This window comes from Shinella sp. AETb1-6 (genome assembly GCF_009826875.1).
In the GTDB taxonomy this organism is placed as follows: Bacteria; Pseudomonadota; Alphaproteobacteria; order Rhizobiales; family Rhizobiaceae; genus Shinella; species Shinella sumterensis.
Genome location: NZ_WUMM01000002.1, coordinates 224,981 through 336,805, shown reverse-complemented (window position 1 = coordinate 336,805; position 111,825 = coordinate 224,981). Strand labels below are relative to the sequence as shown.

Below are 111,825 nucleotides of genomic sequence, written 5' to 3'. Positions count from 1 at the left end.
GCTCAGCTGCGGCATGCGATCGGTGCCGATACGCTCGATATGGCCGGTCATCGCAGACAGCGACCGGAAGGCGACCGCCCCTTGCAGCGCCCCCAGAACGACCATCAGAAGGAAGAGCGCCGGCAGGAGCCTGCTGATCCGGACATTATGCATGACAGTTCCCTGGTTTTCTCGAAGACGCGCTTTTTGCGGTTGCGCGAAAGTCTAGGGCCCGTCGTTTAACGCGGCCTTAATGGGCCGTGCTCATCTCCTGCCTTGCCGGCCGGTTTTCCACACCCTACATGCCAGATCGAACAGGAGTTTTCGATGATCCTCGACGCCGCCCGGCTTGCGCTTGCCAACCTCTTCGCCCCCGAAACGCGCAGCGTCTTCTGGAAGGTCCTGGGCCTGACGATCCTCGCCCTCGTCGTGGTGTGGTTCGGTCTGCGCGAAAGCTTCATCGCCTTCGCCTGGCCATGGCTGCAAGGCGCATTCATGCCGGACCTGCCGCAATGGGCCGGCTGGCTCACCTTCGTGTTCGGCATCGTCGCCAGCATCGGGCTCGCGCTCGGACTGGCGCTGCTGCTCGCGCCGGTGACCGCCATCATCGCCGGCTTCTTCCTCGACGATGTCGCCGAAGTCATCGAGAAGCGGGATTATCCTGCCGACAAGCCGGGCGTTCCGCTGCCCATGGGCCAGGCCATCGCCGGGTCGGTCAAGTTCCTCGGCATCGTGCTCGTCGGCAACCTCGTCGCGCTGTTCCTGCTCTTCATTCCCGGCGTCAACCTCATCGCCTTCTTCGCCGTCAACGGCTACCTGCTCGGCCGGGAATTCTTCGAGTTCGCCGCCATGCGCCATCGCTCGCCGCAGGAGGCGCGGCGGTTTCGCGAAAAGCACTTTTCCACGGTCCTGATCGCCGGCCTGCTGGTCGCGGCCTTCCTGGCGATCCCGATCGTCAATCTTCTTACACCGCTTTTTGCCGCCGGCCTGATGGTGCACCTGCACAAGGCCTTGAGCCGCAAGGACCCCGGCTTCGCGCTTCCACAGGCGCGGTAAAGAAAAGCCGGTACGTCACCGTGCCGGCTTTCGATCATCGTATGGCGGTTCGGCTCAGTAGGCGTCTTCGTACGCCGCGCAGATTTCCGCCTGCGTCTTGCCGGCGAGATAGGCGATCTCGCCTTCCTTGTGCTTGACATAGACGTCCGCGAAGCCCTCCGGGAACCAGCTGCACACCGTCTCGTTGCCGCGGAACCGCTGCAAGGCCGCTTCCAGCGTCTGCGGCAGGCGGACATAGCCGCGGGCGGCAAGGGCGTCCGTGCCGAGCAGCGAAAGGTCTTCCTGGGTGGCCTCCGGCACGGCGAGGCCTTCCTCGATGCCCTGCACGCCGGCATGGACGATGGCGGCAAGCGCCAGATGCGGGTTCGCCGCACCGTCCGCCGCGCGGAATTCGAAGTTGAACTGTGCGGCGCGCGCGATGTCGCTGATATCGGAGACCGGGCATATGCGCACCGACGCTTCACGATCCCGGAAGCCGAGATTGTTGAAGGCAGCACTCCAGCGATGCGGCGTCAGCCGCAGGTAGGAAACGACGCTCGGCGCGGTGATGGCGATGATCGAGTCGAGGTATTTCAGGATGCCGGCCACGAACTTGCCCGCGACGTCCGAAAGCTCGTGCTTGCCGGCGGGATCGTGGGTCACGGGATTGCCGGACGCGTCCAGCATGCTCATGTGGACATGCACGCCATTGCCGACGCCGGCCGGATCTCGGATCGGCGTGAAGGTCGGGTCGTAGCCGAGTTCGCGCGCGACGAGGCCGACGATCTCCCGCGTGATGATGGAATGGTCGGCGATGGTCACGCCCTTCTGCGGGCCCATCGTCACCTCGAACTGCCCGGCGCCGAACTCCTTGAGGATCGTGTCTGGCGTCACGCCGGCGGTGCGCATGCCGGCGATGATCGCCTCGCAGAAGTGCCGCTCCCGCTGGAAGCCGCCCAGCGTGAAGGCGCCGCCCACTTCCGACACCAGATGCTTGATCTGGAATTCGTGCTCGAAGGCGCCGTAGAGCGTCACGCCCGCCACCTTTTGCAGGCGTTCGAGCGCGGCTTCGAGGATCGAGCGCGTGCAGAATTCCCATGGCCTGCCATCGGTGTAGCGGATATTGCCGAGCACGAAATTCTCGTTCGGCGCGCCGTCCTCGCTTTCGATGCTGACACTGGTTGCCGGATCGGGAATGAGCACGAGGTCGCCCAGCGAGCCGAAGGGGCTTTCGGCGATGGCGTCGAAGCAGGTTATCTGGACATTGGTCGGCGTCCAGCCCACGCCGCGCTTCAGGCGCTTTTCCATCTGTGCCAGCGGAAAGGCCTTGCCGCGCACCTTGCCCGAAAGGTCGCCGCAGCAGGCAACCATCATTTCTTCACGTTTCATCGTCGTCCCCGTTGATCGTATCCTGGTCGTAGCCCGGCATGGAGAAGCGTACGCCGTCCCAATCCCTGATGCGTTTCTGCGTCGCCTCCCAATCGGCCTCGGAGACGCGCACGATCAGCGCCTCGACGAGAACGATTGCGGCCGCCACCGTATCCCAGGCCGTGCCGGCCTCGATCGGCAAGGCGACGATGTGATCGGCACTGCGGGCGGCCGGCGACATCCACTTGTCGGTGATCACGACGATGGTCGCGCCGCGCGCTTGCGCGATCGTCTCGGCAAGGCGTGCGAGGCTGAGCTGGTAGCGCCGGAAATCGAACAGCAGCACGACATCCTTCTTGCGCATGCGCAGCACGTGTTCCGGCCAGAACTCGGGATTGTCGGACATGTGGTAGATGCCGCTGCGGATCTGCCGCAGATGGATAGACAGGAAGGACGCGACATTGTTGCTGACGCGGCCGCCGAGCAGGAAGATGTTGCGCGAGGGATCGGCGATCAGGTCGGCGAGGATATCGAACTGCGCCTGGGAAACCGTGGCCGCCATCTCCTGCGTGACGGAGGCGATGCGCCGCACGTACTCCGACAGGAACTCCGAATGGCCGACCGGCGTCTGCCGCGTCTTCAGGTCGAGCGGCGAACGTTGCCCTTCCTTCAGCTCGGCAATGAGCTGGCGTTGCAGGTCCTGGAACCCGCTGCAGCCGATCTTGCTGACGAAGCGGGTGATCGAGGGCGCGCTGACTCCGGTTTTCGCCGCCAGTTCCTGAATGTTCTCGAGCCCCGTGAAGGGGTAGTCGGCAAGGATGGCATTGGCGATCTTGCGCTCGCTGGCCGTGAGCTGCCCGGCAGCCTCCCGGATCCGCGTGCGGACCGTCGTCGACGATTTCCCATCGCTCATAGGTATGTTCCCGTTCTTGGGGCGGATATTTGCGCCATGAAAAAAATTAGTCAAATGGAAAAATCGGATTGACTATGATTGGAAAATTTCTTTGACTGGCTGTCATCGAAGCCCTCGTACCGGCCCATGCCGATGCGATCGACGGATACCATTTCATGCTCAGTCTTGCAGATAGCGACATGTCCAGATTGCTGAATGCTGGCGACCCGGACCCCGTGGAATGGATCAACGCGACCGGGCGTTCGCCGATCTTCCTGACCTGCGAGCATGCCGGCCGCGCCGTGCCTGCCGCGCTCGGCGATCTGGGCGTCGCATCCGCGGAAATGGACCGGCACATCGCCTACGACGTCGGTGCCGAAGGGCTTGCCCGCAGGCTTGCGGAACGGCTCGATGCCGCTCTCATCCTCCAGCGCTACAGCCGCCTGGTGATCGACTGCAACCGTCCGTTCGAAGCGGAAGACTGCGTTCTCAAGCGGAGCGACGGAACGCTCATTCCCGCCAATGCCAATGTTTCCGACGCGCAGCGGCGTGGCCGCTTCGTGGAAATCCACCAGCCCCTGCATGAAGCGATCTCCGTTGCGCTGGAGCGGCGGCAGGCGGCCGGCGGGCCGCTCGTCCTCGTTTCCGTGCACAGCTTCACGCCCGTCATGCGCGCGACCGGCGCGGTGCGCGATTTCGAACTCGGCCTGCTCTACAATAGGGACGCGCGCTTTGCGGAGCGCCTTGCCGAAACCTTCAGCGCGGCGAATGCCGACGTGACGGTCAAGCTCAACGCGCCCTACCACGTCGACGATGTCTCCGACTACACGATCCCGGTGCACGGCGAACGGCGCGGCATTCCGCATGTGTTGCTCGAAGTGCGCAACGACCTCATCCACGATGCGAGCGGTCAGGAGGCATGGGCCGAGCGCCTTGCCGGTCCGCTTCTCCTCGCAGCCCAAAGCCTTGAAGGATCCTCCGATGGCCGCTGACCATCCCTCCACCCGCAACCTGCCGCTCGATCCGGCCGCATCCGCCATCCTCTTCATCGACGTGCAGAACTTCTCCGTGCGCCGTGACGGCGGCGAGTTCAAGGACGTCTCCGACGCCGATATCGAGGGCAAGTACGGCTATTATTTCAAGCGCATCCACGAGGTCGCCATTCCGAACATGCAGCGCCTCCTGGCCGGCTTCCGCAAGGCCGGCATCGAAGTGCTGCACACGACGATCGAAAGCCTGACGAAGGACGGCCGCGACCGCAGCCTCGACTACAAGATCACCGGCTTCAACGTTCCGAAGGGCTCGTGGGACGGCAAGGTCATCGATGAGCTGGCGCCGCTGGAGGATGAGATCGTCCTGCCCAAGAGCTCGTCGAGCGTCTTCGTCTCCACCCATGTCGACTACATCCTGCGCAATCTCGGCGTACGGCAGATCGTGCTCTGCGGCCTCCTGACGGACCAGTGCGTGGAATCGGCGGTGCGCGATGCCTGCGACCTCAACTACCTCGTGACGCTCGTGCCCGATGCCTGCGGCACCTATTCGCAGGAGCGGCACGACTTCTCGATCAATGCGATCAAGGGCTATTGCCGACAGATCTCGACCGACGATCTGCTCAAGGAAATCGGGCAATAAGCGGCCCGGCACAATCACGCGACGGGATCAACCAAGGAGCTTTCAGGCGGGCCGCACAAAACAAGAAAAAGGCCGGACCGCATTCCATTCACAGCCGCAAGGCGTTCATCAAGGGGAACGATCATGATGAAAACATCCAAATTGCTTCTGGCGGCGGGCCTTGTGCTCGCCTCCTCCTCCGCCGCCGCCTTTGCCGATGACGACAAGATCGTCATCGGCGGCGCGCTGTCCATGACGGGTATCCAGGCTCCGCTCGACACGCCCGGCTTCAACGGCGCGCAGGTCGCGGTGAAGTACCTGAACGACAATGGCGGCGTGCTTGGCAAGAAGATCGAGTTCATCAATATCGACGGCAAGTCCGATCCGGTCACGGTCGGCAACGTCGCCGTCGAACTGATCGACAAGGGCGCCCAGGTCATCGTCGCACCCTGCGACTTCGATTTCGGCTCGCCGGCCAGCCGCGAGGCGCAGTCCGCCGATATCGTCGGCATCTCGACCTGCGCCTCCGACCCGCTCTATTCCTCGTGGTCGCTCGGCGACAAGCAGTTCACGCTCTCCATGTGGAACACCACGATGGGCGCGACGGCTGCCGATTTCGCGGTGAAGGAAAAGGGCTGGAAGACGGCCTATGTCGTCACCGACCAGTTCATCGCCTACACCAAGTCGCTCTCCAAGTACTTCGTCGAGCAGTTCAAGGCTGACGGCGGCGAAATCCTGCTGGAAGACACCTACACGAACGGCGACAACAACTTCTCCGCCCAGCTTTCGCGCCTCCAGGCGCTCGGCAAGAAACCCGACGTCATCTTCGTCTCGTCCTACGGCACGGATATCGGCGTGATCATCCGCGCGCTGCGCGAAGTCGGCTACGATGCGCCGGTTCTCGGCGGCGACGCCTATGACGATCCGGCCATGCACGAAGCGCTCGGCGAGAAATTCGGCAACGACGTCTACTTCGTCACCCACACCTGGATGGGCGCGGGCGCCGATCCGGAAATGGAGAAGTTCATCGGCCTCTACAAGGAGATGTTCGGCAAGGATCCGGATACTTCCTTCGTCTCGACGGGCTGGGACACGATCATGATGATCGCCCAGGCCATCACGGCGGCCGGCACGACGGAAGGTGCGGCACTCGCCAAGGCGCTTGAAGACGGCCATTTCAAGCTGCTCACCGGCGAACTCGACTACGGTACGGCCGAAGAGGGCCACGTTCCGAACAAGGCCGCCGCGGTGATTGAACTCAAGGCCGGCAAGCCGACCTTCGTCGGCTGGCGCAAGCCGGAATCGCTGCCGAAGCCCTGATCCCTGCCGTCCGGGCCGGCGCATCAGCCGGCCCATACCTTTCGGAAAAACCATGTCTGAAGCACGTCTTGCGGTAAACGACGTGTCGGTGGAATTCACCGGCCTCCGCGCTCTCGACCATGTCTCGCTCTCCGTCGCCACCGGCGAGGTTCTGGGCCTCATCGGGCCGAACGGTTCCGGCAAGACGACGATGATCAATGCGATCACCGGCCAGGTGAAGCTCGCCGGCGGCACGATCACCGCCGGCGATGTCACGCTGTCGGGCCTGTCGCCCCGCGATATCGCGCTGGCCGGCGTGAGCCGTTCGTTCCAGATCGTGCGCCTGTTCAACGGCATGACCGTGCTGGAGAATGTGGAGGCCGCGGCCCTCGCCAAGGGTGTCTCCCGCGCCGTCAGCACCGAGCGGGCAGTCGGGCTGCTCGATGAGCTCGGCCTGGCGGACAAGGCGGACGAGCTTGGCGAGAGCCTGAGCTACGGCGACAAGCGCCGTGTCGAGATCGCCCGGGCACTGGCAGCCGAACCGCGCTTCCTGCTGCTCGACGAACCGGCCGCCGGCATGAACGACGCCGAGACAGAGACATTGCTGCACACATTGTCCGAGCTGCCCAAGACCCGCGGCCTCGGCCTCATCATCATCGACCATGACATGGGTCTCATCATGCGGCTCTGCCACCGCCTGCACGTCCTGGCCTCCGGTCGCACCATCGCGGAAGGAGACGCCGCCCACGTGCGCAGCCATCCGGCCGTCGTGGAAGCCTATCTCGGCAAGGGGGCGGCCCATGCTTGATGTGCGCGACCTTTCCGTCAGCTACGGCACGATCCGCGCCGTGCGCGGCATCAGCTTTACCGTGGGCAAGGGCGAACTCGTCAGCCTGCTCGGCGCGAACGGCGCGGGCAAATCCTCCACCATCAAGGCGATCGCCGGCGCGCTGAAGACATCCGGCGGCGCGGTCACGCTGGAAGGCAGGGACATCACCTCGGCCAATCCCGAGCAGGTCATCCGCGCGGGGCTTGCCACCGTGCCGGAAACCCGCGACGTCTTCCCGGACCTGACCGTCGCCGAGAACCTGATGCTCGGCGCCTATATCCATCGCCGCGACCACGCCGGCAACCGCGACAACCTCGACAGGCTGCACACGCTCTTTCCGCGTCTTGCCGAACGCGCCGCGCAGGCGGCGGGCACGCTGTCCGGCGGCGAACAGCAGATGCTGGTGATCGCCCGCGCGCTGATGGCGCGGCCAAGCGTGCTGCTTCTCGACGAACCCTCGCTCGGTCTGGCGCCCGCCATCGTCGAGCGCATCTTCGAGATGATCGAGACGCTGAAGAAATCCGGCCTGACCATCCTGCTCGTCGAGCAGAACGTGAACCAGGCGCTCGCCGTCGCCGACCGCGCCTATGTCATGCGGCTCGGCGCGATCGTCGCGTCCGGCACGGCAGACGAGATCCGCTCCACCAGCGATCTCAGCGCACATTATCTGGGAGGCTGATCCATGGCTTTCGCGATCCAGTTCGTCATCGACGTGCTCAGCCTCGGCGGCGCCTATGCGCTGATGGCGCTCGGCCTCGTCATCATCTACGGCATCCTGCGGCTGGTAAACTTCGCCTATGGCGAACTCATCATGGTCGCCGGCTACACCATGTTCCTGACCAGCGGCTCCGGCCTGCCCTGGCTGCTCATGGCGGTCCTTGCCGTCGTCATGGCCATCGTCTTCGGCATCCTCACCGACTACGTCGCCTTCCGCCCGGTCCGCGCGAAATCGGTGACGGCGGTGCTGATCACCTCCTTCGCCTTCTCGAACCTGCTGCAGAACGCGGCCCTGCTCTTCATCTCGCCGCGCCCGCGCAACGTGCCGCTGCCGGATATCTTCTCGCAGACGGTCTCGATCGGCGGGGCGATCACGCCGGTGCGCAACCTCATCACCATCGCCGCCTCGATCGTGCTGCTGGCCGCCGTCGCGTTTCTCATGCGCAAGACGACGCTCGGCATCGCCATGCGCGCGGCCGCCACCAACTTCACCATGGCGCGCATGCTCGGCGTGCCCGCCAACCTGATCATCTCCTCGGCCTTTGCGCTTTCGGGCTTCCTCGCCGGCGTCGTCGGCCTGCTGTGGATCGGGCGTATCGGCACGGTCGTGCCCGGCGTCGGCCTGGAGCCGCTGCTCGTCGCCTTCATCGCCACCGTCATCGGCGGCATGCGCAGCCTGCCGGGCGCGGTGGTCGGCGGCTTCCTTCTGGCGCTTATCGACACCACGCTCAACTACACCCTGTCGCAGGATCTCCTGAAGTTCCGCGATGCCTTCACCTTCAGCCTCGTGATCCTGATCCTGCTGTGGCGGCCTGAAGGCCTCATCAAGGGTCCGGCCAGCGGCCAGCGGACCTGAGGAGCGGAACCCATGAAACATTCCTATCTCACCGCCCTCATCCTGATCGCCGTCATCGCCATCATCGCCGTCGGCAGCCAGATGATCGGCATCCGGCTTTACGACCGCATTGCCACGAACCTCCTGATTTCGCTCGTTCTCGTCATCGGCCTGCAGACCTTCATGGGCAATTCGGGCCTGCTTTCCTTCGCCCATATCGGCTTCATGGGGCTCGGCGCCTATACGTCGGCCGTGCTGACGATTCCGGCGCAGATGAAGGGCATGGCGCTGCCGGATCTCTACGAGTTCATGAAGGTCGTGGAAATCTCGCCGCTGCTCGCCATGCTGGCCGCCGGCGTGGTCGCGGCCCTCGTCGCCGCCGTCGTCGCCTACCCGCTGATGCGGCTTTCGGATGCGGCCGCCGTCATCACCTCCTTTGCGCTCCTCGTCGTGCTCTATACGATCATGAACAACTGGAGCGCGCTCACCAACGGTCCGCGCACGCTGTTCGGACTGCCCAAGACGACGGAAATGCCGATTGCCGCCATCGTGGCCGCGGTCGTCGTGCTCGTCGCGCTGGCCTTCAAGGAATCGCGCACCGGCAAGCTGCTGCGCGCCTCGCGCGAGGACGAGGTCGCCGCAGCGGCGCTCGGCGCGAACATTCCGCACCTGCGCTGGCGCGCCTTCATCCTGGCGGCCTTCATCGCGGGCATCGGCGGTGCGCTCTGGGGGCATTTCATCACGTCCTTCGCGCCCAAGGCCTTCTACCTCAAGGAAACCTTCCTCATCATCACCATGCTGGTGATCGGCGGCGCCAACACCGTCACCGGGGCGGTTGCCGGCACGGTCCTCATCACCGTCGCCTATGAGGGGCTGCGCGGCACGGAAGCCACGCTCAATGCCGCGTCCTCCGGTTCCGGCCAGGTCATCGGCCTGACGGAAATCGTGCTCGCGCTCGCCATGATCGCCGTGATGATCGTCAGGCCGGGCGGTCTCTTCCCCAACCGCGAGATCGGCCACATCCTCACCCGCAGCCGCCGAAAGAAGGAGAAGACCGCATGACCTGGAAGACCGCCTACCGCTCCTTCTATTATGCGAATGCCGAAGAGCCCGAGGATATCGTGCTCGATCCGGAAACGACGGCGCTGCTCGTCATCGACATCCAGAACACCTATCTCGATCCCAAGGATACGCCCGAGGAAACCGCGCGCTGGCAGCCGTTCTACGACCGCATGCGCCAGACGGTCATTCCCAACACGGCCCGCCTGATCGATGAGTGCCGCAAGCGCAAGGTGGAGGTGATCTTCGCGCGCATCGCCTGCCTCAAGCCCGATGGCCGCGACCGCTCGCTCAGCCAGAAGAAGCCCGGCTTCAACTACCTGCTGCTGCCCAAGGACTTGCCGGAAGGGCAGGTCGTGCCGGAACTCGAGCCGCGCGCGGACGAGATCGTCATCACCAAGACGACGGACAGCGCCCTGACCGGCACGAACCTGCGCCTCATCCTGCACAATATGGGCATCAAGGATGTCATCTGCTGCGGCATCTTCACCGACCAGTGCGTCTCCTCGACCGTACGCAGCCTTGCCGACGAGAGCTTCGGCGTCGTCGTCGTGGACGATTGCGGCGCGGCCGCGACGGACGAGCTGCACAAGCGCGAGCTTGAGATCATCAACATGATCTACTGCCACGTCGTCCAGCTCGACGAGGTCCTCACCTTCTTCAAGAAGTAAGGGGAAAAGCCCATGTCCGGCCTCTATGCACGTGAACGACAGTCGGTGTCCTCGATGGCGCATCTGCGGTTCTTTCCGCAGGCGGTCGTCGGGGGCAGCGGCGCGTATCTCACGGCAGACGACGGACGGCGGCTTCTCGATTTCGCCGCGTCCTGGGGTGCCGCGAGCCTCGGGCATTCCCACCCGGCGGTGCGGGCTGCGGTCGACCGTGCACTCTCCGACCAGGCGGGAGCGAGCTACCTTTCGTCGGCGAACGAAGCCTGCGTTCTGCTTGCCGAAAAGCTCCTGTCGCTGGTGCCGGAGCGGGCGCGTGGCCGCGTCTGGTTCGGCCATTCCGGCTCGGATGCCAACGAGACCGTCGCGCGCATGGTGGTCGCGGCGACGGGCCGGCCCCGCATTCTCGCCTTCGACGGCGCCTATCACGGCGGCACGGTCGGCTCCATGGCCGTCTCCGGGCACCCGGCGCAACAGGGCACACGCGCTGCCGGCCTGACGCTCGTTCCCTATCCCAACAGCTATGCCGCTGATACGCCGCAGGCGGCGAGCGAGGCAGCCCTTGCCCATCTCGACCGGCTTTTCGAAACAAAGATCGCACCGGACGAGATTGCCGCCTTCTTCATCGAGCCCATCCAGTCAGACGGCGGCATGCTGGTGCCGCCGGACGGCTTCTTCAAGGCCGTGGAGGAGCGTTGCCGCAGGCACGGCATCCTCATCGTCTCGGACGAGGTGAAGGTGGGGCTCGGCCGTTCGGGGCGCTTCAACGCCTTCGACCATTCCGGCATCGCGCCCGACATCGTCGTCTTCGGCAAGGGGCTTGGCGGCGGGTTGCCGATCTCCGCGGTCGTCGGGCCGGAGGCGATCATGAACCATGCGGTGGCGTTCTCGCTCCAGACGGTGCACGGCAACCCGGTCTGCGCGGCCGCCGCACTCGCCGTGCTGGAGACCATCGAGCGCGACCGCCTGGCCGAGAATGCAGCCAGGACCGGTCGTGTGTTGCGCGACGGCCTGAATGCGCTCGCGCGGCGCCACGCCTTGATCGGCGACGTGCGCGGGCATGGCCTTGCGCTCGGCGTGGAGCTCGTCGGCGATCGCGCCGGCCGGACGCCCGCAACGCGGGAGACCGCCCTCACGGTCTACCGCGCCTTCCAGCTCGGCCTCGTGCTTTATTATGTCGGTGTGCGGTCGAACGTGCTCGAATTCACGCCGCCGCTGACGCTGACCGAGAGCGAGGCGCGCGAAGGCCTCGCCATTCTCGACCAGGCCCTTACCGATGTCGCCGCGGGGCGGGTCGATGAGGCCCTTCTTGCGGATTTCGCGGGCTGGTAGCCCTGGCGATCAGGGCGTCGGACCGAACAGCTGGAGCGGCAGCTCGACAAGCGGGGCCGGCACGTCGCAGGTCTTTTCCGGCGCCTTGCACAGATCGGCGATGACGCAGCGCTCGCATTCGGGCTTGCGCGCCTTGCAACAGTACCGCCCGTGCAGGATCAGCCAGTGATGGGCGTGGTAGAGATACTCGTCCGGGATGAGGCGGATGAGCTTGTCCTCCACCTCGTCGGGCGTCTTGCCGGGGGCGAGGCGCAGGCGGTTGGCGATACGGAAAATATGCGTATCGACCGCCATGGTCGATTGCCCGAAGGCCATGGACAGCACCACATTGGCCGTCTTGCGCCCCACGCCCGGCAGCATCACCAACTCCTCACGGGTGCGCGGCACCTCGCCGCCGAAGCGGTCGATCAGCATCTGGCTGAGCGCGATCACGTTCTTGGCCTTGTTGCGATAAAGGCCGATCGTCTTGATGTAGTCGCGCAGCTTCTCCTCGCCCAGCGCCAGCATCTTCTCCGGCGTGTCGGCCACTTGGAACAGCGCGCGCGTCGCCTTGTTGACGCCGGCATCGGTGGCCTGGGCGGAGAGAGCGACCGCGACGACGAGCGTGAACGGGTTCACATGCTCAAGCTCGCCCTTCGGCTCCGGCCGCTGGATGGAAAAGCGGCGGAACATCTCGCGCAGCTCGTCCTGCGAATAAATGCTTTTCGGCCGCGCCGGCGCCTTGCGGCGGGCGGGCGCGGCAGCTCTCGACTTTTTGATCTTTCCGTTTTCCATGATGCTTCTATAGTCATGCGCCATGACACAAGGCAACGCCGACACGAGCATGGCCGACATGAGCATGAACGAGCGCCCGGTCTTCTCGGCCGAGCTGCATCCCTATCGTTCGCTCGGCCGCCACGGCCATCGCATCTTCTTCCTCATCGCCGGCGTTCTCAGCCTTGCGCATGTGGCCGTGTTCCTGATCTCGGGCGCGTGGCCGGTCGCCCTGTTCTTCGGCCTCGATTTCCTCGTTCTCTTCGGCGCCTTCTGGCTCAACAACCGGGCAGCGAAGGCGCGCGAACTGGTGTCGCTGTCGCGCACCAGCATCTCCATCCGCAAGATCAGCCCGTCCGGCCGCGAGACGCAATATGCCTTCAATCCGTTCTGGGCGCGTTTCCTCGTCTCCCGCAAGCCGAAGATCGGCATTACGGCCATGCATGTGCGCGGCAACGGGCGCGAGACCGATGTCGGCACCTTCCTGCCACTCGACGACCGCGAGCGCTTCGCCTCGGCCTTTTCGGGTGCGCTCGCCCGCGTGAAGCGCGGTTACTGACGGGCCGGCAGGAATCGGGTGGCGGGCACGCCGCGGGCGTGCTTTTCTAGCGGCACAGGAGACGATCATGAACATTGCCGCGACCTTGCAGACCGATATCACCCCCGATGGCCAGGACTATGCGACCGTCCGGCAGGTCATCGAGATGATCACCGAGGATTACCGCGATCAGCCGGGCCTTGAAGACATTGCCGTCCGCCTCGGCCAGTCGCCGAGCCAGTTGCAGAAGACCTTCACGCGCTGGGCGGGCCTTTCGCCGAAGGCCTTCCTCCAGGCCGTGACGCTCGACCATGCCAAGCGCCTGCTGCGTCAGGAGGAGCTGCCGCTGCTCGAAACGAGCTTCGAGGTCGGCCTCTCTGGGCCCGGACGGCTGCACGATCTCTTCGTCACGCATGAAGCCATGTCGCCGGGCGAGTGGAAGGCGCGGGGGGCGGGGCTGACGATCCGCTACGGCCTGCATCCGTCGCCCTTCGGCACGGCGCTTGTGATGATCACCGACCGCGGGCTTGCCGGCCTCGCCTTTACCGACCAGGCGGGCGGGGCGGATGCTTTCGAGGACATGTCGTCCCGCTGGCCGAACGCCCATTATGTCGAGGATGCCGAGGCGACCGCGGCCTACGCGGCCCGCATCTTCGATCCCGCCCGCTGGAACCCGGAAGAGCCGCTGCGCGTCGTGCTGATCGGGTCGGATTTCCAGGTTCGCGTCTGGGAGGCGCTGCTGCGCATCCCGATGGGCTGCGCCGTCACCTATTCGTCGATTGCCGAAAAGCTCGGACAGCCGACCGCCTCTCGCGCCGTCGGTGCCGCGGTGGGCCGCAACCCGATCTCCTTCGTCGTGCCGTGCCACCGCGCACTCGGCAAGAGCGGCGCCCTGACCGGCTACCATTGGGGCCTGACGCGCAAGCGCGCGATGCTCGGCTGGGAATCGGGACGGGCCTGATGGTGACAGTGACCGGCTTTGTGTGCCCGGAATGCCGCGATGGCGCCCCTCTTTCATGTTCCCGCCGCAATCGTTAGGTTGAAGCAGAATCATCGAAGTCTCCGGGGACCCACATGTATAAAAAGGCTCTGCTCGTCGCGCTCGCCGCGACCTATCTTTCCGCCTGCACGACGACCGATCCCTATACGGGCGAGCAGAAGGTTTCCAACACGGCGGGCGGCGCAGCCATCGGCGCCGGCATGGGCGCCGTCGCCGGTCTCCTCGTCGGCAACAATCCGGTGCAGCGCCGCAACGCAGCCCTGATCGGCGCGGGTATCGGCGCGCTGGCCGGCGGCGCCATCGGCAATTACATGGATACGCAGGAATCCGAGCTGCGCGCGCAGCTTCAGGGCACCGGCGTTTCGGTTACGCGTAACGGCGACCGCATCATCCTCAACATGCCCTCGAACGTCACCTTCGCGACGGACCAGGACCAGGTCATTCCGCCGTTCTATCCGACGCTCGATTCGGTCGCGACTGTGCTGCGCAAGTTCGACAAGACGCTGATCGACGTCGACGGTCATACCGACTCGGTCGGCAATGCCGGCTACAATCAGGATCTGTCCGAGCGCCGTGCCAATTCCGTGGCCAATTATCTCGCCGCGCGCGGTGTCGATCCCCGCCGCATGTCGGCCATGGGCTACGGCCTCACGCGTCCGATCGCCTCGAATGCATCGGAAATGGGCCGCGCGCAGAACCGCCGCGTCGAAATCTCGATCTCCCCGCTGCGTCAGGGCTGATCCGCGTCAGGCGCGCCTGAGCGCCGGATCGTCGTCGGCCGGGTTGTAGAAAAGGGAGAGCACCAGGCTCTTCGCGATCCGCTCGGCCGTCGCCATGAACCACGCCTTCGCCTCGGGCGAGGGCGCGATATCGTCGAGCGTAGCGGAAAACAGGCCGAGCCAGGTCTGGAACAGCGGCGGGTTCATGCCCGCGACACCCTGGTGCGCCATGACAGGCTTGCCGCCATAGCCGCCGTCCTTGAAGGCGACGGCAGACCAGAAGCGGTTCATCTTTTCCATATGCTCCGGCCAGCGTCCGGCCAGCCGCCCGTTGAAGACGGGACCAAGCTCCGGATGGGCCCGCACGCGGCCATAGAAGGTGTCCACCAGCAGCGGAATGAAATCGGCGGTGATGCCGATGGCGTGCATTTCGGCCTCCGCGCGGGCGCGGATGGCGGCGAAATGGGACTGGCGGTCGCGGTCTTGCTCTGTCATGCCGGCAAGATAGGTGCCGCCTGCGGCCTGCGCAATCCGGCCGATCGCCGCAGAGGTTTCAGGGCCCCTTGCGCTCCGGCGCCCATTCCAGCCGCTTGTAGTCGAAACCGTATTTCAGCGTGGGTTTGACGATCTCGAAATAGGGCGAGAGGTCGAAGTCGCGCGGCGTATAGAGCGAGTGGTGGCGGATATGCAGGATCTCTTCCCGCGAATAGGGAGAGGTCGCCGCCGCCCGGCCGGGCGCGCGCGTAACCTCCGGCAGGATCGGGTAGCGGATGGCCTCGAAAGCCATGGCGATCAGCGTCGAGCAGATCGCCCGCGTCGGATCGCCCGAGCCGAAGGCGATCATGCGGCGGCGCCAGCGCACCGGCACGGGCGGCGTCGGCAGGAAGTAGCGCAGCATGTCGGTGATGTTCTTCAGGTCGTATTTGAGCCCGAGGCGCGAGACCATGAAGCCGACCAGCGCATCGCGGTCTTCGGGCGTCAGCCCGACCGGACGGCAGATGCGCGTGTTATAGGTGCGGTATTTCGTGAGCGGCACCGCCACGCAGCCTTCGCCGATATTGACCTCGATAAGCTGCGGCCGCTCCATCGTCGGTCGCGCCGCCTGGTCGAGCGTCAGCGGGATTTCGTCGCCGACGAAGAGAGCCGCGTGGGACCAGGTCGACTGCGTCAGGTACTTGATCGCCGCGGAGACCTTCTGGTTGCCCTCCACCAGCAACACGTCGCCGGGGCGCAGCGTGCGCGCCAGCGTTTCAGGATCGGAAGGCGTATAGGGCTCGTAGCCCGAGGTCTGGCTTTGCAGTCGGTCGGCGATACGGCGGCCGAGACGATCGAGCAGCGTGTCGCGGCTTGCGGAAAGCGGCTTCAGTCCGGCGGTCACGTCTCGTCCCTTGCTGTCATACCGGCCCACTCTAGCGTCCCGCTGCACCGCATGTCGAGCTTGACGGCGAGAGGGTAGGTCCTATATTTAGAATAATTCTAAACTGGAATGGCCGCCGATGTTCTCCCGTCTCCTCCGCCCTGGCAAACGCAGTCTCGAATCGCTCAGCGAGCAGGAAATCCTGGCGCTCGCCATCTCCTCGGAAGAGGATGACGGGCGCATCTACCTCGCCTATGCCGATGCCCTGCGCGAGGCCTATCCCCATTCGGCCCGCGTCTTCGAAGAGATGGCGGCGGAGGAAAGCCACCACCGCCAGATATTGATCGATCGCCACATCGCCCGCTTCGGCGATCGCATCCCGCTGGTACGGCGCGAGTTCGTTCGCGACTTCCCGGAGCGCAAGCCGGACTGGTTGATCGCCAACATGTCGCTGGAGGCGATCCGTGAACAGGCGGAGGCCATGGAGGCGTCCGCGCATCGGTTCTACCTCACGGCTGCCGCCCGTACGCAGGACGCGGCCACGCGCAAGCTTCTGGGCGATCTGGCGCTGGCGGAGAAGTCGCACGAATCGCTCGCCCGGCGGCTTGGCGAGCAGCACACACCCGCCGACGTGAAGGCGCAGGAAGACCAGACGGCCCGCCGGCAATTCATCCTCACCTATGTGCAGCCCGGTCTGGCCGGCCTGATGGACGGCTCGGTCTCGACGCTCGCGCCGATTTTCGCCGCCGCCTTCGCCACACAGGACACCTGGCAGACCTTCCTCGTCGGCCTCTCGGCTTCGGTCGGTGCGGGCATTTCGATGGGGTTCACGGAAGCCGCCCATGACGACGGCAAGCTGTCGGGACGCGGTTCGCCGATCAAGCGCGGCTTGGCCTCAGGAATCATGACGGCGCTGGGCGGGCTGGGCCACGCGCTGCCCTACTTGATCCCGAACTTCACGCTGGCGACAACCATCGCCGTCCTGGTCGTGTTCGTGGAATTGTGGACCATCGCCTTCATCCAGAACCGGTATATGGAGACCCCGTTCCTGCGCGCGGCGATGCAGGTGGTGCTGGGCGGCAGCCTCGTTCTGGCCGCCGGTATCCTTATCGGAAATGCCTAGGCGGAAGCGCCGCCTTAGCGGCGGGTCATCCGGTTCATGTCGCGCACGACCCAGCGGTAGAAGAGATAAACGCCAAAGGCCATGGCGGCCAGCGGCAGAAGATTGGCGACAGAATCCATTTCGACCTCAATTGACCTCCCCTGCGAGGCAATTAAGCGGTCGTTAACCAGACTGCAATGCTGAAAACGGCGATGGTGCGTTCACAAAACGCGACCATCGTTCATGAAAAGCAAAACGGGGCGTCTCCGCCCCGTTTTCACTTGGATCAGGCGCGCAGCGTGCCGCCGGTTGTTTTCAAAACATTGCCGACGATCCTTGCCGTCAGCGCTTCGAAATCTTCGTCCGTCAGCGTCTTGTCGACGGGCTGGATGACGACCTCGATGGCGACGGACTTCTTGCCCTCACCAAGCGAAGCGCCCTCGAACACGTCGAAGACGTTGACGGCGGAGATCAGCTTGCGGTCGGCGCCGGTCGCGGCGCGGACGATCGCACCCGCTTCCACCGTCTTGTCGACGACGAAGGCGAAGTCGCGCTTCACGGCCTGGAAGGGCGAAAGGTCGAGCGCCGGCTTGGTGCGCGTCGCCTTCTTCTTCGGCTCGGGCATGGCATCGATGAAGATCTCGAAGCCGCAAAGCGCACCGGAGACGTCCAGCGCGCCGAGTGTCTTCGGATGGAACTCGCCGAAATAGCCGAGCACGATCTTCGGGCCCATCTTGATGGTTCCCGAACGGCCCGGATGATACCAGCCCGGCGCGCCGGGCTCGATCTGCACATTGCCCATCGGCAGGCCACAGGCCTCGATCACCGCGAGCGCATCGGCCTTGGCGTCATAGACATCGACCGGCTTGCCGCCGCCCTTGGTGGCATTCGACCAGAGGCGGCCGGAACCGGCGAGCGTCGCCGTGCCGCGCCGCACACCGCCGGCCACGCGGCGCTGGCCCTCGGGGCGGTCGTTCTCATAGGTGCCGGAGACTTCGAACAGCGCGACGTCGCCGTAGCCCTTGTCGGCATTGCGCTGGGCGGCTGCAAGCAGGCCCGGCAGCAGCGAAGGGCGCATGTCGGACATGTCCGATGCAATCGGGTTCGACAGCGCCAGCGACGGTGCGCCACCACCGAACAGCTCGGCATGGGCCTTCGGGATGAAGGACCAGGTGACGGCTTCCAGCATGCCGCGGGCGGCCAGCGCCCGCTTGGCAAGGCGCGTGCGGATCTGCAGCGTCGTCAGGATGCGGCCATTGACCGCCGCATGGCTTTCGAGCGGCGCCGGCTTGATGTTGTCGACACCGTGGATGCGCATGACCTCTTCGACAAGGTCCGCCTTGCCGTCGACATCCGGACGCCAGGAGGGGACGGCGACCGAGACGCGCTCGCCCGAGCCCGTCACGGTGAAGCCGAGGCGGGTGAGGATATTGGCGCTTTCGGCTTCGGACACGTCGAGGCCCGTCAGGCGCTTCACTTCCGAGAAGGGGAAGTCCACGACCTTGGGGGTGTAGCCCTTGTAGCCGACGACATCGGCCTTGGCCGGTACGCCGCCGCACAGTTCCAGCACGAGTTCGGTCGCGCGCTCGAGGCCGGGAACCATATATTCCGGGTCCACGCCGCGCTCGAAGCGATAGCGTGCATCGGTGATGATGCCATGCGAACGGCCGGTCTTGGCGATGTTCATCGGGTCCCAGAGAGCCGATTCGATCAGCACGTCGACGGTGTTTTCGTCGCAGCCCGAATGTTCGCCGCCCATGATGCCGCCGATGGACTCGACGCCGTTGTCATCGGAAATGACGACGTTAGCCGGATTCAGCGTGTATTCGCGCGTATCGAGCGCCAGCACCTTCTCGCCCTCTACGGCGCGGCGCACGACGAGGTCGCCCTTCACCTTGGCGGCATCGAAAACGTGCAGCGGACGGCCCTGGTCGAAGGTCATGTAGTTGGTGATGTCGACGAGCGCGTTGATCGGGCGAAGGCCGATGGCGATGAGCCGCTGCTGCATCCAGCGCGGGCTCGGGCCGTTCCTGACGCCGCGCACGAGGCGCAACGCAAAGCCGGGGCACAGATGATCGTCGCCGCCCAGTTCCAGCTTCACCTTGACCGGCGTCTCGCCCTCGACCTTGAAGGACGGCGCCTTCGGCGTCTTGAGCGTGCCGAGGCCGGAGGCGGCGAGGTCGCGGGCGATGCCGTAGATGCTCGTGCAGTCCGGCCGGTTCGGCGTCAGGTTGATCTCGATGACAGGATCGTCAAGGCCGGCATAGCCGGCATAGCTCTGTCCCACAGGCGCATCCGCCGGAAGCTCGATGATGCCGTCGTGGTTGTCGGAAATCTCCAGTTCCTTTTCCGAGCACATCATGCCGCGGCTTTCGACACCGCGGATGTTGCCGACCGAAAGCGTGACATCGATGCCGGGCACGTAGGTGCCGGGGGCGGCGAAGGCGCCGATGAGGCCGGCGCGCGCGTTCGGCGCACCGCAGACGACCTGGATCGGATCGCCCTTGCCGGTATCGACCATCAGGACGCGCAGCTTGTCGGCGTTGGGATGCTGCTCGGCCGAGACGACCTTGGCGATGACGAAGGGCTTGAACGCCGCCTTGTCGTCGACATCTTCCACTTCAAGGCCGATCGCCGTCAGCTTCTCGCAGATCTCGTCGAGCGAGGCGTCGGTGTCGAGATGGTCCTTCAGCCAGGAGAGCGTGAATTTCATGATTTTTCCCCTTGGATGCCGGTTATGCGCTCAGCCCGCCGAACAAGGTCGGCATGTCGAGCGGGCGGAAGCCGTAGTGGCTGAGCCAGCGGACATCGGCGTTGAAGAAGTCGCGCAGGTCGGGCATGCCGTATTTCAGCATGGCGATGCGGTCGAGGCCCATGCCCCAGGCAAAGCCCTGGTATTCGTCCGGATCGAGACCGCCGGCGCGCAGCACGTTCGGGTGAACCATGCCGCAGCCCAGGATTTCCATCCAGTCGGTGCCTTCGCCGAACTTGACGATCGGGCCGGACGAGCGGTCGCACTGGATGTCCACCTCGAAGGACGGCTCGGTGAACGGGAAGAACGACGGGCGGAAGCGCATGGTGACGCTGTCGACCTCGAAGAAGGCCTTGCAGAACTCTTCGAGCACCCAGCGCATATTGGCGACATTGGCCTTCCTGTCGACCACGAGGCCCTCGACCTGGTGGAACATCGGCGAATGGGTCGCGTCGCTGTCCTGGCGATAGGTCTTGCCGGGAATGATGATGCGGATCGGCGGCTTTTGCGCTTCCATCGTGCGCACCTGCACCGGCGAGGTGTGCGTGCGCAGCACCTTGCGGTCGCCGTTCTCGTCCGCCGGGAAGAAGAACGTGTCGTGCATCTCGCGGGCCGGGTGCCCTTCGGGGAAGTTCAGCGCCGTGAAGTTGTAGTAGTCGGTCTCGACATCGGGGCCTTCGGCGATCGAGAATCCCATATCGGCGAAAATGGCGGTGATCTCGTCGACGATCTGGCTGATCGGATGGATGCGGCCGCGTTCGGCAGGCGACGAGCGCACCGGCAGGCTCACATCGACGGTCTCGGCCTTGAGGCGGGCATCGATGGCCGCGTCGCGCAGCGCCGTCTTGCGCGCGTTGATCGCGTCGGTGACGCGCGTCTTCAACGCATTGATGGCCGCGCCGCGCGTCTGGCGCTCTTCCGGCGACATGGTGCCGAGCGTCTTCAGGAGTTCGGAGACGGAGCCCTTCTTGCCGAGTGCGGCGACGCGCACGGCTTCGATCGCCGCTTCATCGGAGGCGGCTACGACATCGGCCAGAAGCCCGGATTCCAGTGTTTCGAGTTCAGTCATCTTTACCTGCTTTGCTTGCATCGGCCGCGCGAGGGGCCAGGAGAACCTCGGACAGATAGCCGGTTGCGGCGAGGAAGCGCCGCAGATCACTACCCATGTGAACGCGCCCGATCAATCGGGTCGGCGACAAAAACTTGGCCAGGAACCGGATCATGGTCGCCAGCGCCGCCTCGGTCTCGGGCGGTGCGGCGGCGCGCCACGCGCCATAGGCTTGCCGCGCCGTGGCCTCGCCCAGGCGGGCGCGATCCGTCAGCTGGAGAAAGAGCAGCCACAGGTCGCGGGCCTGCGCATCGGCAAGCGGCATGGCGGCCTCCGGCTCCTCCTCGAAATCCATGAAGCCGATCCCGTCCCCCGCCACGAAGAAATCGCGCGGATGCGGCCGGCCATGGCAGAGACCCTTGGCATGCAGCGCGCCGAGATCGGCGGCGCAGCGCACCAAAAGCGCGTCATGGGCAGCCGGGTCGGTATCGCGCAAGGCATCCAGGCGGGCCGTGACGGTCGGCGCGACGTCCGACAGCACCAAGGCGTTTCCGGAAGCGTAGAGCACCTGCGGCACCGGTATGCCGTGGGCGGCGAAGGTCTCGATACGGCGGATCTCGCGTGCCGTCATGCCCTTGCTGTCGAGCGCGGGGGAGGGGCGCAGGAACGGCAGGCCAAATAGGTTGGCCAGGCCCGTCTGCGCCTTCGTCCAGACCGGCGGGCGCTCCGTGCCGTAGCGCTTGATCCAGACGGCACCGAACGACAGGTCCACGCGCTCCACCCGGCGCGTCTCGCGGGTCAGCGCGGCAAGCAGCGTCTCGATGTCCCCATCGGTCATATGGGGGATATTGCCGAGCGCGGTGTGCCTGCCATCCATGGTTGGAAATCCTGCCGTCAAAAGAAAAACCCGCACCGGTTCCCCGGCGCGGGTTTCACAACGAATGAAAGTGGTTGTGAGCGCCGGTTAGTTTACGGCGGCCTCAAACTCGTTCTTCGTGCCGGCGTCCTTGAGGTATTCCAGAGCCTTCTTGGAGGCAGCGACGAGCGCGCCGAAAGCTTCGGTCTCATGGATCGCCATGTCGGAAAGGACCTTGCGGTCGACTTCGATGCCGGCCTTGTTCAGGCCGTCGATGAAGCGGCCATAGGTCAGGCCATGCTCGCGGACGGCAGCGTTGATGCGCTGGATCCAGAGAGCGCGGAAGTTGCGCTTGTTGACCTTGCGGTCGCGGTAGGCGAACTGCTTCGAACGGTCAACCGCGGCCTTGGCGGCGCGGATGGTGTTCTTGCGGCGGCCGTAGAAACCCTTGGCTGCCTTCAGCGTCTTCTTGTGCTTGGCGTGCGAGGTGACGCCGCGTTTTACACGTGCCATGTCATGATCTCCTTAACGTATCAAATTGCTCGAGAAGTCTCAGAGACCGTTCGGCAGGTAGTTCTTGATGACCTTCTTGCCATCGGCTTCGGCCAGCACCATGGTGCCGCGCGCGTCGCGAATGAACTTGTTGGTACGCTTGATCATGCCGTGGCGCTTGCCGGCTGCGGCGGCCAGGACCTTGCCCGACGCGGTGATCTTGAACCGCTTCTTGGCAGACGATTTCGTCTTCATCTTGGGCATTTTGCTACTCCATTCTTCTTGAATTCGAGCCGCGTGACGATGCACGGCTCCAGCGTAAAGAACGGCCACGGCATGCCCTGCCGGACCGTTCGGACGGCGGCTTGTAACCGATGTCCTTTAAAAGCGCAACCGGAATCCTCGCCTGCCGCGGGTTCGGGGCGCGGAAATGGAAAAGCCGCCCCGGAAGGCGGCTTTGATCCGTTCAGCGCGGGGCGCCGAGAAAGGGGCTCACCGCGGGGCGAGCACCATCATCATCTGGCGTCCCTCGAGCTTCGGCTCGGCTTCGACCTTGGCGATCGTCAGCGTGTCTTCCTTGACCTGCTGGAGAAGCTTCATGCCGAGTTCCTGGTGGGCCATTTCACGGCCGCGGAACTTCAGCGTCACCTTCACCTTGTCGCCTTCTTCGAAGAAGCGGTTCATCGCCTTCATCTTCACGTCGTAGTCGTGCGTGTCGATGTTCGGGCGCATCTTGATTTCTTTGATCTCGACGATCTTCTGCTTCTTGCGCGCTTCGGCCGCCTTCTTCTGGTTGGCGTATTTCAGCTTGCCGAGGTCAAGGATCTTGCAGACGGGCGGTTCGGAGTTCGGCGCGATCTCCACGAGATCGAGGCCGGCCTCTTCAGCCATGCGGAGTGCCTGATCGGTGGGGACGGTGCCGTGGTTCTGGCCTTCGGCGTCGATGAGCTGGACGCGGGGAACCCGAATTTCCTTGTTGGAGCGCGGCCCGTCCTTGACGGGGGCTTCCGCTTTGAATGGTCTGCGAATGGTCGTGTTCTCCTCGAACTGTTTCGAAAGTGTATGAATCTGCGCGTCGACCAGGACATTTGCCCGCCTGCCGGCGTTTTTTCGGCAATGTGTTGATCGCGCTTGTGAAGTCAATAGCACGGCGCGCGGAAAAAATCACCACCTGTCCTTGCGCTTGCGAATCTGGTCTAGGTCTGGCGCAAGAGCCGGTTTCGCGGGTGGTTTTTCGCAGCCGGGCGCAGAGGCGGGAGATAGGCATGACGGGCGCGAACGGCAATGGGCAGGCGGCGGAATTCATCACGGTGGGCACCGGCGACGCGGCGCGGCGCATCGCCATCGCGCTCCAGCCGCCCGCTGCCGGCAATGATCTCGCGCACTTCGTCTGGCTCGGCGGCTACCGGTCCGACATGTCCGGCACCAAGGCTGTCGAGCTCGCCGGCCTTGCCGCACGCCTCGGCACCGGCTGCCTGCGCTTCGACTATTCCGGCCACGGTGCATCCGGCGGCGCCTTCGTCGACGGCACGATCTCGCGCTGGCTGGAGGAATCGCTCGCAGCCATAAAGCACGCGGCCGGCGCCATCGGAGCCCGGCGCATCGTTCTCGTCGGCTCGTCGATGGGCGGCTGGATCGCCCTGCGCGCCGTCGCCGAGCTTGCCCGCCAGAGCGACATCGACATCGCCGGCCTCGTGCTGATCGCGCCCGCGCCAGATTTCACCTCCGAACTCATAGAACCGAACCTCACCGATGCCGAGCGCACGGCTTTGGCCGAGCGCGGCCAGTTCGAGGAGCCGACACCCTACGGCCCCGACCCGAATATCTATACGCTCAAGCTCATCGAGGACGGCAGGAACAACCGCGTCCTGACCGGTGCCATCGAGACCGGCTGCCCGGTCCATATCCTGCAGGGCATGGCCGATCCTGACGTGCCCTATGCCCACGCCGTGCGGCTGATGGAGCACCTGTCCGGCGACGACGTGGTGCTGACGATGATCCGCGATGGCGATCACCGCCTGTCACGGCCGCAGGATATCGCCAAGATCCTCGAGGCCGCCGAAACGCTGGCGCGCGGGCAATAGTGGCGCCGGCGTGTCGCGCCGGTCACATCTTAACCATATTCCAGCATCGCCAATTCTGATGATTGACGAGAGGGCCGGCCGACCGTTAACTCTTTATTAACGATAGGGGACGGTTCATGGCACGAATGATTGGTGCAAAGGCTGGGGCTGCGGCGTTTCTCGCAGTGCTCGTCTCTTCTTCCTCGGCCTTTACCGCGCCGGTCTCGGCGCTTTCCATGACGACAGGCGGCATCACCTCGCAGCCGATCGGCCATTACGAATTCTGTCAGAGCCACGCATCCGAATGCCGCGCCGGCGCGCGCGCCCAGGCGCCCGCCAAGGTCACGGAGTTCGGCTGGGAGACGGTCCGCCAGATCAATGCCCGCGTCAACCACGACATCACGCCGATGACGGACAAGGAACTCTACGGCAAGGACGAGTTCTGGACCTATCCCGACGGCGGCGCCGGTGACTGCGAGGACTTCGTGCTCCTCAAGCGCCGCATGCTGATGGAAAAGGGTTTCGCGGCGGGCGACCTGCTGATCACCGTCGTGCGCAAGCCCGATGGCGAAGGCCATGCCGTTCTCACCGTGCGCACCACGCAGGGGGATTTCATCCTCGACAATCTCAACAACGATGTGAAGCTCTGGACCGAAACGTCCTACCGCTACCTGAAGCGCCAGGCCTCGTTCCACGCCGGCCGCTGGGTCTCCATCGAAAACGGCGATGCCGTCATGGTTTCGTCGGTCGGCCAGTAAGGCCGCACGTTTCGACATATCTCGAAAAGAAAAACCCCGCTGTTCAGGCGGGGTTTTCTCTTTTGCGGTGACGGCGCGATATCAGGCGGCCGGCTGCTTGGTCTTGCGCAGGTAGGGCAGCACCGTGTCGAAGGAACCGAAGCGCGCGATGGCATCCTCGTTCGAAACGGCGGCGGTGATGATGACGTCGTCGCCCTGCTGCCAGTTGGCCGGGGTCGCGACCTGGTGCTTGCTGGTGAGCTGGATGGAATCGATGGCGCGCAGGATTTCCGGGAAGTTGCGGCCGGTCGTCATCGGGTAGGTGAGGATCAGCTTGATCTTCTTGTCGGGACCGATGACGAAGACGGAGCGCACCGTCGCGTTGTCGGCGGGCGTGCGGCCTTCCGAGCTCTCGCCGGCAGCGGCGGGCAGCATGTCGTAGAGCTTGGCGACGGCGAGGTCCTTGTCGCCGATCAGAGGGTAGTCCACGTCGAAGCCGGTGGCCGTGCGGATGTCGGCCTTCCACTTGGCATGGCTTTCGACCGGATCGACGGAGATGCCGATGATCTTGACGCCGCGCTTGCGGAATTCGCCTTCGATGCCGGCCATGGCGCCCAGCTCCGTGGTGCAGACGGGCGTGAAGTTCTTCGGGTGCGAGAAGAGAACGGCCCAGCCGTCGCCGATCCATTCATGGAAGTTGATGGTGCCGGCGGTGGTTTCGGCGGTGAAGTCCGGAGCGATATCGTTGATGCGAAGGCTCATGTCTCGTCCTCTCTGTCTTGCGGGGTCGCAGGCACAGGCCCGCGGAAAGTGTAACCGTGGCGGTAGATAGACCGAAAAGGCCGGATTGCCTATAGCGGTCCGGTGTCATCCTGCACGCCCCGGTGGCTGCAACTTTTCGTCATTTCAAGGGGTTGGGAGAAGGCTTTCGGCGAGACCCGGCCGACGCGCCAAATCGTTCCGCCACGCGTGCTTGTGGTGGAAAGGCGATTTTATTTCACCTTTTGCCTGAAATGACGTTCAGGCGCCGAATTCGGCACGTCCGCTCGTGAGGTCGATGACAAGGCGGCTGGTCTCCTCGGCCTGTTCGGCCGGAACGCGGAAGACGAGCCGTGCGCCGCTCTCGTGAAACGCCCCGTCGTCCATCAGGAGGCCGGGCAGGGCGGCAAGCCGGGCCTTGACCAGCGCGAGGTCGGAGAAGCCGAGCGAAACCGTAAGCGTGGTGCGTTCGACATATTCCGTCTTGGCGGCCGCGCGCAGGCAGAGCGCCGCCGTGCCGCCATAGGCGCGGATGAGGCCGCCGCTGCCGAGAAGGATGCCGCCGAACCAGCGTGTTACCACGACGAGCGTCCGGTCCAGCGCCTGTCCGTCGATCGCCTGGAGAATGGGTTTTCCGGCGGTGCCGCTCGGTTCGCCGTCGTCGCTGAAACGGTAGGCCTGGCCGATGCGCCAGGCCCAGCAATTGTGGTTGGCGGAAGGGTCGGAAACCTCCGCCAGCCGCGCTTTCGCGTCCGCCTCGGTGTCGACAGGACAGGCAATGGCGATGAACCGGCTCTTGCGGATCTCCTGCTCGAAACGTTCGGTCTGGTCGAGTGTGTACAAGCGGCGGTTTCCGGTGGCGTCCACGCCGTCTCGTAGCGCTTCGCGGCACGCCGCATCAAGCATTGAATAGATTACCAATTTTATGGACTATTGACAGCCGCCACGTTTTTGCCATGATGATGACCGGATCTTAACCAGAACGGAAGCGATGGCATGATGTATCTCGGTGGCGTGACGCTCGGCTACTTCAACCTCTATCCGGTCGGCTTTCAGCCGAAGACCGAAGACACTCGGTCTGCCGGCAACTCAAGTGAAACCGAGGCTGCGGATGGAACGCAGGAAACCCTGCCGCTCGAAGGCAGCCGCCTTTCCTCCGCGCGTCGTCCGGTGCAGTGGCCGACACACGTCTTCTTTTGATTTTGAGCGCGCCGCTTCGAGGCGGTGATGGTCAGGGCAGCGACGGGCAGGTTCCCGCTTTTGCGGGAAGCGCGCCGCCGCTGACGAGGGCAGCAAGCTGCGGGCGGTCGCCATCGGCTGTGGGCTGGATGTTCAGCGGCTCGCTGGCCGGCCACCAGTCTCCCGCCGCCCAATAGGTCCAGCCGGTCCACACGGCGTTTTCGCGATGGACCAGTGCGGTCATGCGGGCGAGACCGTCGAGGCAGGCCGGCTCGGCCGATCCGCCGAATTCTCCCAGAAAACCACGCTTGCCGTTGCGCTTCAGCCAGTCGGTGAAGCGCTCCAGGGCCTTTACGGCATCGTCGGCGCGTTCGCAGGTGCTCGCCTTGCCGGAAAAGTCCCCATCGAGATACTGGTGCACCTCGTAGGCATTGTTGTCGGCCGGGTCCTGGATGCCGAGCATGACCGTGCCGTTGGCGCCGCCATCCCGCTCCTCTTCCCAGCTGTGTGCACCGGTCCAGATCGTGCCGGGCACCAGCACCAGATTGTTCGCACCGGTGTCGCGGATCGCCGCGATGGCGGCGTTGGCGGAGGCAAGCCATTGTGTCGCCGGCACGTCATGCGGCTCGTTCATCAGCCCGAACTGCACGCCCGCATCCTGCTTGTAATCAGCCGCAAGCCGGCTCCAGAAATCGGCGAAGGCGCTGTCCGGCACGGCGGCCGAACCGATCTGCTGGTCACCGTAATAGGCGTAGTTGTGCGGATCGAGGATGACCGTCATGCCGGCCTTGCGCAGGGCCTTGACCGTATCGGAGAGGCGCTTGCGCTCCGCCTTGTCGAAGCTTCGGTTGAGCCGCGGCTGGAGGCGTTCCCATTTGAACGGAAGGCGCACTGCGTTGAAGCCCTTGTCCGCGAAATAGGTGATCGTCTCGTCGGAAGGATAGGCATAGTCCTTGCCGTAGGTGCCCCGCCCCTGGCCGAATTCCGCGCCCGCGAGATTGATGCCCGAAAGGCAGGCCGCGCTCGCCTGAAGGGGAAGTGCAATTGCCGCCATAGCCGCCACCAGCCGAAGAACCGGCGTCGTACCGGATGAGGATCGCATGCCATTTCTCCGTGCCGTTCGTCGCGGGGGATAACACTCCGATGGCCTTAAGGCGACGTTAAGGCGCGCTGCCGGGCCGCAGACAGGATTAAGAGATTGCAACCGCCGGTCCGCCCGGATAGAGGCGAAGGCCTCCACGCCTCGTCCCTTGCCGACAACAGGTTGCCTCATGTCCGTATCACCGCCTTCAGCGCCTTTCTCTTCCGGCAGACGCCATCCGCTGCGGGTACTGCTTTCGCTCGTCAGCGAGGAGAAAGGCCGCGTCACCAGGGCGGTCGCGGCGTCCGTCATCAACAAGATCTTCGACGTGATGCCGGAAATCCTCATCGGTATCGCGCTGGACGTGGTGGTGCGCGGCAAGGATTCCTTCGTGGCGCAGGTCGGCATCACCGATCCCGTGCATCAGCTGACGCTGCTCGGCATCGCCACCTTCCTCATCTGGTTCGGGGAATCGCTCTTCGAGTATTTCTACCAGATCCTGTGGCGCGGCCTGGCGCAGGACGTGCAGCATCGCCTGCGTATTATGTGCTACGACCATGCCCAGCATCTGCCCACAAGCTTCTACGAGGAGAACCGGTCGGGCGATCTCGTGGCCGTGCTGAACGACGATATCAACCAGCTCGAGCGTTTCCTCGACCGGGGCGCGAATGAGCTCATCCAGACCTTTGCCGCCGTCATCCTCGTCGGGGCGGTGTTCTTCATCGTCAGCCCGCTGATCGCCGTCGTCGCGTTCACGCCGGTTCCTGTCATCATCGCGGGGGCCTTCTGGTTCCAGCGCCGCGCCCAGGCGCGTTACGATGCGGTGCGGGCGCGCGCCGGCGGGCTTGGCGCGCGGCTCACCACCAACCTGCAGGGGCTCCAGACCATTCGCGCCTTCGGTGCGGAGGCCCGCGAGACGGCGGCCCTGACCAAGGAAAGCCGGGCCTATGTCGACGCCAACCGGGCGGCGATCCGCGTCTCCTCCGCTTTCATCCCGATCATCCGCATGGCGATCCTGTCCGGCTTCCTCGCCACCTTCCTCATCGGCGGCTGGCTGACGCTGACCGGCCAGATGCAGGTGGGCGCCTATGGCCTGCTCGTCTTCCTAACCCAGCGTCTGCTCTGGCCGATGACTCATCTTGCCGAAATCGCCGATCTTTACGAGCGCGCCATGGCCTCGACGCGCCGTATCCTGCGCCTGCTCGACGAGCCGCGCGGCGAGCCGCATGGCACGCACGATGCGCCTGTGTCCGGCCGCTTCGAATTGGAAGGCGTCGGCTTCCGCTATGCGACCAGCCCCGGCGGCGTCACCGATATCAATCTGGCGATCCGCGCAGGCGAGACGGTCGCGCTGGTCGGGCCGACGGGCAGCGGCAAGTCGACGCTCATCAAGCTGCTCGGCCTGTTCATCCGCCCGCAGAAGGGCGTGATCCGCCTCGATGGCGTGCCGCTGGCAGACTGGTCGGGCGAGCGCCTGCGCAGGAGCATGGCCTGGGTGCCGCAGGAGGTGACACTGTTCTCCGGCTCGATCGCCGACAACATCGCCTATGGCAAGCCGTCCGCAAGCCGCGAGGAGGTCGAGGCGGCGGCCCGGCTTGCCGAGGCCGACGGCTTCATTCGCGCGTTACCCCACGGCTATGAAAGCCAGATTGGTGAATATGGCCAGAAGCTTTCGGGCGGCCAGCGCCAGCGCATCGCGCTTGCCCGCGCGTTGCTGATCGATCCTGCCATCCTCATTCTGGACGAGGCGACAAGCGCCGTCGACAATGAGACCGAAGCGGCGATCCAGCGCTCGCTGGCCAGGATGAAGGGCCAGCGCACCGTCATTCTCGTGGCGCACCGGCTGAGCACGGTCGTCCATGCCGATGCCATCCACGTGATGGACGATGGCCGCATCATCCAGTCCGGCCCGCACGACCGGCTCGTCGAATGCCCCGGCCTTTACCGCACGCTCTGGAACATCCAGACAGGGCACGCGGAGATGAACGAGACGGCCTGATAGTCCCCACCCCGCTGCGGCGACCTTCGCTCCGCTTGCGGGGGAGACGGTGCCGGCAGGCGGATGAGGGGCAACCGTCCCTTCAGTGCGCCTCGTCCCAGTTATGGGCCGCGCGTGCATCCACCTTCAGGGGCACCTTCATGGAAAGTGCCGGCATCGAGGCGTTTTCCATGACGTCGACGACGACGGGGATCGTCTTTTCGACTTCGCCGTCCTCGACCTCGAAGATCAGTTCGTCATGTACCTGCAGGAGCATGCGGGCCGAAAGGCCGGCGGCGGCGAGCGCAGGCTCCATCTTCACCATGGCGCGGCGGATGATGTCGGCGGCCGAACCCTGGATGGGCGCGTTGATAGCGGCGCGCTCGTTGAAGGCGCGCACGGATGGATTGGACGACTTGATCTCGGGATAGTGCGCGCGGCGGCCGAAGATCGTCTCGACATAGCCGTGCTCGCGCGCAAAGGCCTTCGTGCTGTCCATATAGTCCTTGATGCCTGGGAAGCGCTCGAAATACTTCTTGATATATTCGCCGGCCTCCGAGCGCTCGATGGAGAGCTGGTTGGCCAGGCCGAAGGCCGAGATGCCGTAGATGATGCCGAAGTTGATCGCCTTGGCGCGCCGGCGCACTTCGCCCGGCATGCCCTCGACGGGAACGCCGAACATTTCCGATGCCGTCATCGCATGAATGTCGATGCCATCGGCAAAGGCCTGTTTCAGCTGCGGGATATCGGCGACATGGGCAAGCACGCGCAGCTCGATCTGGCTGTAGTCGGCCGAGACCAGCTTGTTGCCGGGCGTCGAGACGAAGGCCGTGCGGATCTTGCGGCCTTCCGCCGTACGGACCGGAATGTTCTGCAGGTTCGGCTCGGAGGAGGAGAGGCGGCCGGTCGTCGTGGAGGCGAGCGCATAGGAGGTGTGCACCCGCTTGGTCTGAGGATGCACGAAGCCCGGCAGCGCGTCGGTATAGGTCGATTTCAGCTTGGTGAGCTGGCGCCAGTCGACGATCTTGCGCGGCAGCGGAATGCCCTGTGCGGCGAGGTCCTCGAGCACCTGCGCGGAGGTTGACCATTGGCCGGTCTTGGTCTTGGAAGCGCCCGACAGGCCCATCTTGCCGAACAGGATGTCGCCGAGTTGCTTGGGCGAGCCGATGTTGAAACGCTCGCCGGCCAGTTCGTAGATTTCCTCCTCGAAGCGGGCGGCCCCCTGGGCCAGTTCGCCCGAAAGGCGCGACAGGACCTGCCTGTCGACGGTGATGCCGCGCTCTTCCATGCGCGCCAGCACCGGCACCAGCGGGCGCTCCAGCCGTTCATAGACGGTCGTCATGCGTTCCGCTGCCAGGCGCGGCTTCAGCACATGCCACAGGCGCAGCGTCACGTCGGCGTCCTCGGCCGCATAGGCGGTGGCGCGGGCAATGTCGACCATGTCGAAGGTCTGCGCCCCCTTGCCGGAACCGGCGACGTCCTTGTAGGCGATCGGCTTGTGACCGAGCCAGCGCTCCGAAAGCGTATCCATGCCGTGCGTGCCGGCGCCCGCATCGAGCGCATAGGACATCAGCATCGTGTCGTCGAAACTCTGCATGGTGATGCCGTGGCGGCGCATGACGAGGTAGTCGTATTTCAGGTTCTGCGCGACCTTCAGGACCGATGGGTCCTCCAGCAGCGCCTTCAACCGTTCGAGCGCCGCGCGGATCGGGATCTGGCCCTCCGCAAGACCCCCGCCGAGCAGGTCGCCGACGCCGGTCTTGTGATTGAGCGGCACATAGCAGGCGCGGATGACCGTACCGGTCGGGTCCTTCGCATTGTCGGCGACGGCAAGCGAGAAGCCGCACAACTCGGCCTGCATCGCATCGAGCGAGGTCGTCTCCGTGTCGAAGCCGACGAGACCGGTCTCGCGCGCGGCGGCAATCCAGCGGTCGAGGCTTGCGAGATCGCGCACCGTCTCATAGGCCGCGTGGTCGATCGGCGCCGCGGAGAAGCGCTCGGCGCGCCCGCGGGCAAGCGCGCTAGGCGTGTTGGCGTCCGCGCCGGCGGTAGGCAGCAGCGTCGCGGCCGCTTCGGCCGCCGTCTCCTCGCCGTCAAGCTCAAGCGCCGGGCCGGCGACATCGCCCTTGTCGAGATCGGGGCCATGGGCTTCCGCACCCCATTCGACCGGCACATCGGCCGCATCGATGGCGCCCGCATCGCAATCGCAGGCTTCGGCGACGCGGCGGGTGAGCGTGGTGAATTCCATGGCCTTGAGGAAGGCGATCAGCCGCGGGCCGTCCTGCGGATGGAGGATCAGCTCGTCGAGCGCCATGTCGAGCGGCGTGTCCGTCTTGAGCGTCACGAGCTGGCGCGAGAGCAGGACGAGTTCACGGTTCGCGACGATGTTCTCGCGGCGCTTGACCTGCTTGATCTCTTCGGCGCGGGCCAGCAGCGTGTCGAGGTCGCCGTACTCTTCCAGGAGCTGGGCGGCGGTCTTCGGGCCGATGCCGGGCACGCCCGGCACGTTGTCGGTCGAATCGCCCGTCAGCGACTGGAGGTCGATCATCTTTTCCGGCGGCACGCCCCATTTCTCGATGACCTCGGGGATGGAGATCTGCTTGTCCTTCATGCCGTCGTACATCGAGACGTTCTGCGTCACGAGCTGCATAAGGTCCTTGTCGGACGAGACGATGGTGACGTCGGCCCCGTCGGCTTCGGCAAGGCGGGCATAGGTGGCGATCAGATCGTCGGCCTCGTAGCCTTCCTTCTCGATGCAGGGCAGGTTAAAGGCGCGTGTCGCATGGCGGATGAGGCCGAACTGCGGAATGAGATCTTCCGGCGGCGCGGTGCGGTTTGCCTTGTATTGGTCATAAAGTTCGTTGCGGAAGGTCTTCGAGGAGTAGTCGAAGATGACAGCGAAGTGGGTCGGCGTCACGCCCACATCCGTGTTGCGCGCATCCTTCAAGAGCTTCCACAGCATGTTGCAGAAACCCGAGACGGCATTGACCGGCAGCCCATCCGATTTGCGGTTGAGCGGCGGGATGGCGTGGAAGGCGCGGAAAATGAAGCCGGAGCCGTCGACGAGGAAGAGATGATCACCTTTTTTCATGGGGTGAATGGATAGCGCGGGCGGCTTTCCGCGTCCATCTTTCATTGTGCTCGCAAAGGCCTTTCACGGGGCTGAAAAGCCTCACGCGAACGTTACCAATTTGTAATTCTGGCGGGCACTTGGCTCCCTTGAAAAGCCACATTCGGAGCCACAATTATTCATCAACGGCACCTGATCAAAGCCGTTGTCTGGCACACGGCCTGTCCCCCGCCGCGCCAGACAAAGGACAAAGGCCTCATCCCCCTCTCCGGGCCTTTGTCCATAATTCGAAGAAGCCGCCGCGACAAGCCTCCTGTCGTCGGCGGCTTCTCGTTTTCGGGCCCCTTCTCGTTTTCGGGCCCAAGGATCGCAGGCTATGCATTGTCTTCGGCCCTGAACCGGCATAGCTTCCGTGCATGGACTTTGACCGGACGGCGTCGGCGGCATACCTCGCCAATCTCCTGGCGAAGGCGGCGTCCCGTGCCCTTCAGGCGCGGGCGGACGGAGCGGGCTTCGCCCCCGGGCAGTTTCCGGTCCTGCTCGAATTGTGGAACGGCGACGGCCTCACCCAGCGCGAACTTCTCGACCGCCTCGACATCGAGCAGGCGACGATGGCCAACACGCTCGCCCGCATGCAGCGCGATGGCCTGATCTCGCGCCGGCGTCACCCCAGCGACCGGCGCGCGCAACTCATCTTCCTCACGCCGCGCGGCAAGGCGCTGCGCGAAACGGCCATGACGGCGGCCAGCCAGACCGAGGACGCTCTCTTCCAGGGCTTCCGTCGTTTCGAGCGCGAGCTCCTGCTTGAATACATGCGCATGCTGCTTGCCAATCTCGGCCGCGATCCGCGCGTGTGACCGTCGCGGAAGCGTCATACGATTTGCCCTCCCCGACGCGATCGGTCTAATGTCGGCACGAACATATCTGATTTGCCGCATGAAGGCCCGGACGTTTCCACGCCCGGCGCGGTATTCTCCGGGGATTCTACCATGACCAACATTCTGCCCGTCCTCGATCACGCCATTGCCGGCGTCCCGGCCAGCCTCGAACGCCTGTTCGAACTGGTGCGCATCAAGTCCATCTCCACCGATCCGGCCTTCAAGGCCGAATGCCGCCGGGCGGCCGAGTGGCTGGTGGCGGAACTGCGCTCGCTCGGCTTCGACGCGACGGTGCGTGACACCCCCGGACATCCCATGGTCGTCGCCCATCACGATGGCGCCAAACCCGATGCGCCGCATGTCCTGTTCTACGGCCATTACGACGTCCAGCCGGTCGATCCGCTGAACCTCTGGGACAACGATCCCTTCGAGCCGGCCGTCCGCGACGCCGCCGGCGGCCGCCGCGTCATCACGGGCCGCGGCACATCCGACGACAAGGGCCAGCTGATGACCTTCGTCGAGGCCTGCCGGGCCTACAAGGAAACGGTGGGCGCGCTGCCCTGCCGCGTTTCCATCCTCTTCGAAGGCGAGGAGGAGTCCGGCTCTCCGTCGCTGAAGCCGTTCCTCGAGGCCAATGCCGCCGAGCTGAAGGCCGACTTCGCACTGGTCTGCGATACAAATATGTGGGACGGCGATACGCCGGCCATTTCGGGCGGGCTGCGTGGCCTCGTCGGCGAGGAGATCGTCATCAAGGCGGCCGATCGCGACCTGCATTCCGGCTATTTCGGCGGTGCGGCGGCAAACCCGATCCATATCCTCGCGGACATCCTCGCCGGCCTGCATGACGAGACCGGGCGCGTCACGCTGGATGGTTTCTACGACGGCGTCGAGGAGACGCCGACCCAGATCAAGGCGGCCTGGGAGACGCTCGGCAAGACCGCCGAAAGCTTCCTCGGCGAGGTCGGGCTTTCCATTCCCTCCGGCGAAAAGGGCCGCTCCGTGCTCGAACTCACCTGGGCGCGCCCGACGGCGGAGGTCAACGGCATCACCGGTGGCTATACGGGCGAAGGGTTCAAGACCGTGATTGCGGCGGAAGCCTCGGCAAAGGTGTCCTTCCGCCTCGTCGGCAAGCAGGACCCGGCGCAGGTGCGTGATGCCTTCCGCGCCTATGTGCGCTCCAGGATCCCGGCCGATTGCTCGGTGACGTTCCACGCCCATGGCGGGTCGCCGGCAATCCAGCTGCCCTACGATTCGACGCTGCTGAACAAGGCCAAGTCGGCGCTTTCCGACGAATGGCCCAATCCCGCCGTCATCATCGGCATGGGCGGATCCATTCCCATCGTCGGCGATTTCCAGAAGATGCTCGGCATGGATTCGCTTCTCGTCGGCTTCGGCCTGGCGGACGACCGCATCCATTCGCCGAACGAGAAATACGAGCTGCGCTCCTTCGAGAAGGGCATCCGCTCCTGGGTGCGGATTCTTGCGGCGCTCGCCGCGCGTTGACGCAGATGTGATCGCGAAAGGGACCGGCTTTAATCGCACAAGCGGAAAGACTGGCCTACGGACAAGAGAAAGCCTGCATCGCCGCGTGCGATGACAGGCGCGCAAAACGGGGAAAGGATGAGGATGGCGTCACGATGGATCGCGAAAAACCCTTGCCGCAACAGCATGATGCCGGCAGGAGGCGAAGCGGGATGAAGCGTTTGAAGAAGTTCTTCTGGCCGCTCGTCAGCACGCTCGCCATCGCTCTGTCCGTCTACATTCTCTACAAGGACCTGCGCGGTCTTTCCCTTGATGAGTTCGTCGCCAGCATCCACGCCATCCCGACATCCGGATGGCTGCTGGCCTGTGTCGCGACATTGGTGGCCTATGCGGCGCTTGCGGCCTACGACCATCTCGCGCTGGAACATCTCGGCCACCGCATCTCGCTGTGGTACATCACGCTCACCTCGTTCACGACCTATGCGCTGTCGCACAATATCGGCGCCTCGGTATTCTCCGGCGCGCTGGTGCGCTACCGCGCCTATACGTCGAAGGGGTTGACGGGATCGGAGGTCGGCGTTCTCGTCGCCTTCTGCTCCTTCACCTTCGCGCTCGGCACGGTGATGCTGTTCGGCCTCGTCCTGGTGCTGGAGCCGGAGATCATCGAGCGCTTCGCCGATTTTCTGCCGCTGGAAGCGGCCTATTCGACGGGCTTCGTCATCCTGGCCCTGGTGGCGCTCTATGTCGTGGGCAGCCTCGTGGGTTTCCGGCCGATCAACACCCGGTGGCTGAAGCTTGAATATCCCAAGCCCTCGCTGGTCTTCCGACAACTCTTCATCGCGCCCATCGAGCTGATCGGTGCAGCGGCGATCATCTATTTCGTGCTGCCGGCGGAGGGCAATCCGGGCTTCTTCATCATCCTCGGCATCTTTCTCGCGTCCTTTTCGGTGGCGCTGCTGTCGCATGCTCCCGGCGGCATCGGCGTGCTGGAACTGGTGTTCATCGCCGGCCTGCCGGATATGGATCCGGCGGCGGTACTCGCCGCGCTCGCCGTCTTCCGGCTGTTCTACCTGATCATCCCCTTCGTCATGGCGCTGGTGGTGATCCTGATCTATGAGCGATCCCGTTACCTCGCGCGGGTGCGGGAAGGCGAAGACTAGGCACGGATCTTTCCGGTTCATACTGCGTTCATTCGAATTATTTCATTCTATGAACCGTCTGAACAACATGAAGAACTCTGAACAGTAGGGAGACCGCCATGAAGACATCGATCAAGACCGGCCTTTCGGCAGTCGTGGCCGCGGCCATGTTTGCAACGTCCTTTGTGGCGGTGCCGGCCATCGCCATGCCGCTGCCGAAGGCCGGCGTCTCGCAGTCCACGGACGTCGAGCAGGTGCAGTACTATCGCGAACGTCATTATCGGGATCGTGACCGCCGCGCGTGGCGCGAGGATCGTCGCGGCTGGCACAACGGCCATCGCGGTTATCGTGAACACCGCCGCGGCTATCGCCGCCATTCGGATGGCTGGTGGTATCCGCTGGCTGCCTTCGGCGCCGGTGCCATCATCGGCGGTGCGATTGCCAATGACGGTTACTCGCGTCCGCGCGAAGCCGGTATCAATCCGCGCCACACCGACTGGTGCTACGCGCAGTACCGCTCCTACCGGGCTTACGACAACACGTTCCAGCCCAACTATGGCCCGCGCCGCGAGTGCCTTTCGCCTTACTATTGAGGCAGTTTCCTCGGGCGGCCTTCGGGCCGCCCGTTCTCTTCACGCCGATTTGGCTCAAAGTCACGGCGACGTGTTCACCGCTTCTTAACGACCCCTTAAATCGCCGCATTTAGAGTCCATCGGACGACGACGTTTCCGAGGGCATATCCGACCGCTTATGGCATCCAACCGAAAATCCCAGCGCATCGAACCGTCTTTCCGGGGTTCCGGGCGACGAGACGACGACGATGATTTCCACGTCGGCGCAGAGGATCGTGTTGTCGATGGCGGCCGCAAGGGCCGCGTCAAAGCCCGCAAGGCGCCGCGTGAGAAACGCGCCTCGTCGCGCCGGCGCGGCGCGTCCGGCGGCTTCTTCGGCCTTATCCGCCGCCTGTTCTACTGGTGTATCGTGCTGGGTATCTGGGGCGCGATCGGCGTGGGCGGCCTCGTGCTCTATTACGGCGCGCGCATGCCGAGCGCCACGAGCTGGGCCATTCCCGATCGCCCGCCGAACATCAAGATCCTCGCCGTCAACGGCGAGGCCATCGCAAACCGCGGAATGACCGGCGGCGAGGCGCTGTCGCTGGAAAACATGTCGCCCTACATTCCCCAGGCGGTGATCGCCATCGAGGACCGGCGCTTCTACTCGCATTTCGGCATCGATCCGCTGGGGCTTGCCCGCGCCATGCTGACGAATGTCACGTCCGGCCGCATGGTGCAGGGCGGCTCGACGCTGACGCAGCAGCTCGCCAAGAACATGTTCCTTTCGCCCGACCGCACGCTGGAGCGCAAGGTGCAGGAAGTGCTGCTCGCCATTTGGCTCGAGCACAAATACAGCAAGGACCAGATCCTTGCGATGTATCTCAACCGCGTCTTCTTCGGCTCGAATTCCTATGGCGTCGAGGCCGCGTCGCGTCGCTACTTCAACAAGTCCGCCCGCGATGTGAATCTCGGCGAGGCGGCGCTTCTGGCCGGCCTGCTGAAGGCGCCGTCGCGCCTGTCGCCCGCCCGCGACCCGGAAGCCGCCGAAGCCCGCGCGCAGGTGGTGCTGGGCGCGATGCGCGAGGAGGGCTTCGTCACCGACACCGAGATCAAGACCGCGATGTCGCAGACGCCCGCGCGGGCGAAGAGCTACTGGTCAGGCGCCCAGTACTATGCCGCCGACATGGTGATGGCGCAGCTGCCCGGCATGATCGGCGACGTCAAGGAAGACCTCGTCATCGATACGACCATCGACCTCGATCTCGAGAAGAAGGCCGAGGAGACGCTCACGGCGCTGCTCGACAAGAACGGTGCGAAATCCAACGCCTCCCAGGCCGCCCTCGTTTCCATCGACGGCACGGGCGCCATCCGCGCGCTGGTCGGCGGGCGGGATTACGCCACGAGCCAGTTCGACCGTGCGTCCAAGGCCAAGCGCCAGCCCGGCTCCGCCTTCAAGCCCTTCGTCTACGCCGCCGCCCTCGAAGCGGGCCGTTCGCCGCTGTCGGTGCGAAACGACGCGCCCGTCCGGATCGGCAACTGGACGCCCGAGAACTACGATCAGAAATACCGCGGCGAGGTAACGCTCGCCTCCGCGCTTGCCCATTCGCTCAACACGATCGCGGCCCAGCTCGTCATGGAGGTCGGTCCGAACGATGTCGTCAAGCTGGCGCGCCGGCTCGGCATCGAATCGGAGTTGCAGGCCAATGCCTCGATTGCGCTCGGCACGTCCGAAGTCACGCTTGTGGAGCTGACATCGGCCTATGCGCCCTTCATGAACGGTGGCTACAAGGCGACGCCGCACATCATCCGCCGCATCTCCACCGCCGAAGGCAAGGTGCTCTACGAGAACACCTACGACAATCCGCCCCGCGTTCTCGAACCCAACATCGTCTCGATGATGAACGGCATGATGATGCGGGTCATCACCGAGGGCACCGGCAAGGCGGCGCGCATTCCCGGCTGGCAGGCGGCGGGCAAATCGGGAACGACGCAATCCTTCCGCGACGCGCTCTTCGTCGGTTATACCAGCAACCTGACGACGGGCGTCTGGTTCGGCAACGACAACGGCGATTCCATGAAAAAGGTCACCGGCGGCGGGCTTCCGGCCCAGGCCTGGAGCCAGTTCATGACCGCCGCCCACGCCGGGCTGACACCGTCGCCGCTCTTCGGAACGGCAGGTGGCGATCCCCTGCAGGAGGGCACGCAGCCCGTGCCGCAGGAAGGCGGCGACGAACTGTTCGACGTCATCTCCCGCACGCTGGGTGTCGACGAGCGCCCGGCAGAAGGTGGCGCGGCCGTCGCGAGCGAGCAGACGGGCTCCGTACCCTTCGACGACGGCCTGACGCCACCCGCCGATGTGGGCGAACAGCGTCAGCCGGCCACGCGGCGCACGACGCTGCTGGATGTGCTTCTGGGGGGGTAAAGGGCTGCTGCTTGTGAGCTTTTCCTTCTAGACCTACCCCCAGGCGACGATCACATTCTCAGGCTCCCTAGGGTGATCGATCCAGACGCGGATTCTTGTTCTGATGGTAGGCACGGGAACGCTGGCAAATTCCGGCTCGTTTGCATCGAAGAAGACAAGCTTTTTGTCGGGCGTGTTGAGAATGCCGTCAAACGTGGGTGGCGTCGACATCGGTATTTCCCAGGCTGCACCAACAGTAAAATTGGTGTCGCCGTCATTCCAATATGTACACGGAATGCTCACGCAGTCAGGAGTAAATGGAATAATCCTCTCCCTGAAATCGTAGGGAACATCGCGCATATTGCGGCTCGCGAGGTACACGCTGTTGTATTCGGGTGCTATGCTGAAGTGAAGAATGGCCATTTCAGAATTTTCCGCCACTTACGATGCCGCCCTGTGCATTGCTGCAGAAAAGGCAATGAGGATATATGCGTGTAGGTGTACCTAGTGAAGTTGGCACTTGATGATCTCCTACATACCCTCCTTTCTTAGTCCCGGGTATCTTAGTGCCGCATCGGTGGCAGCCAAATTTGCGACCGATGCGATTTATCTCGTCCTGTTCGGCGCGCGTAAGTCGCCGATTGGTGGATGGAGCGACGATCCATTCCGATGCAAAAGGCCCTGGGCCGATGCGTTTTACCGTCAATTCATATACCCTGAAGTGCGCCTCTCTCATTACAGCTTCATTCGCTCTGATCAGGCCTTCGACAGACTCGAAAAGCTGTGATGGTGGCTTCCAGTTCGGGTCGATTTTTCTGACGGCACGTATCGCCTCCTGCATCTGGCTCGTACTGACCGCCAGTCGCGCCTCTTGCGCGGGCGTGATGGGTTGCCATCTGCCGAGAATGCGCACCTGGCCGTTGCCGCGCGGACCGCGGCGGCTGACGAGGATGGGGCGGTCTCCATCGCCTTCAGCCGTCCATTGTCCTCCATCGGGATTTCCCGCCGGGATGCGCGGCTGGTCGGCGCGGAAGCCCGCCTTCAGATGGAGGGACAAGGTGAGCGCGCGCATTTCGACATTGAGCGCTGCGTACTGGTAGCGTGACTGTATAAGATCTGGGTCCGTCGGGATCATGTCTTGCGCATCCACCGGCAATTTCAAACAAGGCAATGGTGAGGGCGGTGGAGGGGACGGGGATAAAGTGGCGTCAAAAAATCTGCGCGAAATTCGATGCCTTTAGCAAGGCATTGAAACGATTTATTATTTTCGAAGATACCTCTAAGGACGTGCGGGTTGCACGTCCCCGGCCGAAGATAGCGAGGCGAACCGCGGCCACACGCTCGTGCCACTGTTTGAAAGGACGCGCAGATTCACGAGCAATGGCTTGAATCGCGACCGCGATTGCGCTTGATTGCAGCGTGCGAGGACGGGCCGGCATTCCTGCGTCGGACGTGCTGATTTTGCGCGCTTTGCGGCCTTGCGATGTCTTGCAGTCGTCTGGAGGGGTCCTTATATACCCCGCAAGGCTACGGATCAGTCCGGGGCTTTCGCTAAGACCATACCATTAGGGGCTGCCAAAAGAATGCCTGAATGGGTTCCGGCAGTTCGCTTGAAGGAGAGAATGACATGGCTAAAGTAATCGGTATCGACCTCGGGACGACCAATTCCTGCGTATCCGTCATGGACGGCAAGGACGCGAAGGTCATTGAAAATGCGGAAGGCGCGCGTACGACCCCTTCGATCGTCGCCTTCAACGATGATGGCGAGCGCCTGACCGGCCAGCCGGCAAAGCGCCAGGCCGTCACCAACCCGGAAAACACCCTGTTCGCAGTGAAGCGCCTTATCGGCCGCCGCTACGACGACAAGCTCGTCGAGAAGGACAAGGGTCTCGTTCCCTACAAGATCATCAAGGGCGACAATGGCGACGCCTGGGTCGAGGCGCAGGGCAAGGGTTACTCCCCCTCGCAGATCTCCGCGATGATCCTTCAGAAGATGAAGGAAACCGCTGAATCCTACCTCGGCGAAAAGGTCACGCAGGCCGTCATCACGGTTCCCGCCTACTTCAACGACGCGCAGCGCCAGGCAACCAAGGATGCCGGCAAGATCGCCGGTCTTGAAGTTCTGCGCATCATCAACGAGCCGACGGCTGCGGCACTCGCCTACGGCCTCGACAAGAAGGACGGCAAGACCATCGCCGTCTACGACCTTGGCGGCGGCACGTTCGATATCTCGGTTCTGGAAATCGGCGACGGCGTCTTCGAAGTGAAGTCGACGAACGGAGATACCTTCCTCGGCGGTGAAGACTTCGACATGCGTCTGGTCAACTACCTCGCCGACGAGTTCAAGAAGGACCAGGGCATCGACCTGAAGAACGACAAGCTCGCCCTGCAGCGCCTCAAGGAAGCTGCCGAAAAGGCCAAGATCGAGCTCTCGTCCTCGCAGCAGACCGAAATCAACCTGCCGTTCATCACGGCGGATGCCTCCGGCCCCAAGCACCTGACGATGAAGCTGACGCGCGCCAAGTTCGAAGCTCTGGTCGATGACCTCGTCCAGCGCACCGTCGCACCGTGCAAGGCAGCCCTCAAGGATGCCGGCGTTACGGCGGCCGAGATCGACGAAGTCGTTCTGGTCGGCGGCATGAGCCGCATGCCGAAGGTGCAGGAAGTCGTCAAGCAGCTGTTCGGCAAGGAGCCGCACAAGGGCGTCAACCCGGATGAAGTGGTCGCCATGGGCGCCGCCATCCAGGCCGGCGTTCTGCAGGGCGACGTCAAGGACGTTCTGCTCCTCGACGTGACCCCGCTGTCTCTCGGCATCGAAACGCTGGGCGGCGTCTTCACCCGTCTGATCGAGCGCAACACGACGATCCCGACGAAGAAGTCGCAGACCTTCTCGACCGCCGAAGACAACCAGTCGGCCGTGACCATCCGCGTCTCGCAGGGCGAGCGCGAAATGGCAGCCGACAACAAGCTGCTCGGCCAGTTCGACCTCGTCGGCATTCCGCCGGCACCGCGCGGCATGCCGCAGATCGAAGTCACCTTCGACATCGACGCCAACGGCATCGTGCAGGTTTCGGCCAAGGACAAGGGCACCGGCAAGGAGCACCAGATCCGCATCCAGGCTTCCGGTGGTCTGTCCGACGCCGACATCGAGAAGATGGTCAAGGACGCCGAAGCCAATGCCGAGGCCGACAAGAAGCGCCGTGAGGCCGTCGAGGCCAAGAACCAGGCCGAAAGCCTGATCCACTCGTCGGAAAAGTCCCTCAAGGACTACGGCGACAAGGTCACGGAAGCCGACCGCAAGGCCATCGAGGACGCGATTGCCGACCTCAAGACCGCCGTCGAAGCGTCCGAGCCGGACGCCGAGGACATCAAGGCCAAGACCAACACGCTCATGGAAGTTTCCATGAAGCTCGGTCAGGCCATCTACGAGGCGCAGCAGGCCGAAGAGGCCGCATCCTCGGGTGATGCCGGCGACAACGTCGTCGACGCCGATTACGAGGAAGTCAAGGACGACAAGAAGTCGGCCTAAGCCTCCAGAGATGCCGGCCGCGTTCTTCGCGGCCGGTGCAGTTGGATAGCAGGAAGGCGGAAGTCAGCGCGAAGGGAAACAAGGCACCATGATCACTCCCGTTTTTCGCGGCGACGATGTCATGGCCTTTCCTTCGCCGGCTTCCGCCTTTTTGCATGCGCATTTTTCGCTTGCGCAGGCTAAGGCAAGCTTCCAGGTCCATAACAAGAAGACCGTTCCCACGAAACGGACGTGAACCCGAATGGCAAAAGCTGATTTTTACGAGACGCTGGGTGTCTCCAAGACCGCCGACGAGAAGGAGCTGAAGAGCGCCTTCCGCAAGATGGCGATGAAGTATCACCCGGACAAGAATCCCGGCGATGCCTCTGCCGAACAGAAGTTCAAGGACGTCAACGAGGCCTATGAGACGCTCAAGGACCCGCAGAAGCGCGCGGCCTATGACCGTTACGGCCACGCCGCCTTCGAGCAGGGCGGCATGGGCGGCGGCGGCTTCGGCGGCGGCGGTGGCTTCCAAGGCGGCGGCTTCTCCGACATCTTCGAGGACATCTTCGGCGAGATGATGGGCGGCGGTCGCCAGCGGCGTTCGGCCGGTGGGCGCGAGCGCGGCGGCGACCTGCGCTACAACATGGAAATCTCGCTGGAAGAGGCATACGCCGGCAAGACCGCGCAGATCCGCGTGCCGACGTCGATTACCTGCGACGTCTGTTCCGGCTCCGGCGCCAAGCCCGGCACCAGCCCCAAGACCTGCGCCACCTGCCAGGGCTCCGGGCGCGTGCGTGCCGCACAGGGCTTCTTCTCCGTCGAGCGCACCTGCCCGACCTGCCATGGCCGCGGCCAGACGATCAGCGATCCCTGCACGAAATGCCACGGCAACGGACGTGTCACGGAAGAGCGCTCGCTGTCGGTCAATATTCCCGCCGGCATCGAGGACGGCACGCGCATCCGGCTGTCCGGTGAAGGCGAGGCAGGCCTTCGCGGCGGCCCCGCGGGCGACCTCTATATCTTCCTGTCGGTAAGGCCGCACGAATTCTTCCAGCGCGACGGCGCGGATCTCTATTGTGCCGTGCCGATCTCCATGACGACGGCAGCGCTCGGCGGCACCTTCGATGTCGCGACGCTCGACGGGACCAAGTCGCGCGTCTCGGTGCCGGAGGGCACGCAGGCCGGCAAGCAGTTCCGCCTGAAGGGCAAGGGCATGCCGGTGCTGCGTTCGTCGCAGGTCGGCGATCTCTATATCCAGATCCAGATCGAGACGCCGCAGAAGCTGACCAAACGCCAGCGGGAATTGCTGAAGGAATTCGAGGAGATTTCCTCGAAGGACAACAATCCGGAATCAGCGGGTTTCTTCGCCCGGATGAAGGAATTCTTCGACGGTTGAGCCGTGTCGAAGGACAAACAAGAAGCCGGGGCGCGATGCGCCCCGGCTTTTTTTATGCCGCACGCAGGATGAAGTTCGCGAAACGCTTCTGCACGAAAGGCGAGACGACGAACACGATGGAGAACACCATCACAGGCGCGATGACCGCCGTACGCTGCCAGATCGTCCACCGCTCGGTGAGCGGCAGGACGATATAGAGGATCGTCGTGATCAGCGGATAGACGGGCACCAGCATGGCAAGGGCGAGATGCAGCTTGGAGAGTTTGCGGGGAGAAGATGTGTCGGACATGGGAGGACCTTTATAGAACGGAACGTTTCGTTTATATAGAAACGAAACGTTCCGTTCAAGTCCCCGCCGTGCTAGAAACGCAAAAAAGGAAAATGCCATGTCAGAGACAGACAACAGCCCGGCCCGCCGCTCGATCGGCGCCACCCGCAATCCGGCAAGCCAGGAGGCCATTCTGGCGGCGGCTGAGGCCGTGCTTCTGGAAAACGGCCTCAACGGCTTCTCCATAGAGGCGGTCGCCAAGCGCGCGCGTGCCGGCAAGCCGACCATCTATCGCTGGTGGCCGTCGCAGGCGGCTCTTCTGCTGGATGTCTACCACAGCCGCAAGCACATCAATTTCATCTTTCCCGACACGGGCAATGTACGGGACGATCTGCGGGCCTATCTTTCGGGTCTGCTGAAGACGTGGCGCGAACATACCAGCGGCGCCGTGTTCCGCAGCCTGGTGGCGAAGGCGCAGGGCGAGCCGGCGGCACTGGCCGCGCTTTCCGCCTACATGGCCGACCGGCGCGCGCAGAGCGGCGAGATCATTCGCATGGCGCAGGCGCGTGGCGAGGTGCGGGCGGATGCCGATCCCGAGCTGATGACGGAAATATTGGCGAGCTTCGCCTGGGGCCGCCTGCTGACGGACAGGCTGGAGGTTTCCGACAAGGATATCGACGCCGTCGTCGACGCCGTCCTTACCGGGATTGCAGCAAATCCATCTTCGTGAACCCTCAGCCGGCCGTATAGACGAGCTGCAGCGTGCCGTCGGCGCCGCCGACGGGCGCCACGCCGAGATAGTTCGCGAGCTGCGGGTGGCCCGTCTCGATCGGATGATCGTGCGTCGCGGTGATCACGGCGACATTGGCACCGGCGCTCTCCCCGGCAAGGATACCCGCGGGCACATCCTCGAACACCAGGCAATCGGCGGGATCGAAGCCAAGCCGCGCGGCACCGAGCTTGTAGCCATCCGGCGCCGGCTTGCCCTTCGTGACATCCTCTGCCGTCACGAGAACGTCCGGCAGCGGAATGCCGGCGGCCGCGAGGCGGCGGCGGGCGAGCGCCACCGGTGCGGACGTGACGATGGCCCAGCGTTCCCGGGGCAGGGCCGTCAGGAAGGCGACGGCGCCGGGAAGGGCTACGACACCCTCCACATCCTCGATTTCCTGCCGCTCGACCTCCAGGGCTTCCGCCTCGGCGTCCACACCCGGCAATCCGAGCTGGGTTATGGTGTCGATGCCGCGCTTGCCGTGCATCATCGGCAGGAAGGTCGCCACGTCGAGCCCGTGCTTCAGCGCCCAGCGCGACCAGACGCGTTCGGCAGCAGCGATCGAATTGATGAGCGTCCCATCCATGTCGAAGAGGAAAGCCGAGAAACTGCGATCGAAAACGGGCGTGGCGTTGGGCAAGACAGAACCTGTTGAACTGGGAGAGGATGCATGGCGCGGGCCTTTCGATTACCCGCTTGAGGCCGCGCAGGCAACCTCTCTTGCACGATTGGCCGGGCAGGCCTTGGTTGCGGACGGTCACGACACCATCTTTCTGTTGTTGCCCGACGAATATGCCCGCAAGTGATTCCACTCGCATGAAAAATGCTCTAGCTCTCAAGCCATGCCGCACAAGGTTTCCCTTTCCCGCCTCAAGCTCACGGATTTCCGCAACTATGCGAGCCTGTCGCTGCCGCTCGACGGCCGGCATGTCGTGCTGACGGGGCAGAACGGTGCCGGCAAGACGAACCTCATGGAGGCCGTGTCGTTCCTGTCGCCCGGTCGCGGCCTGCGCCGCGCCGCCTATGGCGATATCCCGCGCGCCGGAAGCGCCGGCGGTTTTTCCGTCTTCGCCACGCTGGACGGCATGCTGGGCGAGGTGGATATCGGCACCGGCACCGAAGGCGGCGAGGAAGGTCAGGCCCGAAAGCTGCGCCTCAACGGCACGCCCGCCCGCACCGTCGACGAGCTTCTCGATCATCTGCGCGTGGTCTGGCTGACCCCCTCGATGGACGGCCTGTTCACCGGCCCTTCCGCCGACCGGCGCCGGTTTCTCGATCGGCTCGTGCTGTCGCTCGATCCCGAGCATGGCCGTCGCGCCGCGGATTTCGAAAAGGCGATGCGCGGCCGCAATCGTCTCCTCACCGAGCCGCGTCCCGATCCGGCCTGGCTGACTGCCTTGGAAAAGCAGATGGCCGAGCTTGGTATCGCCATGGCCCATGCGCGCCATGAACTGGTGGGGCTGCTGTCCGGCCTCGTTGAGGCGGCGCGTGACGACGGGCCATTTCCATCCGCCACGATGCGGCTGTCCGGCTTCCTGGATGAGGAATGGCAGCGCCCCGCCTATGAGATCGAAGATATCTATCTCGGCTTGCTGCAGGACGGTCGTTACCGTGATGCCGCCGCCGGCCGTACGCTGGAAGGCCCTCACCGTGCCGACCTCCTCATCCGCCACCGCGAGAAGGACATGGAGGCCGAGCGCTGCTCGACGGGCGAGCAGAAGGCACTGCTCGTCGGCCTCATCTTGGCCCATGCGGGGCTTGTCGGCGGCATGACCGGGCACGCGCCGGTGCTGCTGCTCGATGAGATCGCCGCGCATCTCGACGAAGGCCGCCGCGCCGCACTGTTCGACCGCGTCGATGCACTTGGCGGCCAGGCTTTCATGACCGGCACGGACCGGTCGATGTTCGATGCGCTCGGCGAGCGCGCCCAGTTCCTCACCGTCTCGAACGGAGGCATCCTGCCATGACCGATCCGCTGAGCCCCGAAGAAATCGACCGCTACCGTCGCCATATCGTGCTGGCCGAAATCGGCGGCGCGGGCCAGCAGAGGCTGAAACAGGCGAATGTGCTTGTCGTCGGCGCAGGCGGGCTGGGCGCGCCGGTTATCCAGTATCTTGCCGCCGCCGGCATCGGCCATATCGGCGTCATCGACGACGACATGGTTTCGCTCTCCAACCTGCAGCGCCAGGTGATTCACGACACAGCCGGCCTCGGGGCGCCGAAGGTCGAGAGTGCGGCGGCCGCCGTCGCGCGTCTCAACCCGCATGTGCGCTTCACCGGCATCGCGAAGCGCATCGACGTAGAGAATGCCGCAGGTCTGTTAGCCGGCTATGATATCCTCGTGGACGGCTCCGACAACTTCGATACGCGCTACACGTCCGCCGATGCGGCGGAGGCGGCCGGCATTCCGCTCGTTACCGGCGCTGTCGGTCGCTTCGATGGTTCGCTGACGGTGCTGAAACCCTATGAGGCCGGCGCGGACGGTGCGCTCTATCCCGGCTACCGCGATCTCTTCCCCTCAGCCCCGCCGCCGGGCGTCGTGCCCGCCTGCGCGGAAGCCGGCATCGTCGGCGCGCTGACGGGCGTCATCGGCACGCTGATGGCGATGGAGGTGATCAAGCTCGTCACCGGCGCCGGCGAGCCGCTGGTCGGCCGCCTGCTGCTCTATGACGGGCTGGCGGTCCGGTTCGAAACGCTGAAATATCGGCGGCGGAATAGCGGTACTTGATTGCTGCGGTGGGTGCCACCCGCTACACCCGCCCCGGCAGCACGCGATCGGGCGGGCGGTGGCCGTCGAAGAAGGTGCGGATGTTGATCACGACCTTCTCGCCCATGTCGACACGGCCTTCGATGGTCGCCGAACTCATATGCGGCAGGAGGACGACTTTACCTTCCGCCGCCAGCTTCAGAAGCTTCGGATTGACCGATGGCTCGTTTTCGAACACGTCGAGACCGGCGCCGGCGATCTTGCCCTCGCGCAGGCACTTGATCAGCGCCGTCTCGTCGATGATGCCGCCGCGCGCCGTGTTGACGATGTAGCTCGTCGGCTGCATCAGCTCGAGCCGGCGGGCCGAAAGCAGGTGATAGGTCGCGGGAGTCGACGGGCAGTTGACCGAGACGATATCGACGCGCGCCAGCATCTGGTCGAGGCTGTCCCAGTAGGTCGCCTCCAGCGCGTCTTCCGTGTCGGGGCGCACGCGGTGGCGGTTGTGGTAGTGGATGGAGAGGCCGAAGGCCTTGGCGCGCTTGGCGACGGCCGTGCCGATGCGGCCCATGCCGACGATGCCGAGGCGCTTGCCCCAGATGCGCCGGCCGAGCATCCAGGTCGGCGACCAGCCGGCCCATTCGCCCTTGCGGTCCGTCAGGATGCGCGCACCTTCGGCCAGGCGCCGCGGCGCCGCCAGGATGAGCGCCATCGTCATGTCGGCGGTGTCCTCGGTCAGTACGTTCGGCGTGTTGGTGACCGTGATGCCGCGCCTTGCCGCCGCTTCCACGTCGACATTGTCGACGCCGTTCGAAAAGCAGGCGATGAGCTTCAGCTGCGGGCCCGCCTGCTCGATGAGGGCGGCATCGATCCGGTCGCCCAGCGTGGGAACGAGAACATCCGCGCTTTTGACGGCCGCGACCAGCTCGGGCTGGCTGCGCGGCGTGTCGTCGATGTTGAGTTCCGCGTCGAACAGCTCGCGCATCCGTGTCTCCACCACCTCGGGAAGGCGGCGGGTGATATAGACCTTCGGTTTTTTCTTCTGGGTCATGGGATGTTCCGGCGTCCTGTTGACGGGTCCTTAACCAAGTTGGGCAAGGATTGCTTCATCAGGGGCATTTTCTACCAGACCCGGTCGCGAAGACAATCCGCTCAGGAAGCGGTCCCCGCGATTTGCCGCCGCGTGCCGGTTCTGCAGCCCGATGCCCTCCTCTGTTCGTGCGGATTTGCCATGCGTAACCTTGTCATGCGTTTCAGCCTCGCCGCCCTTGCGGGCATCCTCGTTTCCGTCGCCGGCCTCCAGTCTGCCCATGCGCAGGCGGCCAAGGGGCCGAGCGGCCTGCCGCTGCCGCGCTTCGTGAGCCTCAAGGCCAAGAGCGTCAACCTGCGCGTCGGCCCCAGCGTCGACTACGCCGTCGCCTGGCGCTACATGAAGTCAGGCGTGCCTGTGGAGATCATCCAGGAATACGATAACTGGCGCCGCATCCGCGATGCCGATGGCACGGAAGGCTGGGTGAACCAGGCGCTGCTGTCGGGCGAGCGCACCGCCGTCACCGCGCCGTGGATGCGCGGCAAGGGCGACGATGTCTTCGTCAACATGCGCCGCGAAGCGCTGCCCAATGCCACGATCGTCGCGAAGATCCAGCCCGGCGTCGTCGTGAAGGTCGGCGAGTGCAACGGCGACTGGTGCCGTGCCGAGGCGGAAGGCGCCGCCGGATGGGTCTCGCAGAACGAGATCTGGGGCGCCTATCCGGGCGAAGCCTTCAAGTAAGGCTGGCCTTGCGGGCTTCTTCCGCCAGCGACAGCAGCGGGCGGGGCCCGATCTGCTGAATGACGAGACCGGCGGCAAGGCTGCCGAGCCTGCCGCAATCGGCAAGCGAGCGGCCGGCCGTGTAGCCATAGAGGAAACCCGCGGCATAGAGATCGCCCGCGCCCGTCGTGTCGACCACGCTCGGGATGTCGATCGCGTCCACCTTGGTGCGCTCGCCCTTCGCCAGGATGATGGAGCCGTCCTCGCTCATGGTCACCGCGGCGAGCCGGCAGTCCTCGGCTATGCGCGTCAGCGCCTCTTCGAAATCCTCGGTCTCGTAGAGCGCAAGCGCCTCGGCCTTGTTGGCGAAGACGATGTCGACGGTGCCCGAGCGCATGAGTTCGAGGAACTCGCCGCGATAGCGGTGGACGCAGAAGCTGTCGGACAGCGTCATGGAGACTTCGCGGCCATGGGCATGCGCGATGCGGGCGCATTCGCGGATCGCATCCTTGGCGCGTGGCGGATCCCAGAGATAGCCCTCGAAATAGGTGACCTTCGCCTCGGCGACGACCTGCTCTTCCACATCATCGGGCCCAAGCTCCACGCAGGCGCCGAGATAGGTGTTCATCGAGCGCTCGCCGTCCGGCGTGACGAAGATCATCGAACGCGCGGTCGGCGGCGTCTTGGCGAGCGGCTTCGTTTCGAAGTGCACGCCCTGGGCGCGAATGTCGTGAATGAAGATGTCGCCCAGCTGGTCGTTGGCGACCTTGCCGAAATAGGCGGCCCTGCCGCCGAAGCTGGCAACGCCCGAGGCCGTGTTGCCGGCGCTGCCGCCGGAGGCTTCCAGTGCCGGTCCCATGCGCGAATAGAGCAGTTCTGCCCGCTCGGCGTCGATGAGGTTCATCGCGCCCTTGATGATGCCATTGTCCGTGATGAAGTTCTCGTCGCAGCGCGCGATGATGTCGACGATGGCATTGCCGACCGTCAGCACGTCGAATTTGGTCATGCGGGAATCCCGTCTTCGTTGTGAGAGCCGGAATCGGGTCTTACCGGATTTTCCGGAAGTTGAAAGCAAAAAGGCCGCCACACCGTTTCCGGCGGGCGGCCTTTTTCTGAAAGAGACCGGTCAGTCCTTCGCGCGTTCCACGTAGGAACCGTCTTCGGTGGCGATGACGACGCGGGTGCCGGCCGTGATATGCGGCGGCACGAGCGTGCGGACGCCGTTCGACAGGATCGCCGGCTTGTAGGAGGACGACGCCGTCTGGCCCTTCACGACCGGCTCGGTTTCGGTGATCTCGAGCGTGACGTGGCGCGGCAGGTCGATGGCGATGGCAACGCCTTCATGCACCGAAAGCACGACCGTCATGCCTTCCTGGAGATAGGCCTTGAGGTCGCCGATATCTTCGACCGACATGGTCAGCTGGTCGTAGGTTTCCGGGTTCATGAAGTGGTAGCCGTCGCCGTCCTCGTAGAGGAAGTTGTGCTCGCGGTCCTCGACGAAGGCGCGCTCGACCTGCTCGGTCGTGCGGTAGCGTTCGGAGACCTTCACGCCGTCGGAGATGCGGCGCATGTCGACCTGGGTGACCGGCGTGCCCTTGCCCGGGTGGAAATTCTGCGCCGTCAGCACGACATAGAGCTTGCCGTCGACGTCGAGCACATTGCCCTTACGGACGGAAGAAGCGATGATCTTTACCATAAGTCTTCCTTGTAACTGAATGGACCGCGTCGTAGAGGACCGTCGCACGACGTCTTCCCCGAACGCCGGAAAAAGCGTTTTCGGGGCCGCAACTATCCTATATTCCGGCAAAACACCAGTCTCCGCCGCCGTCTGGTCCGAAGAAACCTGTCATGGAAACGCCATGAACCTGAAGCCATCGCCCTGGTGGACGCCCGATGTCCATGCCGATCGCCGGCCGTTCCTGCTGGCGCGAAACCGCATCCAGGCGGCGTTGCGCGGCTGGTTTGCGACGCGCGACTTCATCGAGGTCGATACGGCGACATTGCAGGTCTCGCCGGGAAACGAGGCGCATCTGCACGCCTTTGCGACGGCCGCGATCGGTCATTCCGGCGAGAAAACGCCGCTTTACCTGCACACCTCCCCGGAATTCGCCTGCAAGAAGCTGCTGGCAGCAGGCGAACGGCGCATTGCCTGCTTCGCCCACGTCTATCGCAACCGGGAGCGGGGACCGTTGCATCACCCCGAATTCACCATGCTGGAATGGTATCGCGCCGGCGAGACCTATGACGTGCTGATGGAGGATTGCGGCGCGCTTCTGAAGCTTGCCGCCGAGGTGGCAGGTGTGCCGCAACTCACCTATCGCGGCGCGACCTGCGATCCCGGTCTCGCGCCCGAGCGGCTGACGGTGGCCGATGCCTTCCGGCGCCATGCCGGTATCGACCTCCTCGCCACCATCGACCCTGATGGCGCGACCGACCGGCAAAAGCTTGCCGCGGCCATGCGGGCCGCCGGGCTGCGCGTTGCCGAAGACGACACCTGGGCGGATCTGTTCAGCCGTGTGCTGGTGGAGAAGGTGGAACCAGGGCTCGGTTTCGGCCGCGCCACGATCCTCTGCGAATATCCCGTAGCCGAAGCGGCGCTCGCCCGTCCCGCCCCGCATGACCGGCGCGTGGCCGAGCGGTTCGAACTCTATGCCTGCGGCGTGGAACTGGCCAATGCCTTCGGGGAATTGACGGACGCCGCGGAGCAGCGCCGCCGCTTCGAACTGGAAATGGCGGAAAAGGCCCGCGTCTACGGCGAGACCTACCCGCTCGACGAGGATTTCCTCGCCGCACTCGCCATCATGCCGGAGGCGAGCGGCATCGCGCTCGGCTTCGACCGTCTCGCCATGCTGGCCACGGGTGCCCAGCGCATCGATCATGTGATCTGGGCCCCGGTTGCGGAGACGGTACAGTGACGGCGGCACGCAGCCTGACGACGATCACCGAGCTCGCCGACGCCGGCCTCGTGCCCGAAGCGAAACGAGCCGATGCGGCGGCCGTCGCCGAACGGTATGCGGTCGCGGTCACGCCCGCGCTCGTCGGTCTGATCGATGCCGACGATCCCTCGGATCCGATCGCGCGCCAGTTCGTGCCTGATGCCGCCGAGCTCGTCACTCTGCCGGAGGAACGCGCCGATCCCATCGGCGACCTCGCCCACAGCCCCGTCGAGGGCATCGTGCATCGGTACCCGGATCGCGTTCTGCTCAAGGCGGTGCATGTCTGCCCGGTCTATTGCCGCTTCTGCTTCCGTCGCGAGATGGTCGGGCCGGAAGGCCTCGGCACGCTCTCGGCCAAGGCGCTGGACGCGGCCATCGCCTATATCGCCGAACGCCCGGAGATATGGGAAGTGATCCTGACGGGCGGGGATCCGCTCGTGCTCTCCCCGCGGCGCCTCCAGGCCATCATGGAGCGGTTGGGGGCGATCGCGCATGTGAAGATCGTGCGCTTCCACACCCGCGTGCCGGTCGTCGATCCCGCCCGTATCGACGCCGCGCTCATCGATGCGCTGAAGGCCTCGGGCAAGACGACCTATATCGCGCTTCACGCCAATCATCCGCGCGAATTCACGGCGGATGCCTGCGCCGCCATCGCCCGCATCGTCGATGCCGGCATGGTCATGATCAGCCAGACGGTGCTGCTGAAAGGCGTCAACGACGATGCCGATGTGCTGGCGGCGCTGATGCGCACCTTCGTCGAGAACCGGGTCAAACCCTATTATCTGCATCACCCGGACCTTGCGCCGGGCACCGCGCATTTCCGCCTGACGCTTGCCGAGGGCAGGGCGCTGGTCGAGAGCCTGCGCGGCCGTGTTTCCGGTCTCTGCCAGCCGGCCTACATCCTCGATATACCCGGCGGGCACGGCAAGGTGCGTGCGGATTCCATGGCGGTGGAGGAGGCGGACGACGGCTGCTTCCGCCTGCGGGATTTCCGCGGCGACATGCACGCCTATCCGCCGAAGGTGGACTGAGGCGCGCAGGTCGGGGACGCGCAGGCCGGGTCGATCAGCGGGCGATCGCCGTCAGGATGGCGTTGCGCAGATCGTCGAGCCCGCGGCTCTTCTCCGACGATGTCGCCAGCACGTCCGGATAGGCGGCCGGGTGCTTCAGGATCTTCTGCCGGGTCTCCTCGATGAGTCGTGGCACGCCGGCATCCTTGATCTTGTCCGTCTTGGTCAGCACGATCTGGTAGGAGACGGCGGCCTTGTCGAGCAGGGCGAAGACTTCCTCGTCATTCTTCTTGACGCCGTGGCGGCTGTCGATCAGCACATAGACGCGCTTGAGCGTGGAGCGGCCGCGCAGATAGTCGAAGACGAGCTTGGTCCAGGCGTCCACCTGTTCCTTGGGCGCCTGCGCATAGCCGTAGCCGGGCATGTCGACGAGCGCCATCGGCGGCAGGTCGTCGTCCGCACCCGAAAAGCCGTCGGGCACGAAGTAGTTGAGTTCCTGCGTGCGGCCGGGCGTGTTCGAGGTGCGCGCGAGCCCCTTGTGGCCGACGAGCGCATTGATCAGCGACGACTTGCCGACATTCGAGCGGCCTGCGAATGCGATCTCCGGCGGCCCCTCCGGCGGCAGGAATTTCATGGCCGGCACGCCGCGGATGAAGATCCACGGACGTCCGAAGAGGGGCTTTTCGCCGGGCGTCGTCGTCTCGGTCATTGCGTCCTGCCTTTGTCTCAGGCCCTCCGCTTCCCGGTTTTGGCAGCGAATGTCAAGCGCGGCGCTGTCGGCTCAACGCGATGCCGAGCGATGGCAGCGGTGCCGTGGCAAAAGAAAACCCGGCGCGAGGCCGGGTTTTTTAATCGTCACCCGACCTGTCGTCAGGATGGTTTCGGTTTCTTCCCGAACAGGCTCTTGAGATTGTCGAACAGCTCGATCTTCACGCCCTGGCGCTTCATGATGATCGCCTGCTGGATGATCGAAAGCGTGTTGTTCCAGGCCCAGTAGATCACGAGGCCGGCCGGGAAGGTCGCCAGCATGAAGGTGAAGACCAGCGGCATCCAGGTGAAGATCATCGCCTGGGTCGGATCCGGCGGCGTCGGGTTCATGCGCATCTGCAGGAACATGGTGATGCCCATGATGATCGGCCACACGCCGATCATCAGCATGTGCGGCACCGCGAACGGCAGCAGGCCGAACAGGTTGAAGATCGAGGTCGGATCGGGCGCGGACAGGTCCTGGATCCAGCCGAAGAACGGTGCGTGCCGCATCTCGATGGTCACGTAGATGACCTTGTAGAGCGCGAAGAACACCGGGATCTGCAGGAGGATCGGCCAGCAGCCGGCCAGCGGGTTGATCTTCTCTTCCTTGTAGAGCTGCATCATGGCCTGTTGCAGCGCCATGCGGTCGTCGCCGTGCTTGGCCTTCAGCTCCTCCATCTTCGGCTGCATCTTCTTCATGTTCGCCATGGAAGCGTACTGCTTGTTGGCGAGCGGGAAGAACAGGCCCTTCACGACGATCGTGGTGATGAGGATCGCGATGCCGAAATTGCCGAAGTAGCGGAAGAAGAAGTCCATCAGCTGGAACATCGGCTTGGTGAAGAACCAGAACCAGCCCCAGTCGATCATCAGGTCGAACTGCGGGATCGCATAGGTCTTCTCGTACTGGTCGATGATCGGCACTTCCTTGGCGCCGCCGAAGAACAGGTTCTTGACTTCGACCGTCTGGCCCGGCGCGACGGTGATGTCGTCCTGGCGATAATCCGCCTGGTAGCGCGAACGGCCGTCGGTGAAGTGCGAGAAGCGCGTCTCATAGGGCGTGGCCTGCGGCGGAACGAGCGCCGTCGCCCAGTACTTGTCGGTGATGCCGAGCCAGCCGCCGGTCGCCTTGCCGGGCGTGACGGTCGTGTTGTCCTCGGTCTTGCTGTATTTCACTTCCTGCAGGCCGAGCTCGCCGAGCACGCCGATGAAGCCTTCGTGCAGCACGTAGACCGACGGATCGGTCGGCTTGAAGAAGCGCGTCGAGCGGCCGTAGGGCGACAGCGCGATGGGCGCATCCGTGCGGTTCTCGATGCTGTCGGTGATGGTGAACATGTAATGTTCGTCGACCGAGACGGTGCGGGCGAAGGTAACGCCCTTGTCGTTGGTGAAGGTCAGCTTCACCGGGGTCGTCTGCGTCAGCTTGCCGGTGCCGTCCTGCGTCCACACCGTCTGGGGACCCGGAACCGTGCCGGTCGCGTCACTGCCGACATAGCCGATTTCGGCAAAGTAGCCGTGTTCGGTTTCGGCCGGGCTGAGCAGGGTGATGATCGGGCTCGACTTGTCGACCGTCTCGTGGAATTCCTTGAGCTTCAGGTCGTCGAAGCGTGCGCCCGTCAGGTTGATGGAGCCGGCAAGCGCGGGCGTGTCGATCTCGATGCGCGCGGATTTCGCAAGCGCCGTGTCACGCGCCTCGGTGGCCGTGCCCGTCGCCGTCGCACCGGGCAGCGTCCCGCTCGTGCTCACCGCAGGCGTCGTGCCGTCGGCCGTCGTCGTCGTTGTCTGCTGCTGGGTCTGGGCAGCCTGCTGGGCTTCCAGCGCGGCGCGATCCTTTTCCAGCTTCGGGTTCACATACAGGAACTGCCAGGCGACGAGGATCAGCACGGACAGTGCGATCGCCACGAAATAATTGCGGTTCTTTTCCATCACTCTTTCCCGGGAGCAGCTGAGGATTGCTGCCGCTTCTGTTTCTTACCTGTTGCGATCCGGTCTTTCAGGCTCGCTTCGAGGGTTTTGAAGGGCGCGTGCAACACGTCCCGTCTGGCGACAACCACATAGTCGTGTCCGGGCTCCATTGCAAACCCGGCGGATAGCCGCACCGCCTCCTTGAGGCGGCGGCGCATGCGATTGCGCTCGACGGCATTGCCATGCTTCTTCGTAACGGTGAAGCCGACGCGGGGCGCTTCCTCCGGCATCTGCCGGTCGCGCACTTCCAGAAGGAACAGCGGTCCCTTGCGGCGCTCGCCCTCGCGCACAAAAAGAAACTGCGGACGGCTTTTCAGCCGTCCGACAGTGGATTTTCCAACAGTTTTCGTCATATGCCCGTCGCCTCTGTTCGGGCAGGCACGGCTTAAGCCGAGAGACGAGCGCGACCGCGTGCGCGGCGAGCGGAGAGGACCTTGCGGCCGCCCTTCGTTGCCATGCGGGCACGGAAGCCATGACGACGCTTGCGGACAAGCTTGGAGGGTTGGTAGGTACGCTTGGACATTTATTTAATACCGCGGTGTGCGGCCCTTCTTGGGTTTGCGTTTTAGCAAGCAGCGTTTCTGTCCGGCAACGGTTATCCCCTCACGGGAAGCCGAGCTTTCCGAACGTGGGCGGCTTATAAGGGCAAAAACGGTCGAAAGTCAATTGTGGCCCTGCGGGAGAGCGGCCGGTCGCAATCGTTAATGTCCTTTCCCTCAAGGGTTGTGCAATTCCGGCGCGTTAACGCTTTCGCCGGCGTGAAACGAGCGGCATGAGATGAAATCAGCGGCCATTCTTCCTCAATATTCGCTCCGTGAAGGCGCGTATGCCCAACATCCGGGGGATTTTCATAAAAATCTAATTAACCTTTGAAATTTACATTTTGCCCCGAGGGGGTGAGCTGGATCGTGCCATCTTGCCGTACCGCTTACCTAGTGGAGCATGACGTGAAAATTCGGGGAAAAATCTATCTCATCGTGGGCGTGATGGGGCTCATTTCTGTGCTCGTCGGCGGCATCGCCGTTCATGTCGTGTCAGAGTACAGCGCAAAGCTCGAGCGCTACCAGAACGCCTCGGACCGGGCCTTTCTCGGCGAGCATCTGAACCGCCAGGTCACCGCCGTGGTGATGGAAGCCCGTGGCATCTACGCCTCCAAGGACAGCGAGAATGCGAAGAAGTTCGCCGACGGCATCAGCAAGGAACTCGATGGCATCGACAAGACGCTGAACGACTGGCGCCCGCTGGTGCCGGAATCCCAGAAGGCGGCCTTCGACGCCGTCGTGGGACGTGCCGCCGAGTTCCGGACCTTCCGTATGGAAACGGCGCGCCTGGGCACGGAAGTGTCGCCCGCCGCCGCCAACGAGCAGGGCAATACCGAGAGCAACCGTGCCAACCGCAAGGCGTTCCAGCAGGAGATCGACGCCGTCGTCGAAACCGACACGGCCAACCTGAGCGCCATCAAGAGCGACATCGCCGCATTCCAGACGCTCATGCTCACCCTGGTCCTGGGCACGATCGGTGTCGGTCTGGCCGCCGGTGGCGGCGCAGCCTTCTACATTGCGACCAACGAATTGAGCCGGCCGATCCAGAAGGTCACGGACACGATGAACCGCCTTGCGGGCGGCGACCTCGCGACGGAAGTGCCCTATGCGGGCCGTCAGGACGAGATCGGCGAAATGGCCGCAGCAGTCGCCGTCTTCCGCCAGAACGCGATTACCGTGCGCGATCTCAATGCGCAGGAACAGGTTCTGCGCGAGAAGAGCGCCGACCTCCAGTCCTCCATCGCCACCGTCGTCCATGCCGCCGCGGCCGGTGACTTTTCCTCGCGCATCGGCAAGGATTACGACAACGACGACCTCAACCGCTTCGCAAGCAGCGTCAACGAACTGGTCGCCAGCGTCGAGGAAGGCATTGCCGAAACCCGCCGCGTCATCGGCGCGCTGGCCGAGGGCGATCTCACGCAGACCATGAGCGGCAGTTTCCGCGGCGCCTTCGCCGAACTGCAGCAGAACGTCAACACGACACTCGCCACGCTCCAGCGCACGATGCGCGAGGTGCGGTCGTCCACCGATGCGATCAACGCCAATTCCGGCGAGTTGCGCACCGCATCCGACGATCTGTCCAAGCGCACCGAGCAACAGGCCGCAGCCCTTGAGGAAACCTCCGCCGCGCTCGACGAGATCACCGTCGCCGTGAAGAACTCGACGGACCAGGCAGGCGAGGCGAGCCGCATGGTCGCCGAGGCGACCCAGAGCGCCAAGCAGTCGGGCACCATCGTGCGCAACGCCATCGATGCCATGGGCCGTATCGAGCAGGCTTCGTCCGAGATCAGCCAGATCATCTCCGTGATCGACGAGATCGCCTTCCAGACCAACCTGCTGGCGCTCAATGCCGGCGTCGAGGCTGCCCGCGCGGGCGAGGCCGGCAAGGGCTTCGCTGTGGTCGCGCAGGAAGTGCGCGAACTCGCACAGCGTGCCGCCAGCGCCGCGAAGGACATCAAGGGGCTGATCACCAAGTCCTCCGACGAGGTGTCGGTCGGCGTCAAGTACGTGCAGGAGACGGGTGCCGCACTGACCGACATCGAGGGCCGCGTCGTGACCATCAACGATCGCATCCACTCCATCGCCACCGCCGCCCGCGAGCAGGCGACCGGCCTTCAGGAGGTCAGCACCGCCATCAACCAGATGGATCAGGTCACCCAGCACAACGCGGCCATGGTCGAGGAGACCTCGGCTGCGACACACAAGCTCAAGGCGGAAGCCGATGGCCTCGCCGACCTGGTCGCCCGCTTCCGCACGGGCGACGCGATGTCGCGCATTGCCGTTGCCCGCACGGAGACGCGCCCGGTCGAATCACCGGCCCGCCGCATGATGGGCAATGTTGCCCGCGCCTTCGGCGGCGGCGCCGCGGCCACGTCGGCCGCCGCGGTCCAGGAGAACTGGGAAGAGTTCTGATCAACGGCGCGCGCGCCTGAAAATAGAGCGCGGCGGTCGCGAGATCGCCGCGTTTTCCGTTGCCCTGCGCTCCGTTGGAAAAATTGCCGCAATCTCCTATAATTGGCTGGCGGTCGTTATCGAGAACGCACCGCCGAGCGGTGCGTGTTTTGGGCGCATCATGTGGCCGGGCCCGGGAGTTGAGACATGGTGGACAGAGACGGGACGCCGTCCTTGGCCGAGATGCCGGTGCCGAAAGTCGGTTTCCTGTCGGGGCTTTCCGGCAGGCTCCTCCTCGTGACGGCGATTTTCGTGCTGATCGCGGAAATCCTGATCTTCGTGCCGTCGGTCGCCAATATGCGGCTGATGTGGCTGCGTGACCGCCTGAACACTGCGGCGGCCGCCAGCGTCGTCATCGAAGGGTTGCCCGATCAGGAACTGCCGCGCTCCGTGCAGCAGGAGACGTTGATGGCGACGGGTGCCAAGGCGATCGTGCTGAAGAAAGCCGATGCCTCGCGCATGGTCGCTGCGGTCGAGATGCCGCCGACGGTCGATGAGCAATATGATCTCTCGGATGTCTCGACGCCGGCCGCCGTCTACGATGCCTTCGATACGCTGCTTTTCGGCGGCGACCGCATCATCCGCGTCTACGGGCCGGTTGGCGAGACGACCACACGCATCGAGCTGCTGCTCGAAGACGGCGCCCTGCGCCGCGCCATGCTGCGCTATGCGCGCAACGTCTTCTTCCTCTCTCTGTTCATTTCGCTCGTCACGGCCGCCCCGATCTTCTTCGCGCTCAACCGCCTGCTGATCCGCCCGGTGCGCGGCATGACGGCCAATATCCGCGAGTTCGCCGCCGATCCGTCCAACCCCGCCCGCGTCCTGCGCCCATCGGGCGGGCGCGACGAGATCGCCGTCGCAGGCATCCATCTGGCGGCCATGCAGCAGACCCTGCAGCGCACGCTGAAAGAACAGAAGAACCTCGCGGATCTCGGCCTTGCCGTCTCGAAGATCAACCACGACATGCGCAACATCCTTTCCTCCGCGCAGCTGATGTCCGACCGCCTGTCGGATGTCGACGATCCCGTGGTCAAGCGCGTCGCGCCAAAACTTCTGCGCAGCATCGACCGCGCCGTCGGCTACACGAACGAGGTCATGTCCTATGGCCGCATGCGTGAGCCGGAGCCGCGCCGCCGATTCGTTTCGCTGCGGCCGCTGGTGCAGGAGGTCTCCGAAGTGCTGGCTCTGGATACGCGCGGGGATATCGATTTCGTCGTCGAGGTCGAGCCCGCCCTTCAGGTCGATGCGGATGGCGAGCAGCTCTTCCGCGTTATCCACAATCTCTGCCGCAACGCGGTGGAAGCGCTATCGCAGGAGATCGCTGCGGAGCGCCGGACCGTCATCGTGACGGGCATCCGCACCGGCAGCGTCGTTTCCATCGCCATCGAGGACAACGGGCCCGGCATGCCGCAGAAGGCGCGGGAGAACCTGTTCACGGCCTTCCGCGGCTCCGCCCGCTCCGGCGGGACGGGGCTGGGGCTGGCGATCGCGCGTGAGCTCGTGCTGGCGCATGGCGGCACCATCGCGCTTGTGGAAAAGGTCACGCCTGGCACGCTTTTCCGCATCGAGCTTCCCGATCGCCCCGTCCCGCTGGATGCCTTCCGCCACCGCGCCTGACCACGTCGGCACAGTGCGCCGCAATGAAAAAAATACATTTTTCTCCGAAAGGCGCTTGCAATAACCCGAAGCACCCTTTAGAGAACCGCCTCGCAGCCGGGCAATACGCCCGCCACTGCCAGCGCACCCGTAGCTCAGCTGGATAGAGCACCAGACTACGAATCTGGGGGTCAGGAGTTCGAATCTCTTCGGGTGCGCCATTCTTCAATCCACATTCTGCAAACTGCTAACCGGCGTGCTCCTTGGCGCTTTCGTCAGTGCTTTTCCGCCGTGACCGATATGTCACGGGGGCGGTTCCTCGCGCGGCTGTGATCGTGCCCCGGCGCGGCTTCTCTTCAAAAGCGCCTGCCGCTCGGCTAAGCAGGATCGGACGGAGCTTTCAGGCGCCGGCGAAACGGGAAAGTGAAGGAAGCGGGACATGACGAACCGCGAGGTGCCGCGCATGGTGCGAAAGGTGATGTTCGCCGGGCTCATCGTGCTGGCCGGTTGCGCCGGCCGGCCGGAGGGCGTTCTGGTGCCGAGCGGCAAGGTCGCTCCTGGTGTCTCCACCGTCGACCTGCTGGTCGCCACCACGCGCGCGCCGTCCAGCCAACCCGGCGTTCTCTTTTCCGGCGAGCGCGGCTCGGAACTCGCGGTCAGCGACATCGTCGTTTCGATACCGCCTGACGACAAGCGCAAGGTCGGCCAGGTGCAATGGCCCAAGAAGCTGCCTGCCGATCCGATGAAGGATTTCTCCACGGTCAGCGTGAAGCCGATCGATGGTGCGAAGGCCGCCGATGGCTGGCTCGGCCGCAACCTGCCGAAGAGCCGCCGGGTGCTGATCTTCGTGCACGGCTTCAACAATCGCTATGAGGATGCCGTCTATCGCTTCGCGCAGATCGTGCACGATTCCAAGACCGATGCCGCGCCTGTCATCTTCACCTGGCCGTCGCGCGCCAGCATCTTCGATTATTCCTACGACAAGGAAAGCACCAACTATTCGCGCGATGCGCTGGAGGAGTTGCTGCGGGCTGCCGTCAACACGCCTGAGGTCGGTGAAATCACCATCATGGCGCATTCCATGGGCACCTGGCTTGCCGTCGAGACCTTGCGCCAGATGGCGATCCGCGACGGCCGCGTACCGAAGAAGATCCAGCAGGTCATTCTCGCGTCGCCCGATCTCGACGTCGATGTGTTCGGCCAGCAGATGCGGGCCATCGGCAAGGACAAGAAGGATCGCCCGAACTTCACGCTCTTCGTGTCCCGCGATGACCGCGCGCTGACGCTGTCGCGCCGCATCTCCGGCAATGTCGACCGCCTCGGCCAGATCAACCCCGCTGAGGAGCCCTATCGCTCCATGCTGGAAAACCAGGGCATTACCGTGCTCGACCTGACGGCGCTGAAATCCGGCGACCGGCTGAACCACGGAAAATTCGCCGAAAGCCCGGAAGTGGTTCGCCTCATCGGCAATCGCCTGATCGACGGCCAGTCGGTGACCGATTCCGAAGTCGGTCTCGGCGAGCGCATCGGCGCGGTCGCGCTCGGCACGGCGCAGACCGTCGGCAGCGCCGCGAGCATCGCGGTCTCGACGCCCATCGCCGTCTTCGATCCGGTGACGCGCCGCAACTACAACGACCAGTGGCGGCGCCTCGGCAACTCCGTCGAAGACACCACGACGACCGCTGTGGGACAGTGATGCGGCGGCCCCTCCGGGCCGGATCCACCGCTGCCTGAACGGCCGTCAGGCGATGGCCACGTCGCGCCCGGCGATCTCGTAATCCTCGTTGTGCACCTGCAACCCGTCCTGCGTCACCACGACGATGCCGTAGGCGGCCGGCTCGTCCACCGAGAGCGAGGTGTCCGGCGTGTCGAAAGGCATCGGCTGCTGATGCACCGGGCTCTTGAAGATGGAGAAGGGAATGCCGCGATGCGACCCGCCGATCGTGCGATGCACGTGGCCGGCGAAGATGTGGCGGACATTGTCGTGTTTCAGCACCAGCTCGTAAAAGGCATCCTCATTGCCCAGGCGAATGGCGTCCATGCCGGTAAAGCCGGTCTTGTGCGGCGGGTGGTGCATGAAAACGAGCACGGGCCGGCCGCCTGCGCCGGCCAGAGCCCGGTCGAACCAGGCGAGGCGCGTTTCGCACAGATAGCCCGCATGGCTCATCGGATAGTCGTAGGGCGGGGCAAACAGGGTGTCGAGCAGCACGGCGCGGCAGTCGTCGAAATCGATCACCTGCTGGATGAAGCCGTTTTCGTCCGGCTGCACATGGGAAAAGCTTTCCAGAAAACGCTCGCGATGATCGTGGTTGCCGATGGTGATGGCGGCCGGCGGCGTCAGCAGCGAGAGAAGGTCCCGCAGGCGCTCGTAGGAGGGCGTATCGGCCCGATGCGTCAGGTCGCCCATGAAGATCACCCTGTCGGCATCCGCATGACGACGGTTGACGTGCTCGATGCCCGCAAGCAGCCTGGCATACGGGTCGAGGCCGATGATCGTGGCGCCCTCGGGCACCATGTGCAGGTCGGTGAAGACGATGAGTTTTGTCATGGAGGGTCCCGTGCTGTGCAGACCCTTTCGTATCGTGCAAACCGGCAGCGTGAAAAGCGGTTGGAACGGGCGGCAATCTGATATATCAGAATAGGAAAGCCGGCCGGCCGGTGAAAGCGGAGAGAACGACATGAGATGGAAGCGCACGATCCAGCTGCTGGACGTTCACTGCGAGGGCGAGATCGGCAAGGTGGCGATCGGCGGCGTGCCGAAGATCCCCGGCAACACGATCGCGGAGCAGCTCCATCACATCAACACGGTCGATGACAGCCTGCGCCGCTTTCTGTGCCTGGAACCGCGCGCGGCGGCGACGGGTTCGGTCAACCTGCTGCTGCCCGCCAAGCGCCCGGAGGCCGATGCGGGGTTCATCATCCTCCAGGCCGATCAGGCGCATGCCTCCTCGGGCTCGAATTCGATCTGCGTCACCACGGCGCTTCTGGAATCCGGTATCGTCGAGATGAAGGAGCCGGAGACGGTCGTCGTGCTCGATACCGCCGCCGGCCTCGTCAAGGCGACGGCCACCTGCCGCGACGGGCGCTGCGAGAAGGTCCGGCTCACCATGGTGCCGTCCTTCGTCGAGGCGCTGGATGTGGAGATCGACACGCCCCATTGGGGCCGCGTGCGCTTCGACATTTCCTATGGCGGCATCTTCTATGCGCTTGTGGATGTCGAACAGATCGGCACCAGGATCGACAAGGCCAATGCGCGCACGCTGGTGGATGCCGGCATGGTGCTGAAGGATCTCATCAACCGCGCCATGAAGGTCGTCCATCCCGAGATCCCCGAGATCAGCGGCATCGCCTATGTCATGTTCCGCGATCGCGCCCCCGATGGTCTCGTGCGCACCGCCACCACCATGTGGCCGGGCCGCGTGGACCGCTCGCCCTGCGGCACCGGCAATTCCGCCAACCTCGCCACGCTTCATGCCCGCGGCCTTGCCAAGGTCGGCGACACGTTCCGCTCGCGTTCGATCATCGGCACGGAATTCGAGGTCGGACTGGAGGCGGAGGCCGTGGTTGCCGGCCGCCCGGCGATCATTCCCAGTATCACAGGCCGAGGCTGGACGTTCGGCCTGCACCAGATCGCGCTCGATCCGACCGACCCGCTGGCAAACGGTTTCGCCATGACCGACACCTGGGGCCCCCAGGCCGGCGAGATCGTCTGACCGGGGATCGGCCTGCGCGCGGCAGGACGCGGATGTCTCCTCGGAAACAGAGGGCGCGGCCGGATCGGCGCATAACGGGGATGATCCATCAAGGGGAGCAGTTGACGCCGCGCCTGCCATCGGTTCAAGTCCGCGCCACATATATCGAAGCGAAAGACATGTCATGCGACCGCTCCATGCACTGAACCCTGGTCTTTTCGGGCGACGGCTTTTCCTGGCCGGCGGCGCGCTTGCGCTCATGGGGGCCGGCGTTTGCGCGGCGCGGGCCAGCACCGTCATCGGCAAGGCCGTGAAGATCACGGGCGACGTCACGCGCCGGCAGGCCGGCCATCTGGAAGGCCTCAGCGCCGGCGCGAGCCTCATGGACCGCGACTTCGTGACAACGGGCAAGGAGAGCTTCGCGGCCCTGGCGCTCGGCGAGGAGACGAGCCTGCTTTTGGGCAGCGAGACCGAACTGCTGATCGACAGCTTCATCGCGGGGCAGGGCGGAACCATCGAACTTGGCACCGGCCAGATGATGTTCGACCGCGCGGAGGGCCTCGCCAAGATCGACTTCACCATGCGCACCGCCTTCGGCATGATCGGCGTGCGCGGCACCAAGTTCTTCGCCGGCCCGAGCCGCGGTGCCGCCTTTGCCGTCTTCGTGGAACATGGGCTGGTCGAGGTCACGGGCGGTGGCGTGACACGACGGGTCGGCCGCGGCGAGGGCGTGGATTTCGCCGCACCCGGCGCGGCACCCACGGCGGTGGCGCGATGGAGCGAGGCGCGCATCCGCGAAGCCTATGCGAGTGTGGGCGCCGGATAAGGCGGTAAAACAGGAATCTGGAGCATTTCCGGTGAACCGGAGTTCACCGGAAATGCTCTAGTCGAGCGTGAACAGCTCCATCGTCCCGAAGCCCCGGATCTCGTGGCGGCCGATGGCCCGGAGTGTCCGGCTGGCTTCGCTGGCCGCGCGCGGCCCGACGCAGATCTGCGTCCCCAGGAACTTGTTGGCGTCCTGCAGCCGCGCGGCGAGGTTTACCGCGTCGCCATGGGCGGTGTAGTCGAGCTTGCCGCCGGCACCGACTTCCCCGAGCACGGCGTCGCCCGTCTCGATGCCGATCCGGGTCCGGCCGAAGGCCTGTTGGAGGAAGAGCGGCCGGCGGCGCATCTCCTCGGTCAGCGCGCGGATGCCGTCGGCACAGGCCAGCGCCTTGTCGACATGGCCTTCCAGATCATCCGGCGCGTTGAAGAGCGCGTGCACCGCATCGCCCACCACCTTGTCCACCATGCCGCCGTGGCGGGCAACGAGCGCGTTGACCTCGGCGAAATAGATGTCGAGCAGTTTGACGAGATCGTGCGGGCCGATCTTCTGCGCCAGCGCGGAGAAGCCCTCGATATCGGTGAAGAGCGCCGTGACCTGCCGCGCCTCGCCCGCCACGCGCCCCATGTCGGGATTGTCGATGTAGCGCGAAACGACGGATTGCGGCAGATATTGCGCGAAGCGCTGCCGCGCCGTCGCCTCCGCCCGCCGCACATGGGCATATTGCATGAGACCGGTGACGAGGGCGGCCGTGGCGACGATGAGCGACACGCCGATCGCATCGGAAAGCAGCGCGGTGCGGGCATAGAGCAGCACCGACGCGCCGAAGACGAGACCGACCAGGGCGAGCCCGGCAACCGCAGCACCGAGCGGCCGCAGACGCGCCGCCGAAAGCGCCGCCGCAGCGCCTGCAAGCAGCGCAAAGCCGGCTTCGACGGGCGGCAGAAGCGGATCGCGCGTGGGAATGGTATCGGTCAGGATGGCATCCGCCAGATCGGCGTGGATTTGAACGGACGGCTCGAGGGGCATGGACGCACTGGTGCGCAGTCCACCCAGATTGGGCAGGCTGCTGCCGATCAGCACGACCTTGCCGGCGAGCGTCTTCGCCGGGACAGTGCCTGCCACCACATCGGCCGCCGAGAGGGTGCGTGCGGCGATGGTCGCGGCGCCGCTTGCGACGAAGCGCAGGCTGCCGTCCTCGTCGAGCCGCAGGACGCGGCCGTCGTGGCGCAGCCATGTGGGGTCGCCGCCCAGCACGGGCGTGCGGGCGCCCGCCGCAAGCCGCGCCACCTCCACGCCAAGCGCCGGATAGGCCGCGTTGCCCACGATCGCATAGGCCTGCACGCGGCGCACCACGGCATCCTCGTCTCCGACCAGGAAGGCGGCAGCGGCTGCCGTCGAGCGATCCTGCAGGAAGGTGCACGAGCTTTCCGTGCCCTCGATGAACCAGAGGTCCGGCACGTTGACAGGCCGGTGCAGCGCAAGCTTCGGCACGGGATGCGGCGCACCGTCAAGCGTTTCGCCGATCAGGAAACCGAGGATGGTCGGCACCTTGCCGATGGCGTCCGCGAGCGCGGCATTGGCCGGCACGTCGGGCGCGCAATCCGTGCTGAAGATGAAGTCGAAGGCGATGGCGGTGGGCTTGGCGGCCGCAAGCCGTTCGACGAGCGTCGCCGTCTCGGCGCGCGTCCAGTCGCGGTTCGGCACGCTCTGGAAGGCCTTGCGGTCGATATCGACGACGACGATGCGGTCGCTCCGCGCGGCCGGAACGGCCTGGGTGAGCGCGTCGAAATAGAACTCGCGCTGCCGCTCCAGCGCCGTCTCGCCCAGGGCGAGAAGCGCCAGTGCGCCGGCAAGGCTGGCAATGAGGCCGGCGGCGAGGGGCCTGTATTTCTTTGCGATCATTGCTTTCGGCAGCCTAGTCGTCGTCCGGCTCGGCGATGCCGTAAAGCCGTCCGACATGGCACTGGATGATCCCGTCCTTGCGCCGTATGGCGCCGGCTTCCTCCAGCGCGAGGATCGACCGGTTGATCTTCGGCCGGCTCGCGCCGAGGATGCCGGCGATTTCCGTCTGGCTCAGCGCGATCTGGAGATTGGCGCTGTCGGGCAGCTCCTCGCCGTGGATGTTGCGCAGCGTGGCCAGGAAGAAGCGGGCGACCCGCGCATCGAGATCGTAGAGCGCGATGGTTTCGAGCTGCTCCGTCGTTTCGCGCAGCTTGGTGCAGAGATAGTGGATGACCGCCTGTGCGGCCGCCGGGTTGCGGGCGAGTAGGTCGAGGAAATCGCGCTTGGCGATGACGTAGCCCTCCGTCGCCACTGCCGCCGTGGCATCCGCCGACCGCGGCTGGCCGTCGAGGATCGCCATCTCGCCGAGCACGGCGCCGGGTTCGAGCTGGCGCAGCGACAGTTCCTTGCCCTGTGGCGTGATGAGGGAAAGCTTGATGCGGCCGGTGACCAAAACGATGAGATAGGTGCCCTCGTCGCCGCGCTGGAAGATCACCGTTCCCGCCGGCCATTTGCGATAGGTCGCGATCCCAGCGATATCGCCGATCGTCTCCTTGCTGAAACCCTCGAAAATCGGAAAGGAGCGCCAGAATGCGGCGCTCTTGTTGATCTCGTTCATGTCCGCTGTCCCCGGCCGGCCGAAATACGCCAGCCGGCGGAATCTTCGCCCAGCGGCCGGGCGCATGCAACAGAAAAGAACGTGCCCTGGCGGTTGTCAGCCGCAGATACGCACGCGCTTCGCAACGGTCCTTCCATGGGCGTCCGCCATGCGGAAGCGCTTGGTGACGCAGTTCTGCCGGTCGTGCGCGCGATAGCCTTCGCCGTAGGACGCGCCCGCAGCCGTGAAAGTGAAGGAAACGGCGGCAAGAGCGAGGGCGAGCAGGGTCAGGCGCATGATCTCTCCGGCAGGCAGGCGACAGGCGCCGTTCTCCCACGGTCCCATGCCCCGGTCTGTTCCTGCGGAAACAGGAAGTCGTTCTCAAAAAGTGAACAATCTGTCTTCCGAACGACCGGCTGGCTTGACGAATGAAAGCTGCTATCTCTGTCGTCAACGCAAACAACGAAGCCTCAGGAGCTTTCCATGCCGCAGAACGCCGTCGTCCTCGTCGGACGCATCCTCCTCGCCCTCATGTTCATCACCTCGGGCTTTGGCAAGCTGACCGATCCCGCCGGCACCGCCGGCATGATCACCGGTGCCGGCTTGCCGGCCGCAACCGCGCTCGCCTATATCGCCGGTATCTTCGAACTCGTCGGCGGCCTCTTCATCCTCGTCGGCTTCCAGACGAAGATCGCGGCTTACCTGCTCGCCGCCTTCTGCGTGTTCACCGCGCTGACCTTCCACAGCGGCGCGATCAACATTCCGGACTTCCCGGCAGGCGCAAATGGCCTGCTCACGGTCTTCAACGGCCTGATGATGTGGAAGAACATCACGATTGCCGGCGGTTTCCTCGTGCTTGCCGCCTTCGGCCCCGGCTCGATCTCCGTCGACGCCCGCCGCGCAGCCTGAACCCGACTATCCATCTGATCCTCCAGAAACCCTTCCCGGTCCCCGGGAGGGGTTTTTCGTTGTCTGAACGCTGGAAAGCCGCCACTCTTGCTGCTATGCGCACGGGGATAGAACCCTGCGGGAGATGCCGATGTTTTCCAATTCCTTTCCGGACCGAGATGTGATGGCGGAGCTGATGGCCCGCATGCTTTGGGAGATCAAGGCGGTGCATTTCCGCCCGGAAGAGCCCTACAAGCTCGCCTCCGGCATGGCTTCCCCGGTCTACATGGATTGCCGCAAGCTCCTGTCCTACCCGCGCATCCGCTCGGCCATCATGGATTTCGCCGCCGCCACCCTCACCCGCAATGTCGGCTTCGAGCGTATCGACGTGATCGCCGGCGGCGAGACGGCCGGCATTCCCTTCGCCGCCCTCCTTGCCGACCGTCTCAGCCTGCCGATGATCTATGTGCGCAAGAAGCCCAAGGGCCATGGCCGCAATGCGCAGATCGAGGGCGTGATGGCGGAAGGCGCGCGCGTGCTCGTCATCGAGGATCTCGTCACGGTCGGCGGCTCCATGTTCACCTTCATCGACGCGATCCGCGCGGCCGGCGGCGTGGTCGATCACGGCATGTCGCTGTTCTACTACGGCATCTTCAAGGAGGCCGAGGCGCGCTATGCCAATGGCGGCGTGAAGCTGCATCACGTCGCGACCTGGCGCGACGTTCTGGCCGTCGCCCGACAGGAAAAGCTCTTCGACGATGCGACGCTCGCCTCCGTCTCCGCCTTCTTCGATGCGCCCTTGGCCTGGTCGGCCGCCCATGGCGGCGTCTCGGAACTGCCGACATCCTAAAAAGCGCTGGCGCTTTCCGCCGTGATTGTTTAAATCGATTGAAATTCGGTTGGAGGACTTTCGATGATCCTGTGTTGTGGTGAAGCGCTGATCGACATGCTGCCGCGGACGACGACGCTCGGCGAGGATGCCTATGCGCCCTATGCCGGCGGCGCGATCTTCAACACGGCCATCGCGCTCGGCCGCCTCGGCGTGCCCACGGGCTTCTTCACGGGCCTGTCGGATGACATGATGGGTGACATCCTGCGCAAGACGCTGCGCGAAAGCGGTGTCGATTACAGCTACTGCGCAACGCTGTCGCGGCCGACCACGGTCGCCTTCGTCAAGCTGGTCGACGGCCACGCGACCTATGCCTTCTACGACGAGGGCACGGCCGGCCGCATGATCACCGAGGCCGAGCTTCCGGCGCTGGGCGATACGTGCGAGGCGCTGCATTTCGGCGCGATCAGCCTCATCCCGGAACCCTGCGGCACCACCTATGAGGCGCTCCTCGAGCGCGAGCACGAGAAGCGCGTCATCTCGCTCGATCCCAACATCCGCCCCGGCTTCATCAAGGACAAGGACGCTCATATGGCCCGCATCCGCCGGATGGCGGCGATGGCCGATATCGTCAAGTTCTCCGATGAGGACCTCGCCTGGTTCGGTCTCGATGGCGACGAGGATGCGCTTGCCCGCTACTGGCTGCACCACGGCGCCAGGCTCGTCGTCGTGACCCGTGGCGCCGACGGCGCGGTCGGCTACACGGCTGAGCACAAGGTCACGGTGCCGAGCGAACGCGTCAGCGTCGTCGATACGGTCGGCGCCGGCGACACCTTCGATGCCGGCGTGCTGGCCTCGCTCAAGATGCAGAACCTGCTCACCAAGCAACAGGTGGCGAAACTCGACGAAGAGCAGATCGCGAAGGCGCTGGGGCTCGGCGCCAAGGCCGCGGCCGTCACGGTCTCCCGCGCCGGCGCCAATCCCCCTTGGGCGAACGAGATCGGCCTCGCCTGATCGGCAGCCACGTTCACGCGGCTGTCATCGCAACGTGATCAAAGGGGGCATGCGAGAACAGCACGTCCCCGACCAGCATGCCTCCGTCAGCCCTGATGCACCGGCACCCACCGTGCTCGTCGTCACCGATGCCTGGCGACCGCAACTGAACGGCGTCGTGCACACGCTGGAGGAGCTGGCGCGCTCGATGGCGGAGGAGGGGGTCGAGGTCGTCTTCCTCACCCCGGAAAAATTCGCGACCGTGCCGCTGCCGTCCTATCCGGAAATCCGTCTGGCGCTAGCCTCCGCGCGGCGCGTGCTCGCCGAGATCGAGGCGATCGCGCCCGACTATATCCATATCGCAACCGAAGGCCCGCTCGGCATGGCGGCGCGCCGTGCCTGCCTCAGCCGCCGGCTGCCCTTCACGACGGCCTATCACACACGGTTTCCGGAATTCATCAGCGCCCGCCTGCCCATTCCCGAAAGCTGGAGCTATTGGTGGCTGCGCCGCTTCCACAATGCCGGCGAAGGCATGATGGTGGCGACGAAATCGCTGGGCGCGGAAATGGCCGCGCGCGGTTTCGTGCGCATCAAGCGCTGGTCGCGCGGCGTGGATACCAAGCTGTTCGATCCCGCCAGGCGCCGGGATCTCGGCCTGCCGCGGCCGATCTTCCTCAATGTCGGGCGTGTGGCGGTGGAGAAGAACCTGCCGGCCTTCCTCGGTCTCGACCTGCCGGGCAGCAAGGTCGTCGTCGGCGACGGGCCTGATCTCGCCACGCTGCGCCAGCGTTATCCCGATGTGCATTTCCTCGGCCGCAAGACCGGCGAGGAGCTGGCGAGCATCTATGCCTCCGCCGACGTCTTCGTCTTCCCGAGCCGCACGGATACGTTCGGCAACGTCATGCTTGAGGCGCTTGCCAGCGGCGTTCCCGTCGCCGCGTTTCCAGTAACGGCCCCGCGCGACGTGCTGGGCGATGCCGGCGCCTTGTCGGAGGACCTGCGGGCGGCAGCACTCGCCGCGCTCGATATCCCCAAGGACGTCGCGCTCAACAGGGCCGCGACCTATAGCTGGCGTGCCTGCGCGCTGGAATTTCTGGGCAATCTCGCCCGCGTGCCGCGCGGTTCTTTTGCGGCACGCCGCCTCAGCCTTCGTTAGAGCATGTCCAGCCGAAGCGGGATCGCTTCGGTGTCGGACAATGCGGCAAAGATAAAGTTGACTACTTCGCCGCCTTCAGCAGTGCGGCGACGAGGCCGGCCGTGGAGGAGTCGTGTCCGGCCGCGCTTTCCTTGCCCTCGACGACAGGCAGCAGGCCCGTCGCCAGCTCCTTGCCGAGCTCCACGCCCCACTGGTCGAAGGAGTTGATGTTGAAGAGCGCGCCTTCGACGAACACGCGATGCTCGTAGAGCGCGATGAGCCGGCCGAGCGCGAAGGGCGTCAGGCTGTCGTGGACCATGGTGATGGAGGGGCGGTTGCCGGAGAAGACGCGGTGCGGCGCGATCCGGTCGGCCTTCGCCTCGCCCATGCCCTTGGCGGTGAGCTGTGCCTTCGCCTCCGCGAAGCTGCGGCCCTTCATCAGCGCCTCGGACTGCGCAAGGCAATTGGCGATCAGCAGCTGGTGCTGGTGGCGCAGGCTCTTCTCGTGGCCGTTGGCCGCGATCATGAATTCGGCCGGAATGATGGCCGTGCCCTGGTGGATCAGCTGGTAGAAGGCATGCTGGCCGTTCGTGCCGGGTTCCCCCCACACGACCGGGCCGGTCTGGCCTTCGACGGGCGTGGAATCCATCGTCACCGACTTGCCGTTCGATTCCATGTCGAGCTGCTGGAGATAGGCGGGAAAGCGCGACAGCCGCTGGTCATAGGGCAGGATCGCGCGCGAGGGATAGTCCAGCACGTTGCGGTGATAATAGCCGATCAGGCCGAGCAGCATGGGAATGTTTTCGCGGATCGGCGCGGTGCGGAAATGGGTGTCGATGGCATGGCCGCCGGCCAGGAAATCGGCGAAGTTCTCCTTGCCGATGGCAATCATCAGCGGCAGGCCGATGGCCGACCAGATCGAATAGCGGCCGCCGACCCAGTCCCAGAAGCCGAAGACGCGTTCGGCGCCAATACCGAAGGCCGCGACCTTGTCGAGCGCCGTCGAGACCGCGCAGAAATGGCTGCCGACCGCGGCCTCGCCCAGCGCGTCGGCGATGAACCTGCGCGCGGTCGCGGCATTGGTCATCGTCTCGATGGTGGTGAAGGTCTTGGACGCGACGATGAACAGCGTCGTTTCCGCGTCCAGCAGCTTCAGCGTGTCGGCGATATGCGCGCCGTCGATGTTGGAGACGAAGTGCAGGCGCGGCCCGTCGTGATAGGGCGCCAGCGCCAGCGTCGCCATGACGGGGCCAAGATCCGAGCCGCCGATGCCGATATTGACGACGTCGGTGATCTTCTTGCCCGTCGCGCCTTTCAGGGCGCCGGAGCGCACGCCATCGGAAAACGCGCCCATGGCATCGAGCACGGCATTGACGTCGGGCATGACATCCTTGCCCTCGACGAGAACGGGCGTGTTGGCGCGGTTGCGCAAGGCCGTGTGCAGCACGGCGCGCTCTTCGGTGATGTTGATGATCTCGCCCGCAAACATCGCGTCGCGCTTCGCCTCGACGCCGGCCTTGCGGGCAAGCTCTTCCAGGCCGTCCAGCACGGCATCGTTCACCGCGCATTTGGAATAATCGAAGAGGAAGTCTTCGAGCGTGACGCTGTAGCGGGCGAACCGCTGCGGATCGGCCGCGAAGGCCGCCCTGATGTCTGTGGCATTGGTCTCGCGGACGATGGATTTCAGCTTTTCGACAAGCGCGTTCATCGGCGTGTTCCTTGGGCCTTGGGACGATGCCGGTTAGCTAGTCGCTTTGGAGGGCGCAAATCAAGACCGCAAATGCGCCTTCCGCGAAAAAATTAAATCGGTTTAACCGGGGCTGCGTCAGCCCCGGAGGTCCTTGCGAAGGATCTTTCCGACATTGGATTTGGGAAGTTCGGTGCGGAATTCGATGAATTTCGGCCGCTTGTAGTTCGTCAGGTTGGCGACGCAATGAGCCTTCACGTCGGCTTCCGTCAGGGCGTCGTCCTTCTTGACGACGAAGAGTTTCACGGCCTCGCCGGAGTGCTCGTCGGGCACGCCGATCGCCGCGCATTCCAGCACGCCGGCCAGCGACATCGCCACTTCCTCCACCTCGTTGGGGAAGACGTTGAAACCCGAGACGAGGATCATGTCCTTCTTGCGGTCGACGATCTTGGTGTAGCCTTCCGCGGTCATGAAGCCGACATCGCCGGAGCGGAAGAAACCGTCCGGGGTCATCACCTTCGCCGTTTCGTCCGGCCGCTGCCAGTAGCCGGCCATGACCTGCGGCCCGCGGATGCAGATCTCGCCGACCTCGCCGAGCGCCAGCGTCTTGCCCTCGTCGTCGCGGATCTCGATATCGGTGGAGGGCAGGGGAAGGCCGATCGTGCCGGTGAAATCGGGGCTGTCGAAGCGGTTGGCGGTGGCGACCGGCGAGGTCTCCGACAGGCCGTAGCCCTCCGTCACCGCGCAGCCCGTGATCTTCTGCCAGCGCTCGGCGACGGGCCGCTGCACCGCCATGCCCCCGCCGAGCGTCAGCACCAGCTCGGAGAAGTCCAGCTTTTCGAAATCCGGGTTGTTCATCATGGCGTTGAACAGCGTGTTGAGGCCGGGGAAGATGTGGACGCGGTACTTGCCCAGTTCCTTGACGAAGGCCGGGATGTCGCGCGGATTGGCGATCAGCACGTTGTGGCCGCCGAGCGCGATGCCCATCAGACCGTTCACGGTGAGCGCGAAGATATGGTAGAGCGGCAGCGCGCAGACGAAGACGAGCTGCTCGGGCCGCTTCTTGAGGCGGAAGACCGGCTCGATCCACAGCTTGATCTGCTCCATGTTGGAAAGCAGGTTGGCATGGGTGAGTGTCGCGCCCTTGGAGATGCCCGTCGTGCCGCCGGTATATTGCAGGAAGGCCGTATCGCCGGGCGAAATGTCCGCCGGCTTCAAGGTGGCGTGCGCTCCCTCGGCCATGACCTGCTTGAAGGGAATGTGCCCCGGCAGGGACCACGCGGGCACCAGCTTCTTGATCTTGCGCACCACGAGATTGACGATCAGCCCTTTGAGGCCGAGCATGTCGCCCATCGTGGTGACGACGACATGGCGAACGGCGGTGCGCGAGACGACCTGCGCCACGGTGCCGGCGAAATTCTCCAGCACGAACAGTGCCTTGGCGCCTGAATCTTTCAGCTGGTGTTCCAGCTCGCGCGGCGTGTAGAGCGGATTGACATTGACCACGACGAGACCGGCGCGCAGGATGCCGAAGATCACGACCGGGTTCTGAAGGATATTGGGCATCATCACCGCGACGCGGTCGCCCTTGGCCAGCCCCTGCGCCTGCAGCCAGGCCGCGACCTTTTTGGAGGCTGCGTCGAAGTCGCGGAAGGTAAGCGTCTTGCCCATGCTGGTAAAGGCAGGGCGCTCGGCAAAGCGGGCGCAGCAGCTTTCCACCAGCGCGCCGATCGATGAATGGCCAAGCGGCGCGATCGTCTGTGCCATGCCCTCTGGATAGGACGCGAGCCAGAAACGGCCGGACGCTTCGGTGGATGGCTTCTGTTCTATGGCCGACATGGGGTTCCTCCTCGTGGGCGCGTGGGGCATCGTCCGTCCTGCGGTCACCGAATGGTCCTCCAACCATCAGGTGCGAACAAGATGATGCTTTTGGCGGGCGCCATCAAGCACCATGGCTATCTTACATTGACGTAAACGTCAACAATCGCCGCTCCTGGCCCGATAGCTTTTTCGTGAGGCCGGGCGGCTGCGGCGTCTCACCGCGCCAGCGACGAAAAAACCACGTATATGTTTAACATTCTTCGGATAGACCTTATCTAGAGGCCCGGCCTGTACCGGCCGCAATGGAGTAGACGAGTTTGCCGCAATCGGAACATCGCAGAAATGAGCCCCGGCTGATCGGTGTGGCGCGCCCGAGTGGAGCGGCGCTCATCTCGCCGACATCGGCGGCGCGCTGGCTGCTTGTCCTCATCGTGCTGGCAGGCATCTACTTCTTCCATGGTTTCGTGGTCCCCGTGCTGGCCGCCCTCGTCATCGCCTTCGCCAGCTGGCCGCTCTATTCGCGCCTGCTCGTCCAGCTCAACGGCAACCGCACGATCGCCGCCTCCATCGCGATCCTTCTCATTCTCGGCTTCATCATCGGGCCGATCATGTTCGCGTCGACCTATGCCTTCCACGAGATCCGCGAGTGGATCGGCTGGGCGGTCGAGACCAATCGCACGGGTGCGCCCACGCCGGACTGGATCAGCGCGCTGCCGGTCATCGGCGGCTGGCTGGATATGCAGTGGACGCGCTTTCTCGATCATCCCGGCGCGATCGGCGAGCTGACGCAGATCGTCAGCGGCGCCAATATCGGCAATATCTACCGCGTGGCGCTCGCGGCCGGCGGCAAGGCCTTCGGCCTGCTGCTCGCGATGCTGTTCATGCTGATCGCGCTGTTCTTCATCTATCGCGACGGCCGGTCCTTCGCCGCCCAGGTGGATCGTCTCGGCGAGCGCATCCTGCCGATGCGCTGGGAGCGCATCTCGCGCATCGTTCCCGCCACCATCAGCTCCACGGTCACGGGCATGACGCTGATCGCCATCGGCGAGGGCATCGTGCTCGGCGTCGCCTACTGGATCGCGGGCGTGCCCTCGGCCGTCACGCTCGGCGTCCTCACCGGCGTCATGGCGCTCTTCCCCGGCGGCGCGCCGCTCTCCTTCACCTTGGTCTCGATCTACCTTGTGTCCAGCGGCTCGCCCATCGCCGGCCTCGCGCTCTTCATCTGGGGCTCGGTGGAACTCTTCATCGTGGACAAGACGCTGCGCCCGCGTCTCGTCGGCGGTCCGATCAAGCTGCCGTTCCTTCCCACCTTCTTCGGCCTGATCGGCGGTGTGAAGACCATGGGCTTCCTGGGCCTGTTCATCGGTCCCGTCCTGATGGCCCTGCTGGTCGCGATCTGGCGCGAATGGATCCGGGAAATCGAGGCGACGGATCCGCCCGCCACGATCCGCCTGGATGCCCGCCCGCAGCCGCCGGACCTGCCCGAGCGCGGGCGCAACGTCAGCTGACGACGGACGCTCGCCGCGTCGTTTACGTAGCGCTTCGGCGATAGAGGGCGGCGGCTTCCGCGACCAGTTCCGTGTTGTCGGATGCCCGTTCGCCGTTCATGAGCAGGCGCCCGTCTTCCAGCCCGACACGGGTGGACCAGCGTTTCTGACGCGCCCGGGCAACGAAGTGCCAGACCGTGTCGTCGAAACCGTGAAGCAGGATCGGTCGAACGATATCGGCGCGCGCAAGAACGCGCGCGATGCCGTCGGCAATCGCATCGGCCCCGGCAGGATCCTGCGCCTCGATCTCTATGAGCACGCGAAAGACACGGTGGCGATCCGCAAGCGCGGCCAGCCGTTCGGCATCGGCAACGGTGGCCAGCCCCGCCTCCACGCCGACACCCATCCGGTGCAGCAATCCGATGACGGCGGGCGCATCCGGCTCCGACAGATTGACCGAGGCATAGTCGGGCAGCACGCGCCAGCGGGAGATGCAGTCCCGCGTCCGCTCCACGTCTCCCTCTATCCAGGCACCCGTCGAGACGCCGATGAGCGTTCCCGGGCAGGCGCGCCGCATGGCCAGCATCGTGTCATCGATGGCCGCCAGGCTTTCGCGCCCATCGGCGCCACGCGGATGAATGTGCAGCTCCGCCGCGCCCGCCAAGATGCAAGCCGCCCCATCGGCAGCCATGGTATCCGGGGTCGTCGGCAGACGCGGGTGGTAATCACGGGGCCGCGCCCCGTTCAAGCAAGCCTGTACGATCATCGCGAACTCCAAGCAACGACGCCAGTCTAGCGGTGCCCGGACAGTTCGCAAGGTCGCACAGAACCATGACACGCCAACCGGACGAGGTGCAGAGAAATTAAAAATGTCAGGGAGGAAATGGTGCCGCTTACGTGACTCGAACACGTGACCCCGTCATTACGAATGACGTGCTCTACCAACTGAGCTAAAGCGGCCTTCATGGTCCCGAAGCGTGCCGGGACCGGAATGGGTGCGCTGATAACCGCTATGCGCGGAGATTTCAAGCGGTGAGTTTCAACTTCCGCATTTTTCCCGCGCTATGGCGTGCGCAGCGGTTCAGCCGGCGGTGATGCGGGCCCTGGCGGCGGCATATTCCTGCTCCAGGCGCGCGACGAGTTCGGCGGTCGGGGCCACGGATTTGATGGCGCCGATGCCCTGGCCGCAGCCCCAGATGTCCTTCCACGCCTTGGCGCCCGATGTTGCCGTCTCGAAATCCATTTTCGAGGGGTCGGCCTCCGGCAGGTGGTCCGGATCCATGCCGGCGGCGGCGATGGAGGGCTTCAGGTAGTTGCCGTGAATGCCGGTGAAATAGTTGGAATAGACGATGTCGGCGGCGGCGCTGTCGACGATCATCTGCTTGTAGGCCTCGTTGGCGCGGGCCTCGGTCGTGGCGATGAAGGGCGAGCCGATATAGGCCATGTCGGCGCCCATCGCCTGGGCCGCGAGGATCGCGCCGCCGGTCGCGATGGCGCCGGAAAGCAGCAGGGGGCCGTCGAACCATTCCCGGATTTCCTGGACGAGCGCGAAGGGCGAGAGCGTGCCGGCATGGCCGCCCGCGCCGGCCGCCACGGCGATCAGCCCGTCGGCGCCCTTGCGGATCGCGGAATTGGCGTGGCGGTTGTTGATGACGTCGTGCAGCACGATGCCGCCATAGGAGTGGATCGCGGCGTTGACCTCGGGCACCGCGCCCAGCGAGGAGATGACGACGGGCACCTTGTACTTCACGCACATCGCCAGGTCGTGCTCCAGCCGCTTGTTGGAGCGGTGGACGATCTGGTTGACGGCAAACGGCGCGGCTGGGCGATCGGGGTGTTTCGCATCATGCGCCGCGAGAGCTTCCGTGATCTCGGCCAGCCACTCGTCGAGCTGCGATTCGGGGCGCGCGTTGAGCGCGGGAAAGGCGCCCACCACGCCGGCCTTGCATTGCGCGATGGTCAGTGCGGGGTGCGAGATGATGAAGAGCGGTGCTGCGACGACGGGCAGGCGCAGCTTGTCCTTGAGGATCGCGGGCAGGGCCATGAAGACGTCCTTCTTTGACGTTTACGAAAACGTCAAAAGGATAGCAGCGGGAATGCGCGGTGAAAAGAGGCTGAGCGCAGGGCGGGAGAGAGAGTGAGGTGCGCTAAGGAATGCGGCCTGTCGCGATTCGCCGTTCCGGCCGGCCCGCCGCTCGACAGGACGCCGATAGTGCCGGTCATATCCCGGCCGAACCTCTCCCCTCACGCGCCGGTGCCGATTCGCGTTTACGGCGGCAGGAGGGATCGCGGCTCGCCCGCTGGGGGCTCCAGCGCAGCTTATCCCCGGAGAAGGAGGGCGGTTCGGACGCCGAGACTTGCGCAAATTCGCGGCAAACGTTACGCAAAAACCAACAAAAGCCGGAAAGTGAGGCTCTTTCCACAGATGTGTTTGGCCGCGGCGGGGTGCGGTCGCCGAGAAGGATCGGACGTGAGCGGACTGGAAGCGGCAATCAGAAATGCGCTGACGCGCTCGGAACGCGGCAATGCCGAGGTGCGCGCGCGCATCTACCAGTCGGCGCGCAACGCGCTCGAGGCCGGGCTACGCAAGCAGGACATCAACGATCCCGAGGCCGTGGCGGCGCAGCGCCACCGGCTCGAGGCGACGATCCGCCAGATCGAGGCGGAGGAACGCGCGCAGGTCAGCGCCGCTGTCCGCGAGGTCCGAGCAGAGCCGCGGGTCGAGATGCGGCCGGAACCGGAAATGCGCGCCGAGCGCGACACCCGGCCCGAACCGACGCTGGAGGCCGAACCCCTCATCGAACCGGAGCGCCGGGCGCCCGCGGGCGATATGGGTGCGATCCGACCCGAGCGCATGGAGCGTCTTGGTGAGGGCGGCGCACAGGCGACGGCGGCTTCGGCCACGCCTGCAAGCCAGCCCTCCGATTTCCGTCCGGAGCGCGTCGCCAAGGCGCGCAAGCGCCGCGGTCGGCTGTTCTCCTTCCTCCTCGTGCTCGCGACGCTGGTCGCGGCCTTCGGCGCGCTTGCCTGGTGGGTGACATCGAGCGGGCTGCTGGATGACCTGCAGGATGATTCCAGGCCGCCGGCCCGGGTTTCGGCGGAGGATTTCTCCGGCGACGACCCGATCAAGAAGGCGCTCGATACGCAGAGCCGGTTTACGTCCGACTGGCGCCCGGTCTTCACGCCGGGCGACGTCGCCAAGCTTTCCGCCGGCGCGGCCGGGCGCTTCGAATCGGTCAGCACCAGCGACGGGCAGGCCGTGCGCGTCACCTCGGCAAATCCGGAGCGTGACGGCGCGGTGCAAATCGAGGTGTCGCCGGAGGTCCTTGGCGAGATGGGCGGCAAGACCTCGACGATCGCGCTCACGGTGCAGGCCGCCGGCGACAAGCCGGTGCAGGTATCGGTGGAGTGCGATTTCTCCACCATGGGCGGCTGCGGGCGTCATCGCTTCACGGTGTCGGAACGCACGGACATTCTGTTCCAGGTGGAGTTCGACCGCTCGCTTTCGCCGAGCGAGCCGGGGCATCTGCTGCTCAACAGCGACATTGCCGGCGGCGGCGCGGGCGTGAACCTCTACGCCGTCCGCATCCTGCCGGGCGAATAAGAGGCCCGGCCTAGCCCTGACGTGGCGCGGGATGGCCCCGCGCCCGCCGGGCCCGCCGGGATCGTCATCCCCTTATTTTACGAAGCCGACACCGGTGCCGACGATCTTGTCGTCGATCTCGCCGATCGCCTTTTTGTCCTTGCCGTCATAGTCGAGCGTCGTGAGGATGTGGCGGATCAGGTTGATGCGCGCGCGCCGCTTGTCGTTGGCGCGGATCACGGTCCACGGCGCGTGCTCCGAATGGGTTTCCTTCAGCATCCGGTCGCGCTTTTCCGTGTAGTCGTCCCACTTGTTGAGCGCGGCTATGTCCATCGGCGAGAGCTTCCACACCTTGAGCGGATCGTGCCGCCGGTCGTGGAACCGCTTCAGCTGCATCTCGCGGCCGATATTGAGCCAGAACTTGAAGAGATGGATGTCGTCCGAAACGATCATCTTCTCGAAGCGCGGCGTTTCCTTGAGGAAGCGTTCGTATTGCTCGGGCGTGCAGAAGCCCATGACGGGCTCCACGCCCGCGCGGTTGTACCAGGAGCGGTCGAACAGCACGAACTCGCCCGAGGTGGGGAAGGTGGCGACATAGCGCTGGAAGTACCACTGGCCGCGCTCGGTCTCGGTGGGCTTGGTGAGCGCGACGATGCGCGCGGAGCGCGGGTTCATGTAGGACATGGTCGCATGGATCGCGCCGCCCTTGCCGGCCGCATCCCGGCCCTCGAACACGGCCATGATGCGCTTGCCGGTCTTCTGCTGCCAGAACTGCACCTTGACCAGTTCGATCTGGAGAAGCTTCAGCGTCTTCTCGTAGTCCTTGTTGTCGAGCTTCTTGTCGTAGGGATAGTCGTCGGAGCCGAAGGCCTTCTCCTCGATCCAGTCGGGCAGCACGGGATCGTCGATGTCGAAGACCCGCTTCTTGCCCTTGATATCCAGTTCGACAGACCGGTTTTCCGCCACTTCCGCCATCGTTCGCTCCTCCAGGCACAGACCGCGGCGCACGCCGCTTCACCGAAAGGTGGCCATAAGCGCATTGCGAATTCAAGCGCACCGTGAAAAACATGTCATGAAATCGCGCTATCCATCGAGAATCGGCGGGGCGCGGAGGCTGAGATGCTTGCAAGGGAATGGGTGGCGGTGACGGATCAGCGGACGATCCTCGGCTGGCTGGCAACGCAACTGTGGGGCGAACGCGTTCTCATCGCCTCGGCCATCTTTGTCGGCTTCGTGATGTGGCTCGCCGGCCTGCATCTGGGCTGGGTCTCGTTCACCGTGCTCCTGCTGGTCATTGCCGGCCTCGTGCGCACCGACCGGCGTGCCGCCGAAGGCAATGCGCGCACCATGGCGGTGCCGGCTGCCGCGGTGCCCGAAAACGATGTCGCGGCGGCCCGGCAGGACGACCTGTCCGCCATCGCCGCCGTCCTGGGCGCGCTGGATGCGCCGGCTTTGCTGATTTCCGCCCGCGAGACGGTCAAGTTGCAGAACCGGGCCGCAGAGGCGGTCTTCGGGGCGATCCCGCTCGGAAGCGACCTTGCGGGGCGCATCCGCGCACCCGGCATCCTCGACATGGTCCGCGAAGCCCTCGCGACAGGCCAGCCGCGCGAAACGGAGCATGCCGAGCGCCTGCCGTCCGAGACGGTCTATGTGGTGCGTATCGCGCCCCTGGCCGAAAAATCCGGCGAACCGCTCTGGCTTTTGACCTTCCGCGATGTCTCGCAGGCGCGCCGCATCGATCGCATGCGCTCCGACTTCGTCGCCAATGCCAGCCATGAACTGCGCACGCCGCTCGCCTCGCTGCGCGGCTTCATCGAAACGCTGCAAGGCCCTGCGAAAAACGATACCAGGGCGCACGAGCGCTTTCTCGGCATCATGCACGAGCAGGCCACGCGCATGAGCCGGCTCGTCGATGACCTCCTGTCGCTTTCCCGCCTGGAGCTGCGCTCGAATGTTGCGCCCGACCAGACCGTCGACCTCGTGCCGCTGATCGCCCATGTGCGCGACAGCCTGCAGCCGCTCGCCTCGGAGCTCGGCGTCGACATCGTGCTCGACCTGCCCGCCCATCCCGTTTCCGTCACCGGCGAGCGGGACGAACTCGTCGAGGTGTTCGAGAACCTCATCGAGAACGGCTGCAAATATGGCCAGGATGGCAAGCGCGTCGATGTGGCGCTCACCGGCGGCACGGACGGGGCGCCCGTCGAGGTCTCCGTCAGGGATTACGGTCCCGGCATCCCTCCTGAACACGTGCCGCGCATCACCGAGCGCTTCTACCGGGTCAATGTCGAGGCCAGCCGGTCCAAGAAGGGCACCGGCCTGGGGTTGGCCATCGCCAAGCATATCCTCACCCGCCACAAGGCACGCCTCGTGGTGCGGTCCGAAGTGGGCAAGGGAACCGTTTTCACGGTGAAGTTCTGACACACAATGTCACGGCATCCTGCGGCTGTCTGAAATAAGCGATTATTTTCAGAGGCTTGGCCTGTCACAAATGTTTCGCGAAACTGACATAAAACGGATGGCGATCGGGGCGTAGAGAGAAGCCGCCGGTCAGCGGCAGAGAGCGCCAGACGAGCGCTTCCCACATATGTCCTCTTCGGGAGAACCCAGATGAAATCTCTTAAGCTCACCCTCGCGGCGCTCGTAGCCTCCGCCGCATTCGCAGGCGTTGCCGTTGCGCGCGACCAGGTCCAGATCGCCGGCTCCTCCACCGTTCTTCCCTATGCCAAGATCGTTGCCGAGACGTTCGCCGAGACCTATCCCGACTTCAAGACCCCGATCGTCGAATCCGGCGGCTCCTCGGGCGGTCTGAAGGAATTCTGCAAGGGCGTCGGCCCGAACACCATCGACGTCGCCAACTCTTCGCGCCCGATCAAGGAAAGCGAAATCGAGGCCTGCAAGGCGGCTGGCGTGACTGAAATCCAGGAAGTGAAGATCGGCTACGACGGCATCGTCTTCGCAACCGACTCGGGCAATGCCGACCTGAAGCTCGTGCCGAAGGACCTTTATCTCGGCCTCGCCGCTGAAGTCGTCGTCGATGGCAAGCTCGTCGCCAACCCCTACAAGAAGTGGTCGGAAGTCAACAAGGACCTGCCGGACGCCGAAATCGCCGCCTATATCCCGGGCGAGAAGCACGGCACGCGCGAAGTCTTCGAAGAGAAGATCCTCGCTGCCGGCTGCAAGGAAGCCGGCGCGCTCGACGTCATCAAGGCTGCCGTTTCCGATGAGAAGGAACAGCATGCCAAGTGCGTCGCCGTTCGCAAGGATGGCCTGGCTGTCGACATCGACGGCGACTACACCGAAACGCTGGCCCGCATCGCGGCCAACAAGTCCGGCATCGGCGTGTTCGGCCTCTCCTTCTACGAAAACAATGCCGACAAGCTGAAGGTCGCCACCGTCAACGGCATCGTTCCCTCGACCGAGACGATCGCTTCCGGCGAATACCCGGTTTCGCGCCCGCTGTTCTTCTACGTCAAGAAGGCCCATCTCGGCGTCATCCCGGGCCTGAAGGAATATGTCGAGTTCTTCACGAGCGACGACATGATCGGCCCGGACTCTCCGCTGGCTGAATACGGCCTCGTCGCCGCTCCGGAAGCCGAGCGCGAAGAAATCCGCAAGGCCTTCGCCGACGGCAAGATCATGTAATGACCTTGGGTTGCCGCGGCGGTTTGCGCCGCGGCGACCTCTGGCTTTCGGGCGGGGACGCCCGCGTCATGTTCTTCGGCCGGGAATGGGGCGCCCGGTCGAACGGTCGGAGCGGGCGATTTGGCACGCTCAGGGCGGATGATCTCGCCAGGAGACTTTCCTAAAATGAGTATTTCACTTCTCTTGCTCATCATCGCCGTGATCGGCGTGGCGGGCTATCTTTTCGGAAGCTGGCGCGCCAACGCGCTTGCCGGCGGCAAGCTTTCGAGCCTGCATTCCCGTCCGGGCTACTACGGGTCCTTCGTCGCCATCTGGTCGGTCCTGCCGGCTCTCGTCGTGATGCTGGTCTGGATCATCGCAAGCCCGATCTACATCAGCTCGACGGTTCGCGGCGGCTTTCCCGAAGAGGTGAAGGCCACCTCCCAGGCCGAGCAGAACCTCGCCTACAACATGATCGGCGCCATCTCGCGCGGCCTGAACACGCTGTCGGCCGAAGAGCGCGAGGCGATGTTCGCCGACAGCGCGACCGCCCGCACCGTGCTGGCGGCCAAGGGTGTTCCGCTCGCCGCCGATCCGGCGCCCTACATGCTCACGTCGGCCGACGATCTCAACCGCATGACGAAGGCGAGCGGCACCTTCCTGTCGATCCTCGTCATCGTCGCGGCCCTTGCCGGCGCCTTCGTCTCCTACCGCGCGATCGCACCGAAGTTCCGCGCCCGCAACCGCGTCGAAGGCGTGATGCTGGTCAGCCTCATCGCGGCCTCCTCCATCGCCATCCTGACGACGGTCGGCATCGTGGCCTCCATGGCGACGGAAGCCATCCATTTCTTCAACATGGTTCCGGCCTGGGAGTTCTTCTTCGGGACGACCTGGGATCCGCGTTTCGCCGCGGCGGGCGCCACGGCCTCCTCCGGCCAGTTCGGCCTGATCCCGCTGCTTGCCGGCACGCTCTATATCGGCTTCGTCGCCATGCTGGTCGCCGTGCCGGTCGGCCTCTTCGCCGCCATCTACATGTCGGAATATGCCTCGCGGACCGTGCGTTCCGTTGCCAAGCCGCTTCTCGAAGTGCTCGCCGGCATCCCGACCATCGTCTACGGCTTCTTCGCCCTCATCACCGTCGGCCCGTTCCTGCGCGATATCTCCGCTCAGCTGAACGGCCTGGTCACCGGCAATTATGCAAGCTTCATCCAGGCGCAGAGCGTTCTGACGGCCGGCATCGTCATGGGCATCATGCTGATCCCCTACGTCTCGTCGCTGTCGGACGATATCATCACCGCCGTGCCGCGCGCCCTGCGTGACGGTTCGCTCGGTCTGGGTGCCACCCGCTCGGAAACCATCAAGCGGGTCATCATGCCGGCAGCGCTGCCGGGCATCGTCGGCGCTCTCCTGATGACCGCCTCGCGCGCCATCGGCGAAACCATGATCGTGGTGCTCGCGGCCGGTGTCGCCGCCCGCATGCAGCTCAATCCCTTCGAGCCGATGACGACGGTGACGGTCAAGATCGTCAACCAGCTGACGGGCGACCTCGAATTCACCTCGCCGCAGACGCTGGTAGCCTTCGCGCTCGGCATCACGCTCTTCGTGATCACGCTCTGCCTCAACATCTACGCCCTCTACATCGTGCGCAAATACCGGGAGCAGTACGAATGAGCCAGGTCTCCACAAGCCCCGCCCTCGGCATCGCCACCAGGCCCGAACGCCGCGATATCGGCCTGCGTCGCCGTTACGCCGCCGAACGCCGCTTCCGCCTCTACGGCATGGCGGCAATCGCCTTCGGCCTGCTGTTCCTCTTCCTCCTGCTGTTTTCGGTCGTCTCCAAGGGCTACACCGCATTCCAGCAGACGATGATCACCATCCCGATCGAGTTCTCGGAGCAGATCATCGACAAGAACAACGAGCGCGCCACCAATCCGCAGAAGCTCGTGACCGCGAACTACCCTGTCGTTGCGCGCAACGCGCTCGCCAAGGTGCTCGGCGTCAGCGAGGACGACCGCGCCGGCCTGAAGGCCGTCAACGGCATGATTTCCGACAGCGTGCGGGTGCAGCTGCGCAATCTCGTGACCGCCGATCCGTCGATCATCGGCACGACGCAGACCGTGACCGTCCTGGCGCACGGCGATCTCGACTCCGCCTTCAAGGGCCAGATCGATCTCAGCGTGCCGGAAACGAACCGCAAGGTCTCCGACAAGCAGGTCGGCTGGATGAACCAGCTTGCCGAGAGCGGCGCCCTTTCCAAGCACTTCAACACCGGCCTCTTCACCAACGGCGCATCGAGCCGTCCGGAGGCCGCAGGCGTGGGCGTGGCACTCATCGGCTCGCTCTACATGATGCTCATCGTGCTCGTCCTGTCGCTGCCGATCGGCGTTGCCGCCTCGATTTATCTCGAAGAGTTTGCCCCGAAGAACCGCTTCACGGATCTCATCGAGGTCAACATCAACAACCTCGCCGCCGTTCCCTCCATCGTTTACGGTCTGCTCGGTCTCGCCGTCTTCATCAACTTTGCCGGCTTCCCGCGCTCGGCGGCCCTGGTGGGCGGTCTCGTGCTGACCCTCATGACGCTGCCGACGATCATCATCGCGACGCGTGCTGCGCTGAAGGCGGTGCCGCCGTCGATCCGTGCGGCAGCACTCGGGCTCGGTGCCTCCAAGATGCAGACCGTGTTCCATCACGTCCTGCCGCTCGCCATGCCCGGTATCCTCACCGGCACGATCATCGGGCTTGCCCATGCGCTCGGCGAAACCGCGCCGCTGCTCCTCATCGGCATGGTCGCCTTCGTCGCCGACGTTCCGGCAACGCCGATGGACCCGGCGACGGCGCTTCCGGTGCAGATCTACATGTGGGCGAACGAGGCCGAGCGCGCCTTCGTGGAGCGCACGTCGGGAGCCATCATCGTGCTCCTCATTTTCCTCATCTTGATGAATGTCGGTGCGATCCTCCTGCGCCGCCGTTTCGAACGACGCTGGTAGAAGGACCGGTCATATGAACATGATGTCAGAAGCAGCAGTCGAGAAAGCCCTGGACAGACAAATGAACGACATTTCCTACAAGATGATCGGCAAGGACGTTTCGGTTTATTACGGCGAGAAGCGCGCCCTCTATGACGTGAACCTGAACGTCCGCGAAAACACCGTCACGGCGCTCATCGGCCCCTCCGGCTGCGGCAAGTCGACCTTCCTGCGCACGCTCAACCGCATGAACGACACGATCGACGGCTGCCGCGTCACCGGCCGCATCACGCTCGACAGCGACGATATCTACGATCCGAACATCGATGTCGTTGAATTGCGCGCCCGCGTCGGCATGGTCTTCCAGAAGCCGAACCCGTTCCCGAAGTCGATCTACGAGAACGTCGCCTATGGCCCGCGCATCCACGGCCTCGCCAAGGCGAAGGCCGATATGGACGCGATCGTCGAACAGAGCCTGCAGAAGGCCGGCCTGTGGAACGAGGTGAAGGATCGCCTGCACGAAGGCGGCACGGGCCTTTCCGGCGGCCAGCAGCAGCGCCTGTGCATCGCACGTGCCGTTGCCGTCAGCCCGGAAGTCATCCTGATGGACGAGCCCTGCTCCGCGCTCGACCCGATCGCCACCGCAAAGGTCGAGGAACTGATCCACGAGCTGCGCGCCAATTTCACGATCGTCATCGTGACGCATTCCATGCAGCAGGCGGCCCGCGTGTCGCAGCGCACCGCCATGTTCCACCTCGGCAACCTCGTCGAGGAGAACGATACCGACAAGATGTTCACCAACCCGGATGACCAGCGCACGCAGGACTACATCATGGGCCGCTTCGGCTGACGTTTTGGTAGCCTTAGCCCCAAGCAATTCCAGCAAAAGTGTGAAGCGGTTTTGCGTTCGGAATTGCGTCGAAAAAACACGTCTCGTGTATTAAGGACAGAACGATGTCATCGACCCATATCGTCTCGATCTACGATGAAGAATTGAAATACCTCTCCCGCCGCATTTCCGAGATGGGCGGCACGGCCGAGCAGATGGTGGCGGATTCCGTCCGCGCCCTCGTTTCCGCCGATGCGGCGCTGGCCCAGAAGGTCATTTCCGAGGACGTCATCCTCGACAATGCCGAGCGCCAGATCAACGAGAAGGCGATCGTCACCATCGCCAAGCGCCAGCCGATGGCGGCCGACCTGCGCGAAATCATGGGCACGATCCGCATCGCCGCCGAGTTGGAGCGCGTCGGCGACCTCGGCAAGAACACCGCCAAGCGGGTGATCGCCGTGCAGAGCTCGGGCATGCCGCGCAAGCTCGCGCGCGGTCTCGAGCATCTTGCCGAACTGGCGCTGATGCAGCTCAAGGAAGTGCTCGATGTCTTCGCCACCCGCTCGGTGGACAAGGCCAAGGCGATCCGCGAGCGCGACGACGAGATCGATGCGATCTACACCTCGCTGTTCCGCGAACTCCTGACCTACATGATGGAAGACCCGCGCAACATCACGCCCTGCACCCATCTCCTGTTCTGCGCCAAGAACATCGAGCGCATCGGCGACCACGCGACCAACATCGCCGAAACCATCTACTACATGGCGACGGGCTCCCAGCCCGAGGGCGAGCGCCCGAAGGACGACACCTCGACATCCGTCGTCACGGCCGATGTCTCCGAAGCTTCCGAGTAAACTGGATAGGGTTCGCTACATGGTGCCCAGAATTGCCGTCGTGGAAGATGAGGAGGCGCTGAGCGTCCTCCTGCGTTACAATCTCGAGGCGGAGGGTTTCGAGGTGGATACGATCCTGTCCGGCGACGAGGCGGAGATGCGCTTGCAGGAGCGCATGCCCGATCTTCTCATCCTCGACTGGATGCTCCCGGGCGTTTCCGGCATCGAACTGTGCCGGCGCCTGCGCCAGCGGCCGGAAACCGAGCGGCTGCCGATCATCATGCTGACGGCGCGCGGCGAGGAGAGCGAACGCGTGCGGGGCCTCGCCACCGGTGCGGATGACTACGTGGTCAAGCCCTTCTCCACGCCGGAACTCGTCGCCCGCGTGCGGGCCATGCTGCGCCGTGCCAAACCGGAAGTGGTCTCCACGGTGCTGCGCTGCGGCGATATCGAGCTCGACCGCGAGACGCACCGCGTTCACCGCCGCACGCGCGAAGTCCGCCTCGGCCCGACGGAGTTCCGCCTCCTGGAGTTCCTGATGACCTCGCCCGGCCGCGTCTTCTCGCGTTCGCAGCTTCTCGACGGTGTCTGGGGGCATGACATCTATGTCGACGAGCGTACCGTCGATGTGCATGTCGGACGCCTGCGCAAGGCACTCAACTTCGCCAACATGCAGGATGTCATCCGCACGGTGCGCGGCGCCGGCTACTCGCTGGAAACCTGAGCGACGCATTCCTCCCAAGGACGCAAACGGGCCCTTCGGGGCCCGTTTGCGTTCCGGCAGGCCGCGCAAACGAAAACGGAGCCTTTCGGCCCCGTTTCTAGTCTTCTGTCGCCGGTGTCACCGTGCCCGGCGGCGCTCGGCCGAAGGCTGGTAGGCGAGACGCTGGTGATAGGTGCAATAGGGCGAATTGTCAGGGGACTCGCAGCCGCAGAAATGGAAGTCGTCGTTCAGCGGGTCGCCGATCGGCCACTTGCAGGTGCGCTCGGTGAGCTGCGTCAGCTCCAGCTTGCGCGACATCGGCACCACGACGTTCTTGCCGCTGATCACGACGGGCAGGTTCTCGGCCTGTGCATCGAAATCGGTGTCGATCTCATCCTTGGCAAGGGCGTTGCCCACCGGCCGGCTGACCGGACGGGGCGCGTTGGCCGGACGCGCGGTAAAGTTCGAGGGACGCGGGGTGGCCTGCGCCGGGCGCTTCGGGCGGGCCGAAGCGGGCGTGCCGCCGGCCTTGGCGCGGCCGGGCAGGTTGAGCCGGTGCACCTTGCCGATCACGGCGTTGCGGCTGACGCCGCCGAGCTGCGCCGCGATCTGGCTGGCACTGAGGCCCTCGCTCCAGAGCTTCTTGAGTTTCTCGACCCGCTCGTCTGTCCAGTTCATGCTCTCGTCTCCGTTCGGCGCTCGCTGTGCGGGAATCCCTCATCGCGCCACGAACGAATCCGTAGCCTGAGCGCCCTAACTCTGGTGGTGACTAGTTCCGCCGCATGCAGTCTAGTAATTGACCCTTAACCTAGAGTTCGGGGGACTCTGTGACAAGAGTCGGGGGAATCGGGGCGAATCGATTTCAGAGTTTTCCCCAACTTGCTGGTAGGGTGTGACTCGATAGCGACACTGTCCATGCATGCTGTGAATCCTCACCTTGCGGGAGGTTCAGTGCGATTTGGAGCTATGCATTTTATTGACATCACGGCCTGAAATGCCGATAGTGCAGCATGCCGCCGAAAGGCGGCTTTTGATTTTTCTGGCAACCGGAAAGTCAAGCCCCCGAATTTCTTTTCCGCATCCCTTTTGGAGGATACGCGCCATGGCCGATGCCGCGCCGCTCTATGAAACCTATATGCGTGCGCCGCTCCGGTTCACGCACGGGGAGGGCGTCTGGCTGATCGACGAGAACGGCGAGCGATATCTCGATTTCGCCGCCGGCGTGGCCGTCAGTTCGCTCGGCCACGGCCATCCCCATCTCGTTTCCGCGCTGAAGGAGCAGGCCGACAAGGTCTGGCACCTCTCCAATCTCTATGAGGTTGCGGGCCAGGAAAGCCTCGGCCGCCGGCTGACGGACGCGACCTTCGCCGAAAAGGTGTTCTTCACCAATTCGGGTGCGGAAGCGCTGGAATGCGCGATCAAGACCGCGCGCCGCTATCATTTCGCCAAGGGGCATCCGGGCAAGTTCCACATCATCACCTTCGAAGGCGCGTTCCATGGCCGCACGATCGCGACAATCGCCGCCGGTGGACAGGAAAAGTACATCGAGGGCTTCGGCCCCAAGGCGCCGGGCTTCCTCAAGGTTCCCTTCGGCGACATCGCCGCCGTCAAGGACGCGATCACCGAGGAAACCGCGGCGATCCTGATCGAGCCCGTTCAGGGCGAGGGCGGCCTCAGGCCGGTGCCGAAGGAATTCATGCAGGAGCTGCGCCAGCTCTGCGACGAATACGGCCTGCTGCTCATCCTCGACGAGGTTCAGACGGGCGTCGGCCGCACGGGCCGCCTCTTCGCCTATGAGCATTCGGGCGTCGCACCCGACATCATGGCGATCGCCAAGGGTATCGGCGGCGGCTTCCCGCTCGGCGCGTGCCTGGCAACGGCCGAGGCGGCGTCCGGCATGGTGGCCGGCACGCACGGCTCGACCTATGGCGGCAATCCGCTCGCCATGGCCGTCGGCAACGCCGTGCTCGACGTGGTGCTCGCCGATGGCTTCCTGGAGCATGTGCGCGATGTCGCGCTGGTCTTCCGCCAGGGCCTCGCGGCGCTGCAGGACCGCTTCCCCGACATCATCGAGGACGTGCGCGGCGAGGGCCTGATGCTCGGCATCAAGGCACGCATTCCGGTCGCCGATCTCCTGAAGGCGGTTCGCGCCGAAAAGCTGCTTGCCGTGCCGGCGGGCGACAATGTGCTGCGCCTTCTGCCGCCGCTGATCACCACGGCGGAAGATGCACGCGAAGGGCTCGCCCGCATCGAGCGGGCCGCCGAAAAGCTGAGCGCCGCCAAGGCCGCCTGAGCGCATAAGGGACTGGGACAGGACACATCATGGCCAAGCATTTTCTCGATCTTTCCGCCGTTTCGGAAAGCGATCTCCGCGTCATCATGGACGATGCGCATGCGCGAAAGGCCGCCAACAAGGCCGGCACCGAAGCCAAGCCGCTGGCCGGCAAGATGCTGGCGATGATCTTCGAGAAACCGTCCACCCGCACCCGCGTTTCGTTCGATGTCGGCATGCGCCAGCTCGGCGGCGAGACGCTGTTCCTGTCGGGCACGGAAATGCAGCTCGGCCGCGCCGAGACCATCGGCGACACGGCCAAGGTCCTGTCGCGCTATGTCGACGCGATCATGATCCGCACGACCGACCATGCACGCCTGCTGGAGCTGGCCGAGCACGCCACGGTGCCGGTCATCAACGCGCTGACGGATCTCACCCATCCCTGCCAGATCATGGCCGACATCATGACCTTCGAGGAGCATCGCGGCTCCACCAAAGGCAAGACCTTCACCTGGACGGGCGACGGCAACAACGTGCTGCATTCCTTCGTCGAGGGCTCGGCCCGCTTCGGCTACACCATGAAGATGGCCGTGCCGATGGGCTCCGAGCCTGATGACAAGATCCTCAACTGGGCGCGTGACAACGGCGGCAATATCCTGCTCGGGCACGATGCCGAGGCGATGGTCGACGGCGCCGATCTCGTCGTCACCGATACCTGGGTCTCGATGAACCAGGAGCACCGCGCCCGCGGCCACAACATCTTCCAGCCCTATCAGGTCAACCCGCAGCTCATGGCGCGCGCCAGCAAGGACGCGCTCTTCATGCACTGCCTGCCCGCCCATCGCGGCGAGGAAGTCACCAACGAGGTCATCGACGGCCCGCAGTCCGTGGTCTTCGATGAGGCCGAAAACCGCCTGCACGCACAGAAGTCCATCCTCGCCTGGTGCTTCGGAGCCGTCTGAGGCCGTCTTGAAAAACGGCGCTACCGGCACGATCTAGGGCCTATCGCAGAGGCGCCGCGAGGCGCTTTCACTGGCGCATGCCCGCCCGGTGTGGAATGATCCCGGCCGGCATATGCGCAATCAGGATAGAGTGCTGCCCCAAGCGGCCGGGCCCTGAGCCCGCCGGCATTGCGGCGCGTGAAGGAGTAGAATGATGATGGCGGAAACCGCCCTGAAACTCGGTGAGCCCGGCTATGCCGGCGATGACCACGTCCTGCCTTTCCAGGTCGAGGGCCTGGATGTGCGCGGCCGCGCCGTGCAGCTCGGTCCCATGCTGGATACCATTCTCGGCCGGCATGATTATCCCGCACCGGTGGCCCGCCTGCTGGCGGAAGCCATCGCGCTGACCGTGCTCCTCGGAACCTCGCTGAAATTCGAGGGCAAGCTGATCGTGCAGACCAAGGGCGATGGCCCCGTCGACCTGCTCGTCGCGGATTTCTCCGCACCGCAGGATGTGCGCGCCTATGCCCGCTTCGATCAGGAAGCGCTCGATGCCGCCATCGCAGCCGGCGCGACCGAGCCGCATGAGCTGCTCGGCAAGGGCATCCTCGCCTTCACCATCGATCAGGGCGCGCATATGCAGCGCTACCAGGGCATCGTTCCGCTCGACGGCCATACGCTGGAAGAAATCGCCGGCGTCTATTTCCGCCAGTCGGAGCAGATCCCGACCAAGGTGCGCCTCGGCGTCGCCGAACTGTACGACCGCGATGCCGACGGCAAGGCGCGTCACCGCTGGCGTGCCGGCGGCATGGTCGCGCAGTTCCTGCCGCAATCGCCCGAGCGCATGCGCCAGGCCGACCTTCCCGGCGGCGACGGCGACGAGGCCGGCCACAAGATCGACGACGATGATCATTGGGCCGAGGCCAAGGCCATGGTCGAGACGATCGACGCGGATGAGCTGACGGATCCGAATGTCGGCACCGAACGGCTGCTGTTTCGCCTGTTCCACGAGCGCGGCGTGCGGGTCTACCCGCCGCAGCAGGTCTTCGACCGCTGCTCGTGCTCGCGCGAAAAGCTGAAGGGCGTGCTGGCAGCGCTCAGCGCCGAGGAGATCGCCCATACGGCGGACGAAAAGGGCGAGATCGCCGTCACCTGCGAGTTCTGCTCGACGACCTACCGCTTCGAAGCCGCGGAAGTCCTGCCGCAGTAAACGCTTGCGGCAACTCCCTCATCCGGCCTGTCGGCCACCTTCTCCCCCAGGGGAGAAGGGCCCAGCCGGACTGTTTTCCTGAGATCACTTTCGTGGAGGCAAGGCGGGACTTTGCATCCCTCCCTTCTCCCCTCGGGGAGAAGGTGGCGGCAGCCGGATGAGGGGGCCACCCCAACCCTCAATTCAGCGTACGCGCCTGTCCCGGCGTATCCAGCGAAAAGGCGGGAATGGCGACGTCGAAGGCCTCGCCGTTTTCCGCTTCCATGCGGTAGCGGCCGAACATGATGCCGGACGGCGTTTCCAGCGGGCAGCCCGATGAATATTCGTAGGTGTCGCCGGGCCTCAGCACCGGCTGCTCGCCGATCACGCCCGGTCCATTCACCTCGTCCACCTGCCCGTTCTGGTCGGTGATATGCCAGTAGCGCGTCACCAGACGCACGGCGATGTCGGAGTGGTTGGAAATGACGACCCGGTATCCCCAGACATAGCGGCTGTCGTCGGGATCGGACTGATCGGCCAGATAATATGGCTCTACGGTCACTTCGATGTCGCGGGTCAGCGCACGATACATGGGCAAGCCTTGAACTGAACGACCCCTGCTATTCTACACGAATAAGGTTTCGTCAAGGATAAGCGCAAAAGGCGCCGGCCTTGTGGCTGGCGCCTTTTTCAACTGTCGTCCGTCCTGGCGAAATCAGGCGGTGACCTTGGAGAGCGCGCGGGCGAAATCCTCGATCAGGTCGTCGCTGTCCTCGATGCCGGCCGACAGGCGCACGGTGCCGGCGGAAATGCCGAGCTCGGCGCGCGCCTCGTCCGTCAGGTTCTTGTGCGTCGTCGTCGCCGGATGCGTGATCAGGCTCTTGGCGTCGCCGAGATTGTTGGAGATCTTCACGACCTCGAGCGCATCCTGCAGCGCGAACGCCGCGTCCTTGCCGCCCTTCATCTCGAAGCAGACCAAGGTGGAGCCGCCCGTCATCTGCTTGGCGATGATATCGGCCTGCGGATGGTCCTTGCGGCCGGGATAGATCACGCGGGCGACCTGCTTCTGGTCGGCGAGGAAATCGGCGATGCGGCTCGCATTCTCCGTCTGCTGTTTCACGCGCAGCGGCAGCGTCTCGATGCCCTTCAGCAACGTCCAGGCATTGAACGGCGACATGGCCGGGCCGGTATGGCGGAAGTAGTCGTGCAGGTTCTCGTCGATCCACTGCTTGTCCGACAGGACGACGCCGCCCAGGCAGCGGCCCTGGCCGTCGATATGCTTCGTGGCGGAGTAGACGACGACATGCGCGCCGAGTTCCAGCGGCTTCTGGAAGAGCGGCGTGGCGAACACGTTGTCGACCACCACCTTCGCGCCGATCTGGTTGGCGAGCGTCGCCACACCGGCGATGTCGATCACTTCCAGCGTCGGATTGGTCGGGCTTTCCAGGAAGAACACCTTGGTGTTCTTGCGGATCGCGCCTTCCCAGTTGGCGAGGTCGCGGCCGTCGATCAGCGTGCACTCGATGCCGTATTTCGGCGCAAGCGTCTCCACCACCCAGCGGCAGGACCCGAACAGCGCGCGAGCGGCGACGATATGATCGCCCGCCTTGAGCTGGCAGAGGATCGCGGCGGACACGGCGGCCATGCCGGAGGCGGTGGCGCGGGCGTCTTCGGCGCCTTCCAGCATGCACATGCGCTTTTCGAACATGTCGTTGGTCGGGCTGCCGTAGCGGGCATAGATGAACCCGTCCGTCTCGCCCTTGAAGCGGGCTTCGGCCGCAGCGGACGTGTCATAGACGAAGCCCTGCGTCAGGAAGATGGCTTCGGCGGTTTCGCCGTGCTGGGAGCGGGTGGTTCCGCCGTGAACGAGTTGGGTGGCCGGACGCCAGGACTTGCTCATGTGATCGTCGCCTTCAAACAAAAAAACCGGCCGCAAAAGCAAGCCGGTTTCGAACCCGGCCTTTTTAGCTACTTGTTTTACGTGGCTGCAAGCCGGCCGGCCAAATCACCACGGGATAATCCGCTAATACTGCTTGGCTGCGCTTGCGTCAATTGCCGGCATTTGGTTTTGTGCGATCCTTCTGACGGGACGGTACGACTATGGCTTCTGTGGTGCGCAGCACGGGCATTCTGGCGGATAACGCCATCCGCGGCTTGTTCGAAAGCGGCCGGCTGAAAAGCGAAGCCGCGCTGGATGACGACCAGATCCAGCCGGCGAGCCTCGATCTGCGGCTCGGCGCCAAGGCGTTCCGCGTGCGGGCAAGTTTCCTGCCCGGCCCGTCCCATCTCGTCGCCGACAAGCTCGACCGCCTGCAACTGCACGTCATCGATCTCAGCGAGGGCGCGGTTCTGGAAACCGGTTGCGTCTACATCGTGCCGCTGATGGAAAGCCTCGATCTGCCGGCCGAACTCGCCGCATCCGCGAACCCCAAGAGCTCCACCGGCCGCCTCGATATCTTCACCCGCGTCATCACCGACCGGGCGCAGGAATTCGACAAGATCCCGGCCGGCTATGCCGGACCGCTCTATCTGGAAATCTCCCCGCGCACCTTCCCCATCGTGGTGCGCCGCGGTTCGCGCCTGTCGCAGATCCGCTTCCGCAAGGGCAATGCGCTCCTCAGCGAAAACGAGCTCACGGCGCTGCATGTCAGCGACACGCTCGTCGCCAGCGAAACGCCCAATGTCTCCGGCGGCGGCATCGCCCTGTCGATCGATCTCAAGGGCACGGGGCCGGACGGCCTCATCGGCTATCGCGGCAAGCATCACACCTCCGTCGTCGATGTCGATCGCAAGAACCAGCACGACATCTTCGATTTCTGGGAGCCCCTGTTCAGCCGCGGCCGCAACGAGCTGATCCTCGACCCGGACGAGTTCTACATCCTCGTCTCTCGCGAGGCCGTGCATGTGCCGCCGCTCTATGCGGCCGAGATGACGCCGTTCGATCCGCTCGTCGGCGAGTTCCGCGTGCATTACGCCGGCTTCTTCGATCCCGGTTTCGGCCACGCGCCGGCCGGCGGTTCCGGCAGCCGCGCGGTGCTGGAAGTGCGCAGCCACGAGGTGCCCTTCATCCTCGAACACGGCCAGATCGTCGGCCGCCTGATCTACGAGCACATGCTCGAAGCCCCCGCAGGCCTCTACGGCTCCGGCCTCGGCTCCAACTATCAGGCGCAGGGCCTCAAGCTCTCCAAGCACTTCCGCGCCGGGTGACGCCTGGCAGAAGCTAGCGGCACCGGTAATCGCCCACTTTGATCCAGTGCGGTACCAAAGGATCTGGCGCCTATTGCTCGAGATCGGGCTGGCACGCGGTTCGTGTTGTCTGAGTCGATAACTGAAGGGACCAGACATCGAGAGCGTGTGGTGCCGAAGGCTGAGCTATGAAATGCGGTAAAATTTTAGGCTCTATGGGACCGTCTCGAGACCTTCTTGGGGGCATATCCATGGAGCTCAGGCATTCTCTCAGTGTTTTTTTACCGTGCAGATGCCGGAGCCTGTTCGTGATGGCTTTGATTTTTTGCTGTTGATGGGAATGTAACTGCGCTTCGTGACCTCGATCTCGCAGCCGTTCCTTTTTACCGAGAAGCGAAACGTGAAGCGCCTTTCCTTGACGAAGTCCTCCGTTTTGAGGAAGTCGACATACCCTGCGTCACTGGTGTCTCCGTAATCGAACCTGTTCACCACATCGATGACATACTCGCCGTCGCTGGCATGTCGGACGGTGAGGCAGGGATTTTCGGTCCAGCCGGTTCCCAGTTCCACATGTTCAAGCTTCGTACACTTGGTCTTGCCCTTAAGATCCAGCGGAAGAAGCTTGTTGAATGTGTTCATGGCATCCGTGACCGTTGCGCCACCGAATGCGGCGAACATCTTGCCATCCTTCAGAACTATGCTGGCAATGTCGGGAACGTTTTCAAAGCTGTACATCGTTGCCCCGCTGGCTTCCGCCGTCGACTTGAGGGAAAGCAGGAAGCAAAGGCCAAGAATGATATTTCGGCGACGAAGTGACATTGTTTGTGTCCAGTAACTCGGAGTGTGGTGGGATTTATCGAGAATGCAGCGTTGCGGTGGGCCGACAGGCTCAGTGAGCGATTGTCCTGCAGGTGACTGGACCGGTCCTGGAGGACTTATGCTTCGTGCCGTCCAGCGGCACATAGGTGCGCGCGATCACGCTTGCCGTGCATGTCGATGCCGTGGCTTCGAAGTGGATGCGCAATTTCCGCTCTTTTACGTGGTCGGCGGCCTTGAGGTTGCTGATTTCGTCTTTCACGTCGTCAGGGAATTCGTACCGGATCGCGAGGTCAACCAGATAGGATCCGTCGGCCTGGCGTCGCGCGGAGATGCAGGGCTTCGAGGTCCACGATTTGTCGCTGTCCGCGTAGAGTATCTTCGTGCAGTTCTTTTTGCCGGCCGGATCCATCTTGAGGAGCTTTCCGTAAAGCTCGTCGGACTGAAGCGACACAAGCGCGTCGTTGAAGACGGCGAACATCTTCCCGTCCTTGAGCAGGAATCCGGTGAGGTCGGGTACCTTGTCCAGTTCGAACAGGCTGATGCCAGCCGAATGCGCTGCCCCGGTCGTGTTCATGACGGAAGCCAGGGAGAGAAGCGCACATGCAAGAAGTCGGCGCGGGTATGTCACGATGTGCCTCGTTTCTTGATTTCGGCTGGTCAAGGTTTTGATGCGTGCGACCGGTGGAGGGCGCTATCGCGTGACTCTGCTCGAACCGCCAAGTTCACTTCGATCGATGTCAACAATGAAGATGGCGTTGCGTGCCTTTTTCGTAATTTTTCCTTGCACGGTTTCAAAGGGTATGGCCCGCCTCTTGTAGCCCTCCAGGGTCATGGGCGTCCCTTCGTCCCTCGGGAGAAGGTAAGCGGCATTGGCTAAGTCGAACCCTCTTCCGTTAAAGTAGAAGAGCGCCTGATCACCTGTCTTGAGGCCCTGCACGAATTTGTCCAACACGAGAGCGAAAGTGTTTTGATCGGGGTCTGTGAGGACCTCCGTCTGGTAGCCGATGCCTTGCAGCACTTTATCCAAGCGCTTGGCATGGTGAACGGGCGCGGTCAGCACGCCCGCCTCGTACTTTTCCACCGCGACCAGCAACGCCTTCTTGATGCCGCTGGTGCTCCGCAGGCTTGCCGTTCCCTCAAGGCTGTCCTCTACCGCGGGTTCGATCTGGCCCCCCGCGTTGGCTCTCGTCCGCCGGATGGTAAGGGCAACATCCTCATCCGGGACGGCAGAAACCAGCGCGTCGATGAACATCGCCGAAAAACCTTGCTCGGCGTCATCATACGTATGTTCTCCGGGGCCGACGCTATACACAACGAATGATGGTTGGGGCGCTTTATCCCTGAGAGACAAGCCGGCATTCGCCGGGAGCAAAAACAGGATGACGGCAAACACCGCCGCCAGAAGGGAAAGGGCTGCAACCGTTCCTGATTTCACGAATCTGAGGGGAGTGTTCATCGGATGACCAACGGGTTGTGTTGCGCGTGTTCAAGGCGTTCCGAGATTGATGATCTCAACCCGGCGATTTTTCGGGTCATTGGGGTCCAGTCCCTGCGTGGAACGCTCTTCTCCGTAGCCCGCGGCGATCAGCCTGTGCGGCGGCACGCCGTGGGAGGCAAGGAAATTCCTTACGGACAGGGCGCGCCGCTCGGACAGGAGCTGGTTGCTCTCGCTGGTGCCGGAGGCATCGGTGTGGCCGCTCAACGAAAACTTGCTGCCGCTCAAGTCTGGTGATGTCAACGCGACGGCAAGCTCCCGCAGGACGGTCTGAGCAGAATCGGTGAGGGTCGAGGAGTTCAGGCCGAAGCCAATATTGATATCGAGAACGGGCCTGTCGTAGCTGGAAACATATTCGTCCAGCTGCCTGCGCTCATCGATCTTCAAGCCGCGCGTGGTCTCATGAGTCATGAAACCCGGCGTGTCCCCGGATTTTCCAATGTCATTGGCTGAAATGCTGCGTGTCGGCGCTTTGCGGGGCTCTTTAAGACGGTCTATCATGTCCTGCGTGGAGAGGTCCTTGCCGCTCGCCACACCAAGGCTGCTGATAAAAAACAGAGCGGACAGGATGGTGCATAGACGTAAACTCATCTCGATATTCCAGTGCAGCGATACATCAATTTTTCATTAAGGGTTATACAGCGCCCTAAAGCAATGGATTTCGAGTTATGCTTGGGAAGTTTTCATTATATGCCCGATTTCCGGGGGGTATGCGATCTGCATTTATGTTTTGCAGCAAAAATGGTCTGTTGGTCTGCCGCAGTTTGTGATCGACGTGTGATGGCGGGTTTGCTGACAAGACAGATCCGCGAAGTATCGATCATCAATGGGTATTGTGAAGGATAGAAACCGATCTAATATTGTTTTACCCTTTCGTGCAGCGCTGTATCCTAGAGAACAGCCGTTCGCCGTGAATAATGCTAGAAGCCCTGTTGGCGAGGCCTCCGGTAGAGCCGGGCAATGTGTGAGCAACAGAATGACTGTCCCGCGGTTCCGTTTCCTTTTGGCGATGTTCATCGCGCTCCTGGCTTCAGCGGGTGTCGCGCATGCGACTCGGATCGCCCTCGTCATTGGGAACTCTTCGTACGAAGCGGTCCCACGCCTGCCGAACCCTGTTCGTGATGCTGACGCAGTCGCAGAAGCGCTGGAACGCCTCGGCTTCGAAGTGTCTATCGGGCGCGACACCCGGAAGGCTACTCTTGAGGGACTGCTCGCCGACTTCAGCGAGAAGGCGGCCAGTGCGGAGATGGCCGTTGTCTTCTATGCGGGCCATGGCATCGAGGTCGGTGGCGAGAACTACCTCATACCGGTCGATGCGAAACTCAAGTCGGATGCACGCATCAAGTTCGAGGCGGTTTCCCTGAGCGACATTCTCTCCGCAATCGAGGGCGGCAACGGCATCAAGCTCGTGCTTCTCGATGCCTGCCGCAACAATCCGTTCATTGCCAGCATGGAAGGCAGAACGCGATCTGTTGGCCGCGGGTTGGCCAAGGTCGAAGCTGCCGACGGTATCTATATCAGCTATTCGGCCGCAGCCGGAACAACCGCATCGGACGGCGAGGGGAACCATAGCCCCTACACGGAGGCGCTCCTTTCCACGATCGAGGAGCCCGGACTCGAATTGAATTTCCTGTTCCGAAAGGTCGCCCGGTTCGTGAAGCAGAAAACCAACGGTACCCAGACACCCTTCGAATACGGGCGCTTGCCCGATGTGAACATCTATCTCAAGCCACCGGTCGAGGTTACACGCCCAGTCGTCAAGGATCCGTGTGCCGATGCTGCTGCGCACTGGGCGGCGATCGAAGACAAGAAGAGTGCGGCGCTCTTCAAGGCGCATCTTCAGTATTTCGGCCAGTGCGCCTTTGCAGAACTGGCTCGAAATGCGCTCGACGACCTCGTAAAGGCCGAAAAGCAACAGGCGGCCAGCGCATCCGTGGCTGCCGTTGACGCCGTCGGAGCGGCAAGCGCGGTTGCGGAAGAGCAAAAGACGCCGGCCAGTACAGCGTCCGGGGATGACCTTGCGGGAGAAGAGACCGCTGCGCTGGTTCAGCCGGATAATGCCAAGGCCGATCTCCTGTCACTCACCCGGGATGTACAGTCGGGGCTTGCCGGCTTGGGCTGCTCCAAGGGCACTGCGGACGGGCGTTGGGGCAGGCAGTCCAAGCGGGCAATGGAGCGTTTCAATCAATTCGCCAATCTTTCCCTTGATGTCGAAGCGCCTTCGCAGGCTGCGCTTGCCGCCATTCGGGAGCGGACAGGGCGGGTGTGTCCCTTGGAATGTGCTCCAACGGAGGTCGTGGCCGGAGATCGCTGCGAGCGAAAGACATGTGACGCCGGGTTCACTTTGAACAAGGCCGGCAAATGCATAGCCTCTTCTGCGGGCAGCACGCGCACAGAACGCCGAAAGAAGCCTTCGGGTACGCCGAAACAGGAGGCGGATGTTCAATCGTCCAAGGCCAGGGACTGTTTTGAACTGGACGGTCAGAAATTCTGCATGTGACAGGATACGCCGAAGCGCGCTATTGGCCTCTGGCTGACATGTGATCCGGCAGGCGCGTCACTTGCTGCTGACAACGCAACCCAGATCGCCGACGGTGGACGGGACCTGTCGCTTGCCATCGATGGGAATATAGGTCCGCTTGAGCATAACGGCGGAGCAGGATTTTCCAGAAATCTCAAAGTCGATCTCGTATCTGCGCTCTTTGACCTTGTCGGCTTCTTTCAGGAACTGCAGTTCTTCCTTTCCGCGGGCAAGCCAACGGGACCAGTCATATTTGACGGTAATCTTGAGGATGTAGCTGCTATCACCCGTTTTCTCCGCGGCAGCGCATGTTTTCACATAGGTAGTCGTGTCGTCGTCCACCCATTCGGACGTCAGGCAGTTGGGTTTGCCACCCAAGTCCAATTTCACCATCCGGTTCATTGTGTCAAAATTCTCTGAATCCCGATCGATCATCGCAACAGGCGCGAACATCTTGCCATCTTTGATGACGATGCCGATGAAGTCCGGGAGTTTCCCGATCTTGTAGAGCGCGGCATTCTTGGCGGAAGCGCCATGAGCTGAAAGAACGGACATGCCTATGGCCATGACGCCCATTGAAATTCGCTGACGCATTTCCACTCACCCACCGGAGACTGTCTTGAGATATACTGCCTGGAAGCTAGAAACTTCTCCTTGTCAGCACAAGTGTGTTTAGGTGTTGCGGGAACCCCGTTTCGCCATCGTCGCCGCGACCGACGGTCCCACCGGCCGCCTGATCTACGAGCACATGCTCGAAGCCCCCGCAGGCCTCTACGGCTCCGGCCTCGGCTCCAACTACCAGGCCCAGGGCCTCAAGCTCTCCAAGCACTTCCGCGCCGGGTGACGCCTGGCAGCAGCTTGACACATCCCGCGAACTGTTGAATGAGTGCGGCCTCGGCGCTGCCCTGCGGGTATGATGTAATGGTAGCCTGTCAGCTTCCCAAGCTGAACGCGCGGGTTCGATTCCCGCTACCCGCTCCAGCCCGGATTTTCAGGACTTTGGGCCGAGTTGACGCCATGCCGTTTTTAGACGGTTTTACAAACTCTGTTCCGCCTCCGCCACCATTTGGTTTGTGACCACCGTCTTCGCGTCTGTCTGCGCCGGGCGATGCGCGGTCTTGTTCCAGAAGAACGGATTGCTGCGCAGTTCGCGCACGGCGCGCCATGCGGCGCGGGAGGCGAGCAGCCAGTAGACGGGCGTCAGCATCCATTTGCGGCCGACGGCCGCCCGCTCGGGCAGTGTCATGCCCGCCCGTCCGAGCGCGATGAAGATGGCGTAGCTGCCGAAGATGTTCGCCATGTCCATGACGAACAGTGTCAGCTGCATCGGCCCCACGGTATAGGCCTGCCCCGATAGCAGCTGCCCGGTGATCACGGCGACATAGGCGACGACCAGCGGGTGGGCGAGCGAGGACAGGATGAGCCCGCCGATCAGCACCTGGAAGACGATGCTGGCGCCCAGCCCCATTTCCCTTATGAGCATGGAGGGGCGCCGCATCACCACCAGCCAGGTTTGCAGCCAGCCCTTGAACCACCGGCTGCGCTGGCCGAGCCAGGCACGGACCTCGGTCGGCGCCTCCTCGTAGGTCGGGCGAGTGAGCGTGCCGCAACGATAGCCTTTCCGATAGAGGCGCAGGCCGAGATCGGCGTCCTCCGTGACGTTGAAGGGATCCCAGCCGCCGACGGCCTGCAGGATGCGCGTGCGAAAATGGTTCGACGTGCCGCCGAGCGGCATCGGCATGCGCGCGGCGGCAAGGCGCGGCAACAGCACCCGGAAAAGGCCCGCATATTCCAGCGCAAAGAGTGCGCTTATCCAGCTCTCCCGGGCATTGGTGATGACGAGCGGCGCCTGGAGGCAGACGATCTCCGGCGGGCCGGCCTCGAAGGTGCGCCAGGCTTCCTCCAGCTGCATCGGGTCGATGCGGTCTTCCGCGTCGTAGATCACGAGATACTCGCCGCGCGCCGCGCCCAGCGCATAGGTCAGCGCTTTCGGCTTGGTGCGCGGCCGCCCGGGCGGCACCGCCACCACCTCGTATTGCGGGCCAAGACGCGTGGCAGCCAGCGCATCGAGCGTCGCCTGGTCGTCCGCCTCGCAGATCAGCTTGATGTCGAGGCGGCTCGCCGGCCATTCAAGCCTGTCCAGCGTGTCGATGAGCTGCGGGACGACCGCCGCCTCCCGATAGAGGGCGATGAAGATCGAATAGACGGGCCGGCGGCCGGCGGGGGGTGCCGGGCGCAGACGTTTCTGCTGCCGTTTCGTGGCGACGAGCGCCACGAGGCGGATGAAGAACGTGGCGAAGAAGAAGAAGCTGAGGACAATATGCAGCACAAGGAGCGCCGCCGTCGGCTCCGCGACGGTGAGCGCAAGTGTCAGCGTGAGCGCCGCGCCGGTGTAAAAGCCTTGCCGCCCCCATAGCGTGATGCGTGCGCTCGCCTCGGGCGCGCTGCCGAAGAGCCGGTCGACGCTTTCGCGCAGCCGTCGCTTCCGGCCGGCCCGCCAGAGGGCGGACCGCAGGGCCGATGGTGTCGTTGCCACAAGCGTCGTGCGCAGGTCCGGCGACTGCGCCAGCCGCTCGGCCAGATCGCCGAGCCGCGCCGCGTTCGGCACGATCGCGGTGACGGGCGGCCGCACGGGATGGCGCAGACGAACGACCGTGGGATCGAGAAGCTGGCTGTCGGCGCCCGCGATATCCTCCACCTGGGCGGGATCGAGCTCGGGCAGAAAGGGGAGATCGAGGATCTCGGCAAGCGCCTCGTAATAGGTGCTTTCGAGGACCGCGCCGCTGGCCAGAAGCTCGGCCTCCAGCGTGGTGCCGTTGCGGTTCGCCCGCACCAGCATGTGCGATATGAGCACCTTGGAAATTCCGAGCCGGCGGAAGAGATGCGCTTCCGTCAGGAACTTCGGCGGGACGGGTGGATGCGCCGGCCGCGCCACATGACGTGCCGGCAGGACGCCGATTGCGGTAGCGAAAGCGATGTCGTCGGGATATTCTGCCAGTCGCATGCAGCCCTGCAGCCGCTTTCACGGCTGCCCCCGTTTTAAACCCCAAGTTGATTGTAATGTGGTCGCGCAAAATTTCATCCCCTAAAATTTGCGGGTTCCTGGCGCTTTGCCTGTCGATGATGGCGGCCGTGCCGCTGCCGGCCGTGGCGCAGGACCGCAGCACCGTCGATCTTCCGATCCTGTTCGACACGCGCGAGCGCATCGCCCGGCCGGATCTCTCCGGCATCGTGCGGCTGCGCTTCCTGACGACGGTGGATTTTCCGCCCTTCAACTTCATCGACCAGACGGGCAAGCTCGCCGGCTTTCATGTCGATCTGGTGCGCGAGATCTGCCGCGAATTGCAGCTCACCGACAAATGCCAGATCCAGGCCGTGACCTTTCCGGAACTCGAAACTGCGCTGAGCGACGGCAACGGCGAGGCGATCGTGGCCGGCGTCGCCGTGACGGCAGACCTGCGCAAGCGCTTTGCCTTCTCGCGGCCGTTCATGCGCCTTCCCGCCCGGTTTGCCGTGGCAAAGGCGCGGTTGCCTTCCGGTGAGACGGCGGCCGCGCTCGACGGCAAGGCGGTGGGGGTCGTTGCGGCAAGCGCCCATGAGGCCATGTTGAAGGCCTTCTTCCCGCGTGTGACGGCGCAGGCCTTTCCCGATCGCGCGGCGCTGCTCGCGGCCTTGAAGGACGGCAAGGTCGACGCGGTCTTCGGCGACGGCATGCAGCTCGCCTTCTGGACGAGCGGCTCGGAATCGGCCGGTTGCTGCCGCCTGTTCGATGGTCCCTATCTGTCCGAGACGTTTCTCGGCGAGGGCCTGACGATCATGGTCCGCAAGCAGGACGAAGCCCTGGCCGGGGCCATGGATCACGCGCTTCTCGCCCTGTCGCGCAGCGGGCGCCTGCAGGAAATCTACCTGCGTTATTTCCCCATCAACCTCTATGGCGGGTGAGGGCGGGCGTTACTGGCTCGCCCAGATGATGCGGGCGATCCAGTCGACCTCTTCCATGTCGAAACTGCGGTTCGGATGCTCGGGATTGAGCGACAGGAGCTCGATGGCACGCGGGCTCTGGCGGTGGAGCATCTTGGCCATGACCTCGCCCTCGCGCGTCTTGACGACCACCCGGTCGCCCCGGCGCACCTGCGCGCCCGGCTCGACGATCAGGATATCGCCGTCGCGGTAGAGCGGCAGCATGCTGTCGCCCTGCACCTCGAGCGCATAGACGCCGGGCTTCCGGTCGGGAGAGGCGGGAAACTCCACCACATCCCAGCCCTGGCCGGCGGGAAAGCCGCCATCGTCGAAGAAGCCGCCGGCGCCGGCCTGTGCGAAGCCGAGCAGCGGTATCGTGCCGGCCTGCGGCGGAAAGGCGCCCTGCGGCAGGCCGCTGTCCCGGCCCGTGTCGCCCAGCGCGAAGAATTCGTCGATGGTCGCGGATGTGGCGTCGAGCACCTTGGCGATGGATTCCGTCGAGGGCCAGCGCTGGCGGCCGTCGGCACCCTGCCGCTTCGACTTGTTGAAGGACGTCGGATCGAGCCCGGCGCGGCGGGCAAGCCCGGACGGGGAAAGACGGTTGCGCTCGGCGAGGGCGTCGATCGCCGCCCATATCCGGTCATGGGAAAACATACTGTGAAAACCCTGCCAAGGCGTTGGACCAGCCAAAGCCTGTCCGATGAGGCGGACTATAGCGAAGGACGTTTTTCGAGTAAAGAAAAAAGGATTATATTCCTTTTTCGCGTTTGGCGCGGTTCTCCGCCGCGATCCGCCGGGCCACGACGCTCTCGCGCCAGACGGTGAACATGCCGGCGCCCACCACGATGGCGGAGCCCAGCACCATGTTCACATTCAGCGTCTCGCCGAAGACGGTAACACCGATGATCGCCGCCATCACCACCTGGAGATAGGTGAGGGGCTGCACGGCGGCGGCATTGAGCAGGTCGTAGGCGCGGATGAGGAAATAGTGGCTGGAAATGCCCGTCATGCACAACAGCCCCATCCAGAGCCAGTCGACGGGAATGAGATTGGTCCAGAAGAACGGGCCGATCAGCGAAAGCACCGCCGCGCCGGCAAGGCCGGTGTAGAGAAAGCTCGTCAGCGAGGAATCGTCGCGGCTGGCAAGACGCGTGGTGATGGCGTAGAGCGCAAACATCAGCGCGGCCGCCAGCGGCACGAGCACGCTGGAATCGAACGCGCCGTCCGTCGGGTTGATGATGATCAGCACGCCCGAGAGGCCCACCGAGATCGACGTCCAGCGCCGCCAGCCCACCCGCTCGCCGAGCAGCGGCATGGACAGGAGCGCGACGAAGATGGGGCCGGAGGCAAGGATCGCCTGGGTATGCGCGAGGCCGACGGCATTGAAGGCCGTGATGACGACGACGATCTGGAGCGCGAGCAGCGTGCCGCGCAGGATCTGGAGGAAGGGACGTTTCGACCGGATGGCGACCCCCAGCCCGCCCGAACTGCGCGCGGCCATGATCAAGGCGAAGGCCGCGAACGCCCAGAACCGCAGCATGGCGATGAAGATGGGCGAATAGAGGCCGCCGAGATGTTTTGAAATGGCATCCTGAAGGCTGAAGATCAGGATGGCCAGGAGGGTAAAGACGTAGCCGGTTCGTTTGGAGTCCATGCCCTTGCGCATATACCCGCAGCGCGGCGCTTGCACGCCCAAACTGCGCAAAACCGACATTTCGTGCCGGCTCCGGCGGCAAGGAAATTTTTCCTGCGCCTCTGGCTGTCGGCCTTGCCAGCACTATATCGCGCATCACACACACGCTGCCGCAGTCTTTCAAAAGAATCCGGGCGTTACGCTGATCCGCTGTTTTCAATCCGGCGGGGGAGCGATAATGTCCAGCGCATATGAAGCGGCGAAACCGGGGGGTGGAATGCCGATATCGAACGCCGCATTCGTGCGCTCGACCATAATCCTGTTCATCGCCGGCGTTTTCGCACTGCTCGGCATTGTCGGTACATCGTTGTGGCTCGTCGGCAAGGTGCAGTCCTATTTCACCGGTTTCGTCGAACAGCGCGAGGCGCGTCGGGCATCGGCCGATCTTCTTTCGATCCTCAAGGATGCGGAAACCGGGCAGCGTGGTTTCATCATCACGGGCGATCCGGCATTCCGCGCGCCCTATGACGATGCGTTGCGCGGGGTCGCGGAGCAGAAGCAGGCCTTTGCCGACAGACTGGGCGGGCTGCCCGAATATGCCGGGGACGCGGAACGCGTCCAGCAGCTGGTGGTCGAAAAGCTCGACGAACTGGCCGGCACCGTCGACCTCATGTTGCAGGGTCGCCAGGCGGAAGCGATCACACAGGTCAAGACCGACCGCGGCCGTATGCTGATGGACGAAATCCGCGATCGTCTCGGCAACATCATGGACGATGCGGACGAGCAGCTGCGCAAGGGCGTGGTGGATACGCTGTGGTCGGCGGGCGCCCTTCAATGGACGACGGTGATCGGCGCCATCGCCATCATCACCGTGCTGGGCGGCGCCATCATCATCATCGTGCAGTATACCCGCGACAACCTCGCGGCGCGGCGCGAGGTGGAACTGCTGAACGCCACGCTGGAAAAGCGCGTGGACGAGCGGACCGAGGAGCTGATACGCGCCAACCAGGAAGTGCAACGCTTCGCCTATATCGTCACGCACGACCTGCGTGCGCCGCTGGTCAACATCATGGGCTTTACCAGCGAGCTGCAGGCATCGCTCGCGGCCATCCAGAGCTACGTGCTCGCCGATGGCAAGACGCCGAGCGAGGCGGATATTCTCGAGGCGCGCCGTGCGGCGGGCGAAGACCTGCCGGAAGCGATCGGCTTCATCCGGTCCTCCACCAAGAAAATGGACGGGCTGATCAACGCCATCCTGAAGATTTCGCGCGACGGCCGCCGCGAACTCAAGATCGAACGCGTCAATCTCAAGGGCCTGGTCGAGGCCGGTGCTGCCGCGGTCAACCATCAGGTGAGCGAAGCCGACGGCGTCATCACCATCGCCGACAACCTGCCGACGGTCGTGTCCGACCGGCTTTCGCTGGAGCAGGTGTTCGGCAATCTGTTCGACAACGCCATCAAGTACCGCTTGACCGAGCGGCCGTTGCGTATTTCAATCACTGCGCGCAATGCGGGTCGGGCAGGCTTCGTCATCGAATTCGCCGATAACGGCAGGGGTATCGCCCCGGAAGACCATGAGCGGGTCTTCGAGCTTTTCCGTCGCTCCGGCACACAGGACAAGCCGGGCGAGGGAATCGGGCTCGCCCATGTTCGTTCACTGATGCGAAATCTCGGTGGTGATATCGTCGTGAAATCCGAAATCGGGCAGGGGACGACGTTCGTTCTGCGTCTGCCGCCCGACCTCAGCAAAGTTGTCAGGAGTATGCAGGCATGAACGGATTGGGCAAGGAAGTCACCATCGTGATGATCGAGGACGACGAGGGCCACGCGCGCCTCATCGAGAAGAACATCCGCCGGGCCGGTGTGCACAACGAGGTCGTGCCCTTCACCAGCGGCACCGACGCGCTCGATTTCGTGCTCGGCAAGGACCGTTCCGGCATGGCGAGCGCCGGACGCTTCCTGCTGATCCTGCTCGACCTCAACCTGCCCGACATGTCCGGCATCGATATCCTTCAGAAGATCAAGACGAATACCCACACCAAGCGCCTGCCGGTCGTCATTCTCACGACGACGGACGACGAGCGGGAAATCCAGCGCTGTTACGATCTGGGCGCGAACGTCTACATCACCAAGCCCGTCGAGTATGAAAGCTTCGCGCATGCGATCCGTCAGCTCGGCCTGTTCTTCTCCGTGATCCAGATACCCGAGTCGCAGTGAATGAGAGAAGGTCCGTTCCGTCTCCTCTACATCGATGACGATCCGATCCTGGCGCGCCTCGCCGAGCGCGCGCTTGGCCGTGTCGGCTATGTCGTTGTCCATGCGGAGGATGTGGAGCTGGGCCGCGAGCTGTTCGCCGAAGGCGGCTTCGACGCCGTGGTGCTCGATCATTTCCTGGCATCGGGCACCGGCCTTTCCTTTCTCAAGGAGCTCGCCAGCGCGCCGGGCGCGGTGCCGGTCGTCTATGTGACGGGATCCAACGACGCGCAGGTCGCCGTCGAGGCGCTGAAGGCCGGCGCTGCGGACTATGTCATCAAATCCGTCGGCGACGATTTCATGCCGCTGCTGGCCAATGCGCTGGGCCAGGCGCTGGAGAACGCCCACCTCAAGCGCCTCAAACTGGAAGCCGAGCAGGAGATCCGCGCGGCCAAGGAGCGTGCGGAAGTGCTGCTGGCGGAGGTGAACCACCGCGTCGGCAACTCGCTGGCGCTGGCCGCCGCGCTCATCCGCCTGCAGATGTCGAGCGCCGTGGACGACGCGGTCAAGGAGGCGCTTTCCGAAACGCAGGCGCGCATTACCGCGATCGCCGGCATCCATCGCCGTCTCTACACCTCCGAGGATGTGCGCAATGTCGATATGGGCGCCTATCTCTCGACCCTTCTGACCGAGCTTGGGGCTTCCATGCAGGGCCATGAGCGCGATGTGCGGCTGAACCGCACGCTGGAGCCGCTGCATGTGCCGACCGATCGCGCGGTGTCGCTCGGCGTGATCGTGACGGAGCTCGTCACGAATGCCTTCAAATATGCCTATGGCGAAACGGGCGGCGAAGTGCGCGTCGGCTTCACCCGGCTCGATGGCGAAAATGCGCTTTTGTTCGTGGAAGACGACGGCATCGGCTGGCGCGGCGAAGGTCCCGTGCGCGGCACGGGCCTCGGCTCCAAGATCATCGGTGCCATGGCCACCAGCCTCGGGGCCCGGCTCGACTATGCGGCGCGGGAAATCGGAACGCGCGCCGAACTGCTGGTGCGTATCGTCGAACCGTCGCGCTGACAAAATCCCGCCTCCTGGAAAACGGCACAGGCCGAGCGCCACGCGGCGGTTTCGCCCGTGGTTTCAAAGAGCATTCGGACGGGGCGCCGGAAGCTGCCTCGACTGAAAATAAACTAGGTGACACCTTCCGGCGCCCCGTTCGGCGGTTTTTGCCCGCGACTCCGGTCTCTCTGCAAGGATCGACACGGCGGTGTCCTTCGCCGGTTTCCGGAATGGGCAGTGCCGTTTGACAACCGGAGCACACGCCTTGGCGCTCCGTGGAAGGTGTCTCCACCTCCCGGCCTTTCTCCATGCCGGCGGACGATGCCGACGCATCCGCCAATGCCGATCCCCTTGTGTGCCGCACAGGCACGCCCGGCGCGCCGTTCGGGGCATGAAACGACAGGATCGGTCCGACATCCCGCCATTTCCCCCGTGTCGCCGGAGGGAGACCATTTTCCGCAGGCCCGTGACTTGAGGTTTCGCGTCATTCCCTCACGCCCCGCGCCGACCCCGCCTCGCCGCAACGCCTTGCGGTGTATCCGAGGGCGGGATGGGGGCATTGTAGGCATGGTTGGAGACGGCGGGGAAATCGGCGCGGGATTTCGCAGGGAAATCAGAGGATGCGAGCGGATTACGTCCCCGGATGAGGGACGGTGAGGACGGCGGCGCATGCGGCTGTGGGTCCTCGGGTCGAGCCCGGGGATGACGCCAGAGGAGATGCGTGGGAAAAAAGCAGCGCCACGGTTTGCGGCGGATTGCATGGGGGCAGGACGAAGGAAAGCGCAAACAGATATTGCCGAGGCGGCCCGCCGGCCTAGTATCTCATCGGAGAAACGGAGGACAGCAGATGGAAACCAATGAACT

At 64.3% G+C, this 111,825-nt stretch carries 107 protein-coding genes, 3 tRNA genes, 1 pseudogene and 1 riboswitch (2 of these 112 only partly in view); of the genes and pseudogenes, 63 read left to right on the top strand and 48 right to left on the bottom strand.

Going from position 1 to position 111,825, the window contains the following annotated elements; translation table 11 throughout:
- Positions 1-153 carry the start of a methyl-accepting chemotaxis protein gene (locus GR158_RS04920; protein WP_160870190.1) on the bottom strand. 1,875 nt of this gene lie to the left of the window's left edge, so 153 of the gene's 2,028 nt are visible here — the first part of the coding sequence; its start codon is at positions 151-153; its stop codon lies beyond the left edge, outside the window.
- Positions 154-306: 153 nt separating this feature from the next.
- Between GR158_RS04920 and GR158_RS04915 the strand changes: the two genes are divergently transcribed.
- Positions 307-1,035, top strand: coding sequence for a sulfate transporter family protein (locus tag GR158_RS04915; protein WP_160870189.1), 729 nt, complete (start codon positions 307-309; stop codon positions 1,033-1,035).
- 54 nt (positions 1,036-1,089) lie between these two features.
- Here GR158_RS04915 and GR158_RS04910 read toward each other — a convergent pair whose 3' ends face one another.
- Together GR158_RS04910 and GR158_RS04905 are read right to left on the bottom strand one after the other, a co-directional pair.
- A complete protein-coding gene (locus GR158_RS04910) occupies positions 1,090-2,403 on the bottom strand; it encodes a glutamine synthetase family protein (protein WP_134647961.1) in 1,314 nt (437 codons plus the stop codon).
- The gene (locus GR158_RS04905; RefSeq protein ID WP_160870188.1) at positions 2,393-3,295 is read right to left on the bottom strand and encodes a MurR/RpiR family transcriptional regulator; all 903 of its coding nucleotides are present in this window, start codon (positions 3,293-3,295) and stop codon (positions 2,393-2,395) included. Before GR158_RS04905 ends, GR158_RS04910 begins: the two co-directional genes overlap by 11 nt.
- Before the next feature lie 155 nt (positions 3,296-3,450).
- On the opposite strand from GR158_RS04905, the gene GR158_RS04900 reads away from it, so the two are divergent.
- From GR158_RS04900 to GR158_RS04860, 9 genes are all read left to right on the top strand, one after another.
- Entirely contained in the window at positions 3,451-4,266 is an 816-nt protein-coding gene (locus tag GR158_RS04900) for an N-formylglutamate amidohydrolase (protein ID WP_134647957.1), read from the top strand.
- The gene (locus tag GR158_RS04895) at positions 4,256-4,906 is read left to right on the top strand and encodes an isochorismatase family cysteine hydrolase (protein WP_134647955.1); all 651 of its coding nucleotides are present in this window, start codon (positions 4,256-4,258) and stop codon (positions 4,904-4,906) included. The genes GR158_RS04900 and GR158_RS04895 overlap by 11 nt, the downstream gene beginning before the upstream one ends.
- Positions 4,907-5,029: 123 nt before the next feature.
- Positions 5,030-6,205 carry an ABC transporter substrate-binding protein gene (locus GR158_RS04890; RefSeq protein ID WP_160870187.1) on the top strand — a complete coding sequence of 392 codons (1,176 nt, stop codon included), beginning with the start codon at positions 5,030-5,032 and terminating at the stop codon, positions 6,203-6,205.
- Between the two features lie 52 nt (positions 6,206-6,257).
- Positions 6,258-6,992, top strand: coding sequence for an ABC transporter ATP-binding protein (locus tag GR158_RS04885; protein WP_134647951.1), 735 nt, complete (start codon positions 6,258-6,260; stop codon positions 6,990-6,992).
- Positions 6,985-7,692, top strand: coding sequence for an ABC transporter ATP-binding protein (locus GR158_RS04880; RefSeq protein ID WP_160870186.1), 708 nt, complete (start codon positions 6,985-6,987; stop codon positions 7,690-7,692). The genes GR158_RS04885 and GR158_RS04880 overlap by 8 nt, the downstream gene beginning before the upstream one ends.
- Positions 7,693-7,695: 3 nt before the next feature.
- Positions 7,696-8,586, top strand: coding sequence for a branched-chain amino acid ABC transporter permease (locus GR158_RS04875; RefSeq protein WP_134647947.1), 891 nt, complete (start codon positions 7,696-7,698; stop codon positions 8,584-8,586).
- Between the two features lie 12 nt (positions 8,587-8,598).
- Positions 8,599-9,627, top strand: a complete 1,029-nt coding sequence (locus tag GR158_RS04870) for a branched-chain amino acid ABC transporter permease (protein ID WP_160870185.1) — start codon at positions 8,599-8,601, stop codon at positions 9,625-9,627.
- Positions 9,624-10,295, top strand: a complete 672-nt coding sequence (locus GR158_RS04865; protein WP_160870184.1) for a cysteine hydrolase family protein — start codon at positions 9,624-9,626, stop codon at positions 10,293-10,295. The genes GR158_RS04870 and GR158_RS04865 overlap by 4 nt, the downstream gene beginning before the upstream one ends.
- A 12-nt stretch (positions 10,296-10,307) precedes the next feature.
- Complete coding sequence (locus GR158_RS04860; protein ID WP_160870183.1) at positions 10,308-11,621, top strand: aspartate aminotransferase family protein; 1,314 nt, start codon at positions 10,308-10,310, stop codon at positions 11,619-11,621.
- Positions 11,622-11,630: 9 nt separating this feature from the next.
- Here the strand turns inward: GR158_RS04860 and nth are convergent, their stop codons facing one another.
- On the bottom strand, positions 11,631-12,395 hold the full coding sequence (gene nth / locus GR158_RS04855) for an endonuclease III (RefSeq protein ID WP_160870182.1): 765 nt from the start codon (positions 12,393-12,395) through the stop codon (positions 11,631-11,633).
- 22 nt (positions 12,396-12,417) lie between these two features.
- On the opposite strand from nth, the gene GR158_RS04850 reads away from it, so the two are divergent.
- The 3 genes from GR158_RS04850 to GR158_RS04840 all read left to right on the top strand — a co-directional run bounded on the left by GR158_RS04850 (position 12,418) and on the right by GR158_RS04840 (position 14,652).
- The gene (locus tag GR158_RS04850; protein ID WP_134647937.1) at positions 12,418-12,933 is read left to right on the top strand and encodes a DUF2244 domain-containing protein; all 516 of its coding nucleotides are present in this window, start codon (positions 12,418-12,420) and stop codon (positions 12,931-12,933) included.
- Positions 12,934-13,000: 67 nt separating this feature from the next.
- Entirely contained in the window at positions 13,001-13,873 is an 873-nt protein-coding gene (locus GR158_RS04845) for a bifunctional helix-turn-helix domain-containing protein/methylated-DNA--[protein]-cysteine S-methyltransferase (protein WP_160870181.1), read from the top strand.
- Between the two features lie 113 nt (positions 13,874-13,986).
- Positions 13,987-14,652, top strand: coding sequence for an OmpA family protein (locus GR158_RS04840; protein ID WP_134647933.1), 666 nt, complete (start codon positions 13,987-13,989; stop codon positions 14,650-14,652).
- 6 nt (positions 14,653-14,658) lie between these two features.
- On the opposite strand, the gene GR158_RS04835 is transcribed toward GR158_RS04840, so the two are convergent.
- Entirely contained in the window at positions 14,659-15,126 is a 468-nt protein-coding gene (locus tag GR158_RS04835) for a group III truncated hemoglobin (RefSeq protein ID WP_160870180.1), read from the bottom strand.
- A gap of 58 nt (positions 15,127-15,184) precedes the next feature.
- Positions 15,185-16,009, bottom strand: coding sequence for a lipo-like protein (locus tag GR158_RS04830; RefSeq protein ID WP_371731612.1), 825 nt, complete (start codon positions 16,007-16,009; stop codon positions 15,185-15,187).
- 118 nt (positions 16,010-16,127) lie between these two features.
- Here GR158_RS04830 and mbfA point away from each other — a divergent pair, with 118 nt between their 5' ends.
- On the top strand, positions 16,128-17,111 hold the full coding sequence (gene mbfA / locus GR158_RS04825; RefSeq protein WP_160870179.1) for an iron exporter MbfA: 984 nt from the start codon (positions 16,128-16,130) through the stop codon (positions 17,109-17,111).
- Between the two features lie 265 nt (positions 17,112-17,376).
- Here mbfA and pheT read toward each other — a convergent pair whose 3' ends face one another.
- From pheT to infC, 6 genes are all read right to left on the bottom strand, one after another.
- On the bottom strand, positions 17,377-19,803 hold the full coding sequence (gene pheT, locus GR158_RS04820; RefSeq protein WP_160870178.1) for a phenylalanine--tRNA ligase subunit beta: 2,427 nt from the start codon (positions 19,801-19,803) through the stop codon (positions 17,377-17,379).
- A 22-nt stretch (positions 19,804-19,825) separates the two neighbouring features.
- Positions 19,826-20,911 carry a phenylalanine--tRNA ligase subunit alpha gene (pheS, locus tag GR158_RS04815; RefSeq protein ID WP_160870177.1) on the bottom strand — a complete coding sequence of 362 codons (1,086 nt, stop codon included), beginning with the start codon at positions 20,909-20,911 and terminating at the stop codon, positions 19,826-19,828.
- On the bottom strand, positions 20,904-21,767 hold the full coding sequence (locus GR158_RS04810) for a serine/threonine protein phosphatase (protein ID WP_160870176.1): 864 nt from the start codon (positions 21,765-21,767) through the stop codon (positions 20,904-20,906). The genes pheS and GR158_RS04810 overlap by 8 nt, the downstream gene beginning before the upstream one ends.
- Positions 21,768-21,854: 87 nt before the next feature.
- Positions 21,855-22,259 (bottom strand): 50S ribosomal protein L20, encoded by a 405-nt coding sequence (rplT, locus tag GR158_RS04805; RefSeq protein WP_069060325.1) that lies wholly within the window; start codon positions 22,257-22,259, stop codon positions 21,855-21,857.
- A gap of 39 nt (positions 22,260-22,298) precedes the next feature.
- The gene (gene rpmI, locus GR158_RS04800; protein WP_134647921.1) at positions 22,299-22,502 is read right to left on the bottom strand and encodes a 50S ribosomal protein L35; all 204 of its coding nucleotides are present in this window, start codon (positions 22,500-22,502) and stop codon (positions 22,299-22,301) included.
- 228 nt (positions 22,503-22,730) lie between these two features.
- Entirely contained in the window at positions 22,731-23,267 is a 537-nt protein-coding gene (gene infC / locus GR158_RS04795) for a translation initiation factor IF-3 (protein WP_134648216.1), read from the bottom strand.
- Between the two features lie 236 nt (positions 23,268-23,503).
- Here infC and GR158_RS04790 point away from each other — a divergent pair, with 236 nt between their 5' ends.
- Both GR158_RS04790 and GR158_RS04785 read left to right on the top strand, forming a co-directional pair.
- Entirely contained in the window at positions 23,504-24,322 is an 819-nt protein-coding gene (locus GR158_RS04790; protein WP_160870175.1) for a carboxylesterase, read from the top strand.
- A 116-nt stretch (positions 24,323-24,438) separates the two neighbouring features.
- Positions 24,439-25,059, top strand: coding sequence for a transglutaminase-like cysteine peptidase (locus GR158_RS04785; RefSeq protein WP_160870174.1), 621 nt, complete (start codon positions 24,439-24,441; stop codon positions 25,057-25,059).
- Between the two features lie 81 nt (positions 25,060-25,140).
- On the opposite strand, the gene GR158_RS04780 is transcribed toward GR158_RS04785, so the two are convergent.
- Together GR158_RS04780 and GR158_RS04775 are read right to left on the bottom strand one after the other, a co-directional pair.
- Positions 25,141-25,800, bottom strand: a complete 660-nt coding sequence (locus tag GR158_RS04780) for a peroxiredoxin (RefSeq protein WP_160870173.1) — start codon at positions 25,798-25,800, stop codon at positions 25,141-25,143.
- A 258-nt stretch (positions 25,801-26,058) separates the two neighbouring features.
- Positions 26,059-26,640, bottom strand: coding sequence for a YigZ family protein (locus GR158_RS04775; RefSeq protein ID WP_246665535.1), 582 nt, complete (start codon positions 26,638-26,640; stop codon positions 26,059-26,061).
- 153 nt (positions 26,641-26,793) lie between these two features.
- On the opposite strand from GR158_RS04775, the gene GR158_RS04770 reads away from it, so the two are divergent.
- Entirely contained in the window at positions 26,794-26,997 is a 204-nt protein-coding gene (locus GR158_RS04770; protein WP_134647911.1) for a hypothetical protein, read from the top strand.
- 31 nt (positions 26,998-27,028) lie between these two features.
- Here GR158_RS04770 and GR158_RS04765 read toward each other — a convergent pair whose 3' ends face one another.
- Positions 27,029-28,078, bottom strand: coding sequence for a glycoside hydrolase family 5 protein (locus GR158_RS04765; RefSeq protein ID WP_160870171.1), 1,050 nt, complete (start codon positions 28,076-28,078; stop codon positions 27,029-27,031).
- 169 nt (positions 28,079-28,247) lie between these two features.
- Between GR158_RS04765 and GR158_RS04760 the strand changes: the two genes are divergently transcribed.
- Positions 28,248-30,056, top strand: a complete 1,809-nt coding sequence (locus GR158_RS04760; RefSeq protein WP_160870170.1) for an ABC transporter ATP-binding protein — start codon at positions 28,248-28,250, stop codon at positions 30,054-30,056.
- Positions 30,057-30,138: 82 nt separating this feature from the next.
- Here GR158_RS04760 and polA read toward each other — a convergent pair whose 3' ends face one another.
- Positions 30,139-33,126 (bottom strand): DNA polymerase I, encoded by a 2,988-nt coding sequence (polA, locus tag GR158_RS04755; protein WP_160870169.1) that lies wholly within the window; start codon positions 33,124-33,126, stop codon positions 30,139-30,141.
- Positions 33,127-33,521: 395 nt separating this feature from the next.
- Here polA and GR158_RS04750 point away from each other — a divergent pair, with 395 nt between their 5' ends.
- From GR158_RS04750 to GR158_RS04730, 5 genes are all read left to right on the top strand, one after another.
- Positions 33,522-33,962, top strand: coding sequence for a MarR family winged helix-turn-helix transcriptional regulator (locus GR158_RS04750; RefSeq protein ID WP_134647902.1), 441 nt, complete (start codon positions 33,522-33,524; stop codon positions 33,960-33,962).
- 132 nt (positions 33,963-34,094) lie between these two features.
- Positions 34,095-35,486: a M20/M25/M40 family metallo-hydrolase gene (locus GR158_RS04745; RefSeq protein WP_160870168.1), complete on the top strand. Its 1,392-nt coding sequence runs from the start codon at positions 34,095-34,097 to the stop codon at positions 35,484-35,486.
- Between the two features lie 191 nt (positions 35,487-35,677).
- Positions 35,678-36,625 carry a lysylphosphatidylglycerol synthase domain-containing protein gene (locus GR158_RS04740; protein ID WP_160870167.1) on the top strand — a complete coding sequence of 316 codons (948 nt, stop codon included), beginning with the start codon at positions 35,678-35,680 and terminating at the stop codon, positions 36,623-36,625.
- A gap of 98 nt (positions 36,626-36,723) precedes the next feature.
- On the top strand, positions 36,724-37,197 hold the full coding sequence (locus GR158_RS04735) for a BA14K family protein (protein WP_134647896.1): 474 nt from the start codon (positions 36,724-36,726) through the stop codon (positions 37,195-37,197).
- A 157-nt stretch (positions 37,198-37,354) separates the two neighbouring features.
- Entirely contained in the window at positions 37,355-39,580 is a 2,226-nt protein-coding gene (locus GR158_RS04730; RefSeq protein ID WP_160870166.1) for a transglycosylase domain-containing protein, read from the top strand.
- Between the two features lie 33 nt (positions 39,581-39,613).
- Here GR158_RS04730 and GR158_RS04725 read toward each other — a convergent pair whose 3' ends face one another.
- Together GR158_RS04725 and GR158_RS04720 are read right to left on the bottom strand one after the other, a co-directional pair.
- The gene (locus GR158_RS04725) at positions 39,614-39,982 is read right to left on the bottom strand and encodes a hypothetical protein (protein WP_160870165.1); all 369 of its coding nucleotides are present in this window, start codon (positions 39,980-39,982) and stop codon (positions 39,614-39,616) included.
- Between the two features lies 1 nt (position 39,983).
- A complete protein-coding gene (locus tag GR158_RS04720; protein WP_160870164.1) occupies positions 39,984-40,694 on the bottom strand; it encodes a hypothetical protein in 711 nt (236 codons plus the stop codon).
- A gap of 492 nt (positions 40,695-41,186) precedes the next feature.
- Here GR158_RS04720 and dnaK point away from each other — a divergent pair, with 492 nt between their 5' ends.
- Together dnaK and dnaJ are read left to right on the top strand one after the other, a co-directional pair.
- Entirely contained in the window at positions 41,187-43,088 is a 1,902-nt protein-coding gene (dnaK, locus tag GR158_RS04715) for a molecular chaperone DnaK (protein ID WP_134647888.1), read from the top strand.
- Between the two features lie 241 nt (positions 43,089-43,329).
- Positions 43,330-44,466 carry a molecular chaperone DnaJ gene (gene dnaJ / locus GR158_RS04710; protein WP_160870163.1) on the top strand — a complete coding sequence of 379 codons (1,137 nt, stop codon included), beginning with the start codon at positions 43,330-43,332 and terminating at the stop codon, positions 44,464-44,466.
- A gap of 52 nt (positions 44,467-44,518) precedes the next feature.
- Here the strand turns inward: dnaJ and GR158_RS04705 are convergent, their stop codons facing one another.
- Entirely contained in the window at positions 44,519-44,755 is a 237-nt protein-coding gene (locus GR158_RS04705; RefSeq protein WP_134647884.1) for a hypothetical protein, read from the bottom strand.
- Between the two features lie 97 nt (positions 44,756-44,852).
- Between GR158_RS04705 and GR158_RS04700 the strand changes: the two genes are divergently transcribed.
- Entirely contained in the window at positions 44,853-45,464 is a 612-nt protein-coding gene (locus GR158_RS04700; protein WP_160870162.1) for a TetR/AcrR family transcriptional regulator, read from the top strand.
- 4 nt (positions 45,465-45,468) lie between these two features.
- Here the strand turns inward: GR158_RS04700 and GR158_RS04695 are convergent, their stop codons facing one another.
- Complete coding sequence (locus GR158_RS04695) at positions 45,469-46,089, bottom strand: HAD-IA family hydrolase (protein WP_160870161.1); 621 nt, start codon at positions 46,087-46,089, stop codon at positions 45,469-45,471.
- Here GR158_RS04695 and GR158_RS04690 point away from each other — a divergent pair.
- From GR158_RS04690 to GR158_RS04680, 3 genes are read left to right on the top strand one after another with little or no spacing between them, the layout of a single operon-like run.
- A complete protein-coding gene (locus GR158_RS04690; RefSeq protein WP_160870160.1) occupies positions 46,088-46,309 on the top strand; it encodes a hypothetical protein in 222 nt (73 codons plus the stop codon). The two genes, GR158_RS04695 and GR158_RS04690, sit on opposite strands and share 2 nt — an antisense overlap.
- A gap of 36 nt (positions 46,310-46,345) precedes the next feature.
- Positions 46,346-47,470 (top strand): DNA replication/repair protein RecF, encoded by a 1,125-nt coding sequence (recF, locus tag GR158_RS04685; RefSeq protein ID WP_160870159.1) that lies wholly within the window; start codon positions 46,346-46,348, stop codon positions 47,468-47,470.
- Positions 47,467-48,231 (top strand): molybdopterin-synthase adenylyltransferase MoeB, encoded by a 765-nt coding sequence (locus GR158_RS04680; RefSeq protein WP_160870158.1) that lies wholly within the window; start codon positions 47,467-47,469, stop codon positions 48,229-48,231. Before recF ends, GR158_RS04680 begins: the two co-directional genes overlap by 4 nt.
- Before the next feature lie 22 nt (positions 48,232-48,253).
- Here GR158_RS04680 and GR158_RS04675 read toward each other — a convergent pair whose 3' ends face one another.
- Positions 48,254-49,258 carry a D-glycerate dehydrogenase gene (locus GR158_RS04675; RefSeq protein WP_134647876.1) on the bottom strand — a complete coding sequence of 335 codons (1,005 nt, stop codon included), beginning with the start codon at positions 49,256-49,258 and terminating at the stop codon, positions 48,254-48,256.
- Between the two features lie 195 nt (positions 49,259-49,453).
- On the opposite strand from GR158_RS04675, the gene GR158_RS04670 reads away from it, so the two are divergent.
- Entirely contained in the window at positions 49,454-49,978 is a 525-nt protein-coding gene (locus GR158_RS04670; protein WP_370340622.1) for an SH3 domain-containing protein, read from the top strand.
- Here GR158_RS04670 and GR158_RS04665 read toward each other — a convergent pair.
- Both GR158_RS04665 and efp read right to left on the bottom strand, forming a co-directional pair.
- Positions 49,971-50,963: an adenosine kinase gene (locus GR158_RS04665; protein ID WP_160870157.1), complete on the bottom strand. Its 993-nt coding sequence runs from the start codon at positions 50,961-50,963 to the stop codon at positions 49,971-49,973. The two genes, GR158_RS04670 and GR158_RS04665, sit on opposite strands and share 8 nt — an antisense overlap.
- 120 nt (positions 50,964-51,083) lie before the next feature.
- Positions 51,084-51,653, bottom strand: a complete 570-nt coding sequence (gene efp, locus GR158_RS04660; RefSeq protein ID WP_134647870.1) for an elongation factor P — start codon at positions 51,651-51,653, stop codon at positions 51,084-51,086.
- 163 nt (positions 51,654-51,816) lie between these two features.
- On the opposite strand from efp, the gene epmA reads away from it, so the two are divergent.
- Together epmA and GR158_RS04650 are read left to right on the top strand one after the other, a co-directional pair.
- A complete protein-coding gene (epmA, locus tag GR158_RS04655; protein ID WP_160870156.1) occupies positions 51,817-52,872 on the top strand; it encodes an EF-P lysine aminoacylase EpmA in 1,056 nt (351 codons plus the stop codon).
- Complete coding sequence (locus tag GR158_RS04650; RefSeq protein WP_160870155.1) at positions 52,869-53,924, top strand: lysine-2,3-aminomutase-like protein; 1,056 nt, start codon at positions 52,869-52,871, stop codon at positions 53,922-53,924. Before epmA ends, GR158_RS04650 begins: the two co-directional genes overlap by 4 nt.
- 34 nt (positions 53,925-53,958) lie before the next feature.
- Here the strand turns inward: GR158_RS04650 and yihA are convergent, their stop codons facing one another.
- The 4 genes from yihA to rpmH all read right to left on the bottom strand — a co-directional run bounded on the left by yihA (position 53,959) and on the right by rpmH (position 57,138).
- Positions 53,959-54,612 (bottom strand): ribosome biogenesis GTP-binding protein YihA/YsxC, encoded by a 654-nt coding sequence (gene yihA / locus GR158_RS04645; protein WP_134647864.1) that lies wholly within the window; start codon positions 54,610-54,612, stop codon positions 53,959-53,961.
- Positions 54,613-54,773: 161 nt separating this feature from the next.
- Positions 54,774-56,576, bottom strand: a complete 1,803-nt coding sequence (gene yidC, locus GR158_RS04640; RefSeq protein ID WP_160870154.1) for a membrane protein insertase YidC — start codon at positions 56,574-56,576, stop codon at positions 54,774-54,776.
- Positions 56,576-56,968 (bottom strand): ribonuclease P protein component, encoded by a 393-nt coding sequence (gene rnpA / locus GR158_RS04635; protein ID WP_134647860.1) that lies wholly within the window; start codon positions 56,966-56,968, stop codon positions 56,576-56,578. Before rnpA ends, yidC begins: the two co-directional genes overlap by 1 nt.
- Before the next feature lie 32 nt (positions 56,969-57,000).
- Entirely contained in the window at positions 57,001-57,138 is a 138-nt protein-coding gene (gene rpmH, locus GR158_RS04630; RefSeq protein ID WP_037405882.1) for a 50S ribosomal protein L34, read from the bottom strand.
- Positions 57,139-57,562: 424 nt separating this feature from the next.
- Here rpmH and GR158_RS04625 point away from each other — a divergent pair, with 424 nt between their 5' ends.
- From GR158_RS04625 to GR158_RS04610, 4 genes are all read left to right on the top strand, one after another.
- Positions 57,563-59,569: a methyl-accepting chemotaxis protein gene (locus tag GR158_RS04625; protein WP_160870153.1), complete on the top strand. Its 2,007-nt coding sequence runs from the start codon at positions 57,563-57,565 to the stop codon at positions 59,567-59,569.
- A gap of 186 nt (positions 59,570-59,755) precedes the next feature.
- A complete protein-coding gene (locus GR158_RS04620; protein WP_160870152.1) occupies positions 59,756-61,225 on the top strand; it encodes a HAMP domain-containing sensor histidine kinase in 1,470 nt (489 codons plus the stop codon).
- A 123-nt stretch (positions 61,226-61,348) separates the two neighbouring features.
- A tRNA-Arg gene (locus tag GR158_RS04615) sits at positions 61,349-61,425 on the top strand.
- A gap of 218 nt (positions 61,426-61,643) precedes the next feature.
- On the top strand, positions 61,644-62,900 hold the full coding sequence (locus GR158_RS04610) for an alpha/beta hydrolase (RefSeq protein ID WP_160870151.1): 1,257 nt from the start codon (positions 61,644-61,646) through the stop codon (positions 62,898-62,900).
- Between the two features lie 45 nt (positions 62,901-62,945).
- On the opposite strand, the gene GR158_RS04605 is transcribed toward GR158_RS04610, so the two are convergent.
- Entirely contained in the window at positions 62,946-63,752 is an 807-nt protein-coding gene (locus GR158_RS04605) for a phosphodiesterase (RefSeq protein WP_160870150.1), read from the bottom strand.
- Positions 63,753-63,882: 130 nt separating this feature from the next.
- On the opposite strand from GR158_RS04605, the gene GR158_RS04600 reads away from it, so the two are divergent.
- Both GR158_RS04600 and GR158_RS04595 read left to right on the top strand, forming a co-directional pair.
- Positions 63,883-64,917: a proline racemase family protein gene (locus GR158_RS04600; RefSeq protein ID WP_160870149.1), complete on the top strand. Its 1,035-nt coding sequence runs from the start codon at positions 63,883-63,885 to the stop codon at positions 64,915-64,917.
- 163 nt (positions 64,918-65,080) lie between these two features.
- Positions 65,081-65,722: a FecR domain-containing protein gene (locus tag GR158_RS04595; RefSeq protein WP_134647849.1), complete on the top strand. Its 642-nt coding sequence runs from the start codon at positions 65,081-65,083 to the stop codon at positions 65,720-65,722.
- Between the two features lie 57 nt (positions 65,723-65,779).
- Here GR158_RS04595 and GR158_RS04590 read toward each other — a convergent pair whose 3' ends face one another.
- The 3 genes from GR158_RS04590 to GR158_RS04580 form a co-directional block, all read right to left on the bottom strand.
- Positions 65,780-67,621, bottom strand: coding sequence for a CHASE2 domain-containing protein (locus GR158_RS04590; RefSeq protein ID WP_371731618.1), 1,842 nt, complete (start codon positions 67,619-67,621; stop codon positions 65,780-65,782).
- Between the two features lie 16 nt (positions 67,622-67,637).
- Positions 67,638-68,342 carry a Crp/Fnr family transcriptional regulator gene (locus GR158_RS04585; RefSeq protein ID WP_134647845.1) on the bottom strand — a complete coding sequence of 235 codons (705 nt, stop codon included), beginning with the start codon at positions 68,340-68,342 and terminating at the stop codon, positions 67,638-67,640.
- A gap of 96 nt (positions 68,343-68,438) precedes the next feature.
- Positions 68,439-68,618 carry a hypothetical protein gene (locus GR158_RS04580; RefSeq protein WP_160870147.1) on the bottom strand — a complete coding sequence of 60 codons (180 nt, stop codon included), beginning with the start codon at positions 68,616-68,618 and terminating at the stop codon, positions 68,439-68,441.
- Between the two features lie 186 nt (positions 68,619-68,804).
- Between GR158_RS04580 and GR158_RS04575 the strand changes: the two genes are divergently transcribed.
- The 4 genes from GR158_RS04575 (at position 68,805) to GR158_RS04560 (ending at position 72,187) form a co-directional block, all read left to right on the top strand.
- Positions 68,805-69,230 carry a DoxX family protein gene (locus GR158_RS04575; protein ID WP_160870146.1) on the top strand — a complete coding sequence of 142 codons (426 nt, stop codon included), beginning with the start codon at positions 68,805-68,807 and terminating at the stop codon, positions 69,228-69,230.
- 130 nt (positions 69,231-69,360) lie between these two features.
- Complete coding sequence (locus tag GR158_RS04570) at positions 69,361-70,059, top strand: orotate phosphoribosyltransferase (RefSeq protein ID WP_134647839.1); 699 nt, start codon at positions 69,361-69,363, stop codon at positions 70,057-70,059.
- A 63-nt stretch (positions 70,060-70,122) separates the two neighbouring features.
- Positions 70,123-71,052 (top strand): carbohydrate kinase, encoded by a 930-nt coding sequence (locus tag GR158_RS04565; protein WP_160870145.1) that lies wholly within the window; start codon positions 70,123-70,125, stop codon positions 71,050-71,052.
- A gap of 49 nt (positions 71,053-71,101) precedes the next feature.
- A complete protein-coding gene (locus GR158_RS04560; RefSeq protein ID WP_160870144.1) occupies positions 71,102-72,187 on the top strand; it encodes a glycosyltransferase family 1 protein in 1,086 nt (361 codons plus the stop codon).
- Positions 72,188-72,248: 61 nt separating this feature from the next.
- Here GR158_RS04560 and pgi read toward each other — a convergent pair whose 3' ends face one another.
- Together pgi and GR158_RS04550 are read right to left on the bottom strand one after the other, a co-directional pair.
- Positions 72,249-73,874 carry a glucose-6-phosphate isomerase gene (gene pgi, locus GR158_RS04555; RefSeq protein ID WP_160870143.1) on the bottom strand — a complete coding sequence of 542 codons (1,626 nt, stop codon included), beginning with the start codon at positions 73,872-73,874 and terminating at the stop codon, positions 72,249-72,251.
- A 117-nt stretch (positions 73,875-73,991) separates the two neighbouring features.
- Positions 73,992-75,692 (bottom strand): long-chain-fatty-acid--CoA ligase, encoded by a 1,701-nt coding sequence (locus GR158_RS04550; protein WP_160870142.1) that lies wholly within the window; start codon positions 75,690-75,692, stop codon positions 73,992-73,994.
- 344 nt (positions 75,693-76,036) lie between these two features.
- Between GR158_RS04550 and GR158_RS04545 the strand changes: the two genes are divergently transcribed.
- The gene (locus tag GR158_RS04545; RefSeq protein WP_371731611.1) at positions 76,037-77,182 is read left to right on the top strand and encodes an AI-2E family transporter; all 1,146 of its coding nucleotides are present in this window, start codon (positions 76,037-76,039) and stop codon (positions 77,180-77,182) included.
- 22 nt (positions 77,183-77,204) lie between these two features.
- On the opposite strand, the gene GR158_RS04540 is transcribed toward GR158_RS04545, so the two are convergent.
- From GR158_RS04540 to GR158_RS04530, 3 genes are all read right to left on the bottom strand, one after another.
- Entirely contained in the window at positions 77,205-77,927 is a 723-nt protein-coding gene (locus tag GR158_RS04540) for a 3-keto-5-aminohexanoate cleavage protein (protein WP_160870141.1), read from the bottom strand.
- A 118-nt stretch (positions 77,928-78,045) separates the two neighbouring features.
- Positions 78,046-78,121: transfer RNA gene (locus GR158_RS04535), tRNA-Thr, on the bottom strand.
- A gap of 121 nt (positions 78,122-78,242) precedes the next feature.
- The gene (locus GR158_RS04530) at positions 78,243-79,205 is read right to left on the bottom strand and encodes a nitronate monooxygenase family protein (RefSeq protein WP_160870140.1); all 963 of its coding nucleotides are present in this window, start codon (positions 79,203-79,205) and stop codon (positions 78,243-78,245) included.
- Positions 79,206-79,631: 426 nt separating this feature from the next.
- On the opposite strand from GR158_RS04530, the gene GR158_RS04525 reads away from it, so the two are divergent.
- Positions 79,632-80,765 (top strand): biotin transporter BioY, encoded by a 1,134-nt coding sequence (locus tag GR158_RS04525; RefSeq protein ID WP_160870139.1) that lies wholly within the window; start codon positions 79,632-79,634, stop codon positions 80,763-80,765.
- A 72-nt stretch (positions 80,766-80,837) separates the two neighbouring features.
- Here the strand turns inward: GR158_RS04525 and ppk2 are convergent, their stop codons facing one another.
- Positions 80,838-81,719 (bottom strand): polyphosphate kinase 2, encoded by an 882-nt coding sequence (gene ppk2, locus GR158_RS04520; RefSeq protein WP_160870138.1) that lies wholly within the window; start codon positions 81,717-81,719, stop codon positions 80,838-80,840.
- 144 nt (positions 81,720-81,863) lie between these two features.
- Between ppk2 and phoR the strand changes: the two genes are divergently transcribed.
- From phoR to phoB, 7 genes are all read left to right on the top strand, one after another.
- Entirely contained in the window at positions 81,864-83,162 is a 1,299-nt protein-coding gene (phoR, locus tag GR158_RS04515; protein WP_160870137.1) for a phosphate regulon sensor histidine kinase PhoR, read from the top strand.
- Between the two features lie 189 nt (positions 83,163-83,351).
- A complete protein-coding gene (locus GR158_RS04510; protein ID WP_134647819.1) occupies positions 83,352-84,386 on the top strand; it encodes a PstS family phosphate ABC transporter substrate-binding protein in 1,035 nt (344 codons plus the stop codon).
- Positions 84,387-84,551: 165 nt separating this feature from the next.
- A complete protein-coding gene (gene pstC, locus GR158_RS04505; protein ID WP_134647817.1) occupies positions 84,552-86,036 on the top strand; it encodes a phosphate ABC transporter permease subunit PstC in 1,485 nt (494 codons plus the stop codon).
- Positions 86,033-87,352, top strand: coding sequence for a phosphate ABC transporter permease PstA (pstA, locus tag GR158_RS04500; protein WP_160870136.1), 1,320 nt, complete (start codon positions 86,033-86,035; stop codon positions 87,350-87,352). Before pstC ends, pstA begins: the two co-directional genes overlap by 4 nt.
- A 13-nt stretch (positions 87,353-87,365) precedes the next feature.
- Positions 87,366-88,181: a phosphate ABC transporter ATP-binding protein PstB gene (gene pstB / locus GR158_RS04495; protein WP_134647813.1), complete on the top strand. Its 816-nt coding sequence runs from the start codon at positions 87,366-87,368 to the stop codon at positions 88,179-88,181.
- Positions 88,182-88,285: 104 nt separating this feature from the next.
- Positions 88,286-89,014 (top strand): phosphate signaling complex protein PhoU, encoded by a 729-nt coding sequence (phoU, locus tag GR158_RS04490; protein ID WP_134647811.1) that lies wholly within the window; start codon positions 88,286-88,288, stop codon positions 89,012-89,014.
- Positions 89,015-89,033: 19 nt separating this feature from the next.
- Positions 89,034-89,717: a phosphate regulon transcriptional regulator PhoB gene (gene phoB / locus GR158_RS04485; protein ID WP_134647809.1), complete on the top strand. Its 684-nt coding sequence runs from the start codon at positions 89,034-89,036 to the stop codon at positions 89,715-89,717.
- A gap of 117 nt (positions 89,718-89,834) precedes the next feature.
- Here phoB and GR158_RS04480 read toward each other — a convergent pair whose 3' ends face one another.
- Positions 89,835-90,374 carry a GcrA family cell cycle regulator gene (locus GR158_RS04480; protein WP_134647807.1) on the bottom strand — a complete coding sequence of 180 codons (540 nt, stop codon included), beginning with the start codon at positions 90,372-90,374 and terminating at the stop codon, positions 89,835-89,837.
- A 424-nt stretch (positions 90,375-90,798) separates the two neighbouring features.
- Here GR158_RS04480 and GR158_RS04475 point away from each other — a divergent pair, with 424 nt between their 5' ends.
- The 3 genes from GR158_RS04475 to GR158_RS04465 all read left to right on the top strand — a co-directional run bounded on the left by GR158_RS04475 (position 90,799) and on the right by GR158_RS04465 (position 94,119).
- Positions 90,799-91,989 carry an aspartate aminotransferase family protein gene (locus tag GR158_RS04475; RefSeq protein ID WP_134647805.1) on the top strand — a complete coding sequence of 397 codons (1,191 nt, stop codon included), beginning with the start codon at positions 90,799-90,801 and terminating at the stop codon, positions 91,987-91,989.
- A gap of 29 nt (positions 91,990-92,018) precedes the next feature.
- On the top strand, positions 92,019-92,930 hold the full coding sequence (gene argF, locus GR158_RS04470; RefSeq protein WP_134647803.1) for an ornithine carbamoyltransferase: 912 nt from the start codon (positions 92,019-92,021) through the stop codon (positions 92,928-92,930).
- 196 nt (positions 92,931-93,126) lie between these two features.
- Entirely contained in the window at positions 93,127-94,119 is a 993-nt protein-coding gene (locus GR158_RS04465) for an Hsp33 family molecular chaperone (protein ID WP_134647801.1), read from the top strand.
- Positions 94,120-94,297: 178 nt separating this feature from the next.
- Here GR158_RS04465 and apaG read toward each other — a convergent pair whose 3' ends face one another.
- The gene (apaG, locus tag GR158_RS04460) at positions 94,298-94,690 is read right to left on the bottom strand and encodes a Co2+/Mg2+ efflux protein ApaG (RefSeq protein WP_134647799.1); all 393 of its coding nucleotides are present in this window, start codon (positions 94,688-94,690) and stop codon (positions 94,298-94,300) included.
- 123 nt (positions 94,691-94,813) lie between these two features.
- Positions 94,814-95,998 carry an O-succinylhomoserine sulfhydrylase gene (locus tag GR158_RS04455; RefSeq protein ID WP_160870135.1) on the bottom strand — a complete coding sequence of 395 codons (1,185 nt, stop codon included), beginning with the start codon at positions 95,996-95,998 and terminating at the stop codon, positions 94,814-94,816.
- Between the two features lie 43 nt (positions 95,999-96,041).
- Positions 96,042-96,120: riboswitch (SAM riboswitch) on the bottom strand.
- A gap of 78 nt (positions 96,121-96,198) precedes the next feature.
- Here GR158_RS04455 and GR158_RS04450 point away from each other — a divergent pair.
- Positions 96,199-97,305 (top strand): 2'-deoxycytidine 5'-triphosphate deaminase, encoded by a 1,107-nt coding sequence (locus GR158_RS04450; protein WP_160870134.1) that lies wholly within the window; start codon positions 96,199-96,201, stop codon positions 97,303-97,305.
- A 249-nt stretch (positions 97,306-97,554) separates the two neighbouring features.
- Here GR158_RS04450 and GR158_RS04445 read toward each other — a convergent pair whose 3' ends face one another.
- The 4 genes from GR158_RS04445 to GR158_RS04430 all read right to left on the bottom strand — a co-directional run bounded on the left by GR158_RS04445 (position 97,555) and on the right by GR158_RS04430 (position 100,189).
- Positions 97,555-98,103, bottom strand: coding sequence for a hypothetical protein (locus GR158_RS04445; protein ID WP_160870133.1), 549 nt, complete (start codon positions 98,101-98,103; stop codon positions 97,555-97,557).
- A 70-nt stretch (positions 98,104-98,173) separates the two neighbouring features.
- Complete coding sequence (locus GR158_RS04440) at positions 98,174-98,677, bottom strand: hypothetical protein (protein WP_160870132.1); 504 nt, start codon at positions 98,675-98,677, stop codon at positions 98,174-98,176.
- A 117-nt stretch (positions 98,678-98,794) separates the two neighbouring features.
- Positions 98,795-99,559 (bottom strand): caspase family protein, encoded by a 765-nt coding sequence (locus GR158_RS04435; RefSeq protein WP_160870131.1) that lies wholly within the window; start codon positions 99,557-99,559, stop codon positions 98,795-98,797.
- Positions 99,560-99,589: 30 nt separating this feature from the next.
- A complete protein-coding gene (locus tag GR158_RS04430; protein WP_160870130.1) occupies positions 99,590-100,189 on the bottom strand; it encodes an OmpA family protein in 600 nt (199 codons plus the stop codon).
- 385 nt (positions 100,190-100,574) lie between these two features.
- Between GR158_RS04430 and GR158_RS04425 the strand changes: the two genes are divergently transcribed.
- Positions 100,575-102,098 (top strand): caspase family protein, encoded by a 1,524-nt coding sequence (locus GR158_RS04425; RefSeq protein WP_160870129.1) that lies wholly within the window; start codon positions 100,575-100,577, stop codon positions 102,096-102,098.
- A 57-nt stretch (positions 102,099-102,155) separates the two neighbouring features.
- Here GR158_RS04425 and GR158_RS04420 read toward each other — a convergent pair whose 3' ends face one another.
- Positions 102,156-102,713 carry a hypothetical protein gene (locus GR158_RS04420; protein WP_160870128.1) on the bottom strand — a complete coding sequence of 186 codons (558 nt, stop codon included), beginning with the start codon at positions 102,711-102,713 and terminating at the stop codon, positions 102,156-102,158.
- 133 nt (positions 102,714-102,846) lie between these two features.
- Between GR158_RS04420 and GR158_RS04415 the strand changes: the two are divergent.
- Together GR158_RS04415 and GR158_RS04410 are read left to right on the top strand one after the other, a co-directional pair.
- Positions 102,847-102,963, top strand: a pseudogene (locus tag GR158_RS04415) (2'-deoxycytidine 5'-triphosphate deaminase); the annotation flags it as partial.
- A 63-nt stretch (positions 102,964-103,026) separates the two neighbouring features.
- Positions 103,027-103,100 (top strand) — tRNA-Gly (locus GR158_RS04410).
- A gap of 55 nt (positions 103,101-103,155) precedes the next feature.
- Here the strand turns inward: GR158_RS04410 and GR158_RS04405 are convergent.
- Positions 103,156-105,123 (bottom strand): glycosyltransferase family 2 protein, encoded by a 1,968-nt coding sequence (locus GR158_RS04405; RefSeq protein WP_160870127.1) that lies wholly within the window; start codon positions 105,121-105,123, stop codon positions 103,156-103,158.
- Between the two features lie 56 nt (positions 105,124-105,179).
- On the opposite strand from GR158_RS04405, the gene GR158_RS04400 reads away from it, so the two are divergent.
- Positions 105,180-106,061, top strand: coding sequence for a transporter substrate-binding domain-containing protein (locus GR158_RS04400; protein WP_160870126.1), 882 nt, complete (start codon positions 105,180-105,182; stop codon positions 106,059-106,061).
- Positions 106,062-106,070: 9 nt separating this feature from the next.
- Here the strand turns inward: GR158_RS04400 and GR158_RS04395 are convergent, their stop codons facing one another.
- Positions 106,071-106,733: a helix-turn-helix transcriptional regulator gene (locus tag GR158_RS04395; RefSeq protein WP_134647793.1), complete on the bottom strand. Its 663-nt coding sequence runs from the start codon at positions 106,731-106,733 to the stop codon at positions 106,071-106,073.
- A gap of 94 nt (positions 106,734-106,827) precedes the next feature.
- On the bottom strand, positions 106,828-107,733 hold the full coding sequence (locus GR158_RS04390; RefSeq protein ID WP_160870125.1) for a DMT family transporter: 906 nt from the start codon (positions 107,731-107,733) through the stop codon (positions 106,828-106,830).
- Between the two features lie 256 nt (positions 107,734-107,989).
- Between GR158_RS04390 and GR158_RS04385 the strand changes: the two genes are divergently transcribed.
- The 4 genes from GR158_RS04385 to GR158_RS04370 form a co-directional block, all read left to right on the top strand.
- Entirely contained in the window at positions 107,990-109,486 is a 1,497-nt protein-coding gene (locus GR158_RS04385; protein WP_160870124.1) for a CHASE3 domain-containing protein, read from the top strand.
- Positions 109,483-109,929 (top strand): response regulator, encoded by a 447-nt coding sequence (locus tag GR158_RS04380; RefSeq protein WP_134647787.1) that lies wholly within the window; start codon positions 109,483-109,485, stop codon positions 109,927-109,929. The genes GR158_RS04385 and GR158_RS04380 overlap by 4 nt, the downstream gene beginning before the upstream one ends.
- Complete coding sequence (locus GR158_RS04375; RefSeq protein ID WP_134647785.1) at positions 109,930-110,979, top strand: sensor histidine kinase; 1,050 nt, start codon at positions 109,930-109,932, stop codon at positions 110,977-110,979. It abuts the gene before it with no gap.
- Between the two features lie 829 nt (positions 110,980-111,808).
- Positions 111,809-111,825: the 5' end (the start) of a VOC family protein gene (locus GR158_RS04370; protein ID WP_134650822.1), read on the top strand. It continues 412 nt past the right edge of the window; 17 of the gene's 429 nt are visible here — the first part of the coding sequence; its start codon is at positions 111,809-111,811; the stop codon falls past the right edge of the window.

Coding starts and splice junctions, on each gene's coding strand:
- GR158_RS04680 (WP_160870158.1), top strand. CDS start 47,467: ATGACCGATCCGCTGAGCCCCGAAGAAATCGACCGCTACCGTCGCCAT.
- GR158_RS04840 (WP_134647933.1), top strand. CDS start 13,987: ATGTATAAAAAGGCTCTGCTCGTCGCGCTCGCCGCGACCTATCTTTCC.
- GR158_RS04785 (WP_160870174.1), top strand. CDS start 24,439: ATGGCACGAATGATTGGTGCAAAGGCTGGGGCTGCGGCGTTTCTCGCA.
- GR158_RS04690 (WP_160870160.1), top strand. CDS start 46,088: ATGTCGAAGAGGAAAGCCGAGAAACTGCGATCGAAAACGGGCGTGGCG.
- GR158_RS04915 (WP_160870189.1), top strand. CDS start 307: ATGATCCTCGACGCCGCCCGGCTTGCGCTTGCCAACCTCTTCGCCCCC.
- GR158_RS04740 (WP_160870167.1), top strand. CDS start 35,678: ATGAAGCGTTTGAAGAAGTTCTTCTGGCCGCTCGTCAGCACGCTCGCC.
- apaG (WP_134647799.1), bottom strand. CDS start 94,690: ATGTATCGTGCGCTGACCCGCGACATCGAAGTGACCGTAGAGCCATAT.
- GR158_RS04540 (WP_160870141.1), bottom strand. CDS start 77,927: ATGATCGTACAGGCTTGCTTGAACGGGGCGCGGCCCCGTGATTACCAC.
- GR158_RS04560 (WP_160870144.1), top strand. CDS start 71,102: ATGCGAGAACAGCACGTCCCCGACCAGCATGCCTCCGTCAGCCCTGAT.
- GR158_RS04910 (WP_134647961.1), bottom strand. CDS start 2,403: ATGAAACGTGAAGAAATGATGGTTGCCTGCTGCGGCGACCTTTCGGGC.
- GR158_RS04835 (WP_160870180.1), bottom strand. CDS start 15,126: ATGACAGAGCAAGACCGCGACCGCCAGTCCCATTTCGCCGCCATCCGC.
- GR158_RS04450 (WP_160870134.1), top strand. CDS start 96,199: ATGGCTTCTGTGGTGCGCAGCACGGGCATTCTGGCGGATAACGCCATC.
- GR158_RS04905 (WP_160870188.1), bottom strand. CDS start 3,295: ATGAGCGATGGGAAATCGTCGACGACGGTCCGCACGCGGATCCGGGAG.
- GR158_RS04385 (WP_160870124.1), top strand. CDS start 107,990: ATGCCGATATCGAACGCCGCATTCGTGCGCTCGACCATAATCCTGTTC.
- rplT (WP_069060325.1), bottom strand. CDS start 22,259: ATGGCACGTGTAAAACGCGGCGTCACCTCGCACGCCAAGCACAAGAAG.
- GR158_RS04885 (WP_134647951.1), top strand. CDS start 6,258: ATGTCTGAAGCACGTCTTGCGGTAAACGACGTGTCGGTGGAATTCACC.
- GR158_RS04675 (WP_134647876.1), bottom strand. CDS start 49,258: ATGACCCAGAAGAAAAAACCGAAGGTCTATATCACCCGCCGCCTTCCC.
- GR158_RS04810 (WP_160870176.1), bottom strand. CDS start 21,767: ATGGATGGCAGGCACACCGCGCTCGGCAATATCCCCCATATGACCGAT.
- GR158_RS04695 (WP_160870161.1), bottom strand. CDS start 46,089: ATGGATGGGACGCTCATCAATTCGATCGCTGCTGCCGAACGCGTCTGG.
- GR158_RS04440 (WP_160870132.1), bottom strand. CDS start 98,677: ATGAACACGACCGGGGCAGCGCATTCGGCTGGCATCAGCCTGTTCGAA.
- GR158_RS04720 (WP_160870164.1), bottom strand. CDS start 40,694: ATGATCCCGACGGACCCAGATCTTATACAGTCACGCTACCAGTACGCA.
- GR158_RS04605 (WP_160870150.1), bottom strand. CDS start 63,752: ATGACAAAACTCATCGTCTTCACCGACCTGCACATGGTGCCCGAGGGC.
- GR158_RS04890 (WP_160870187.1), top strand. CDS start 5,030: ATGATGAAAACATCCAAATTGCTTCTGGCGGCGGGCCTTGTGCTCGCC.
- GR158_RS04585 (WP_134647845.1), bottom strand. CDS start 68,342: ATGAACGAGATCAACAAGAGCGCCGCATTCTGGCGCTCCTTTCCGATT.
- pgi (WP_160870143.1), bottom strand. CDS start 73,874: ATGAACGCGCTTGTCGAAAAGCTGAAATCCATCGTCCGCGAGACCAAT.
- GR158_RS04725 (WP_160870165.1), bottom strand. CDS start 39,982: ATGGCCATTCTTCACTTCAGCATAGCACCCGAATACAACAGCGTGTAC.
- argF (WP_134647803.1), top strand. CDS start 92,019: ATGGCCAAGCATTTTCTCGATCTTTCCGCCGTTTCGGAAAGCGATCTC.
- GR158_RS04670 (WP_370340622.1), top strand. CDS start 49,454: ATGCGTTTCAGCCTCGCCGCCCTTGCGGGCATCCTCGTTTCCGTCGCC.
- GR158_RS04455 (WP_160870135.1), bottom strand. CDS start 95,998: ATGAGCAAGTCCTGGCGTCCGGCCACCCAACTCGTTCACGGCGGAACC.
- GR158_RS04600 (WP_160870149.1), top strand. CDS start 63,883: ATGAGATGGAAGCGCACGATCCAGCTGCTGGACGTTCACTGCGAGGGC.
- GR158_RS04395 (WP_134647793.1), bottom strand. CDS start 106,733: ATGTTTTCCCATGACCGGATATGGGCGGCGATCGACGCCCTCGCCGAG.
- yihA (WP_134647864.1), bottom strand. CDS start 54,612: ATGACCGAGACGACGACGCCCGGCGAAAAGCCCCTCTTCGGACGTCCG.
- GR158_RS04700 (WP_160870162.1), top strand. CDS start 44,853: ATGTCAGAGACAGACAACAGCCCGGCCCGCCGCTCGATCGGCGCCACC.
- GR158_RS04565 (WP_160870145.1), top strand. CDS start 70,123: ATGATCCTGTGTTGTGGTGAAGCGCTGATCGACATGCTGCCGCGGACG.
- GR158_RS04860 (WP_160870183.1), top strand. CDS start 10,308: ATGTCCGGCCTCTATGCACGTGAACGACAGTCGGTGTCCTCGATGGCG.
- GR158_RS04550 (WP_160870142.1), bottom strand. CDS start 75,692: ATGTCGGCCATAGAACAGAAGCCATCCACCGAAGCGTCCGGCCGTTTC.
- GR158_RS04760 (WP_160870170.1), top strand. CDS start 28,248: ATGTCCGTATCACCGCCTTCAGCGCCTTTCTCTTCCGGCAGACGCCAT.
- dnaJ (WP_160870163.1), top strand. CDS start 43,330: ATGGCAAAAGCTGATTTTTACGAGACGCTGGGTGTCTCCAAGACCGCC.
- GR158_RS04510 (WP_134647819.1), top strand. CDS start 83,352: ATGAAATCTCTTAAGCTCACCCTCGCGGCGCTCGTAGCCTCCGCCGCA.
- yidC (WP_160870154.1), bottom strand. CDS start 56,576: ATGGAAAAGAACCGCAATTATTTCGTGGCGATCGCACTGTCCGTGCTG.
- GR158_RS04875 (WP_134647947.1), top strand. CDS start 7,696: ATGGCTTTCGCGATCCAGTTCGTCATCGACGTGCTCAGCCTCGGCGGC.
- GR158_RS04705 (WP_134647884.1), bottom strand. CDS start 44,755: ATGTCCGACACATCTTCTCCCCGCAAACTCTCCAAGCTGCATCTCGCC.
- GR158_RS04780 (WP_160870173.1), bottom strand. CDS start 25,800: ATGAGCCTTCGCATCAACGATATCGCTCCGGACTTCACCGCCGAAACC.
- GR158_RS04445 (WP_160870133.1), bottom strand. CDS start 98,103: ATGTCACTTCGTCGCCGAAATATCATTCTTGGCCTTTGCTTCCTGCTT.
- GR158_RS04570 (WP_134647839.1), top strand. CDS start 69,361: ATGTTTTCCAATTCCTTTCCGGACCGAGATGTGATGGCGGAGCTGATG.
- GR158_RS04850 (WP_134647937.1), top strand. CDS start 12,418: ATGACACAAGGCAACGCCGACACGAGCATGGCCGACATGAGCATGAAC.
- dnaK (WP_134647888.1), top strand. CDS start 41,187: ATGGCTAAAGTAATCGGTATCGACCTCGGGACGACCAATTCCTGCGTA.
- GR158_RS04750 (WP_134647902.1), top strand. CDS start 33,522: ATGGACTTTGACCGGACGGCGTCGGCGGCATACCTCGCCAATCTCCTG.
- GR158_RS04465 (WP_134647801.1), top strand. CDS start 93,127: ATGGCGGAAACCGCCCTGAAACTCGGTGAGCCCGGCTATGCCGGCGAT.
- rnpA (WP_134647860.1), bottom strand. CDS start 56,968: ATGACGAAAACTGTTGGAAAATCCACTGTCGGACGGCTGAAAAGCCGT.
- GR158_RS04665 (WP_160870157.1), bottom strand. CDS start 50,963: ATGACCAAATTCGACGTGCTGACGGTCGGCAATGCCATCGTCGACATC.
- GR158_RS04530 (WP_160870140.1), bottom strand. CDS start 79,205: ATGGCCCTGCCCGCGATCCTCAAGGACAAGCTGCGCCTGCCCGTCGTC.
- GR158_RS04595 (WP_134647849.1), top strand. CDS start 65,081: ATGCGACCGCTCCATGCACTGAACCCTGGTCTTTTCGGGCGACGGCTT.
- GR158_RS04480 (WP_134647807.1), bottom strand. CDS start 90,374: ATGAACTGGACAGACGAGCGGGTCGAGAAACTCAAGAAGCTCTGGAGC.
- GR158_RS04790 (WP_160870175.1), top strand. CDS start 23,504: ATGACGGGCGCGAACGGCAATGGGCAGGCGGCGGAATTCATCACGGTG.
- pstA (WP_160870136.1), top strand. CDS start 86,033: ATGAGCCAGGTCTCCACAAGCCCCGCCCTCGGCATCGCCACCAGGCCC.
- ppk2 (WP_160870138.1), bottom strand. CDS start 81,719: ATGGCGGAAGTGGCGGAAAACCGGTCTGTCGAACTGGATATCAAGGGC.
- efp (WP_134647870.1), bottom strand. CDS start 51,653: ATGGTAAAGATCATCGCTTCTTCCGTCCGTAAGGGCAATGTGCTCGAC.
- GR158_RS04865 (WP_160870184.1), top strand. CDS start 9,624: ATGACCTGGAAGACCGCCTACCGCTCCTTCTATTATGCGAATGCCGAA.
- GR158_RS04845 (WP_160870181.1), top strand. CDS start 13,001: ATGAACATTGCCGCGACCTTGCAGACCGATATCACCCCCGATGGCCAG.
- GR158_RS04870 (WP_160870185.1), top strand. CDS start 8,599: ATGAAACATTCCTATCTCACCGCCCTCATCCTGATCGCCGTCATCGCC.
- GR158_RS04430 (WP_160870130.1), bottom strand. CDS start 100,189: ATGAGTTTACGTCTATGCACCATCCTGTCCGCTCTGTTTTTTATCAGC.
- GR158_RS04380 (WP_134647787.1), top strand. CDS start 109,483: ATGAACGGATTGGGCAAGGAAGTCACCATCGTGATGATCGAGGACGAC.
- GR158_RS04575 (WP_160870146.1), top strand. CDS start 68,805: ATGCCGCAGAACGCCGTCGTCCTCGTCGGACGCATCCTCCTCGCCCTC.
- rpmI (WP_134647921.1), bottom strand. CDS start 22,502: ATGCCCAAGATGAAGACGAAATCGTCTGCCAAGAAGCGGTTCAAGATC.
- GR158_RS04435 (WP_160870131.1), bottom strand. CDS start 99,559: ATGAACACTCCCCTCAGATTCGTGAAATCAGGAACGGTTGCAGCCCTT.
- nth (WP_160870182.1), bottom strand. CDS start 12,395: ATGGAAAACGGAAAGATCAAAAAGTCGAGAGCTGCCGCGCCCGCCCGC.
- phoU (WP_134647811.1), top strand. CDS start 88,286: ATGTCATCGACCCATATCGTCTCGATCTACGATGAAGAATTGAAATAC.
- GR158_RS04475 (WP_134647805.1), top strand. CDS start 90,799: ATGGCCGATGCCGCGCCGCTCTATGAAACCTATATGCGTGCGCCGCTC.
- phoR (WP_160870137.1), top strand. CDS start 81,864: ATGCTTGCAAGGGAATGGGTGGCGGTGACGGATCAGCGGACGATCCTC.
- GR158_RS04400 (WP_160870126.1), top strand. CDS start 105,180: ATGTGGTCGCGCAAAATTTCATCCCCTAAAATTTGCGGGTTCCTGGCG.
- GR158_RS04765 (WP_160870171.1), bottom strand. CDS start 28,078: ATGCGATCCTCATCCGGTACGACGCCGGTTCTTCGGCTGGTGGCGGCT.
- pstC (WP_134647817.1), top strand. CDS start 84,552: ATGAGTATTTCACTTCTCTTGCTCATCATCGCCGTGATCGGCGTGGCG.
- pheT (WP_160870178.1), bottom strand. CDS start 19,803: ATGAAATTCACGCTCTCCTGGCTGAAGGACCATCTCGACACCGACGCC.
- GR158_RS04620 (WP_160870152.1), top strand. CDS start 59,756: ATGGTGGACAGAGACGGGACGCCGTCCTTGGCCGAGATGCCGGTGCCG.
- rpmH (WP_037405882.1), bottom strand. CDS start 57,138: ATGTCCAAGCGTACCTACCAACCCTCCAAGCTTGTCCGCAAGCGTCGT.
- GR158_RS04730 (WP_160870166.1), top strand. CDS start 37,355: ATGGCATCCAACCGAAAATCCCAGCGCATCGAACCGTCTTTCCGGGGT.
- GR158_RS04390 (WP_160870125.1), bottom strand. CDS start 107,733: ATGGACTCCAAACGAACCGGCTACGTCTTTACCCTCCTGGCCATCCTG.
- GR158_RS04880 (WP_160870186.1), top strand. CDS start 6,985: ATGCTTGATGTGCGCGACCTTTCCGTCAGCTACGGCACGATCCGCGCC.
- GR158_RS04420 (WP_160870128.1), bottom strand. CDS start 102,713: ATGCGTCAGCGAATTTCAATGGGCGTCATGGCCATAGGCATGTCCGTT.
- GR158_RS04895 (WP_134647955.1), top strand. CDS start 4,256: ATGGCCGCTGACCATCCCTCCACCCGCAACCTGCCGCTCGATCCGGCC.
- GR158_RS04425 (WP_160870129.1), top strand. CDS start 100,575: ATGACTGTCCCGCGGTTCCGTTTCCTTTTGGCGATGTTCATCGCGCTC.
- GR158_RS04770 (WP_134647911.1), top strand. CDS start 26,794: ATGATGTATCTCGGTGGCGTGACGCTCGGCTACTTCAACCTCTATCCG.
- pheS (WP_160870177.1), bottom strand. CDS start 20,911: ATGACTGAACTCGAAACACTGGAATCCGGGCTTCTGGCCGATGTCGTA.
- epmA (WP_160870156.1), top strand. CDS start 51,817: ATGAACCTGAAGCCATCGCCCTGGTGGACGCCCGATGTCCATGCCGAT.
- GR158_RS04745 (WP_160870168.1), top strand. CDS start 34,095: ATGACCAACATTCTGCCCGTCCTCGATCACGCCATTGCCGGCGTCCCG.
- GR158_RS04580 (WP_160870147.1), bottom strand. CDS start 68,618: ATGCGCCTGACCCTGCTCGCCCTCGCTCTTGCCGCCGTTTCCTTCACT.
- phoB (WP_134647809.1), top strand. CDS start 89,034: ATGGTGCCCAGAATTGCCGTCGTGGAAGATGAGGAGGCGCTGAGCGTC.
- GR158_RS04900 (WP_134647957.1), top strand. CDS start 3,451: ATGCTCAGTCTTGCAGATAGCGACATGTCCAGATTGCTGAATGCTGGC.
- GR158_RS04375 (WP_134647785.1), top strand. CDS start 109,930: ATGAGAGAAGGTCCGTTCCGTCTCCTCTACATCGATGACGATCCGATC.
- GR158_RS04735 (WP_134647896.1), top strand. CDS start 36,724: ATGAAGACATCGATCAAGACCGGCCTTTCGGCAGTCGTGGCCGCGGCC.
- pstB (WP_134647813.1), top strand. CDS start 87,366: ATGAACATGATGTCAGAAGCAGCAGTCGAGAAAGCCCTGGACAGACAA.
- recF (WP_160870159.1), top strand. CDS start 46,346: ATGCCGCACAAGGTTTCCCTTTCCCGCCTCAAGCTCACGGATTTCCGC.
- polA (WP_160870169.1), bottom strand. CDS start 33,126: ATGAAAAAAGGTGATCATCTCTTCCTCGTCGACGGCTCCGGCTTCATT.
- mbfA (WP_160870179.1), top strand. CDS start 16,128: ATGTTCTCCCGTCTCCTCCGCCCTGGCAAACGCAGTCTCGAATCGCTC.
- GR158_RS04405 (WP_160870127.1), bottom strand. CDS start 105,123: ATGCGACTGGCAGAATATCCCGACGACATCGCTTTCGCTACCGCAATC.
- GR158_RS04610 (WP_160870151.1), top strand. CDS start 61,644: ATGACGAACCGCGAGGTGCCGCGCATGGTGCGAAAGGTGATGTTCGCC.